Annotated in this window: 115 protein-coding genes, 3 tRNA genes, 1 other RNA gene and 1 pseudogene (1 of these 120 cut by a window edge); 96 read left to right on the top strand and 24 right to left on the bottom strand. The window is 48.4% G+C overall.

Annotated features, from left to right (window positions below):
* Positions 1–178: 178 nt before the first annotated feature.
* The 46 genes from EBS36_01135 to glmS all read left to right on the top strand — a co-directional run bounded on the left by EBS36_01135 (position 179) and on the right by glmS (position 36,840).
* Positions 179–3,406 (top strand): DNA-directed RNA polymerase subunit beta, encoded by a 3,228-nt coding sequence (locus EBS36_01135; protein ID NBU31763.1) that lies wholly within the window; start codon positions 179–181, stop codon positions 3,404–3,406.
* A 53-nt stretch (positions 3,407–3,459) separates the two neighbouring features.
* Positions 3,460–7,338 (top strand): DNA-directed RNA polymerase subunit beta', encoded by a 3,879-nt coding sequence (locus EBS36_01130; protein ID NBU31762.1) that lies wholly within the window; start codon positions 3,460–3,462, stop codon positions 7,336–7,338.
* A gap of 306 nt (positions 7,339–7,644) precedes the next feature.
* Positions 7,645–8,142: a carbonic anhydrase gene (locus EBS36_01125; GenBank protein ID NBU31761.1), complete on the top strand. Its 498-nt coding sequence runs from the start codon at positions 7,645–7,647 to the stop codon at positions 8,140–8,142.
* Between the two features lie 472 nt (positions 8,143–8,614).
* On the top strand, positions 8,615–8,989 hold the full coding sequence (locus EBS36_01120) for a 30S ribosomal protein S12 (protein ID NBU31760.1): 375 nt from the start codon (positions 8,615–8,617) through the stop codon (positions 8,987–8,989).
* Positions 8,989–9,459, top strand: coding sequence for a 30S ribosomal protein S7 (locus EBS36_01115; protein ID NBU31759.1), 471 nt, complete (start codon positions 8,989–8,991; stop codon positions 9,457–9,459). The genes EBS36_01120 and EBS36_01115 overlap by 1 nt, the downstream gene beginning before the upstream one ends.
* Positions 9,460–9,483: 24 nt before the next feature.
* A complete protein-coding gene (fusA, locus tag EBS36_01110; protein NBU31758.1) occupies positions 9,484–11,604 on the top strand; it encodes an elongation factor G in 2,121 nt (706 codons plus the stop codon).
* A 90-nt stretch (positions 11,605–11,694) separates the two neighbouring features.
* A complete protein-coding gene (tuf, locus tag EBS36_01105) occupies positions 11,695–12,888 on the top strand; it encodes an elongation factor Tu (GenBank protein NBU31757.1) in 1,194 nt (397 codons plus the stop codon).
* Positions 12,889–12,995: 107 nt separating this feature from the next.
* Positions 12,996–13,304 carry a 30S ribosomal protein S10 gene (locus EBS36_01100; GenBank protein ID NBU31756.1) on the top strand — a complete coding sequence of 103 codons (309 nt, stop codon included), beginning with the start codon at positions 12,996–12,998 and terminating at the stop codon, positions 13,302–13,304.
* 15 nt (positions 13,305–13,319) lie between these two features.
* Positions 13,320–13,964: a 50S ribosomal protein L3 gene (locus EBS36_01095; GenBank protein NBU31755.1), complete on the top strand. Its 645-nt coding sequence runs from the start codon at positions 13,320–13,322 to the stop codon at positions 13,962–13,964.
* A gap of 2 nt (positions 13,965–13,966) precedes the next feature.
* Positions 13,967–14,641: a 50S ribosomal protein L4 gene (locus tag EBS36_01090; protein NBU31754.1), complete on the top strand. Its 675-nt coding sequence runs from the start codon at positions 13,967–13,969 to the stop codon at positions 14,639–14,641.
* Positions 14,642–14,644: 3 nt separating this feature from the next.
* Positions 14,645–14,944, top strand: a complete 300-nt coding sequence (locus EBS36_01085; GenBank protein ID NBU31753.1) for a 50S ribosomal protein L23 — start codon at positions 14,645–14,647, stop codon at positions 14,942–14,944.
* A 29-nt stretch (positions 14,945–14,973) separates the two neighbouring features.
* Positions 14,974–15,810, top strand: a complete 837-nt coding sequence (locus tag EBS36_01080; GenBank protein ID NBU31752.1) for a 50S ribosomal protein L2 — start codon at positions 14,974–14,976, stop codon at positions 15,808–15,810.
* 11 nt (positions 15,811–15,821) lie between these two features.
* Positions 15,822–16,103 (top strand): 30S ribosomal protein S19, encoded by a 282-nt coding sequence (locus tag EBS36_01075; protein NBU31751.1) that lies wholly within the window; start codon positions 15,822–15,824, stop codon positions 16,101–16,103.
* Positions 16,104–16,161: 58 nt separating this feature from the next.
* On the top strand, positions 16,162–16,536 hold the full coding sequence (locus tag EBS36_01070) for a 50S ribosomal protein L22 (GenBank protein NBU31750.1): 375 nt from the start codon (positions 16,162–16,164) through the stop codon (positions 16,534–16,536).
* A 2-nt stretch (positions 16,537–16,538) separates the two neighbouring features.
* A complete protein-coding gene (locus EBS36_01065) occupies positions 16,539–17,312 on the top strand; it encodes a 30S ribosomal protein S3 (GenBank protein NBU31749.1) in 774 nt (257 codons plus the stop codon).
* Positions 17,313–17,314: 2 nt separating this feature from the next.
* Positions 17,315–17,728 carry a 50S ribosomal protein L16 gene (locus EBS36_01060; protein NBU31748.1) on the top strand — a complete coding sequence of 138 codons (414 nt, stop codon included), beginning with the start codon at positions 17,315–17,317 and terminating at the stop codon, positions 17,726–17,728.
* Positions 17,728–17,961: a 50S ribosomal protein L29 gene (locus EBS36_01055; GenBank protein ID NBU31747.1), complete on the top strand. Its 234-nt coding sequence runs from the start codon at positions 17,728–17,730 to the stop codon at positions 17,959–17,961. The genes EBS36_01060 and EBS36_01055 overlap by 1 nt, the downstream gene beginning before the upstream one ends.
* Entirely contained in the window at positions 17,958–18,224 is a 267-nt protein-coding gene (locus tag EBS36_01050; protein NBU31746.1) for a 30S ribosomal protein S17, read from the top strand. The genes EBS36_01055 and EBS36_01050 overlap by 4 nt, the downstream gene beginning before the upstream one ends.
* 15 nt (positions 18,225–18,239) lie before the next feature.
* Positions 18,240–18,608 carry a 50S ribosomal protein L14 gene (locus EBS36_01045; GenBank protein ID NBU31745.1) on the top strand — a complete coding sequence of 123 codons (369 nt, stop codon included), beginning with the start codon at positions 18,240–18,242 and terminating at the stop codon, positions 18,606–18,608.
* Positions 18,608–18,955, top strand: coding sequence for a 50S ribosomal protein L24 (locus EBS36_01040; GenBank protein NBU31744.1), 348 nt, complete (start codon positions 18,608–18,610; stop codon positions 18,953–18,955). Before EBS36_01045 ends, EBS36_01040 begins: the two co-directional genes overlap by 1 nt.
* Positions 18,955–19,518, top strand: a complete 564-nt coding sequence (locus EBS36_01035; GenBank protein ID NBU31743.1) for a 50S ribosomal protein L5 — start codon at positions 18,955–18,957, stop codon at positions 19,516–19,518. The genes EBS36_01040 and EBS36_01035 overlap by 1 nt, the downstream gene beginning before the upstream one ends.
* A gap of 3 nt (positions 19,519–19,521) precedes the next feature.
* Positions 19,522–19,707 carry a type Z 30S ribosomal protein S14 gene (locus EBS36_01030; GenBank protein ID NBU31742.1) on the top strand — a complete coding sequence of 62 codons (186 nt, stop codon included), beginning with the start codon at positions 19,522–19,524 and terminating at the stop codon, positions 19,705–19,707.
* 56 nt (positions 19,708–19,763) lie between these two features.
* Complete coding sequence (locus EBS36_01025; protein ID NBU31741.1) at positions 19,764–20,162, top strand: 30S ribosomal protein S8; 399 nt, start codon at positions 19,764–19,766, stop codon at positions 20,160–20,162.
* Between the two features lie 12 nt (positions 20,163–20,174).
* Positions 20,175–20,717 carry a 50S ribosomal protein L6 gene (locus EBS36_01020; protein ID NBU31740.1) on the top strand — a complete coding sequence of 181 codons (543 nt, stop codon included), beginning with the start codon at positions 20,175–20,177 and terminating at the stop codon, positions 20,715–20,717.
* Positions 20,717–21,097, top strand: coding sequence for a 50S ribosomal protein L18 (locus tag EBS36_01015; GenBank protein ID NBU31739.1), 381 nt, complete (start codon positions 20,717–20,719; stop codon positions 21,095–21,097). Before EBS36_01020 ends, EBS36_01015 begins: the two co-directional genes overlap by 1 nt.
* A 17-nt stretch (positions 21,098–21,114) precedes the next feature.
* Complete coding sequence (locus EBS36_01010) at positions 21,115–21,720, top strand: 30S ribosomal protein S5 (protein ID NBU31738.1); 606 nt, start codon at positions 21,115–21,117, stop codon at positions 21,718–21,720.
* On the top strand, positions 21,720–21,905 hold the full coding sequence (locus EBS36_01005; GenBank protein ID NBU31737.1) for a 50S ribosomal protein L30: 186 nt from the start codon (positions 21,720–21,722) through the stop codon (positions 21,903–21,905). Before EBS36_01010 ends, EBS36_01005 begins: the two co-directional genes overlap by 1 nt.
* Positions 21,905–22,345 carry a 50S ribosomal protein L15 gene (locus EBS36_01000; GenBank protein NBU31736.1) on the top strand — a complete coding sequence of 147 codons (441 nt, stop codon included), beginning with the start codon at positions 21,905–21,907 and terminating at the stop codon, positions 22,343–22,345. The genes EBS36_01005 and EBS36_01000 overlap by 1 nt, the downstream gene beginning before the upstream one ends.
* A 30-nt stretch (positions 22,346–22,375) precedes the next feature.
* Positions 22,376–23,668, top strand: coding sequence for a preprotein translocase subunit SecY (gene secY, locus EBS36_00995; GenBank protein NBU31735.1), 1,293 nt, complete (start codon positions 22,376–22,378; stop codon positions 23,666–23,668).
* Complete coding sequence (locus EBS36_00990) at positions 23,668–24,225, top strand: adenylate kinase (GenBank protein NBU31734.1); 558 nt, start codon at positions 23,668–23,670, stop codon at positions 24,223–24,225. Before secY ends, EBS36_00990 begins: the two co-directional genes overlap by 1 nt.
* Positions 24,226–24,230: 5 nt before the next feature.
* Positions 24,231–25,058, top strand: coding sequence for a type I methionyl aminopeptidase (map, locus tag EBS36_00985; GenBank protein ID NBU31733.1), 828 nt, complete (start codon positions 24,231–24,233; stop codon positions 25,056–25,058).
* 108 nt (positions 25,059–25,166) lie between these two features.
* The gene (locus EBS36_00980) at positions 25,167–25,706 is read left to right on the top strand and encodes a two pore domain potassium channel family protein (protein ID NBU31732.1); all 540 of its coding nucleotides are present in this window, start codon (positions 25,167–25,169) and stop codon (positions 25,704–25,706) included.
* 130 nt (positions 25,707–25,836) lie between these two features.
* The gene (locus EBS36_00975) at positions 25,837–26,058 is read left to right on the top strand and encodes a translation initiation factor IF-1 (protein NBU31731.1); all 222 of its coding nucleotides are present in this window, start codon (positions 25,837–25,839) and stop codon (positions 26,056–26,058) included.
* Between the two features lie 14 nt (positions 26,059–26,072).
* Complete coding sequence (locus EBS36_00970; protein NBU31730.1) at positions 26,073–26,186, top strand: 50S ribosomal protein L36; 114 nt, start codon at positions 26,073–26,075, stop codon at positions 26,184–26,186.
* A 156-nt stretch (positions 26,187–26,342) separates the two neighbouring features.
* Positions 26,343–26,720, top strand: a complete 378-nt coding sequence (locus tag EBS36_00965) for a 30S ribosomal protein S13 (GenBank protein NBU31729.1) — start codon at positions 26,343–26,345, stop codon at positions 26,718–26,720.
* 36 nt (positions 26,721–26,756) lie between these two features.
* On the top strand, positions 26,757–27,164 hold the full coding sequence (locus tag EBS36_00960; GenBank protein ID NBU31728.1) for a 30S ribosomal protein S11: 408 nt from the start codon (positions 26,757–26,759) through the stop codon (positions 27,162–27,164).
* Between the two features lie 28 nt (positions 27,165–27,192).
* A complete protein-coding gene (locus tag EBS36_00955; protein NBU31727.1) occupies positions 27,193–27,819 on the top strand; it encodes a 30S ribosomal protein S4 in 627 nt (208 codons plus the stop codon).
* A 50-nt stretch (positions 27,820–27,869) separates the two neighbouring features.
* Positions 27,870–28,958 (top strand): DNA-directed RNA polymerase subunit alpha, encoded by a 1,089-nt coding sequence (locus tag EBS36_00950; GenBank protein NBU31726.1) that lies wholly within the window; start codon positions 27,870–27,872, stop codon positions 28,956–28,958.
* A 36-nt stretch (positions 28,959–28,994) separates the two neighbouring features.
* Positions 28,995–29,666: a 50S ribosomal protein L17 gene (locus EBS36_00945; protein NBU31725.1), complete on the top strand. Its 672-nt coding sequence runs from the start codon at positions 28,995–28,997 to the stop codon at positions 29,664–29,666.
* Between the two features lie 18 nt (positions 29,667–29,684).
* On the top strand, positions 29,685–30,530 hold the full coding sequence (gene truA / locus EBS36_00940) for a tRNA pseudouridine(38-40) synthase TruA (protein ID NBU31724.1): 846 nt from the start codon (positions 29,685–29,687) through the stop codon (positions 30,528–30,530).
* Positions 30,517–32,178, top strand: a complete 1,662-nt coding sequence (locus EBS36_00935; GenBank protein ID NBU31723.1) for an ABC transporter ATP-binding protein — start codon at positions 30,517–30,519, stop codon at positions 32,176–32,178. The genes truA and EBS36_00935 overlap by 14 nt, the downstream gene beginning before the upstream one ends.
* A 21-nt stretch (positions 32,179–32,199) precedes the next feature.
* On the top strand, positions 32,200–32,493 hold the full coding sequence (locus EBS36_00930) for an antibiotic biosynthesis monooxygenase (GenBank protein NBU31722.1): 294 nt from the start codon (positions 32,200–32,202) through the stop codon (positions 32,491–32,493).
* A 144-nt stretch (positions 32,494–32,637) separates the two neighbouring features.
* The gene (locus EBS36_00925) at positions 32,638–33,081 is read left to right on the top strand and encodes a 50S ribosomal protein L13 (protein NBU31721.1); all 444 of its coding nucleotides are present in this window, start codon (positions 32,638–32,640) and stop codon (positions 33,079–33,081) included.
* Positions 33,082–33,112: 31 nt separating this feature from the next.
* Entirely contained in the window at positions 33,113–33,619 is a 507-nt protein-coding gene (locus EBS36_00920) for a 30S ribosomal protein S9 (GenBank protein NBU31720.1), read from the top strand.
* 3 nt (positions 33,620–33,622) lie between these two features.
* Positions 33,623–34,981 carry a phosphoglucosamine mutase gene (locus EBS36_00915; protein NBU31719.1) on the top strand — a complete coding sequence of 453 codons (1,359 nt, stop codon included), beginning with the start codon at positions 33,623–33,625 and terminating at the stop codon, positions 34,979–34,981.
* Positions 34,982–34,998: 17 nt separating this feature from the next.
* A complete protein-coding gene (gene glmS, locus EBS36_00910; GenBank protein ID NBU31718.1) occupies positions 34,999–36,840 on the top strand; it encodes a glutamine--fructose-6-phosphate transaminase (isomerizing) in 1,842 nt (613 codons plus the stop codon).
* On the opposite strand, the gene EBS36_00905 is transcribed toward glmS, so the two are convergent.
* On the bottom strand, positions 36,827–37,621 hold the full coding sequence (locus tag EBS36_00905) for a hypothetical protein (protein NBU31717.1): 795 nt from the start codon (positions 37,619–37,621) through the stop codon (positions 36,827–36,829). The two genes, glmS and EBS36_00905, sit on opposite strands and share 14 nt — an antisense overlap.
* A 107-nt stretch (positions 37,622–37,728) precedes the next feature.
* Here EBS36_00905 and EBS36_00900 point away from each other — a divergent pair, with 107 nt between their 5' ends.
* Genes EBS36_00900 through tsaD form a run of 6 tightly spaced genes read left to right on the top strand, consistent with a single transcriptional unit; the run spans position 37,729 to position 41,860 of the window.
* A complete protein-coding gene (locus EBS36_00900; GenBank protein NBU31716.1) occupies positions 37,729–38,100 on the top strand; it encodes a holo-ACP synthase in 372 nt (123 codons plus the stop codon).
* Between the two features lie 36 nt (positions 38,101–38,136).
* A complete protein-coding gene (alr, locus tag EBS36_00895) occupies positions 38,137–39,267 on the top strand; it encodes an alanine racemase (protein NBU31715.1) in 1,131 nt (376 codons plus the stop codon).
* On the top strand, positions 39,267–39,752 hold the full coding sequence (tsaE, locus tag EBS36_00890) for a tRNA (adenosine(37)-N6)-threonylcarbamoyltransferase complex ATPase subunit type 1 TsaE (GenBank protein NBU31714.1): 486 nt from the start codon (positions 39,267–39,269) through the stop codon (positions 39,750–39,752). The genes alr and tsaE overlap by 1 nt, the downstream gene beginning before the upstream one ends.
* A complete protein-coding gene (gene tsaB, locus EBS36_00885; GenBank protein ID NBU31713.1) occupies positions 39,749–40,369 on the top strand; it encodes a tRNA (adenosine(37)-N6)-threonylcarbamoyltransferase complex dimerization subunit type 1 TsaB in 621 nt (206 codons plus the stop codon). Before tsaE ends, tsaB begins: the two co-directional genes overlap by 4 nt.
* Positions 40,366–40,821: a ribosomal-protein-alanine N-acetyltransferase gene (gene rimI / locus EBS36_00880; protein NBU31712.1), complete on the top strand. Its 456-nt coding sequence runs from the start codon at positions 40,366–40,368 to the stop codon at positions 40,819–40,821. The genes tsaB and rimI overlap by 4 nt, the downstream gene beginning before the upstream one ends.
* Positions 40,814–41,860: a tRNA (adenosine(37)-N6)-threonylcarbamoyltransferase complex transferase subunit TsaD gene (gene tsaD, locus EBS36_00875; protein ID NBU31711.1), complete on the top strand. Its 1,047-nt coding sequence runs from the start codon at positions 40,814–40,816 to the stop codon at positions 41,858–41,860. Before rimI ends, tsaD begins: the two co-directional genes overlap by 8 nt.
* Here tsaD and EBS36_00870 read toward each other — a convergent pair.
* Positions 41,857–43,074, bottom strand: a complete 1,218-nt coding sequence (locus tag EBS36_00870) for a methyltransferase domain-containing protein (GenBank protein ID NBU31710.1) — start codon at positions 43,072–43,074, stop codon at positions 41,857–41,859. The genes tsaD and EBS36_00870 overlap by 4 nt on opposite strands.
* Before the next feature lie 191 nt (positions 43,075–43,265).
* Here EBS36_00870 and EBS36_00865 point away from each other — a divergent pair, with 191 nt between their 5' ends.
* The 16 genes and pseudogenes from EBS36_00865 (at position 43,266) to EBS36_00790 (ending at position 56,666) form a co-directional block, all read left to right on the top strand.
* Positions 43,266–43,865, top strand: a complete 600-nt coding sequence (locus EBS36_00865) for a DedA family protein (GenBank protein ID NBU31709.1) — start codon at positions 43,266–43,268, stop codon at positions 43,863–43,865.
* A 112-nt stretch (positions 43,866–43,977) separates the two neighbouring features.
* Positions 43,978–45,174, top strand: a complete 1,197-nt coding sequence (locus tag EBS36_00860; GenBank protein NBU31708.1) for a CpaF family protein — start codon at positions 43,978–43,980, stop codon at positions 45,172–45,174.
* Complete coding sequence (locus tag EBS36_00855; protein NBU31707.1) at positions 45,171–45,830, top strand: secretion system protein; 660 nt, start codon at positions 45,171–45,173, stop codon at positions 45,828–45,830. Before EBS36_00860 ends, EBS36_00855 begins: the two co-directional genes overlap by 4 nt.
* 281 nt (positions 45,831–46,111) lie before the next feature.
* Positions 46,112–46,597, top strand: a pseudogene (locus EBS36_00850) (hypothetical protein).
* Between the two features lie 184 nt (positions 46,598–46,781).
* Positions 46,782–47,132: a hypothetical protein gene (locus tag EBS36_00845; protein ID NBU31706.1), complete on the top strand. Its 351-nt coding sequence runs from the start codon at positions 46,782–46,784 to the stop codon at positions 47,130–47,132.
* Positions 47,129–47,539, top strand: coding sequence for a pilus assembly protein (locus EBS36_00840; protein ID NBU31705.1), 411 nt, complete (start codon positions 47,129–47,131; stop codon positions 47,537–47,539). The genes EBS36_00845 and EBS36_00840 overlap by 4 nt, the downstream gene beginning before the upstream one ends.
* Positions 47,536–47,979, top strand: a complete 444-nt coding sequence (locus EBS36_00835; protein NBU31704.1) for a hypothetical protein — start codon at positions 47,536–47,538, stop codon at positions 47,977–47,979. Before EBS36_00840 ends, EBS36_00835 begins: the two co-directional genes overlap by 4 nt.
* Positions 47,980–48,033: 54 nt before the next feature.
* On the top strand, positions 48,034–50,094 hold the full coding sequence (locus EBS36_00830) for an acyltransferase (protein NBU31703.1): 2,061 nt from the start codon (positions 48,034–48,036) through the stop codon (positions 50,092–50,094).
* Between the two features lie 43 nt (positions 50,095–50,137).
* On the top strand, positions 50,138–51,247 hold the full coding sequence (gene prfB, locus EBS36_00825; protein NBU31702.1) for a peptide chain release factor 2: 1,110 nt from the start codon (positions 50,138–50,140) through the stop codon (positions 51,245–51,247).
* 183 nt (positions 51,248–51,430) lie between these two features.
* Positions 51,431–52,123, top strand: a complete 693-nt coding sequence (gene ftsE, locus EBS36_00820; protein NBU31701.1) for a cell division ATP-binding protein FtsE — start codon at positions 51,431–51,433, stop codon at positions 52,121–52,123.
* Positions 52,123–53,028, top strand: a complete 906-nt coding sequence (locus EBS36_00815; GenBank protein ID NBU31700.1) for an ABC transporter permease — start codon at positions 52,123–52,125, stop codon at positions 53,026–53,028. The genes ftsE and EBS36_00815 overlap by 1 nt, the downstream gene beginning before the upstream one ends.
* A 135-nt stretch (positions 53,029–53,163) precedes the next feature.
* Complete coding sequence (locus EBS36_00810) at positions 53,164–54,399, top strand: hypothetical protein (GenBank protein ID NBU31699.1); 1,236 nt, start codon at positions 53,164–53,166, stop codon at positions 54,397–54,399.
* Position 54,400: 1 nt separating this feature from the next.
* On the top strand, positions 54,401–54,880 hold the full coding sequence (gene smpB / locus EBS36_00805) for an SsrA-binding protein SmpB (protein NBU31698.1): 480 nt from the start codon (positions 54,401–54,403) through the stop codon (positions 54,878–54,880).
* A gap of 110 nt (positions 54,881–54,990) precedes the next feature.
* Positions 54,991–55,407: an ATP-binding protein gene (locus EBS36_00800; protein ID NBU31697.1), complete on the top strand. Its 417-nt coding sequence runs from the start codon at positions 54,991–54,993 to the stop codon at positions 55,405–55,407.
* Between the two features lie 173 nt (positions 55,408–55,580).
* Positions 55,581–55,948: a transfer-messenger RNA gene (gene ssrA, locus EBS36_00795) on the top strand.
* A 115-nt stretch (positions 55,949–56,063) separates the two neighbouring features.
* Positions 56,064–56,666 carry a DUF805 domain-containing protein gene (locus EBS36_00790; GenBank protein NBU31696.1) on the top strand — a complete coding sequence of 201 codons (603 nt, stop codon included), beginning with the start codon at positions 56,064–56,066 and terminating at the stop codon, positions 56,664–56,666.
* A gap of 30 nt (positions 56,667–56,696) precedes the next feature.
* On the opposite strand, the gene EBS36_00785 is transcribed toward EBS36_00790, so the two are convergent.
* Positions 56,697–57,068, bottom strand: coding sequence for a hypothetical protein (locus EBS36_00785; GenBank protein ID NBU31695.1), 372 nt, complete (start codon positions 57,066–57,068; stop codon positions 56,697–56,699).
* A gap of 31 nt (positions 57,069–57,099) precedes the next feature.
* Positions 57,100–57,495 carry a VOC family protein gene (locus tag EBS36_00780; protein ID NBU31694.1) on the bottom strand — a complete coding sequence of 132 codons (396 nt, stop codon included), beginning with the start codon at positions 57,493–57,495 and terminating at the stop codon, positions 57,100–57,102.
* Positions 57,496–57,673: 178 nt separating this feature from the next.
* On the opposite strand from EBS36_00780, the gene EBS36_00775 reads away from it, so the two are divergent.
* The 3 genes from EBS36_00775 to EBS36_00765 are packed head-to-tail and all read left to right on the top strand — an operon-like array spanning position 57,674 to position 58,806.
* Positions 57,674–57,964 carry a DUF3039 domain-containing protein gene (locus EBS36_00775; protein NBU31693.1) on the top strand — a complete coding sequence of 97 codons (291 nt, stop codon included), beginning with the start codon at positions 57,674–57,676 and terminating at the stop codon, positions 57,962–57,964.
* A 43-nt stretch (positions 57,965–58,007) separates the two neighbouring features.
* On the top strand, positions 58,008–58,292 hold the full coding sequence (clpS, locus tag EBS36_00770; GenBank protein ID NBU31692.1) for an ATP-dependent Clp protease adapter ClpS: 285 nt from the start codon (positions 58,008–58,010) through the stop codon (positions 58,290–58,292).
* Positions 58,252–58,806: a DUF2017 domain-containing protein gene (locus EBS36_00765; protein NBU31691.1), complete on the top strand. Its 555-nt coding sequence runs from the start codon at positions 58,252–58,254 to the stop codon at positions 58,804–58,806. The genes clpS and EBS36_00765 overlap by 41 nt, the downstream gene beginning before the upstream one ends.
* 45 nt (positions 58,807–58,851) lie before the next feature.
* On the opposite strand, the gene EBS36_00760 is transcribed toward EBS36_00765, so the two are convergent.
* Positions 58,852–59,631, bottom strand: a complete 780-nt coding sequence (locus EBS36_00760) for a xanthorhodopsin (GenBank protein ID NBU31690.1) — start codon at positions 59,629–59,631, stop codon at positions 58,852–58,854.
* 142 nt (positions 59,632–59,773) lie between these two features.
* Between EBS36_00760 and EBS36_00755 the strand changes: the two genes are divergently transcribed.
* Entirely contained in the window at positions 59,774–60,193 is a 420-nt protein-coding gene (locus tag EBS36_00755; GenBank protein ID NBU31689.1) for a M67 family peptidase, read from the top strand.
* On the opposite strand, the gene EBS36_00750 is transcribed toward EBS36_00755, so the two are convergent.
* A complete protein-coding gene (locus tag EBS36_00750) occupies positions 60,190–61,137 on the bottom strand; it encodes a cysteine synthase (GenBank protein NBU31688.1) in 948 nt (315 codons plus the stop codon). The genes EBS36_00755 and EBS36_00750 overlap by 4 nt on opposite strands.
* 2 nt (positions 61,138–61,139) lie before the next feature.
* Positions 61,140–61,412, bottom strand: coding sequence for a MoaD/ThiS family protein (locus tag EBS36_00745; GenBank protein ID NBU31687.1), 273 nt, complete (start codon positions 61,410–61,412; stop codon positions 61,140–61,142).
* 153 nt (positions 61,413–61,565) lie between these two features.
* Here EBS36_00745 and EBS36_00740 point away from each other — a divergent pair, with 153 nt between their 5' ends.
* The 4 genes from EBS36_00740 to EBS36_00725 all read left to right on the top strand — a co-directional run bounded on the left by EBS36_00740 (position 61,566) and on the right by EBS36_00725 (position 65,344).
* Positions 61,566–62,351, top strand: coding sequence for a glutamate racemase (locus EBS36_00740; protein ID NBU31686.1), 786 nt, complete (start codon positions 61,566–61,568; stop codon positions 62,349–62,351).
* A 26-nt stretch (positions 62,352–62,377) separates the two neighbouring features.
* Positions 62,378–63,112 carry a ribonuclease PH gene (locus EBS36_00735; GenBank protein NBU31685.1) on the top strand — a complete coding sequence of 245 codons (735 nt, stop codon included), beginning with the start codon at positions 62,378–62,380 and terminating at the stop codon, positions 63,110–63,112.
* Position 63,113: 1 nt separating this feature from the next.
* On the top strand, positions 63,114–63,719 hold the full coding sequence (gene rdgB / locus EBS36_00730; protein NBU31684.1) for an RdgB/HAM1 family non-canonical purine NTP pyrophosphatase: 606 nt from the start codon (positions 63,114–63,116) through the stop codon (positions 63,717–63,719).
* Positions 63,720–63,817: 98 nt separating this feature from the next.
* A complete protein-coding gene (locus EBS36_00725; GenBank protein ID NBU31683.1) occupies positions 63,818–65,344 on the top strand; it encodes a calcium-binding protein in 1,527 nt (508 codons plus the stop codon).
* A gap of 15 nt (positions 65,345–65,359) precedes the next feature.
* Here EBS36_00725 and EBS36_00720 read toward each other — a convergent pair.
* The 3 genes from EBS36_00720 to EBS36_00710 form a co-directional block, all read right to left on the bottom strand.
* A tRNA-Leu gene (locus tag EBS36_00720) sits at positions 65,360–65,444 on the bottom strand.
* A gap of 26 nt (positions 65,445–65,470) precedes the next feature.
* Positions 65,471–66,574, bottom strand: a complete 1,104-nt coding sequence (locus EBS36_00715; GenBank protein NBU31682.1) for an MFS transporter — start codon at positions 66,572–66,574, stop codon at positions 65,471–65,473.
* Positions 66,575–66,747: 173 nt separating this feature from the next.
* Positions 66,748–67,944 carry a HoxN/HupN/NixA family nickel/cobalt transporter gene (locus EBS36_00710; protein ID NBU31681.1) on the bottom strand — a complete coding sequence of 399 codons (1,197 nt, stop codon included), beginning with the start codon at positions 67,942–67,944 and terminating at the stop codon, positions 66,748–66,750.
* 20 nt (positions 67,945–67,964) lie between these two features.
* Here EBS36_00710 and EBS36_00705 point away from each other — a divergent pair, with 20 nt between their 5' ends.
* Positions 67,965–68,303, top strand: coding sequence for a DUF3618 domain-containing protein (locus EBS36_00705; protein ID NBU31680.1), 339 nt, complete (start codon positions 67,965–67,967; stop codon positions 68,301–68,303).
* Here EBS36_00705 and EBS36_00700 read toward each other — a convergent pair.
* Positions 68,300–68,914: a thymidine kinase gene (locus tag EBS36_00700; protein ID NBU31679.1), complete on the bottom strand. Its 615-nt coding sequence runs from the start codon at positions 68,912–68,914 to the stop codon at positions 68,300–68,302. The two genes, EBS36_00705 and EBS36_00700, sit on opposite strands and share 4 nt — an antisense overlap.
* Positions 68,915–68,978: 64 nt before the next feature.
* Between EBS36_00700 and EBS36_00695 the strand changes: the two genes are divergently transcribed.
* Positions 68,979–69,908 carry a hypothetical protein gene (locus EBS36_00695; GenBank protein ID NBU31678.1) on the top strand — a complete coding sequence of 310 codons (930 nt, stop codon included), beginning with the start codon at positions 68,979–68,981 and terminating at the stop codon, positions 69,906–69,908.
* Here the strand turns inward: EBS36_00695 and EBS36_00690 are convergent, their stop codons facing one another.
* Positions 69,909–70,760: a DUF1524 domain-containing protein gene (locus tag EBS36_00690; protein ID NBU31677.1), complete on the bottom strand. Its 852-nt coding sequence runs from the start codon at positions 70,758–70,760 to the stop codon at positions 69,909–69,911. It abuts the gene before it with no gap.
* Positions 70,761–70,874: 114 nt separating this feature from the next.
* Here EBS36_00690 and EBS36_00685 point away from each other — a divergent pair, with 114 nt between their 5' ends.
* On the top strand, positions 70,875–72,047 hold the full coding sequence (locus EBS36_00685; protein ID NBU31676.1) for a DNA recombination protein RmuC: 1,173 nt from the start codon (positions 70,875–70,877) through the stop codon (positions 72,045–72,047).
* A gap of 28 nt (positions 72,048–72,075) precedes the next feature.
* Here EBS36_00685 and EBS36_00680 read toward each other — a convergent pair.
* A tRNA-Lys gene (locus EBS36_00680) sits at positions 72,076–72,148 on the bottom strand.
* An 84-nt stretch (positions 72,149–72,232) separates the two neighbouring features.
* On the opposite strand from EBS36_00680, the gene EBS36_00675 reads away from it, so the two are divergent.
* Complete coding sequence (locus tag EBS36_00675; protein ID NBU31675.1) at positions 72,233–74,944, top strand: phosphoenolpyruvate carboxylase; 2,712 nt, start codon at positions 72,233–72,235, stop codon at positions 74,942–74,944.
* On the opposite strand, the gene EBS36_00670 is transcribed toward EBS36_00675, so the two are convergent.
* Positions 74,945–75,496 carry a flavodoxin family protein gene (locus EBS36_00670; GenBank protein NBU31674.1) on the bottom strand — a complete coding sequence of 184 codons (552 nt, stop codon included), beginning with the start codon at positions 75,494–75,496 and terminating at the stop codon, positions 74,945–74,947. It lies immediately after the preceding gene.
* Positions 75,497–75,537: 41 nt separating this feature from the next.
* Positions 75,538–76,392: a bifunctional methylenetetrahydrofolate dehydrogenase/methenyltetrahydrofolate cyclohydrolase gene (locus EBS36_00665; GenBank protein NBU31673.1), complete on the bottom strand. Its 855-nt coding sequence runs from the start codon at positions 76,390–76,392 to the stop codon at positions 75,538–75,540.
* A gap of 222 nt (positions 76,393–76,614) precedes the next feature.
* On the opposite strand from EBS36_00665, the gene EBS36_00660 reads away from it, so the two are divergent.
* Genes EBS36_00660 through EBS36_00650 form a run of 3 tightly spaced genes read left to right on the top strand, consistent with a single transcriptional unit; the run spans position 76,615 to position 80,021 of the window.
* Positions 76,615–77,241 (top strand): cobalamin-binding protein, encoded by a 627-nt coding sequence (locus tag EBS36_00660; GenBank protein ID NBU31672.1) that lies wholly within the window; start codon positions 76,615–76,617, stop codon positions 77,239–77,241.
* Positions 77,242–77,262: 21 nt separating this feature from the next.
* Entirely contained in the window at positions 77,263–78,114 is an 852-nt protein-coding gene (locus EBS36_00655; GenBank protein NBU31671.1) for a methyltetrahydrofolate cobalamin methyltransferase, read from the top strand.
* A complete protein-coding gene (locus tag EBS36_00650) occupies positions 78,066–80,021 on the top strand; it encodes a DUF4445 domain-containing protein (protein ID NBU31670.1) in 1,956 nt (651 codons plus the stop codon). The genes EBS36_00655 and EBS36_00650 overlap by 49 nt, the downstream gene beginning before the upstream one ends.
* A gap of 169 nt (positions 80,022–80,190) precedes the next feature.
* Here EBS36_00650 and EBS36_00645 read toward each other — a convergent pair.
* From EBS36_00645 to EBS36_00635, 3 genes are all read right to left on the bottom strand, one after another.
* Positions 80,191–80,266: transfer RNA gene (locus tag EBS36_00645), tRNA-His, on the bottom strand.
* A 75-nt stretch (positions 80,267–80,341) separates the two neighbouring features.
* Entirely contained in the window at positions 80,342–80,923 is a 582-nt protein-coding gene (locus tag EBS36_00640; protein NBU31669.1) for an oligoribonuclease, read from the bottom strand.
* A gap of 98 nt (positions 80,924–81,021) precedes the next feature.
* Complete coding sequence (locus EBS36_00635; protein NBU31668.1) at positions 81,022–81,372, bottom strand: hypothetical protein; 351 nt, start codon at positions 81,370–81,372, stop codon at positions 81,022–81,024.
* A 78-nt stretch (positions 81,373–81,450) separates the two neighbouring features.
* Between EBS36_00635 and EBS36_00630 the strand changes: the two genes are divergently transcribed.
* The 3 genes from EBS36_00630 to EBS36_00620 all read left to right on the top strand — a co-directional run bounded on the left by EBS36_00630 (position 81,451) and on the right by EBS36_00620 (position 84,575).
* On the top strand, positions 81,451–82,776 hold the full coding sequence (locus EBS36_00630; GenBank protein ID NBU31667.1) for an AarF/ABC1/UbiB kinase family protein: 1,326 nt from the start codon (positions 81,451–81,453) through the stop codon (positions 82,774–82,776).
* 71 nt (positions 82,777–82,847) lie between these two features.
* Positions 82,848–83,309: an FMN-binding protein gene (locus EBS36_00625; protein ID NBU31666.1), complete on the top strand. Its 462-nt coding sequence runs from the start codon at positions 82,848–82,850 to the stop codon at positions 83,307–83,309.
* 51 nt (positions 83,310–83,360) lie between these two features.
* A complete protein-coding gene (locus EBS36_00620; GenBank protein ID NBU31665.1) occupies positions 83,361–84,575 on the top strand; it encodes a glycosyltransferase WbuB in 1,215 nt (404 codons plus the stop codon).
* Here EBS36_00620 and EBS36_00615 read toward each other — a convergent pair.
* Positions 84,565–85,671, bottom strand: a complete 1,107-nt coding sequence (locus EBS36_00615; GenBank protein ID NBU31664.1) for a glycosyltransferase — start codon at positions 85,669–85,671, stop codon at positions 84,565–84,567. The genes EBS36_00620 and EBS36_00615 overlap by 11 nt on opposite strands.
* Entirely contained in the window at positions 85,668–86,204 is a 537-nt protein-coding gene (locus EBS36_00610) for a putative colanic acid biosynthesis acetyltransferase (GenBank protein ID NBU31663.1), read from the bottom strand. Before EBS36_00610 ends, EBS36_00615 begins: the two co-directional genes overlap by 4 nt.
* A gap of 134 nt (positions 86,205–86,338) precedes the next feature.
* On the opposite strand from EBS36_00610, the gene EBS36_00605 reads away from it, so the two are divergent.
* From EBS36_00605 to EBS36_00585, 5 genes are all read left to right on the top strand, one after another.
* Positions 86,339–87,193, top strand: coding sequence for a glycosyltransferase (locus EBS36_00605; protein ID NBU31662.1), 855 nt, complete (start codon positions 86,339–86,341; stop codon positions 87,191–87,193).
* Entirely contained in the window at positions 87,186–88,286 is a 1,101-nt protein-coding gene (locus tag EBS36_00600) for a glycosyltransferase (protein ID NBU31661.1), read from the top strand. The genes EBS36_00605 and EBS36_00600 overlap by 8 nt, the downstream gene beginning before the upstream one ends.
* Before the next feature lie 49 nt (positions 88,287–88,335).
* Complete coding sequence (locus EBS36_00595; GenBank protein NBU31660.1) at positions 88,336–89,067, top strand: hypothetical protein; 732 nt, start codon at positions 88,336–88,338, stop codon at positions 89,065–89,067.
* Positions 89,068–89,079: 12 nt separating this feature from the next.
* Positions 89,080–90,519, top strand: coding sequence for an oligosaccharide repeat unit polymerase (locus EBS36_00590; protein NBU31659.1), 1,440 nt, complete (start codon positions 89,080–89,082; stop codon positions 90,517–90,519).
* Between the two features lie 65 nt (positions 90,520–90,584).
* On the top strand, positions 90,585–91,520 hold the full coding sequence (locus EBS36_00585; GenBank protein ID NBU31658.1) for a GDP-L-fucose synthase: 936 nt from the start codon (positions 90,585–90,587) through the stop codon (positions 91,518–91,520).
* A gap of 37 nt (positions 91,521–91,557) precedes the next feature.
* Here EBS36_00585 and EBS36_00580 read toward each other — a convergent pair whose 3' ends face one another.
* Entirely contained in the window at positions 91,558–92,931 is a 1,374-nt protein-coding gene (locus EBS36_00580; protein NBU31657.1) for a sugar transferase, read from the bottom strand.
* A gap of 249 nt (positions 92,932–93,180) precedes the next feature.
* On the opposite strand from EBS36_00580, the gene EBS36_00575 reads away from it, so the two are divergent.
* The 4 genes from EBS36_00575 (at position 93,181) to EBS36_00560 (ending at position 98,704) form a co-directional block, all read left to right on the top strand.
* Complete coding sequence (locus tag EBS36_00575) at positions 93,181–94,659, top strand: polysaccharide biosynthesis tyrosine autokinase (GenBank protein ID NBU31656.1); 1,479 nt, start codon at positions 93,181–93,183, stop codon at positions 94,657–94,659.
* Positions 94,650–96,887, top strand: coding sequence for an acyltransferase (locus tag EBS36_00570; GenBank protein NBU31655.1), 2,238 nt, complete (start codon positions 94,650–94,652; stop codon positions 96,885–96,887). The genes EBS36_00575 and EBS36_00570 overlap by 10 nt, the downstream gene beginning before the upstream one ends.
* 192 nt (positions 96,888–97,079) lie before the next feature.
* Positions 97,080–97,220: a DUF2256 domain-containing protein gene (locus tag EBS36_00565; protein NBU31654.1), complete on the top strand. Its 141-nt coding sequence runs from the start codon at positions 97,080–97,082 to the stop codon at positions 97,218–97,220.
* Positions 97,217–98,704, top strand: a complete 1,488-nt coding sequence (locus tag EBS36_00560; protein ID NBU31653.1) for a deoxyribodipyrimidine photolyase — start codon at positions 97,217–97,219, stop codon at positions 98,702–98,704. The genes EBS36_00565 and EBS36_00560 overlap by 4 nt, the downstream gene beginning before the upstream one ends.
* Here EBS36_00560 and purU read toward each other — a convergent pair.
* Entirely contained in the window at positions 98,701–99,546 is an 846-nt protein-coding gene (purU, locus tag EBS36_00555) for a formyltetrahydrofolate deformylase (GenBank protein ID NBU31652.1), read from the bottom strand. The genes EBS36_00560 and purU overlap by 4 nt on opposite strands.
* A gap of 100 nt (positions 99,547–99,646) precedes the next feature.
* Here purU and EBS36_00550 point away from each other — a divergent pair, with 100 nt between their 5' ends.
* Positions 99,647–100,570: a DMT family transporter gene (locus EBS36_00550; protein NBU31651.1), complete on the top strand. Its 924-nt coding sequence runs from the start codon at positions 99,647–99,649 to the stop codon at positions 100,568–100,570.
* Between the two features lie 51 nt (positions 100,571–100,621).
* Here the strand turns inward: EBS36_00550 and EBS36_00545 are convergent, their stop codons facing one another.
* On the bottom strand, positions 100,622–101,029 hold the full coding sequence (locus EBS36_00545) for a hypothetical protein (protein ID NBU31650.1): 408 nt from the start codon (positions 101,027–101,029) through the stop codon (positions 100,622–100,624).
* Positions 101,030–101,062: 33 nt separating this feature from the next.
* Positions 101,063–101,400 carry the final stretch of a hypothetical protein gene (locus EBS36_00540; protein NBU31649.1) on the bottom strand. 583 nt of this gene lie beyond the right edge of the window, so only the last 338 of its 921 coding nucleotides appear in the window; its start codon lies beyond the right edge, outside the window; the stop codon is at positions 101,063–101,065.

Raw genomic sequence — 101,400 nt, 5'->3', positions numbered from 1 at the left:
TCGTGTGGATTAGCTGTCCGGCACCGACAAAAAGCCTGAAATACGAGGGTTTTTGCTAGAAAAATTCCTGCATTGGACAGCGGCAACCGCCTCTAGGTATGCTGTAAGTTCGCCATACCCAAAAACAGACCATTCATCTGCCCTGTGCATTTGACGGGGTCTATTTTGTTGTGGCTTCATGCTCGTACGTTCGGAAGGAACACCCTTGGCATCCTCGCGCTCAACTTCCCGCAGTTCCACTGGCCCAAAGCGGGTCTCTTTCGCCAAAATTCGTGAGCCACTAGAAGCTCCGAATTTGTTGGCGCTGCAGATGGAATCATTTGACTGGCTTCTTGGCAACGATGCGTGGAAAGCTCGCGTCGCTGCAGCCCTTGAATCCGGCAACACTGAAATCCCGCAGACCGCAGGTCTAGTCGATGTGTTTGCTGAAATCAGCCCGATCGAAGATTACAACGGCCAGATGTCGCTAACTTTCTCTGAACCAGGTTTCGATGATCCGAAGTACACCGAAGATGAATGTCGCGATAAAGACCTAACTTACTCACAGCCACTTTATGTGAACGCTGAATTCATGAACAACGAAACTGGCGAAATCAAGAGCCAGACCGTGTTCATGGGTGATTTCCCACTTATGACCAAGATGGGCACTTTCATTATCAACGGAACCGAGCGGGTAGTTGTTTCACAGTTGGTTCGCTCACCTGGTGTTTACTTTGAAAGCTCGATTGACAAGTCATCTGACAAAGATGTCTTCACCACCAAAATCATTCCAAGCCGCGGTGCTTGGCTTGAGTTTGAAATTGACAAAAAGGATATCGTTTCTGTTCGCATTGATCGTAAGCGCAAGCAGCACGTAACCACATTTCTCAAGGCTCTTGGTCTTACCAATGATGACATCCGGACTCAGTTCGGTGCTTATGAATCAATGATGAGCACCTTGGATAAAGACACCACTACGACACAGGATGAAGCCCTACTCGATATCTATCGCAAACTTCGTCCAGGTGAACCACCAACTGTTGAAGCCTCGCGCAGTCTGCTGAATAATTTCTACTTCAATCCCAAGCGCTATGACCTTGCAAAAGTTGGTCGTTACAAAGTCAACAAGAAGCTTGGTCTAACCACCGATCCAACCAAGACCGTCCTTGAAGTTAGCGACATCCTTGCAACTATCGAATATTTGGTTCGTCTGCATGCGACAGAAACTGAGTTCCAGTCGACCCGTGGCACAACTCGGGTAGAAGTCGATGACATCGATCACTTTGGTAATCGTCGTCTTCGCACCGTTGGCGAATTAATCCAGAATCAGATTCGCACCGGCCTATCGCGCATGGAGCGCGTAGTTCGCGAGCGTATGACCACGCAGGATCCAGAAGCGATTACTCCGCTTACTTTGATCAACACCCGTCCAGTTATTGCAGCAATCAAAGAGTTCTTCGGAACTTCACAGTTGTCACAGTTCATGGATCAGACCAACCCACTTTCAGGTCTAACCCACAAGCGTCGCTTGTCAGCGCTTGGTCCGGGTGGACTTTCTCGTGAGCGCGCCGGCTTCGAAGTTCGCGACGTGCACCCTTCTCACTACGGCCGTATGTGCCCGATTGAAACCCCTGAAGGTCCAAACATCGGTCTGATTGGTGCGCTCTCAACCTTTGCGCGCATTAATGCATTCGGCTTTGTCGAGACTCCATACCGCAAGGTGTCCAAAGGTAAAGTAACTGACAAGATTGAGTACTTAACTGCAGATGAAGAAGACTTGCACGTTATTGCGCAGGCTAATTCACTTCTGAATGACGACAACACTTTTAAAGACCAGCGCGTTCTGGTTCGCAAAAAAGGTGGAGAAGTTGACTATGTGACTGGCGACGAAGTTGACTTCATGGATGTTTCACCTCGTCAGATGGTCTCTGTTGCCACTGCAATGATTCCGTTCCTTGAGCATGACGATGCAAACCGCGCGCTCATGGGCGCAAATATGCAACGTCAGGCGGTGCCATTGCTCCGTGCTGAAGCTCCCTATGTTGGAACCGGTATGGAGTACCGCGCAGCTAAAGATGCTGGTGATGTAATCGTTGCTACTGGTAGTGGCATTAATCAGCGACTCGTACAGGATGACGTACTTTCTTCGATCCACATTGAAGAACATGAAATTGATGCTCGCGACACCAAACTTGGTCCAGAGGAAATCACTCGCGACCTACCAAATCTTTCCGACGAAGTTCTAGCCGACCTCGACGAACGCGGAATCATTCGCGTTGGCGCCGATGTTGTGCCAGGCGACTTGTTGGTTGGCAAGGTAACACCTAAGGGTGAGACAGAGCTAACTCCCGAAGAGCGTTTGCTTCGCGCAATCTTTGGTGAGAAGGCGCGTGAAGTTCGCGACACCTCACTTAAGGTTCCGCATGGTGAATCCGGCAAGGTCATTGGAGTTCGGGTGTTCTCTGCCGAAGACGGCGATGAACTAGCCCCTGGCGTAAATCAAATGGTTCGCGTTTACATCGCCCAGAAGCGCAAAATCACCGAAGGTGACAAGTTAGCCGGTAGACACGGCAACAAGGGTGTAATCGCCAAGATTCTTCCACCCGAAGATATGCCATTTTTGGAAGACGGAACTCCAGTTGATGTAATTCTGAATCCACTTGGTGTTCCAGGCCGTATGAACATTGGCCAGATTCTTGAGTTACATCTCGGTTGGATTGCATCACAAGGCTGGGAAATCGAAGGCGAACCGGATTGGGCTGAAAACTTGATTAAGTCAGGAAACAAGTCAATCGAGCCACGCACTCGTTTGGCCACCCCAGTCTTTGATGGCGCGCGTGAAGAAGAAATCACCGGCCTGCTCTCATCAACTTTAAAGACTCAAGAGGGGCTAACTTTGGTTGGCGAAAATGGAAAGGCCAAATTGTTTGATGGTCGTTCCGGAGAGCCATTCCCTGGTGAAATTTCAGTTGGCTACGCCTACATCTTGAAGCTACTGCACTTGGTAGATGACAAGATTCACGCTCGCTCAACCGGTCCTTACTCAATGATTACCCAGCAGCCACTTGGTGGTAAGGCACAGTTCGGTGGACAGCGTTTTGGTGAGATGGAAGTTTGGGCACTCGAAGCATACGGTGCTTCATACGCACTCCAGGAACTGCTCACCATCAAGTCTGACGATGTGCTTGGTCGCGTTCGCGTTTATGAGGCCATCGTTAAGGGCGAGAACATCCCTGAACCAGGTATCCCTGAGTCGTTCAAGGTTCTGATCAAAGAAATGCAGTCCTTGTGTCTCAACGTCGAAGTACTTTCAAGCGATGGTCAAGCAATCGAATTGCGCGACACTGCTGAAGAAGTCTTCCGCACCGCTGAAGAACTAGGTATCGACCTGTCACGCCGCGAGGCGCTCAGTGTCGAAGAAATCTAATCTTCGCGTAAGTATCCGTCCCCAAGAGTTTTAATAGAAATAGAGGAAACAAAGTGCTAGACGTAAATGTCTTCGACGAATTGCGAATCGGTCTTGCTGGTGCTGAGCACATTCGCGCCTGGTCGCATGGTGAAGTAAAGAAGCCAGAGACCATCAACTACCGAACCTTAAAGCCTGAGCGTGATGGACTCTTCTGCGAAAAGATTTTCGGTCCAACTCGTGACTGGGAATGTTACTGCGGTAAGTACAAGCGCGTACGCTTCAAGGGCATCGTTTGTGAACGATGTGGCGTTGAAGTAACCCGCTCAAAAGTTCGCCGCGAGCGCATGGGTCACATCGAACTTGCTGCTCCAGTAACTCACATTTGGTACTTCAAGGGTGTGCCAAGCCGTCTGGGTTACCTGCTAGACCTCGCACCAAAAGACTTGGAAAAGGTTATCTACTTCGCTGCCTACATGATTACCGAAGTTGATGAAGCAGGTCGTCGTGAAGACTTGCCAACTTTGGAAGCTCGCTTAGGCGAAAAGAAGAAGAACCTCACCAACAAGCGCGATGCCATCATTAACGAGCGCCTACAAAAGATGGAAGAGGACCTAGCCGAACTTGAAGCCGAAGGTGCCAAGGCTGACACCAAGCGTAAAGTTCGTGAATCTGGTGAACGCGAGATTGCTAGTGTGCGCAAAAAAGCGGACGCTGAAATTGATCGTCTCGACAAAGTGTTTGATCGCTTCCGCACACTTAAGGTGCAAGATCTTGAAGGTGACGAGATTCTTTACCGTGAAATGCGTGAAGGCTACGGTCGGTACTTCAAAGGTGGCATGGGTGCTGCCGCTATCCAGCATCGTTTAGAAACTTTTGACCTACTTGGCGAAGCGGAAAAGCTAAAGGAAATCATCGAACACGGAAAGGGCCAGAAGAAGACCCGTGCGCTAAAGCGTCTCAAAGTGGTTAACGCATTCCTAGCCACTGGTGGTTCACCAGCAGCTATGGTGCTTGACGCTGTTCCAGTTATTCCACCAGATCTACGTCCGATGGTTCAGCTTGATGGTGGCCGTTTCGCTACCTCAGACTTGAACGATTTGTACCGTCGCGTTATCAATCGCAACAACCGTTTGAAGCGTCTTCTTGATCTTGGCGCACCTGAAATCATCGTCAACAACGAGAAGCGCATGCTTCAGGAATCTGTTGATGCATTGTTCGACAACGGTCGCCGTGGTCGTCCAGTAACTGGTCCGGGTAACCGTCCGCTTAAGTCACTTTCAGACATGCTTAAGGGTAAGCAGGGTCGTTTCCGTCAGAACTTGCTCGGCAAGCGCGTTGACTACTCAGGCCGTTCGGTAATCGTTGTTGGTCCACAGCTCAAACTGCATCAGTGTGGTTTGCCAAAGCAAATGGCACTTGAACTTTTCAAGCCGTTCGTCATGAAGCGCTTGGTTGATTTAAATCACGCACAGAACATCAAGAGTGCAAAGCGCATGGTTGAGCGTCAGCGATCAGTTGTCTGGGATGTCTTGGAAGAAGTTATTACTGAACATCCTGTGCTACTTAACCGCGCACCTACCCTGCACCGCTTGGGTATTCAGGCTTTCGAACCACAGTTGATTGAAGGCAAGGCAATCCAGATTCACCCACTCGTATGTACCGCGTTCAACGCTGACTTCGACGGTGACCAGATGGCTGTGCACGTTCCATTGTCTGCAGAAGCTCAGGCTGAAGCGCGCGTCTTGATGCTTTCGACGAATAACATTTTGTCGCCAGCGAATGGCCGCCCAATTACCTCGCCGACTCAGGACATGGTTCTAGGTTTGTACTCGCTTACTCGTCATCAAGCTGGTGGCCTAGGTGAAGGTCAAATTTACAGTTCGGTAGCAGAGGCAGTAATGGCCTACGACATTCACAATCTTGGCCTGCAGAGTAAGGTAAAGATCCTCTTTGCCGATGTTGTGCCACCGGCCGATGAAACTCCAGAGGGCTGGAATCCTGGCGACAGTGTTGTCCTAGAAACGACCCTTGGCCGAGCGCTATTCAACGAAGCCTTGCCTGACAACTACCCATTTGTTAACACTGAAGTTAAGAAGTCAAAGCTTGGTGAAATTATTAATGACTTGGCTGAGCGTTATCCTAAAGTCCAGGTTGCTACCACTTTGGATGCGCTGAAGGAAGCCGGATTCCACTGGGCAACTCGCTCTGGCGTAACCATCTCCTTTGCTGATGTCGTGGCTCCTGATTCAAAGGGTGCCTTGCTTGCTGAAGCAGAAGAAAAAGCTGAGAAGATTCAGAAGCAATACGACCGCGGTTTGATTGCTGACTCTGAGCGTCGTCAGGAACTGATTGAAGTTTGGACAGATGCAACAAGTCGAGTTGCTGAAGCCATGACCGCAAACTTCCCAGTAACCAACCCTGTCTGGATGATGGTGGATTCGGGTGCTCGTGGAAACATGCTTCAGATTCGACAGATTGCAGGTATGCGTGGTCTGGTGGCTAACCCGAAGGGTGAGATCATTCCGCGACCAATCAAGAGCAACTTCCGTGAAGGCTTGTCAGTACTTGAGTACTTCATCTCGACTCACGGCGCTCGTAAAGGTTTGGCCGATACTGCGCTTCGTACCGCTGACTCGGGTTACCTAACTCGACGACTAGTTGACGTTTCACAGGATGTCATCATCCGTGAAATTGACTGCGGAACTGATCGTGGTTTGGCAAAGAGCCTGACCGATAGTCACCTTGATACCTCAATCGCATCTCGCTGTTTAGCGCAAGATGTTGTTGCTGGCGGTAAGACACTTTATGCCGCGGGAACTGACATCGGCATCCTTGATGTTGACGCGATTATTGCAGCTGGAATTGAAGAAGTTAAAGTTCGCTCAGTTCTTACCTGCGATAGCCGCTACGGTACTTGTGCGAAGTGCTACGGCCGTTCACTTGCAACTGGAAAACTTGTTGATATCGGTGAAGCTGTAGGTATCATTGCTGCTCAGTCGATTGGTGAACCTGGAACCCAGCTAACTATGCGTACCTTCCACACCGGTGGTGCGGCAGATGGTGGCGACATTACCCACGGTCTACCTCGCGTTGTCGAATTGTTTGAGGCACGTACTCCGAAGGGCGTTGCGCCGATCAGCGCAGCTACCGGACGTATCCGTATTGATGAAACCGATAAGGCTCGTAAGATCGTGGTCATTCCAGATAATGGTGACGAAGAATTGTCATATGCAATTCCACGCCGGGCAAAGCTGGCCACAATTGATGGAACACGGGATGGTCGAACGCTTGCTGATGGTGACACTGTGCAAGCCGGTCAGCCGCTATTGCTTGGAAAGCCCGATCCAAAGGAAGTTTTGCGTATTCGCGGTCCACGCCAGGTGCAGATTCACCTTACTGATGAAGTTCAGGAAGTTTATCGCTCACAGGGTGTATCTATTCACGATAAGCACATCGAAGTAATCGTGCGGCAGATGCTCAAGCGCGTAGTTATCGTCGAGCAGGGTGACTCACAGTTCCTAACCGGTGAACTTGTTGAGCGCACCGCTTACGAAAGTGCGAACCGCCAATTGGTTACCGAGAATAAGGGCAAGTCCGCATCAGCTCGTCCAGAGTTGATGGGTATTACCAAGGCTTCTCTTGCAACCGAATCATGGTTGTCGGCTGCATCGTTCCAGGAGACCACTCGTGTGCTTACTGACGCTGCAATCAATGGCAAGAAAGATCCATTGCTTGGCCTAAAGGAAAATGTCATCATCGGTAAGTTGATCCCTGCTGGTACTGGACTTCCGCGCTATCGCAATGTCAAAGTTGAACCAACCGAAGAAGCCAAGGCTGCAGTTTATGCAACCATGAGTTCTTTTGACGCTTATGAGATTGCTGATTTCGGCACCGGCACCGGCGAAGCTGTCCGCTTGGATGATTTTGAATTAGGTCGCTCCAACGCCTAAGTAAAAATTTAAATGGGGTCGAGTGCAAACTCGGCCCCATTTTTATGAAAATTTGTTTTTGCAAAATCTGTGCAGTTGAAAAATCTATTCAGGCAATGCAAAAGATTATCGGCAATAATTTTCACATGCGTCAGATACAACTCTTAGTTCGTCGACTGCACGTTGACAATATGACGCTTACTACTACTCGCTGTAGTTAAGACCACTAGTTCACGAAGCAGTTGTCAGTTTTTCTGGGCAACTAACTAGTGGTCTTTTTGCATACTAATTCAATCGCAAACTAACTAATTCAGTAAAGGGAAAACTATGTCAGTAACTGACGAATATTTGGAAAACAATCGCAAGTACGCCGAAACATTCACTGGTCCGCTACCACTACCGCCAGCGCGCAACATTGCTGTTGTGGCCTGCATGGACGCTCGACTAGATGTCTACGGCATCCTAGGTCTCGGGCAGGGAGAATCACATGTCATTCGTAATGCCGGTGGCGTAGTAACTGATGACGAGATTCGATCATTAGCTATCAGTCAGCGGTTACTTGGAACCAAGGAAATCATCCTGATTCATCACACTGATTGCGGAATGCTTACTTTCACCGACGATGGATTCAAGAAATCAATCCAGGATGAAACTGGCATCAAGCCAGAATGGGCTGCTGAAGCCTTTGAAGATCTGGATACAGATGTGCGACAGTCAATAGCTCGCATTAAGAACAGTCCATTCATTCCACATACTGACCAAGTGCGCGGCTTTGTGTTTGATGTGGCAACCGGACTCTTAAACGAAGTCGAATACGCGCAGTAGCAAAACGAAAATCAGCCGCAAGCTAGCGCCTGATCATCGTAACCGAGCAAAATATGGGGTTAGAACGTGGTTCTGGCCCCATATTTCGGTTTTGCCACCAAAATCCCTGCAAACATTGAATTTTATGGCGGTTTTTGCTCACCCTGGTAATGTTTATTCAGCCAGTTGCCGGCGCGACACGCCGCAGCTCATTTTGGCCCGATATCTCGTTTTGACCTGCTCGGACTTAGTAGGTAGTGTTTTCCCTTGTGCCCAACGAAAGTTGGGTCTCGCACCTATGCCTAGGGCTTCCCCAATGGGGCAGAACTTGCCGACATGTGCTCAATTGATTGAGAATGCGGTAAAGATTTCTGCGAATTGGGCGACACACCCGACCGCGTGGGTCGCAGAAGCGGGAAGCAATTCCAACTCACAAAAACAAAACAGTTGTTCCAACGCAACCGCGTTGGACTTCGAAAGCTAAGGAGTAAGTGTGCCAACAATCCAACAGTTGGTCCGTAAAGGTCGACAGGATAAGGTCACCAAGAACACCACCCCTGCCTTGCAGGGTAGCCCTCAGCGCCGTGGTGTTTGCACGCGTGTCTATACAACAACGCCTAAAAAGCCAAACTCGGCTTTGCGCAAAGTTGCTCGCGTGCGTTTGACCAGCAAAATCGAAGTCACCGCTTACATTCCAGGCGAAGGCCACAACTTGCAGGAGCACTCAATCGTGCTTGTCCGCGGTGGTCGTGTGAAGGATCTTCCTGGTGTTCGTTACAAGATTATTCGTGGCGCACTAGACACCCAAGGTGTTAAGAACCGCAAGCAAGCACGTAGCCGCTACGGCGCGAAGAAGGAGAAGAGCTAATGCCACGCAAAGGTCCTGCTCCTAAGCGACCCGTCGTTATTGATCCGGTTTACGCCTCACCAGTTGTAACCCAACTTGTTAACAAGATTCTTCTTGATGGCAAGAAGTCAACTGCCGAATCAATCGTCTACGGCGCACTAGAAGGTTGTCGCGAGAAAACTGGTACCGATCCAGTGCAGACGCTTCGCCGCGCATTAGAAAATGTTCGCCCAACTCTTGAGGTCCGTAGTCGTCGAGTCGGTGGCGCTACCTATCAGGTTCCAGTCGAGGTAAAGCCTGGCCGAGCTAACACCCTTGCTCTTCGTTGGTTAGTTGGTTACTCACGTGCACGTCGCGAGAAGACCATGACCGAACGCTTAATGAATGAAATTTTGGATGCTTCTAACGGCCTAGGTGCTGCTGTAAAGAAGCGAGAAGACACCCACAAAATGGCAGAGTCCAACAAGGCCTTTGCTCACTACCGCTGGTAATCACGAGAAAAAGAGACAGACAAAGTGGCAACTGAGACCTCACTCGACCTCGTCAAGACCCGAAACATCGGGATCATGGCGCACATTGACGCGGGCAAAACTACCACCACCGAGCGCATCCTGTTCTACACCGGTATCAATTACAAGATTGGTGAAGTTCACGAAGGTGCAGCAACCATGGACTGGATGGAACAGGAGCAAGAGCGCGGCATCACTATTACCTCTGCTGCAACCACTTGCACTTGGAAAGACCACACCATCAACATCATCGATACACCCGGTCACGTTGACTTCACTGTTGAAGTTGAGCGATCACTTCGAGTACTTGATGGCGCGGTAGCCGTATTCGATGGCGTTGCCGGTGTTGAGCCACAGTCCGAGACTGTATGGCGTCAGGCGAATAAATACAACGTTCCTCGTATTTGCTTCGTAAACAAACTTGATCGCACAGGCGCAAGCTTCTTTATGTGTGTTGACATGATTAAAGAGCGTCTTGGCGCAAACCCACTCGTCCTTCAGCTGCCAATTGGTGCGGAGGGCGATTTCATTGGTCTAGTTGATTTGATTCGCATGCGGGCAATGGTTTGGCGTGGCGAAACTGCAATCGGTGAAGATTATGTTCTTGAAGACATTCCGGCAGATTTGCAGGATCAAGCAGACGAGTACCGTCACGCAATGCTTGAGACCATCGCGGAAAACGATGAAACATTCATGGAGAAGTTCTTCGAAGACGAAACTTCAATTACCGAAGACGAGATTCATGGCGCAATCCGTCGAGTATGTATCGCAGGTACTGCCGTGCCAATCGTTACTGGAACAGCTTTCAAGAACAAGGGCGTACAGCCAATGCTTGACGCTGTTGTTCGTTACCTACCTTCACCACTTGATGTGCCAGTAACTCTAGGCCACAAGCCAGGACATGAAGATGTTGAGATCGAGCGCACACCTAGCGATAAAGAACCATTGGCAGCGCTTGCATTCAAGATTGCGACCGACCCACACTTAGGTAAATTGACTTACGTCCGCGTTTACTCAGGTCGCCTAGAGGCTGGCTCACAGGTTCTTAACTCAGTTAAGGATCGCAAGGAGCGAATTGGCAAGATTTATCGAATGCATGCCAACAAACGCGAAGAAATTTCTTCAGTAGGCGCTGGCGACATCATCGCAGTTATGGGCTTAAAGGACACCACAACCGGTGAAACTTTATGTGACCCAAGCAATCCAATCGTTCTAGAGTCAATGACGTTCCCAGCACCGGTTATCTCTGTTGCTATCGAACCAAAGACCAAGGGTGACCAAGACAAGTTGGGTACCGCTATCCAGCGTCTTTCCGAAGAAGATCCAACTTTCCGCGTTCACACTGACGAAGAGACTGGCCAGACCATCATCGCGGGCATGGGCGAATTACATCTTGAAATCCTCGTAGATCGTATGAAGCGCGAATTCAAGGTTGAAGCAAATGTTGGCAAGCCACAGGTTGCCTACCGTGAAACCATCACCAAGTCAGTTGACCGAATTGACTACACCCACAAGAAGCAGACCGGTGGTTCAGGTCAGTTCGCGAAGATCCAAATCGGTATCGCGCCATTTAAGGCCGAAGCTGACGCCGAAGGCTCACAGACTGGGTATGAATTTGTCAACAAGATTACTGGTGGACGTATCCCACGCGAATACATTCCATCGGTTGACGCTGGCTGCCAAGAGGCTATGGAGAATGGCGTTCTTGCTGGCTACCCAATGGTTGATGTTCAGGTAACCCTGATTGACGGTGCTTACCACGATGTTGACTCTTCAGAACTTGCATTCAAACTCGCCGGTTCAATGGCATTCAAAGAAGGTGCGCGTCAAGCGGGCCCAGTAATTCTTGAACCGATGATGTCAGTCGAAGTAACTACCCCAGAAGATTTCATGGGAGATGTTATTGGCGACCTCAATTCTCGACGCGGCCAGATTCAGGCCATGGACGAGCGCCACGGCGCTCGCGTGGTCCGAGCTCTAGTGCCGTTGTCTGAAATGTTCGGCTATGTGGGAGACCTTCGTAGTCGTACTCAAGGGCGTGCGAGTTACTCCATGGAGTTCAACTCATACGCTCAAGTTCCTGCGAATGTACAGACGGAAATCGTCTCGAAAGCGCGGGGCGAGTAACGGCCCCACAGGCCAAAAAACCAAAATGATGGTCGAAGTGAAGGTCACATCGGCAAAAACCATCGGCACAAGGATCCAGGAGGACCCACAGTGGCAAAGGCGAAGTTCGAGCGGACAAAGCCGCACGTAAACATCGGCACAATCGGTCACATTGACCACGGCAAGACCACGCTGACTGCTGCCATCACCAAGGTGCTGCACGACGCATACCCAGACGTAAACCCATTCACGCCTTTCGATCAGATCGACAAGGCACCTGAAGAGCGTCAACGCGGTATTACGATCTCGATCGCTCACGTTGAGTATCAGACCGAGGTTCGTCACTACGCGCACGTTGACTGCCCGGGTCACGCTGACTACATCAAGAACATGATCACCGGCGCGGCTCAGATGGACGGTGCAATCCTCGTGGTTGCAGCGACTGACGGCCCAATGCCTCAGACCAAAGAGCACGTACTACTTGCTCGCCAGGTTGGTGTTCCTGCAATCGTTGTTGCACTAAATAAGTGCGACATGGTTGATGATGAAGAACTCATCGAATTGGTGGAAATGGAAGTTCGTGAACTTCTTTCTTCATACGAATTCCCAGGCGATGACATTCCAGTTGTTCGCGTAGCTGCTTTCCCTGCACTTCAGGGCGATGCAAAGTGGGCAGAGTCAATCCTTGAATTGATGAAGGCTGTAGATGACTACATCCCAACACCAGCTCGTGAAACTGACAAGCCATTCTTGATGCCAGTTGAAGACGTATTCACGATCACTGGTCGTGGCACCGTTGTTACGGGTCGTATCGAGCAGGGCATCATCAAGGTCAACGAAGAAATCGAAATCGTTGGTATCCGCCCAGACGTACAGAAGACCACCGTTACCGGTGTTGAAATGTTCCGCAAGCTTCTTGACGAAGGTCAGGCTGGCGAGAACGTTGGTCTTTTGCTTCGTGGAACCAAGCGTGAAGATGTTGAGCGCGGCCAGGTTCTTTGCAAGCCAGGTTCAGTGACCCCACACACCGAATTCGAAGCACAGGTTTACATCCTGAGCAAGGATGAAGGTGGCCGTCACACTCCATTCTTCGACAACTACCGCCCACAGTTCTACTTCCGTACCACGGACGTAACTGGCGTAGTTAAGTTGCCATCAGGAACCGAAATGGTTATGCCTGGCGACAACACCGAAATGTCAGTAACTCTGATTCAGCCAATCGCTATGGATGAAGGTCTGCGTTTCGCTATTCGCGAAGGTGGCCGCACCGTTGGCGCAGGCCGAGTTGTAAAGGTTATCAAGTAACAAATTTGGTGAGCTGCGGTGGCTCGCAAGAGTCACCGCAGCATCCAATCAGTAAGACAAGTTAAGACAAACAGGCAGTATCTACAGAAAAGGACGGTCAAGCCAAGATGGCTGGACAGAAAATTCGTATCAGGCTAAAGGCCTACGATCACGAAGTTATTGATTCATCGGCACGAAAGATTGTCGAGACGGTAACCCCTACTGGCGCGAAGGTTGCTGGGCCGGTTCCACTGCCAACTGAGAAGAACGTGTACTGCGTGATTCGCTCACCGCACAAGTACAAGGATTCTCGCGAACACTTTGAGATGCGTACCCACAAGCGCCTCATTGACATCATTGACCCAACACCAAAGACGGTTGATTCGCTGATGCGTCTTGACCTGCCTGCTGGTGTTGATATCGAGATTAAGCTCTGACGGGATTAGAGAAACATGGCTACCGATAAGAAGGGTCTACTCGGCGAAAAGCTGGGCATGACTCAGGTATGGGATGAGAACAATCGCATTGTTCCAGTTACCGTAATTAAGGCAGGACCTTGCGTCGTGACTCAGGTGCGTACACCTGAAGTCGATGGCTACAGCGCTGTGCAGATTGCATTTGGCCAAGTAGATCCACGCAAAGTAACTCAGCCACAATTAGGGCATTTTGCAAAGGCTGGCGTCACGCCTCGCCGTCACTTAATCGAACTTCGTTTTGATAACGCTTCCGAGTACACCCTCGGACAAGAACTTGGTGCAGATACTTTCGAAGCCGGAACCACCATTGACGTAACTGGTGTTACCAAAGGTAAAGGTTTTGCTGGAACTATGAAGCGCCACGGATTTGCTGGCGTAAGTGCTTCACACGGTGCGCACAAGAATCACCGCAAACCCGGTTCAATTGGCGCTTGCGCAACTCCTGGCCGAGTATTCAAAGGTGTGCGCATGTCTGGCCGCATGGGTGGTATCAAGCAGACAACTCAGAACTTGCAGGTCCAGGCAGTTGACGCCGAAAAAGGCATCATCTTGATCAAAGGTGCAATTCCAGGTCCTACCGGCAGCGTAGTTCTACTTCGCACTGCAGCGAAGGGAGCATAACCATGACTTCAGTAGACGTTAAGACACCAGAAGGCACAAAAGCTGGCAAGGTTGAATTACCTGCAGAACTTTTTGATGTGCAGGCAAATGTTGCACTTATTCATCAGGTAGTAGTTGCCCAGCTTGCTGCTGCTCGCAGTGGTAACCACGACACCAAAGACCGTGGTGAAGTAAGCGGATCAGGTAAGAAGCCTTTCAAGCAGAAGGGAACCGGTCGCGCTCGTCAGGGCTCGATTCGTGCTCCGCAGTACCGCGGCGGTGGCGTGGTCCATGGACCAACACCTCGTGATTACTCACAGCGCACCCCGAAGAAAATGAAAGTAGCTGCTCTTCGTGGGGCACTTTCAGACCGCGCTCGTAATGGTCAAGTTCACGTTGTTTCAGCAATTGTTGAAGGCGAAAACCCATCCACCAAGAGTGCACTAGCTGCATTAGCAAACATTTCAACTGCTAAGAACATCTTGGTCGTCCTAGACCGCACCGAAGTCGTTTCAGCGGTTAGCTTGCGCAACGCACAGAATGTACACGTATTAGTTGTCGACCAATTGAACACCTACGACGTACTTATCAGCGATGATGTTGTATTCACCAAGGCTGCGCTTGAAACCTTTATCGCAGGTCCAGCTCGCGGCAAGTCCGTTACCGCAGTTGCAACTTCTGCAGAAGTGGAGGCGTAAGTCATGAAAATCGCAGACCCACGCGACATTCTTTTAGCACCAGTCATTTCAGAAAAGAGCTATGCGCTTCTTGATGAAAACAAGTACACATTCGTTGTTCGCCCAGATGCCAACAAGACTCAAATCAAGTTGGCCGTAGCCGAAGTTTTCGGGGTAAAAGTCACCGGCGTGAACATCATCAACCGCCAGGGCAAGCGCTTGCGCACTCGTACTGGCTTTGGCAAGCGCCCAGACACCAAGCGAGCAATCGTAACCGTGGCAGCTGGCGACCGTATCGACATCTTTGGTGGACCAGTTAGCTAACTGGACCAAGACAGAATAGGGACAAATTCATGGGAATCCGTAAGTACAAGCCGACTACACCGGGCCGTCGTGGCTCAAGTGTTGCCGACTTCGTCGAGATCACCCGGTCAACACCGGAGAAGTCACTCGTACGCCCGTTGCACAGCAAAGGTGGTCGTAACAGTTCAGGTCGCGTAACTGCTCGCCATCAAGGTGGCGGCCACAAGCGTGCCTACCGCGTTATCGACTTCCGTCGTGCCGACAAAGATGGTGTACCGGCAAAAGTTGCACACATTGAGTACGACCCAAACCGCACGGCTCGCATTGCCTTGTTGCATTACGCAGACGGGGAAAAGCGTTACATCATTGCCCCAAATAAGTTAAAGCAAGGCGATCGCGTTGAAACCGGTCCAGCTGCTGATATCAAGCCAGGTAACAACTTGCCTCTTCGCAACATTCCAGTAGGTACCGTTGTGCACGCAATTGAACTTCGCCCAGGTGGTGGAGCAAAGATTGCTCGAAGCGCAGGCACCAGCGTCCAGTTGGTAGCAAAAGATGGACCTTACGCACAGTTACGAATGCCATCAGGTGAAATCCGTAACGTTGACGCTCGTTGCCGAGCAACCGTTGGTGAAGTTGGCAACGCCGAGCAGAGCAACATCAACTGGGGTAAGGCTGGCCGTATGCGTTGGAAGGGCAAGCGCCCAACCGTTCGTGGTGTCGCCATGAACCCAGTAGATCACCCACATGGTGGTGGTGAAGGCAAGACTTCTGGTGGACGTCACCCAGTTAACCCAGCTGGTAAGCCAGAAGGTCGCACCCGCGCGGCCAACAAGGCCAGTGACAAGATGATCGTTCGTCGTCGCAAGACCGGCAAGAAGCGCTAGGAGTTGTTGCAGTGCCACGTAGTTTGAAAAAAGGTCCGTTCATTGATGGTCACCTACAAAAGAAGGTTGATGATCAGAACGCTAAGGGAACCAAGAATGTAATCAAGACTTGGTCACGTCGCTCGGTTATCTCGCCTGCAATGCTCGGTCATACCTTGGCTGTGCATGATGGTCGCAAGCACGTTCCAGTTTTTGTTACCGAAGACATGGTCGGTCACAAACTTGGTGAATTCGCACCAACTCGTACCTTTAAAGGTCACGTGAAGGACGATCGTAAGGCAAAGCGCAAGTAGTGCATTCGCACTGGTTGCCTAGAGAAGTTTTTGAAGTAGAGAGAGCAAGGGGACACTGATGGAAGCCGCCGCAATTAACTCGGCGCGTGCATCGGCACGGTTCGTACGCGTTACGCCGCAAAAGGCGCGACGTGTCATTAACCTGATTCGCGGCATGTCGGCCACTGAGGCACAGACATTGTTACGTTTCGCGCCGCAAACTGCAAGCGAGCCGATTGGCAAAGTACTAGATAGTGCTGTTGCCAACGCCACAAACAACTTCAACTTAGATCCCCGCACCTTGGTGATCGCTGAAGCATATGTCGATGAAGGCCCAACCATGAAGCGTTTCCGTCCTCGCGCTCAGGGTCGTGCTGGAGCAATTATGAAGCGCACAAGTCACATCACTGTCGTTGTCGAATCAGTTGAAACTAACTCCGGAAAGAAGGGTTAATCGTGGGTCAAAAAATTAACCCCTATGGTTTCCGCCTAGGCATCACAACCGATTACCGCTCAAAGTGGTTTGCAGATTCACAAAAGAAGGGCGAGCGCTACCGCGATTATGTCGCAGAGGATGTAAAGATTCGCGAACTTATGTCACAGGGTATGGAGCGTGCAGGTATTGCCCGAGTCGAAATCGAGCGCACCCGTGATCGTGTTCGCGTTGACATTCACACTGCTCGTCCAGGAATTGTTATCGGTCGCCGTGGTGAAGCAGCCGATGTACTTCGTGGCCGTTTGGAAAAACTAACTGGCAAACAGGTTCAGCTAAACGTTCTAGAAGTCAAGAATCCTGAGGTAGATGCTCAACTTGTTGCTCAGGGAGTGGCCGAACAGCTCTCAAGTCGTGTTTCATTCCGCCGTGCCATGAAAAAGGGTATGCAAAGTGCTCTCAAGTCCGGCGCTAAAGGCATTCGTATTCAAGTTTCCGGTCGTCTTGGCGGCGCTGAAATGAGTCGTCGCGAGTTCTACCGTGAAGGTCGTGTTCCATTGCACACACTTCGCGCTGATATTGATTACGGATTCTACGAAGCACGTACCACATTCGGTCGAATTGGCGTCAAGGTTTGGATTTACAAGGGCGATGCCCTTGGCTCGCGTGCCGAACGCGAGCAAGCTGCGGCTGCTGCTCGAGCTGGCAAGACTCCTCGCACTGCGCGCGCACCACGCACAGAGACCTCCGCACCTGCTGCAGAACCAGTAGCAGCTGCTGTAACGGAAGGGGCATAATCGTGTTAATTCCACGTCGCGTTAAGCACCGTAAGCAGCATCACCCTGATCGCTCAGGCGCATCCAAGGGCGGCAATGCTGTCACTTTCGGTCAATGGGGTTTGCAAGCACTAGAGCCTGCATACGTAACCAACCGTCAAATTGAGTCTGCTCGTATTGCCATGACCCGTCACATTCGCCGTGGTGGAAAAGTTTGGATCAACATTTATCCAGATCGCCCACTAACCAAAAAGCCAGCTGAAACTCGAATGGGTTCTGGTAAGGGTTCACCTGAATGGTGGGTCGCCAACGTTAAGCCAGGTCGCGTGATGTTCGAAATCGCGTTCCCTAACGAAAAAGTCGCTCGCGAAGCGCTGACTCGTGCAATGCACAAATTGCCGATGAAGTGCCGCATTGTGGCCCGAGAGGAAATCTAATGGCTACCACATCAACAAATGACTTGCGTGGACTTGCCAACGACGAATTGATTTCGAAGTTGCGCGAAGCCAAAGAAGAGTTATTCAATCTTCGATTCCAGGCTGCTACTGGTCAGCTTGAGAGTCATGGTCGGTTGCGAGTTGTTCGCAAGGACATCGCTCGCGTGTACACCGTTATGCGTGAACGCGAACTCGGCATCACTCCAGTTGAAAGCAGTGAGGTAAGCGCATGAGCGAATCAGTAGAGCGTGGCGACCGCAAGGTCCGCGAAGGTCTAGTTATCAGCGACAAGATGGACAAAACCATCGTGGTAGCTGTTGAAGACCGGTTCAAGCATCCGCTGTACGGCAAAGTTGTTCGTCGCACTAGCAAGTTGAAGGCGCACGACGAAACCAACAGTGCTGGAATCGGCGATCGCGTTTTGTTAATGGAAACTCGTCCACTAAGTGCAACTAAGCGTTGGCGCATGGTCGAGATTCTCGAGAAGGCCAAGTAAGGGTAGGGGAGAAAAGTGATTCAGCAAGAGTCGCGACTTCGCGTTGCCGACAACACGGGAGCCAAGGAAATCTTGGTTATCCGCGTGTTAGGTGGTTCAGCGCGTCGCTACGCCGGAATTGGTGACATTGTTGTTGCCACCGTTAAGGATGCAATTCCTGGCGGCAACGTAAAGAAAGGTGACGTCGTTAAGGCAGTTGTCGTTCGCACAACCAAAGAACGTCGTCGTCCAGATGGTTCTTACATCAAGTTTGACGAAAACGCAGCCGTGATTTTGAAGGCCGACGGTGAACCACGCGGCACCCGTATCTTCGGCCCAGTTGGTCGTGAGCTTCGCGATAAGAAATTCATGAAGATTATTTCTCTAGCACCGGAGGTTTTGTAATGAAAATCAAATCTGGTGATGAAGTTCTAGTAATTGCAGGCAAGGACAAAGGCGTTCGCGGCACTGTTCTTTCAGTAGATGCAGAAGCTAACAAGGTAATTGTTGAGGGCGTAAACCGCATTAAGCGTCACGTCCGTCAAACAACCACTGCTCGTGGCGCGGTTGTTGGTGGCATCGAAACTGTTGAAGCTCCAATTCATGTTTCAAATGTGCAGCTAATCGTTGATGGCAAACCCACTCGTGTCGGTGCGCGCCGCGACGAGGTAACCAAGACTCGCGCTGATGGAACAACTTACGAAGGTTCTCGTGGCGTTCGCGTTGCTCGTCGCACTGGAAAGGACATCTAATGTCGACATCAACAACTGAGATTCCACGTCTTAAGGCGCGTTATCGTTCCGAGATTGTTCCTGCGCTTCAAGCAGAGTTCAACTTCTCAAACCCTATGCAGGTTCCTGGTCTTACAAAGATCGTTGTCAACATGGGAGTTGGCGAAGCTGCTCGTGACTCAAAATTAATCGAAGGTGCAATTCGCGACTTAACTGCAATCACTGGCCAGAAGCCACAGGTAACTAAGGCTCGCCTCTCGATTGCCCAGTTCAAACTTCGTGAAGGTATGCCAATCGGCGCCCATGTAACGCTTCGCGGCGATCGTATGTGGGAGTTCCTAGATCGTTTGTTAACTCTTGCATTGCCTCGAATCAGGGACTTCCGTGGTCTGTCAGCAAAGCAGTTTGATGGCCGTGGAAACTACACTTTCGGTTTGACTGAGCAAGTTATGTTTCACGAAATCAATCAGGATTCAGTTGATCGTCAGCGCGGTATGGATATCACGCTAGTTACTTCAGCTGCTAACGATGACGAAGGCCGGGCGTTGCTAAAGCAACTGGGCTTCCCATTTAAGGAGGCATAAGCCATGGCAAAAACTGGTCTACGCAATCAAGCAGAACGCACTCCGAAATTCAAAGTGCGTGGTTACACCCGATGCCAGCGTTGTGGACGTCCACATGCTGTATATCGCAAATTCGGCCTTTGCCGCGTGTGCTTCCGTGAAATGGCACATCGTGGTGAACTTCCCGGCATTACAAAGAGTTCCTGGTAAACAACAACACACCGTAGGTCCCGAGCGGATACCGCGGTGAGAAGGGCGAAAAGCCAATGACAATGACCGATCCGATTGCGGACATGCTAACGCGTGTGCGCAATGCTAACTCGGCTCACAAAGAGTCGGTATCTATGCCGCACTCCAAGATTAAAGAGCATATTGCTGAGATCTTGAAGCGTGAAGGTTACATTGCTGATTTCAGTGTTGCTGATGAATTAGTCGGCAAGAGTCTGAACATTGCACTCAAGTATGGACCAAACCGCGAAAAATCAATCGCTGGTGTTCGTCGTGTGTCAAAACCTGGTCTGCGGGTTTATGCAAAGAGCACTGCATTACCTCGCGTACTTGGCGGACTTGGTGTGGCAATCATCTCTACTTCAAGTGGCCTATTAACTGATCGTCAGTGCGAATCGAAAGGTGTAGGTGGGGAAGTCCTCGCCTACGTCTGGTAAGGCGGATCTGAGATGTCACGTATCGGCCGTTTACCAATTACCGTGCCAAATGGTGTTGAAATCACCATTGACGGTTCGCAGGTTTCAGTTAAGGGTCCAAAAGGTGCCCTATCACACATCGTTGCTGAGCCCATTGAAGTTAAGCGCACTGAAGAAGGACAAATTGTTGTCGAGCGTCCTAATGACGAGCGCGATAGTCGTGCTCTCCATGGCCTCACACGCACCCTGATTTCAAACATGATTGTTGGTGTCACCGATGGTTACACCAAGACATTGGAAATCTCAGGCACTGGTTACCGTGTTGCACTAGCCGGCAGTTCGCTTGAATTCGCCCTTGGTTTCAGCCATCCAGTGAAAGTAGATGCGCCAAATGGCATCAGCTTTAGCGTTGAGACTCCAACACGTTTTCATGTATCCGGCATCGATAAGCAGCTAGTTGGCGAAGTTTCAGCAAACATTCGCAAACTTCGCAAGCCCGATCCATACAAAGCAAAAGGTATTCGTTATCAAGGCGAAGTTATTCGCCGCAAGGCTGGAAAGGCAGGTAAGAAGTAATGTCTGTCGTCGCCAAATTAGGTTCAGGCAATAAGAAAGCTGTTGCCCGCAAACGTCGTCATTCTCGTGTTCGCAAGAAAGTGAATGGCACTGCAGCGAGGCCACGCTTGGTCATCACCCGCTCTGCTCGCCACGTTTTCGTGCAGGTCGTTGATGATTCAATTGGTCAAACTTTAGCTTGCGCTTCCACCATGGAAAAGGATTTGCGAGTAGCTTCTGCCGCAAAAGCTGACAAGGCTCGCGAGGTGGGCAAACTAGTTGCCACCCGCGCGAAAGCTGCCGGCATCGATACCGTGGTTTTTGACCGCGGTGGACACAAGTATCACGGTCGCGTTGCGGCCCTAGCAGATGGCGCCCGCGAGGGCGGCCTAGAGTTCTAGGAAGAGGGAAACGAGTTATGGCCGGAAATCAGCGTGGCGAAGGTCGGGAAAACGACCGTCGTGACCGTCGTGATGGCGATCGCCGTGGGGCAGCCCCTGCGGAAAAGAGTCCATTTATTGAGCGTGTTGTAACCATCAACCGTGTGTCCAAAGTAGTCAAGGGCGGTCGTCGCTTTAGCTTTACTGCCCTAGTCATCGTTGGTGATGGCAATGGAAAAGTTGGTGTTGGGTACGGTAAGGCAAAAGAGGTACCTGCTGCCATTGCTAAAGGTGTAGAAGAAGCAAAGAAGAACTTCTTTGATGTTCCGCGTATCCAAAGCACAATTCCACATCCAGTACAGGGCGAAGCTGCAGCAGGTGTTGTCATGCTGCGACCAGCTGCTCCTGGTACGGGTGTGATTGCTGGTGGACCAGTGCGTGCGGTACTTGAATGCGCCGGCATCCATGATGTTTTGAGTAAGTCACTTGGCTCAGACAATGCAATCAACATTGTGCACGCAACTGTCGCGGCGCTTCAGTTACTTGAACGCCCAGAGCAGGTTGCTGCCCGACGTGGATTGCCAGTTGAAGATGTTGCTCCAGCAGCACTACTTCGAGCAAATGCTGAAAAGGTTGGTGCGTAATGGCTGCACAGATCAAAGTAACTCAGATTAAGTCTGAAATTGGTGGTAAGCAGAATCAGCGCGATTCCCTTCGCTCACTAGGTCTAAAGCGTATTGGTGATTCAGTTGTCAAGGATGCTCGTCCAGAAATCCTTGGCATGGTCAATGCGGTCCGTCATCTGGTCACTGTCGAGGAGGTCAAATAATGACTCTCAAGGTTCATCATCTACGTCCGGCTCCAGGTAGCAAGACTGCTAAGACTCGTGTTGGTCGTGGTGAAGGTAGCAAAGGTAAAACAGCAGGTCGCGGTACCAAAGGTACAAAGGCTCGCTATCAAGTGCCAGAGCGTTTTGAAGGTGGCCAGATGCCACTTCACATGCGCACCCCGAAGTTAAAGGGTTTCAAGAATCCATTTCGGGTTGAATTCCAGGTAGTTAATGTTGCTCAGCTCAATGCCCTGTTCCCTCAGGGTGGAGATGTGACAATCCTTGACTTGGTCAAGGCAGGCGCAGTTCGCAAGGGTGAGTTGGTCAAGGTGCTTGGCCAAGGAGACATCACTGTCGCGGTTAACGTAACTGCTAATGCATTTTCAGAGTCAGCAAAGAACAAGATCGTTGCTGCTGGCGGCTCTGCTACTACGATTTAATTGTCATAACTCAAACACTGGGAGGCACCAATGCTCAGCGCATTCGCTGCGGCGTTTAGAACACCGGACCTACGTAAGAAGTTGCTCTTTACCCTAGGCATCATTGCGTTATTCCGCACTGGTTCCGTGGTCCCAACTCCTGGTGTTAGTTACACTGCAATTCAAACCTGTTTGGCGAAGGTACAGGACAACACGATTTACGGATTAATCAATCTGTTCAGCGGTGGCGCACTTTTGCAGTTGTCTGTTTTTGCTCTGGGCATCATGCCTTACATCACCTCAAGTATCATCATTCAGCTACTTACTGTGGTCATTCCCCGATTGGAAACTCTGAAAAAAGAAGGACAGTCAGGACAGGCAAAAATTACGCAGTACACACGCTACCTAACGATCGGTTTGGCAATTCTGCAGTCAACAACAATAATCACCTTGGCGCGAACGAAAGGTCGATTGTTCTCGGGCTGTGATGAACAGTTAGTCCCAAATCAGACGATCCAGATTTTGCTAACCATGGTTGTGGTCATGACGGCCGGTACCGCATTAATTATGTGGCTTGGTGAATTGATTACTGACCGTGGCGTCGGTAACGGTATGTCAATCTTGATTTTTACATCGATCATTGCTACTTTCCCCGGTCAGCTAATGAACATCTTCAAGATCGATGGCGCCTTTAAGTTTGTTGTGACTTTACTTATTGGATTTGCGACCATAGCTGCTGTGGTTTTCGTTGAACAAGCCCAACGACGGATACCAGTTCAGTATGCAAAGCGTCAGATTGGTCGTCGCTCGTACGGCGGCACAGCAACCTATTTGCCAATTAAGGTAAATATGGCTGGGGTAATTCCAGTGATTTTCTCCTCGTCACTGCTTTACCTGCCTGATTTAGTTGTTCAACTCTCTGGCTCGCAAGCAGGTTGGGCACAGTGGATTCTCACATACTTTGCACCAGGACGTCAGGCTTACTTAGTTGCTAACTTCCTATTGATTGTTTTCTTTGCCTACTTCTATGTCTCGATTACATTTAACCCAGACGATGTTTCAGATGACATGAAAAAGTACGGGGGATTCATTCCAGGAATTCGTGCCGGCAAGCCAACTTCGGATTACCTTGCCTATGTCCTGAATCGAATTACCCTGCCAGGCGCGCTTTACCTTGCTTTGATTGCAACGATTCCATACATCGCCTTTGACTTACTTGGCGTTGGCCAGAGGTTCATCTTTGGTGGCACCAGCTTGCTAATTATGGTCGGTGTCGGCCTTGATACCGTCAAGCAAATTGAGAGCCAGTTGCAGCAACGCAATTATGAAGGTTTCTTGAAGTAATGCGTTTGCTCATTATGGGCCCGCCCGGAGCAGGAAAAGGTACGCAAGCGGCCGTTATCGCTAAAGAATTTAATATTGCCCACATCTCAACAGGCGATTTATTCCGGGCGAACTTGTCACAAGGAACTCCACTGGGACTTGAGGCAAAGAAGTATATGGATGCTGGCGAATATGTTCCAGATTCAGTAACAAATGACATGGTGCGCGATCGACTTTCAGGCGATGACATCGCAAATGGATTTTTACTTGATGGGTACCCACGAACTGTGGCCCAAGTTGCTGAACTAGACCAGATGCTCGGTGACTCAGGTTTGAATAAGGTCCTAGTGCTAACCGCGGACACCGAAGAAGTTGTTGGCCGACTCCTAAATCGCTCATTACAACAAGGTCGTACTGATGACACCGAAGAGGTAATTCGACGACGACTTGAAGTTTATGAGGAGCAAACCGCACCACTAATTGATCTCTACTCAAAGCGGGGGATTTTAGTCTCGGTAAATGGACTGGGTTCAGTTTCTGAGGTTTCCGGCCGAATCCGTTCAGTACTAAGCGCGTAACGACCATGCTCGGTCGAAAAAACAAAATTGAAATCAAGTCGCCTGCGCAAATAGACCTAATGCGCAAAGCAGGTTTGGTTGTGGCGGAAACCTTGAGCCGGTTGAAAGTAGAAGCTCAGCCAGGTGTGACGACAAATGACTTAGATCGAATTGCCCGAGAAGAGCTCAAGCGCACCGGAGCAGACTCATCATTTCTTGGCTATTACGGCTACCCAGCAGTGATTTGTGCATCAGTGAACGATGAAGTAGTCCATGGTATTCCCAACGACCGCGCACTCCAAGAGGGTGACATTCTTTCGATTGACTTCGGAGCAATTGTGCAGGGCTGGCATGGTGATGCTGCTATCTCCATTGAAATCGGAACGTGTGCCGACAATGTAGTTCGGTTGAGTGCAGTAACCAAGGCGGCGCTTTGGTCAGGACTAGCCAAAGCAATAGTCGGTAATCGACTCAGTGACATCAGTAACGCCATCGAAAATACGATTCGAAGTGCGGGCGACTACGGAATTTTAGAAGAATTTGTCGGCCACGGAATTGGTAGCAAAATGCATATGGAGCCGTCCGTACCAAACTTTGGTCCGCCTGGAAAGGGCCCCGAGTTAATTTCGGGGATGGCGATTGCAATTGAGCCAATGGTTACCCTTGGCGAACGACATGTACACACACTTGATGACGATTGGACTGTTGTAACTGACGATCATTCTTGGGCTAGTCACTGGGAACATACTGTTGCGATAACCGAAGATGGACCGTGGGTGCTTACCGCTCTAGATGGTGGCGGTCAGTTTTTCGCCGCAAACTCAATTCCTAGTCCGGCAATGTCACGCGCCTAATTGTTCGAGATTTTTGCAGCTAATTAAGAAATAGAATTGCTGTAATTGGTGACTGCTTTTAGATTGCGACTTTGGTAATCTAGGCTCGAACTAACCAAGGAGACACTGGTGGCTAAAAAACTTGCAGATCTGTCTAAACCAGAACTGCGTAGTGAAATTACTAAATCAGTGTTTGTTGTCTTTGCATTCAGTGCAGTTTCGATTGCGATTTTTTTTACTATTCCGTATGACGGCATGGTTAGAAGTAATCAAGCCGTGCTTCGTCTAATTGTCGGACTTGGATTACTTGCACTAGTTGTTGTGCTTTTAGTTCGAAGAATCAGAAGTGCGCCACTTCCGCAGCTAAAGGCACTAGAAGCCCTTGTCGTTGTGCTGATGAAATTTATCTGTTTATTTGCTGGCACCTATCTAATGGTTTCGCATTTTGATTCGTCTGCATTTGATGAGCCGCTCACACATGTCTCTGCTCTTTACTTCACCGTAGTAACTTTTGGCACAGTTGGATTTGGCGACATAGTTGCGCAGTCTGATTTTGCCAGACTGCTAGTGAGTGTCCAGATCATCCTTGACTTCGTGTTCATTGCCGCGATTTTGCGTGCACTCATTGCGGTTGCCCAGCAGAGTTTACAATTAGCTCAAGACGGGTAAAACTGCCAATTTTCGGCATTTTTCCTTGATTTTTATTGCCCGATTTCCCAATTTGCAGGGTTTTACCGTAAAGTCTTGCTTTGGCTCTCAGTAAATTCTGAAGCCAAGTCCAAGGAGTGCAAAAACCTTTATGGCCAAAAAAGACGGCGCCATCGAACTCGAAGGCACCATCATTGAGTCACTTCCGAACGCTATGTTTCGGGTAGAACTTGAAAATGGTCACAAAGTTCTTGCACACATTTCAGGCAAGATGCGGATGCACTACATCCGGATTTTGCCAGACGACAAAGTGATTGTGGAACTGTCTCCATACGATCTGACTCGTGGACGAATTGTGTATCGGTACAAGTAAGCAGGACGGAAATAGTGAAGGTTAATCCCTCAGTAAAGCCAATGTGCGATAAGTGTAAAGTCATTCGTCGTCATGGTGTCGTCATGGTTATTTGTGAGAACCCACGCCACAAGCAGCGTCAGGGTTAATAGATACATCAGACGATTCACCCGATCCCATCGAGTACGCGTGCGTGCTGTGGTGGACGGCACCTCTAGGTGATCAAAGGCTGGAGATCTTGTCAGGCGGCAAGAACCGGTGAATCGTGCCAAACCTTTGACATGAAAAGAAATGAGTAACGCCTGATGGCACGCCTTGTTGGTGTTGATTTACCACGCGAAAAGCGTCTAGAGATCGCACTTACTTACATTTATGGCATTGGCCCTACTCGCGCGGATGAAATCCTCGCGGCTACCGGCATCAGCCCAGATTTGCGCGTCAAGGATTTAACTGACGAGCAGCTAGTCCCACTTCGTGAATACATCGAAGCAAACTTCAAAATCGAAGGTGACCTTCGCCGTGAAGTTCAAGCTGACATCCGTCGCAAAGTTGAGATTGGTTCTTATCAAGGAATCCGTCATCGTCGTGGCATGCCTGTCCGTGGACAGCGCACCCACACAAATGCCCGTACCCGTAAAGGTCCAAAGAAGACCGTGGCTGGAAAGAAGAAGGCGACTAAGTAGTCGACCTGCTTCCCCGAGAACTAGGAAAAGGAACCAATGCCTCCAAAGAAAGCTGCTGCAGCGGGCGCTAAGAAGATCCGCCGCAAAGAGAAAAAGAATGTTGCCGTGGGCCAGGCCTACATTAAGAGCACATTCAACAACACAATCGTTTCAATCACCGATCCAACTGGAGCGGTTATCGCTTGGTCATCTGCAGGTCAGGTTGGCTTCAAAGGTAGCCGTAAGAGCACTCCATTCGCCGCTCAGATGGCAGCGGAAGCTGCTGCCAAGCGTGCAATGGAACATGGCATGCGCAAAGTAGATGTATTTGTCAAAGGTCCAGGCTCAGGCCGCGAGACCGCCATTCGTTCACTTCAGGCAACTGGCCTTGAAGTTGGCACTATCCAAGACACCACCCCAGTCCCGCACAACGGTTGCCGCCCACCAAAGCGCCGCCGCGTCTGACGATTCGATAGTAGGAGAGTAAAAACTAATGGCTCGTTATACCGGAGCAGACTGCAAGCGTTGCCGTCGCGAAAAGACCAAATTATTCCTCAAGGGTTCAAAGTGTGAATCACCAAAGTGCCCAATTGAGTCACGTCCTTACCCACCGGGCCAGCACGGCCGCAACCGGGCAAAGGAATCAGAGTACTTATTACAGATGCGTGAGAAGCAGAAAGCTGCACGTATTTACGGCGTGCTGGAAAAGCAGTTCCGTAACTACTATGAAGAAGCTAGCCGCAAGCACGGCAAGACTGGTGAAAACCTGCTTCGCATCCTTGAATCGCGTCTGGACAATGTCGTTTACCGCGCAGGCTTCGCAAAGAGCCGCGATATGGCTCGTCAGGTTGTCCGCCACGGCCACTTCTTGGTAAATGGCAAGAAGGTTGACATTCCGTCTTATCGAGTAAGCCCGAATGATGTCATTCAGCTTCGTCCAGCTTCCGTCGAGCTAACCCCATTCCAGGTTGCTTATGCGGAAATTGGCGACCGTACCGTACCTGCTTGGTTGGAAGTTATTCCAGCTGGCATGCGCATCTTGGTTCACTCATTGCCTGCTCGTGAAGTAATTGACACGCAGGTACAAGAACAGCTAATCGTCGAACTTTACTCCAAGTAAAAACACAAACTGCGACTTCAAATAGTGGTTGTCGCTGGAAGGAAGAAACTGTGCTGATCTCAGTCCGCCCAGAACTAACTGAAGAAAAAATAAGTGAAACCCGTTCACGCTTCACCCTTGCTCCGCTAGAGCCAGGGTTTGGCTACACCTTGGGTAACTCGCTTCGCCGTACCCTGCTTTCGTCTATCCCGGGCGCAGCAATCACCAGCATCAAGGTCGAAGGCGTATTACACGAATTCACAACTGTTGAAGGTGTCAAAGAAGATATCACCGAACTTATTTTGAACCTCAAGAATCTTGTAGTTTCATCACAGTTCGATGAGCCGGTTGAATTGTACTTGCGCAAGCAGGGACCAGGTGCGGTAACTGCAGCTGATATTCAGCCGCCAGCAGGCGTAGAAATTTTCAACCCAGACTTATACATTGCAACCCTCAATGGCAAGGGCAAGCTTGACATCCAGATCATTGTTGAGCAAGGTCGTGGCTACGTGTCAGCGGCCAACAACAAGGCAAGCGGTGGAGAAATCGGCCGAATCCCGGTTGATTCAATCTACTCACCAGTACTTAAGGTGATGTACAAAGTTGAGGCTACTCGTGTTGAGCAGCGAACCGACTTTGATTCACTAGTTCTTGATGTCGAGACTAAAGGTTCAATAAGCCCGCGCGACGCTGTTGCTTCAGCTGGGGCAACGTTGGTTGAGTTGTTTGGCTTAGCCCGTGAACTAAATGTTGATGCCGAAGGAATCGAAATCGGCCCATCGGTTGTTGAGCAGTTTGATGCCGGCCAGCTGAGTATGCCTGTTGAAGCATTGGACCTGACCGTTCGCTCATACAACTGCTTAAAGCGTGAGGGCATCCACACTGTTGGTGAATTGATCACCCGCAGCGAAGCTGACTTAATGGACATTCGTAATTTTGGCGCAAAGTCAATTGACGAAGTTAAAGACAAGTTGGCGTCGATGGGAATTGCACTCAAAGATAGCCCTCCCGGATTTGACCCAAGTCAGTATGCAAGCGCTTATGACGAGGACGAATACGAAGACGAAGTTGTTTTCTCTGATGCGCCTGCTGCACCAGCAGTTGCCAGCGAAGACATCGCCGATGACGATCAGAGATTTGCTGAGGACGAGCAGCTCTAAGAGCACTCGTACTCGGTTAAGTGACAGGAGAAAAAAATGCCAAGGCCAGCTAAAGGCGCGAGAATGGGCGGAAGCGCTTCACATGAGCGTCTGATCCTTGCAAATCTTGCAACTGCATTATTTGAGCATGGTCGCATCACTACAACTGAGGCAAGGGCTCGCCGCCTACGCCCAGTTGCTGAGCGTCTAGTAACTTTCGCAAAAAAAGGTGACCTGCACGCTCGTCGTCGGGTATTGACAGTTATTCGTAATAAGGATGTTGTCCATACCTTGTTTAGCGAAATTGGTCCACGTTTCGAAAACCGTCAAGGTGGCTACACTCGCATCGTAAAGATTGGACCACGTAAAGGCGATAACGCACCTATGGCTGTTATTGAACTTTGTGAGCCACTGGCCGAAGCAGTAGTTCGTGAAGCAACTGCAGCAACTAAAGTTGCTGCCAAGGCACCGGCTGTAACTGAAGCTGTTGAATCAGAAGTAGTTGAGACCGAAGCTACTGATGCAGTGGAAACTGAAGTCGCTGATGTTGTGGATACTCCAGAAGCGGAAGCAGCCATTGAAGAAGTTGAAGCAATCGAAGCTGAGACCGCCGAGGAAGTAACCGAGGAAGCTGCAGAAGAAGCAGCGGCTGAAGTTGCAACTGAGGAAGTCGTCCCAAGCACCGACTCAACCGGCACTGAAACAGAATCTAAAGACAGCGAAAGCTAAATAATTTAAGTAATTTTCATGAATGAGTCCCTCGTCGCATCTGCCGATGAGGGACTCATTCGGTTACGAGCCACTTTGGCTTACGACGGCAAAGATTTCCGCGGCTGGGGTAGCCAACCCGATCAGCGCACAGTTCAAGATACGGTTGAGCAGGCAATAGCTCAGGTACTTCGGCTGCCGAAAGTGACCGTGCAATGTGCAGGTCGCACCGATGCTGGGGTGCATGCTCGCGGACAAGTTATCCATTTCGACATTCCAGCTCCAATGCCACACGAACCAGCTGATCTTGCCTACAAATTCAACTCAATCTTGCCCGAGGATGTGGCCTTCCAAGAGATTCAAGAAACTACATCAGATTTTGATGCTCGTTTCGCTGCCACTTCTCGGTCTTATATTTATCTGATTTACCAAGGAGCGCCTAATCCACTCTTGCGATTCCATGCCCATCGCTGCTGGCAACCTTTGGATATTGACTTGATGCATGAAGCAAGTCAACTGCTGTTGGGTCTACACGATTTTGCAAGCTTCTGTCGAAAGCGCGACGGTAGCACCACGATTCGCACGTTGCACCAATTTGACTGGTCGCGGACAAAGGATGGCTTGATTCGGGCAGATGTTACCGCTGATGCTTTTTGCCACTCTATGGTGCGCGGTCTTGTCGGCGCGGTTCTGGCTGTAGGCGAAGGTAAGCGAACCAAGGATTGGTTAGTCGACTATTTAGAAGGCAGAGAAAGGTCAACGGGTCTGTTTATTGCTCCTGCACTTGGACTGACCCTAGACAAAGTTGACTATCCAGAGCCGGCCAAGTACGCGCACCGCATCACTCAAACTTTAAGAATGCGAGATTTAGATGGGCCATATTGAGGTGGCACATCTAACCCATACCCTGCCAAACGGTCGCATTCTGCTTCTTGATGTCTCGTTCCGAGTGGGAGAAGGTTCAGTTACCGCGCTTATCGGTGCAAACGGCTCTGGGAAAACTACATTGATGCGAATGATTGCGGGAGATACTCCCGTGCAAGAAGGTTCAATCACGCACACCGGATCACTAGGTGTAATGCGTCAATTCGTTGGTCACATGACTGACGGAACGGTTAAAGATTTATTGCTGACTGTTGCCCCTAAAGCAGTGCGTGAAGTGGCCAAACGCATCGAAAAGTCGCTTCAAGAGATGACTGCTGACAGTACTGAGAAAAATCAAATGGCTTACGCACAAGCAATTTCAGATTGGACAGATGTTGGCGGCTACGATCTTGAAGTGCTTTGGGACGTTTGCACCATGAATTCCTTGCATCTACCATTTGAAATTGCGCAACATCGGGATGCCAGTACGCTCTCTGGCGGCGAACAGAAGCGGTTAGTTCTTGAAGCACTTTTGCGCGGTAACGATGAAGTTCTACTTCTCGATGAACCAGATAACTATCTCGATGTGCCCGGCAAGCAGTGGCTAGAGCAAGAGCTAAAAGCAACTAAGAAAACGGTTCTATTAATTAGCCATGATCGGGAGTTGTTGACGCAAGCGCCAACACAGATTGTGACCGTTGAATTAGGTAATGCCGGAAATTCGATTTGGACACATGGAGCTGGATTTGCCACATATGAGGAAATAAGGCGCGAGCGCTTTTCTCGGCTTGAGGAAATGCGTAGGCGTTGGGATGAAGAGCATCAGAAAATAAAGGATTTGGTTCAGATGTATGCCATCAAGGCCAAATACAATGATGGACTGGCATCTCGCCTACAGGCAGCTCGGACGCGACTACGTATGTTTGAAGAAATAGGTCCGCCACAAGCAATCCCGATAGAGCAGAAATTAAAGATGCGGATTAAAGGCGGACGCACCGGTAAACGAGCTGTTGTATGTACCGGGCTAGAACTTGTCGGCTTAGTTCAACCATTTGATGCTGATATTTGGTTCGGTGAACGCATTGGCGTACTAGGGGCTAATGGCTCGGGTAAGAGTCACTTCTTACGCCTGTTAGCTGCCGGCGGCACTTCGCCAGAGCTAGAGCATTTACCAGTGAGTGATCTCGATATCAGTCCGGTAAATCACAATGGCGTAGCGAAACTTGGAGCACGAGTGCGGCCAGGGTGGTTTGCCCAAACTCACCATCATCCCGAACTTGTCGGTCGGCACCTTCTCGAAATTCTGCATCGAGGCGACGAACATCGTGCTGGGATGCAACAGGAGGCCGCGGCTCGTTCTCTAGATCGTTATGGATTGGCGCAAGCATCTGAGCAGCTCTTCGATCAACTTTCGGGCGGCCAGCAAGCTCGTTTTCAAATCCTGCTCTTAGAGCTCTCGGGTGCAACACTCTTGTTGCTCGATGAACCAACCGATAACTTGGATTTGGAATCGGCACAAGCGCTGGAGTCGGCTCTGGATGCTTTCGAGGGAACGGTGCTTGCGGTAACTCATGATCGTTGGTTTGCAAAATCTTTTGATCGATTTTTGATTTTTGGCTCGGATAATTCAGTGCGCAGTTCTGATGACCCAGTTTGGGACGGATCATGATTAGCGGGGTAGCATCAAACAATGATTATTGAAACAGCGCAGATTGACATTGCCTCAGGCCAGGAATCTGACTTTGAAATGGCACTTGACGAGGCTAAGAATGTCCTGGCCAAGGCAAAAGGGTTTAAAGGTATTTCCGTGCACCGTGGTGTCGAACGTCCCAACGTCTATCTACTCACTCTCAAGTGGGACACGGTCGAGGATCACACCGTAGGTTTTCGCGAGTCAGATCTTTTTGTGCAGTGGCGCACCCTAATCGGCCCTTTTTTCGCCAATGCGCCCATTGTGGAGCACTGGGAACTGCTAAACCAATAGAAAAGTCTAAAAATCCTTGATTTTACGGGCTCATTTTGACCAAAGCCCATAACTACAGGTAATCTTTGAAGTCGCGCCCGTTTACCAAAGCGGGTTCGAAAGCTCAGTTGAGCACAACAAGTACAACAAAAGTAAGGCTAACAAGTGCGTACGTACACCCCAAAGCCAGGCGACATTACTCGCGACTGGTATGTCATTGATGCAACAGACATCGTGCTCGGTCGATTGGCATCTCAGGTTGCCAACTTGCTACGTGGAAAGCACAAGACCATCTTTTCATCACATATTGACACCGGTGACTTCGTAGTAGTTATCAATGCCGAAAAAGTCTCACTTTCAGGTTCAAAACTTTCCCAGAAGATGGATTACCGTCACTCTGGTTTCCCAGGTGGCTTGCGCGCAACTAACTATGCTGATTTGCTTGCTACCGACCCACGCCGGGCAATTGAAAAAGCAGTGAAGGGAATGTTGCCACATAACAAACTTGGCAATGCACAAATCTCAAAGCTAAAGGTTTACGCGGGTCCAACGCACCCACATGCCGCCCAAAATCCAAAGCCCTTCGAAATTACACAGGTCGCGCAGTAAGCGCTGAGTGAATTAGGTAGAAAGAGAAATCATGACGCAAAGCGATCTGGACACAGTTGAAGTGCTAGACACCGAAGAAGCATTAGAAGCGATTTCGGAGTACACAACCGAATCAGCACCAGCTCCGAAAGAAGCTCGCAAAGCTCCGGATAAGAATGGTCTTGCAACGGGTCGTCGCAAAGAAGCAATTGCTCGCGTTCGCTTGGTGCCTGGCACTGGACGCTGGACTATTAATGGTCGCACTCTAGAAGATTATTTCCCGAACAAGGTTCATCAGCAGTTAGTAAACGAGCCATTTAAGACTTTGAACTTCGATGGTGCCTACGATGTCATCGCGCGCATACATGGTGGCGGTAGTTCGGGTCAGGCTGGCGCTCTACGGCTCGGCGTTGCACGGTGCTTGAACGAGATTGATGTTGAAGGAAACCGTGGCGACCTGAAGAAGGCTGGCTTCTTGACACGCGATGCTCGCGTCAAAGAGCGCAAGAAGTACGGCCTTAAGAAAGCTCGCAAGGCGCCTCAGTACTCAAAGCGTTAATCAATGTCGTCACGCCTTTTCGGCACCGATGGCGTTCGTGGTCTTGCGAACGGCGAATTAACTGCATCTCTGGCTACCTCACTTGGCATAAGTGCTGCTCAAGTGTTGGGCGAACAAGCAAAGCTTTCAGCAACTACAAATGAACGGTTATTTGCCATCGTTGGGCGTGACCCTCGAGTTAGCGGTGAATTTCTCCAAGCAGCGGTATCCGCAGGCCTAGCTAGTGCTGGAGTTGATGTAGTAGATGTTGGGGTAGTGCCGACTCCAGCTGTGGCTTACTTAACCGATGTCACCGGAGCCGATTTAGGCGTGATGATATCAGCCAGCCACAATGCTATGCCAGATAACGGAATCAAGTTTTTCGCCCGCGGTGGCCACAAACTTGCAGACAGCATCGAAGATGACATTGCTTCGCACCTAGATAATCCGGGCGAACTACCAACTGGTGCTGCTGTTGGTCGCATAAGAGCGAACCATGACTTAGTTGAAAAATATCTTGACCATGTGCTGAGCAGTATCACGGCAGATCTTTCCGGACTTACCATTGTGGTTGACTGCGCGAATGGTGCAGCTTCGGTTATTGCTCCTGAAATTTATCGCCGGGCTGGTGCTCGGGTAGTTGCAATTCATAGTGAGCCGACTGGCTACAACATCAATGAAAACTGTGGCTCAACCCACATGGATGATCTGAAAAAAGCGGTGCTTGCACATAATGCCGATTTGGGAATAGCACACGATGGCGATGCCGACCGATGCTTAGCCGTTGATGCTGCCGGCGAACTTGTCGATGGCGATCAGATTCTTGCAATACTTGCAAATGGTCGTAAGCAGCGTGATGAGTTAGTTGGTGACACAGTCGTTGTCACTGTTATGTCTAATCTTGGTTTTACCCTGGCAATGCGTGAGCGAGAAATCGACATTATTGCCTCTGCCGTCGGCGATCGCTATGTCCTAGATGCCATGCGTGAAAGAGGTCTGACGCTTGGTGGTGAACAAAGTGGACACGTTATTCTGGCCGACTTCGCAACCACTGGTGACGGTCTCCTTACTGCATTACACATCATGGCTGAAATGAAGCACTCAGGTAAGTCGCTTGCTGAATTGGCTGGAATTGTCACCCGATTACCACAAGTTTTGATCAATGTGAAGAATGTGGATCGTACTGCAACAAACGCTCCAGCATTACAAGAGGCAATCGCCGAAATTGAAAATCAACTGGGTGATACGGGGAGAGTTTTACTTCGCCCGAGCGGTACCGAGCCGTTAATCCGAGTTATGGTCGAAGCTGCTACACACGAGCAAGCTGAACAGACCGCACAATTTTTAGCCACAGTCGTGCAAGAGCACTGCGCAATAAGCTAGTCGCTAGACTTGACATTATGTGTGGAATCGTAGGGTATGTAGGTAAGCAGCAAGCCAGCACAGTTGTAATTGACGGCCTTCGGCGCCTGGAGTACCGAGGCTATGACTCAGCAGGTGTCGCTATTGTGTCGGGCGGTGCCATCGAATCTCGCAAGAAAGCGGGCAAGCTCACCAACCTAGAGGCCGAGATTGAGCAGTTTCCGGTACCCCAGTCGCACACCGCAATCGGCCATACTCGTTGGGCTACCCATGGAGCGCCGAATGATGTTAATGCTCACCCGCACATCAGTGAAGATGGCAAAATCGCTGTAATTCACAATGGCATTATTGAGAACTTTGCAATCTTGCGTGATGAGTTACTTGCCAGTGGAACCAAATTGCGTAGCGAAACAGATACTGAAATCGTGGCACATCTGCTAGCCGATCAAATGCAAACTTCACAAAATCTGCCAAATGCAATGCGAGCAGTATGCCAGCGACTTACAGGTGCATTTACCTTGGTCGCAGTTGAGGCCAACACTCCTGATTTAGTTGTGGCAGCGCGGCGAAATTCGCCACTAGTTGTGGGGCGCGGCGTTGACGAAAATTTCTTGGCTTCCGATGTGGCCGCTTTTATTGCTCACACGCGCAATGCAATTGAACTTGGCCAAGATCAGATTGTTGAACTTTCAGCCACAGACGTGGTTATTACTGATTTTGCTGGCAACCCAGTGGCAGTGAATGAATACGAAGTCACCTGGGATGCTTCGGCAGCCGAAAAGAACGGCTACGACTTATTCATGCTCAAGGAAATAGCCGAACAGCCAAAAGCGGTGGATGACACTCTGATTGGGCGAATTGATTCTGAGGGCATCGTGAAGCTTGATGGATTAAATCTTTCGGATGAATACTTGCGTGACATCGACAAAATTATCATCTCGGCCTGCGGTACTGCCTACCATTCCGGCTTGATTGCCAAATATGCCATTGAGCACTGGACCCGAGTTCCTTGTGAGGTAGAGCTAGCAAGCGAGTTTAGATATCGTGATCCAATTCTTAACGCAAAGACATTGGTTATCGCAATCTCGCAATCTGGTGAGACCATGGATACCCTGATGGCAATGCGCTATGCTCGGGAACAAGGAGCAAAAGTATTAGCAATCTGCAATAGCAATGGCTCAACTATTCCACGTGAAAGCGATGCAGTCATCTACACGATTGCTGGTCCAGAGGTCGCTGTTGCTTCTACCAAAGCATTCCTAACCCAAATCGTTGCCTGCTATCTATTTGCCATGTATCTAGCGCAAGTGCGTGATACCCACTACGGCCCATCAAACGCTCAGTTGGCCCTGGAGTTGGGCCGAATGTCAGCCAAAGTTGATTTGGTGCTTGACACTACTGAAGGTGTTCGGGCGCTTGCCAGAGAATTTGTTGAAGCCCAGAGCGTCTTGTTTATTGGGCGAAGCGTCGGGTTCCCTGTCGCCCTTGAAGGTGCACTGAAACTCAAGGAACTTGCCTACATGCATGCCGAAGGATTTGCTGCCGGCGAATTAAAACATGGTCCGATTGCCCTACTTGAAGATGGACTACCCGTCTTCGTTGTTGTGCCCCCGAAAGAGGATGAGCTACACGACAAGATTGTTTCGAATATTCAGGAGGTGCGGGCGCGTGGCGCACGAACCATTGTGCTTGCTGAAGAAGATGATGAATCCATTAACGAGTTTGCCAATCACATCATTCGTTTACCTAAGTGCCCAGCCCTGCTTCAACCGCTAGTTGCGACTGTTCCACTTCAAATCTTTGCCTGTGAGATGGCAACTGTTAAAGGTTTTGATGTTGATCAACCCCGAAATCTAGCGAAGAGTGTCACGGTTGAGTAATAGGTGATTGTGGCGCGCTCACGCGACCGATTCCCCCGAAATTGTTGTTGTGCCATGGCGTGCTGATAGGACTAATCACAACTCCACGCTCTGGATTGGCTGCTTCAACGATTAAGCCAAATCCAATGTACATAGCCACATGCTGTACTCCATTTTGTCCATAGAAAACTAGATCACCAGGCAGTGCATCTGATATGTCGATGTGAATTGTGGAATTGAATTGTTGCCCGCTTGTTCTTGGCAACGAAATACCTGCTGCTTGCCAAGCTCGCTGCACTAATCCTGAGCAGTCAAAACTTTTTGGTCCGGTTGCCCCACGAACGTATGGTTTGCCAACCTGTAGTAGCGCATAAGCAATTGCTTTGTCCACTTGCAAACTTCTTGGCGGCGGGTCCAGTACCGGTTTTGGCAGAATTATTCGTTTTGGTGTCGGTTTCGCTGTTGCTACTGGAGATTTGCTGGAAGTTGGAGAGGCACTTGGCGAACCCGAAAATTTGGGACTCGGTGAGGTGGAAGGCTTCGCACTTTGACTCGGGTTCGCTTTAGGGCTTTTGCTCGGAGTAACCGAAGCCTTGGGAGTAGCTGAAACCTTCGGTTTTGTGGAGGCAGACGGCTTGGCGCTAGCCGAAGGAGAAGTTGTTGGTTTGGCTGAGATTAACCCAGAAGCTGTAGCCGGGCCAATTTGCATGAACGCAAGAATTGCAATTCCGATTGCGGAATTCACCAATGTGCGCTTCATGTGACTACTTTCAGTTGGGGGAAGGCAAGTGCCAGTAGACATCTCCACTTTATCGGGCAAAAACCGTTATTTTGTGAGCATTTTGCTGGAGTCGACTCATGTTTTGCGGACAAATTGGAAAAACCTAGCAAACAGGGCAAAGTTAACTTATGGCAATTGTGGGCATCGGTGTTGATGTGGTCGATTTGGACCGTTTTGAGCAGGTCTTGGAGCGCACCCCAAATATTATTGATCGATTGTTCACAAAGGTCGAACAAACTAGTGCGCAAGGTCATCAGTTGCCAGTGATGTCACTAGCTGGCCGATTTGCCGTAAAAGAGGCAGTAGCCAAAGCAATTGGTGCCCCGGCTGGTATGGAATTTCATGATTGCGAAGTCAGTAACGGTGGAGCGCCAACTGTGCGCATCACTGGAACAGTTAAAGCTGTGGCTGACGGTCTCGGAGTTACCCACTGGCATGTTTCACTGAGCCACGATGGTCCGGTTGCCGTAGCCTATGTGATTGCAGAAAGTCGCCCATAACCAGCACGGGCTAGTTGAGTAGGCGAGAATAGATTTATGACTACACCACATGCTCGGGCTGTGATTGATTTAGGTGCCTTGGCGGGCAATGTTGATTTTTTAACCAAGAAGTCTGGTGATGCAGCCGTAATGGCTGTAGTGAAAGCTGATGCATACGGTCATGGGCTAATCCCTAGTGCGCGAGCCGCGCTAGCAGGCGGCGCTACTTGGCTCGGCACAGCTCTCTATCAGGAGGCGCTCACTCTGCGAGCAGCTGGTATTTCAGCGCGTGTCCTTACTTGGCTTGGCACGGTAGATGATCAGTTCGCTGAATGCATTGCTGCTGATATTGATTTGGGTGTTAGCAGTAAACACACCTTGTTAGCCGTCGTTCAAGAAGCTCGCAAGCAAGGCAAAAGAGCACGGATACATTTCAAAATTGACACAGGACTAGGACGTAATGGTGCAACTGCCTCAGAATTAGAGCAGTTGATTGCGATAGCTGGCAGTGAGGCAGACGCAGTAAATTTGGTTGGCGCGATGTCGCATTTTGCCTATGCCGATGAACCAAATCACCCAACAATTGCTTCTCAGATTGCAAATTTTGAGCAGGCAGTCTCTTGGATATCAGCAGCTGGATTTGATCTTGAAGTAAAGCATTTGGCAAATTCAGCTGCAACGCTAACTCTGCCTGAAGCACATTTCAATTTAGTGCGACCTGGTATTGCAATCTATGGAATCACACCGGGTCTATCACTTGGCACGGCCAGTGAACTGGGGTTAAAGCCTGTGCTGTCATTACATGCATCAGTTGCCCTAGTTAAAAATGTTCCAGCGGGTAGTGGCGTCTCTTATGGACATACCTATCACACAAAGGCCCAGACTAATCTGGCCCTAATTTCTGCTGGTTATTCAGATGGCGTTCCTCGCGCGGCAAGCAACAAAGCCCCAGTTTTATTGCGCGGCGAGACTTTTAAGGTCGCAGGGCGGGTATGTATGGATCAGTTCGTCCTTGATGTTGGCGACTTACAAGTAAGTATCGGAGATGAAGCCCTGCTTTTTGGCGATCCACGGCGCGGTGAGCCGAGTGTAGAAGATTGGGCGATGGCGACTGACACTATTGGCTATGAAATCGTTACTCGACTCGGACCACGTGTTGAACGTCAGTACATCAACGTTCCGGATTGATGATGCTAGAAGTTTCCATAAATACTGCTGACGAAATGCGAGAACTAGGCAAGCAACTCGCCTCACAATTGAAAGACGGAGATGTCGTTGTGTTATCGGGATCACTCGGTGCTGGAAAAACCACATTCTCGCAAGGCGTTGGCGCAGGGTTGGGAATTTCGGATGCCATCACAAGTCCCACATACGTCGTTTGTCGCACTCATCGCCCTGGAAGTAAAAACCTTGCATTAGTGCATGTTGATGCCTATCGACTAAGCGTTACCGACGATTTATTGGACTTAGACATAGATTCAATTAATCCGCATGTGACTTTAATTGAGTGGGGCTTGGACTTCGTTCAAAAAGTCTCGCAAAGCTGGCTCTTGGTGGATATTCAACGTGACAACGAGAGTCCCGATGACCTCCCAGAATCTGGCCCCAGGACGGTCAAAGTTACCGCACACGGCCTCGAATGGCTTAATCGCAAGCTCGAGGTAAGGTTATGATCCTAGCAATTGATACCTCCGTAGGAATTTCGGTAGCAATCCATGACGGCACCGAGACAGTCAGTGAATTTTCAACAGGCCAACATGGCTCACAAGGAGAGCTGACTGCCAAGTACATCCAGTCGCTACTAGATGATGCAGACTGTTTTGCCAAAGATATTCGCACAGTGCTGGTGGGAGTTGGCCCTGGTCCTTTCACGGGGCTCAGAGTTGGCATTACAACAGCTCTGACATTTGCTCATGCCTTGCAAATTCCGGTACATGGTATCTGTTCTCTCGATGCAGTTGGATTTACCCAAAGTAAAGAATGCATTGTAGTTTCCGATGCAAGGCGCAAAGAGTTGTATTGGGCTCGTTATCAGGATCGAATTCGGGTGAGCGAACCGGCTGTCGATAAGCCGAATCAAATCTCGAATCTGTTGAATAACTTATCGGTCATTGGTCCTGCAGCTCAGATGTATCCTGAATTTTTTACTGGAGAACTTGTGGAATTGCGGGCAGGATTTCTTGCAGATCTATATGTGAGCGAACTTGCTGAGATTAAGCCAGTCCTACCCTTGTATTTGCGCAAACCAGACGCTGTTGAGCCAGTTGGAGTTAAGCAGGTTCTGCGATGAGCCTGGAACTTATGCCCATGAAGAGTTCAGATGTAAAAGAAGTCAAGGAACTCGAGGATGCACTCTTTCCAGTTGATGCTTGGACCGAGGAACTGTTCCACAATGAGTTAGCAGAAGTTGGCGTTTCCCGAGAGGTAATGGTTGCGCGTCTCAATGGCAAGATTGTTGGCTATGTTTCCCTTCGTTTCGTAGGAACTGATGGCGATGTAGTCACTATTGCCGTTGACACATCAGTACAACATCAGGGCGTGGGAACTGCCATGATGAATTGGCTTGAGTCAACTGCGTTTCAAAAAGGTGTTCGAGAACTTTTTCTTGAAGTGCGAAGTGACAACATTCCTGCCATTGCCATGTATCTAGCTCGGGATTTTGAGCGCATTGATCTGCGCCGGAATTACTACGCCACCGGTGTAGATGCTTATGTAATGCGCAAGAGGTTGCGACATGGCTGAACCATTAGTGCTCGGCATAGAAACTTCATGCGACGAAACTGGAATTGGAATTGTGCGTGGCACAAAGTTATTGGCCGATGAGATTGCCTCTAGTGTTAATGAGCATGCCAGATTTGGCGGTGTAGTCCCTGAGGTAGCAAGTCGCGCGCATCTTGAGGCAATGGTTCCAGCTCTAGAGCGAGCATGTGCCACTGCTGAGGTCAAGCTTGACGAAATTGATGCAATTGCCGTTACTGCAGGACCGGGTTTGGCTGGCGCACTCCTAGTTGGAGTAGCCGCTGCAAAATCTCTAGCAGTAGCACTGGGTAAACCCATCTATGGCGTTAACCATTTAGCAGCTCATGTATGTGTAGACCAACTAGAACATGGTCCATTGGTAAAGCCCAGCATCGCACTGCTGGTCTCTGGTGGTCATTCATCGTTACTCTTGGTTCCAGATATAACAGCGGAAATTGTTCCACTAGGGCAAACAATCGATGATGCCGCTGGTGAAGCATTTGACAAGGTGGCCAGAGTGCTCGGCCTGCCCTTCCCTGGCGGTCCTTACATTGACCAAGCAGCGCTAACTGGAAATCCAGAGGCGATTGATTTTCCCCGTGGCTTAACTAGCCCTAAAGATCTAGCCAAACACCGTTTTGATGTTTCATTTTCTGGCCTAAAGACCGCCGTGGCGCGCTGGGTTGAGCGCGAGAAATCAGCAGGAAATGCCGTATTGGTGAACGATGTTGCTGCTTCATTTCAAGAAGCAGTTGTTGATGTGCTACTGCGCAAAGCAATAGATGCCTGTCTAACCAATGAAGTTGATACTCTCATTATTGGTGGCGGAGTCGCAGCGAATAGTCGATTGCGTAAAGTTGCGGAACAAAGATGCGCTGAAAATAAAATATCTTTGCGCATTCCAAGCGCAAAATTATGCACAGACAATGGAGCTATGGTGGCTGCTCTCGGTAGCGAGTTAGTGGCTCGTGGCCGTCGGCCGTCAAATTTGATTTTCCCAGCGGATTCGGCGATGCCAGTTGCCTCTCCTGTGGCCCTTTAAGCCAGCAACTCATTAATTCGGCGACAGATTAGCGCCTGGTTTCCCGAGTCCTCGCGAAAAAGTGCAATCACTAGCTCAGGCGCTTTCGCATTCAACTTCGGTGCAATTTGTTTTCGCAGTTTTGGCACTTCAACCTGAACCCCGCGCGTCATGATTGTTATCGCACTTGCATCCATGCCTGAAATCGCTCGTGCGATAACTTTTGTATCTGCTTTCACTCGATCAATTACATGGAATGTCTCGGCCAACTTTATGGTCGCTAGTCGCAGATGATTAATTGCATTTCTGTCGTTTGTCAAGATCCAGCCGATGTGTTCATTTATCAGTCCGCCATTTACTTTTGTGCAAAGAGCTGAAAGTTCCCCAGCTCGAGTAAGTGCTCCATTTGGTACAACTAGAAATTGGCCACTACCAGCCACTGGGGGAATGCCGCCTTCGCTGAAAATTTCAAAATGCGAGCCAGAAATCAGAACAGCAGATCGTTTCCCAGTCCCAGCACTAAGTGCCATTGCCTCAACTACATCGCCAGCATCGCTGATCCAGAAAGTATCCCAATCCACAATGTACTGATCCGCGATTCCAGGTGCTATTTTGCAAAGTACTTTTCCTTGCTTTGCGAACTGGTTAATTTCTGACCATGATGGCGACCAATCATCGGGTTTGAGGATGCGCTTAGTATTTCCATTAAGTTCGCGCGCTGAATTTGGATCTCTACGCATCGGATCTATGAAGAATAAGTCAAATTCCTCTAGATCCACATCGTTTGCATCAGCTACTAAAACATCAACCTCAACATTTTCTAGGTTATGCCGTGCGCAAGCAGCCGTAAACTGATCGCGCTCGATAGCGCACACCTTTAGTCCCGCTTGTGCCATGGCGAGAGAATCAAACCCGAGTCCGCAGGTTAAGTCAATGACTTTCACAGCGGGACCGAATTTCTGCACGATCCAATTGGCTCGCCAAGTTGCAACTGTTGGCCGAGTTGCTTGCTCAATACCATCGGCTGTCAGCAGCCAACCGTCGGTTTCCATACTCCATCTGGAGCGCAGACTCTTCTGTAATGAAGCTTGGTTAATCGCCTGAGAAACCAAATCTGCAGGCACTTCGGCAAACAGCTTTCTTAACTTAGTTGCTGCTTCAAGTGGATCATCAATTTGTCGCGCCCGGGCAGTTATATCTCGCCCAGTTTCGCCAAGTAACCAGTCAATGTTCATATTCACCGCTTTGGATTGGGTCGTGTGCGATAGGTGAAGCGAAGTCCAATTTCGCCAGTAACCCCAGAGGGATAATCCCACTGCCTGACCAAGGCTGTTCAAGCGCAATTCTCACATAACCATCATGCCCGACTGATGGGTAGGCTTAAGGGGTGCCATCACTAGTCCTTGCTGCCTCATTAAGTCCACAAGTGACACACTGGCTAAGCAAGTATGGTGCTATCGGTTTTTATGTGTTGGTTTTCTTCCTAGTTTTTGCCGGCACCGGGCTCTTTATTGGAGCTTTCATTCCGTTTATAACTGGTGATTCTCTGTTATTCGCAGTGGGCCTACTCGCGCAGTCCACTGGCAAAGTCAACATCTGGGCATTGGTGATTGGGATAGGACTAGCTGCATTTGTCGGAGATCAGCTTGGCTTTGTCTTAGGACGACACTACGGCCGACCTTATTTAGATAAGCGCAGAGGTAATTGGATCCACAACGCGATAGCAAAAAGTGAGAAGTTTTATCAAAATCTCGGCTGGTGGGCCGTTGTAGTTGCTCGGTTTATTCCATGGGCGCGGGTATTTGTACCAGCAATTGCTGGAATCTCGCGGATGAATTACTACAAATTCTTAAGCGGCAACTTAGTTGGCGCACTGGCTTGGGGCGTTGGCCTGACATTGACTGGGTATTACTCAGCGACGATTCCTGCAGTAAATAAGGCCGCTTATGCGATAGCTACCTTCTTTATCGCCGGGTCAATTCTTGCTGGTTTGCGTAGTTGGTGGCGCAATCGAAGCGCCCACTAAGAAATTTCGGTACTTATCCACAACACCTGTAAATCTAATGCAGTATCGGACTAGTTCTGCCTAATTTAGGTAAGCCGTTGTCCCATCCTTGGGCCGTGGCGCTGGGGGAACTATGTCAGGTGTTGTCACATCAATTGACCAAGCCGAGCCTGAGAAAAGCGGCGATGGGGGAGTCGTTCATTTGCCGGCCGGTCAATCAGATGTATCACCCGTTATCGCACACACTAAATTGCCTGCAGATCAGACAACACCTGATGTAGTTGATCCGTTGTCGAACCAGGGTGATTATGGAGCGCTCACGCAATTTCTGTCAGATCCAGAGATAGAAGAGATCTGGATCAATAGTCCAAGCAGGATTTTTGTAGCAAGACTTGGCGTGCCAGAACTAACTAATCTCTTTCTTACACATGATGCTGTCAAGACTCTGGTCGAAAGAATGCTCGCTACCACTGGACGTAGAGTTGATCTTTCGCAACCATTCGTTGATGCCATGTTGCCTGATGGATCGCGGCTCCATGTTGTAATTCCGGATATCACTCGCGAGTTTTGGACAGTGAACATTCGTAAATTCGTTACCAGGTCACATTCCTTACTTGACCTGATCCGTACCGGGAGTTTGTCGCAAGAGTCAGCAAACTTTCTACAGCTTTGTCTGGATTTAGGACTAAACATTATCGTCAGTGGCACAACAGGCGCGGGCAAAACCACGATGATTAATGCACTGTTGAATAGCAGTTGCGCAACAGATCGCATCATCACCTGCGAAGAAGTTTTTGAATTGCAGCTAATAAGTCCTGATTGGGTTGCTCTGCAAACTCGCCAATCGAGTCTTGAAGGTACTGGTGAAATTACCTTGCGCCGAATCATCAAGGAAGCCCTAAGAATGCGCCCAAGTCGCCTGGTCATCGGTGAGGTGAGACAGGCTGAATGCCTCGATTTGTTGGTGGCTATGAACTCAGGAATGCCGAGTATGTGTTCGATCCATGCAAACAGCGCCCGAGCAGCAATCAGCAAACTTTGTCTGCTTCCGATGTTGGCCGGAAGTAATGTGTCAGCCGAATTTGTCACCCCCGCAGTTGCCGCATCGGTTGATGTAGTCGTGCATCTGGGATTACTCGACGATGGCAGACGAGTGGTCCATGAAATTGCTACCTTAAGCGGTCGAATGGAATCTGGCTCGATCGAAATTTCAACTGTATTTAGTCGGCAAGCAGGAAAATTGATTACAACGGAGTTGAAGCAGCTAAATGAAAATCTGCTACGACTACACGGCAATTTAAAGAGTCAGCAAGTGGGTAAAGCTTCATGAACCTCATTCTTACCCTGCTTGGCATCCTGGGAATCTTTCTGATTTGGCAGGCAGTTACCGCTAAGGCGGTGCCACAATTGCCGAAAATTCAGCGACAGCGTGAACTCCAGATTGACTGGCCGGAGTTAGTGGATGATATTCATTCGGCCATCCGGGCCGGACTCTCACTGCCACAAGCATTTGTCCAATTACAGACAGTGGCACCAAAGGTGTTAGATCCAGCGTTCACCAAGGCGTTTGCCCGTTATCGGACTACCGGGGATTTTAGAGAAGCCCTGCAAGTTTTTGCTGACGAATTAGCAAATCCAATTTCTGATAATTTTGCCGCAGCTTTAATCCTCGCTAGTGATTTAGGCGGCTCTGACTTAGGGCTCGTACTTCGGGCCCTTTCCGGAACTTTGCGTGCACAACTAGCTCTAACTGATGAAATCAAAGCAAGGCAGAGTTGGACGGTAAACGGGGCAAAACTTGCCGTTGCAGCGCCTTGGATTACCGTTGCCCTGCTTAGCACCAGGGCGGAAGCCAGAGCGATCTATTTTTCCAGCGATGGAATTCGACTGTTAGAAATCTGTCTCATTACTTCAGCACTCGCTTACTTTCTAATGATCAAGATCGGTAAATTGCCCAAGCAAGAGAGATTGTTGGTGAGCAGGTGATTGCAGTATTTCTCAGTTGTTGCCTGGTCGGTAGTTTCCACCTGATTTGGCTAGGTAATCGACAGCGCAGATATTCAAGAATCCAATTATTAGAGCGCCAACTTGGATTAACTACCAGTTCCACCGAAGGTGGCTTCCTCAAAATCTTCAACAAACTGCGTTTCCTGCTATCTGGAGATTTTTTAAATCCCTGGGGGACCGATGAATTGGTAACTGAGAGTCTGGTTTACGCCCGCGACTGTCGAAATCTGGCGCAGTTTCGGCGAACCCAAGTGCTATCAATGCTTTTTACTCTAATTGGACTGCTTCTTTGGCTGCTGTCGTATCGCTCGGTAAATGGAAATTGGAATTCATTGTTGGCTGTTGGCCTGTTGCTGCTGGCCATTCCACTTAGTGGCTGGTCTGTATATCGCTTATTAAAGGACAGGGTCGCTAAGAGAAACAAAGTTATTGATAGTCAGCTGGCAAGCATTCTCGATTTACTCGCATTTTCTGTCTCAGCAGGTGAACCAATTGTTTTAGCCATAAGTCGCGTAGGCAAATTGTGCAGTGGACCCGTTGCTGAGATGTTAAAGGAGATTTCTATAGAACTCGAAGCTGGGTTGAGCGTTAAGCAATGTTTGCAGAAATTGCAGCAGCAGTCCTCTAGTCCTGCTTTCACTCGGACTATTCGAGCGATTAACACCTCAATGGAACGCGGAACCCCTATCGCTCAAGTACTAAGGGCGCAAGCCAATGATGCCCGCAGCAATTCTGCACAGCACCTGCGCTCGGTTCTTAATGATGAGCGCGGTGATGTTCCTGGCTGGGTGCTAATAACAGTTATGACTGCTGGGCTAGTTGTAGGCATCTGGGCAATCGCTGGGCCACAACTCAAGACGGTGTTGAACAATGCTTTGCATTCGGTTACCGCACCTTAAAGCCAGACTTAAGTGCGAGCAAGGTTCTCAGGTGGTTGGGTTTGCACTTGTCGTCCCAGTGCTTGTTTCAGTTGCTCTTTTATTGGTAGAGATAATCAGTGTGGTAATTTGCCAAGTCTCATTATCAACAGCAACGAAAGCGGCAGCGCATTTAGCTGCTCTAAAGGGAAGTACTGGTTCGCAGGTAAGCAGCGCAGCGACAAGTTATTGGACACCAATCGGTTTTACGTCTTGCGGGAACAGCGCAGTTACAAAGCACACTCGATTTTCAGGCACATCATTTGTAGAAGTTCGGGTGCAGCAGTGCTTTGAAATTCCGCTATTAGGAAAGCGAGTTCAATTTGATTCTGCGGCCAGGGAAGTTGATGAAGGCGAACTATGATGCGAAGAGATGCACGGGGCAATGTGAGCATTGAGTTCATTGCGATAACCATGTTCCTATTGGTTCCTATTTGTTACATTGCAATCTCAACTTTGACCGTAACCCAGGCTTATTTAACCGTTACATCAGCAGTAAGGACAGGGGCTAGAACATTTTCAATACAAGAAAATGATGCCGTAGCCAGGCAACGTGCTACAAATGTCATAAATTCCCAATTGAGACTCGGTAATCTCCAGCCAAAAAATTTTTCCACGCACTTTTTGTGTACCGAAAATCCTTGCCTTAAACCTAATGGATTTGTAACAGCAACTATTCGAGGCAGCCAAATAGTGCATTTCCCTCTGCTAAAGCCTGTACGAATTTCAATCAATAGCAGTCAAACTATTGAAGTGGATGCGATTAGATGAAAACACTTTCCGCGCTCAAAAGTGATCGCGGTTCCGTACTGACTTTTGGAATTGGGTTGGCTGTTTTGCTGCTAATGCTCGTTACCGTTTCTGTTAATCTTGCATCGCTGTGGAGCACTAAAGTTACTTTGCGGACAATTGCAGATGGCGCGGCCTTGTCTGGTGCTCAGGGGATTGATGTAACTGCTATCTATAAGGGTGGAGTGCAAAATTCTGTTCGGCTTAGTCCAAAAAACGCTCGTACCCGAATAGATAGGTATCTTGATCAACCTTTGGTGCGCAGACGAGTGCACGGACTTCAGGTTGTATCTGTCATTGTTGTAGGCAATCGTGTACGACTAGTTTTATCTTGCGAGCCACATTTGCCCTTCGGCTATCTGCTACCTGCTCGTGTCTCTAAAATCCAGGCTGTAGCCACTGCACAACAACTTACCTACTAGCTGTATTTTGGTTATACGTTCGCCGTCTCTTGGTATTGTTGGCTCGTGCGTGATATGAGCGAAGCATTAACCCAAAAATCCTCAAGCAATGTCAGAGAAGATATTCAAGGGTTGCGCGCCTTGGCTGTATTACTTGTTATCTTTTTCCATCTCGGCATTCCGGTTCCTGGCGGATTCATAGGGGTCGATGTCTTTTTTGTGATTTCTGGTTTCGTTATTACGGCGATGCTGGAACGCGAATGGCTCAAACATAATCGCATCAGCATTAGGAGGTTTTTCGTTCGCCGTTTTTGGCGACTGACACCATCGTTAGCGACAGTCGTTGCAGTCACGACGGTTGTAGGTGCATCAATTTTGAGCGCGTATGGGCCACAGAGATTGATGGTCCTCACTGGCATTGGTGCAATGTTTTTATCCGCAAACGCTGTCATTGCAAAATTCACTGGCGGATATTTTGATCTTGCAGCGGACTCTAACCCGCTCCTGAATACCTGGTCCCTATCCGTTGAGGAACAGTTCTACATCGGATTTCTGATTGTCCTAGTATTTGGCTGGTCACTGGGAAAAATAGTAAAGCGGCCCTATGTCCCAGTGCGAGTTGTTGTAGCGAGTATTTTTATCGTTTCGTTTGCATTAGCCATGCTGGCTCAACCCGGAAACTCTTTAGAAAAATCAAATTGGTTTTTCCATTTTTATAGTCCGCTAAATCGCGCATGGGAGTTTGCGGCTGGCTCACTTCTTGCGCTGTTCAGTAATCAAATAGAGCGTGTTCCAAATGTACTTAAGAAGTTAAGTGGAATATTTGGCTTACTAGTCGTGCTATTTTCTGCATTCTATATTTCGCAGGCGCAAGCTTGGCCCAGTACTTTTACTGTTTTGCCTGTGTTTGGCTCAGTTCTGCTTATAGCTAGTTCGCCAGCTCCTGGATCTACGATCTATAAGATACTTGCTAATAAATGGGCCATCTACATCGGAGATAGGTCCTACTCTCTGTACCTTTGGCATTGGCCAGTAATAGTTATTCTTGGCTACTTTGCACTTAATGACTATTTGAGCACTGCCCTTGCACTCGTAATTTCTGCTGTATTAACAGTTGTCACATATCGTTGGATTGAAACTCCGCTTCGCCATCGCCGCCCAAACAAAAAAGTGGTCGCTAGCATTTTGGCTCTTGGGATATTTGCTACACCTGTAGTCCTTTCCTTAACGGTTCATGTTGCTAACAAAAAATATTTTTGGAACGATTCATTGAAGCGCCAAAAAATTGCTGTTGGTGCAAAGCACATCGCTGATCAAGATGGATGTAATAAGCTCATCTCTTTTTTGCACCGCTCCTTTGAAAATTGCTCTTGGAATACGAATTTGGATGGACAGCCCATTTACCTAGTGGGAGATTCCAATGCGTCTCAATACAGCGACGGATTTATCGCCGCGGCTAAGATAACTGGTCACCCACTGATAGCAGTTATTGGCCCAGGTTGTCCTTTCCTACTAGAGCCATTCAAACAACCTGATAGAAATGTTTTTCACGATGGCAATTACAGTGAGTGTTCAAAATTTGCTCAAGAGAATTACTCTTGGTTAAAGTCGCAGCCTCGCGGGCTAGTCGTGATCTCAAATACAGATTTGTATGCAAAAGTTTCAGGGCTGCGAGTTGCTGGAGTCGATGATAGTAACACGAATTCCGTCAATAAATATTTCGAGTTTTTGGAGACATCCGCTACCAAGCTAATAGGCGATGGGTTCAAAGTTGCCATTATTTCCGGACCGATTCATTTCGATCCGCGCATGGAAAATTTCCCGACCCAGTATGCTTGGGAGCCTTCCCTATGCACACTCCATTCTGAGCTGACAAGTAGATGCAGCGTTTCCATGCCAATTGATGAGGTAAAGGCATTTCAAGGGACCTACTGGCGTTCGCTAAAGGAAGTTGCAGTGTCATCCGGCGCTTCACTAGTAGATCTGGGGCTAGTATTTTGTGATTCTACAAGCTGTCCGACCCAAGCCAATGGTTTACAGATTTATCAGGATGGGCGACACACAACAGTAGATGCTGGTCTGACTCTTGTGCCTCGTTTCGTAACCGAGATAAACAAAATTTTTAAAGAAAATTAGCCCTGGTGTCCGAAAAGTCATTACCTCTGTAGCCTTGAACATTATGACTACTAGTGATTTTGCTGCTGACTTATCTGCCCTTAACTCCACGCTAAGCAGTATTGAGAAAGTACTGGATTTGCCCGGCCTACAAGAATTGGTTGTGGAACTTGAAGCGCAGGCATCTGTGCCAAATCTTTGGGATGACCAGGCAAAAGCTCAGCAAATAACGAGTAAGCTTTCGCAAACTCAGGCCGAAGTCTCAAGACTAAAGAATCTTCGTAGTCGTCTTGATGATCTGGATGTATTGCATCAGCTCGCAGTAGCCGAAAATGACGCACAAATTATTTCCGAGGCAAATACCGAGTTAGCAAATCTAGAGAAATCTATCAGCGAACTAGAAGTTCGCACTTTGCTTTCTGGGGAATATGACCATCGCGAAGCATTGATGTCGATTCGCTCGGCAGCAGGTGGCGATGAGGCCGCTGACTGGGCCGAGATGTTGTTGCGAATGTATTTGCGATATTGCGAGCGTCATAACTGGCCAACGGAAATTTATGAAACATCTTACGGTGAATTGGCTGGGATTAAATCTGTAACTTTTGCAATCAAAGCACCGTATGCCTACGGCACGTTAGCAGTAGAGCAGGGGACACACAGACTCGTTCGAATCTCGCCTTTTGATAGCCAGAGTAGACGACACACTTCCTTTGCCGAAGTCGAAGTAATTCCAGTGGTTGAACAAACTGACTCAATTGAAATGCCCGAAGACGAACTTCGTATTGATGTGTATCGGTCTTCTGGCCCTGGCGGCCAGGGGGTTAACACCACTGACTCAGCTGTGCGGATTACGCACCTTCCAACTGGAATTGTTGTTTCTTGTCAGAACGAACGTTCGCAGTTACAAAATCGAGCGACAGCCATGGCAGTTTTGCAGGCGAAGTTATTAGAGCGCCAGCGACAGGCAGAACAGGCAAAAATTAACGCGCTAAAAGGCGATTCAGCTGGCTCATGGGGAAATCAAATGCGCAGCTATGTCTTGCACCCCTATCAGATGGTAAAGGATCTGCGTACTGACGTAGAAACTGGAAATACTTCTGCAGTCCTGGATGGCGAAATCGATGATTTTATTGCGGCGGGAATTCGTTGGCGGCGTGAACAGGGATCTCTCTAGAGAATGAGAGAACTGAACGCGAGGCTGCCAACGGGAGGCCAGCGGGTCTTTGGGAACCTAAATCTTTGTGACTTTTGTAAATTCGGCGAGCCACTTGCGCAAATTCATGCTGATTTCAATAGGGTTGAAGAACAAATCTTCTTTCTCTAAAGCTGGAGTGCGCTTGTGGATTCCCCTATGCCGATGATTAGTTTTGACCACGTGTCGAAACAGTACAAGCATGGAAATCGACCTGCATTAGAGGAAGTAAGTTTTGAAATTGCCCCAGGGGAATTTGTGTTTTTGGTTGGATCTTCCGGTTCGGGAAAATCCACGCTACTTCGCCTTTTACTTCATGAGGAAGTTGCGAGTGCTGGCGTAGTTCAACTAGATGGAATTAATGTCGGCAAGTTACGCAATCGCAAACTCCCAGCATTTCGTCGCAAACTAGGAATCGTATTTCAAGATTTTCGCCTACTTCCAACCAAAACCGTCTTTGACAACATCGCATTTGGTATGCAAGTCGTTGGCAAATCTCGCAAAGAGATTCGCGCCCGGGTACCTGAAGTAATTGAATTGGTGGGTCTTGAGGGGAAAGAATCTCGGCTGCCTACCCAGTTGTCCGGCGGTGAGCAACAGCGCGTGGCAATCGCCAGAGCAATCGTGAATGGCCCGAAGTTGCTCCTAGCAGACGAGCCGACTGGAAATCTTGATCCTTCTACCAGTGTTGGCATCATGAAGATTCTCGATCGGATTAATCGAACTGGAACCACTATTTTGATGGCCACGCACGATGTGGCGATAGTTGATCAAATGCGCAAGCGCATCATCCAAGTTGATTCTGGTCGAATTGTTCGTGATCAGGAACGTGGAATTTACGGACATACGGGGCACTGATGCGGGTTTCATTTATTGCACGCGAGCTACGTACTGGATTGCGCCGAAACTTCACGATGACGTTGGCACTTGTGATTTCAGTAGCTGTTTCGTTGGCACTGTTTGGTTCGGCGCTACTGATGAAGTCACAAGTTGAACGCATGAAAGGGTACTGGTACGACAAAGTGCAAGTATCAATTTATCTCTGTGGTGAAAATTCCACTGCCGTAACTTGCCAGGGCCCGGTCACTGAGGAACAACGCACTGAAGTTCAAGCAACACTAGAGTCTCTTCAGCCAATAGTTCAGTCCTTGTATTACGAATCTTCAGCAGAAGCCTTTGCCAGATTCAAAATTCAATTTAAGGGTTCACCTATTGTCTCGAGTGTGAGTGAAGATGCGCTGCCCGAGTCATTTAGAGTGAAATTGGATGATCCGGCTAACTTCGACACAGTATCAATAGCACTTGCCGGAAAGCTTGGCGTTGAATCAATAGTTGATCAGCGAAAGCTACTTCAAAAGTTTTTCCAGATACTTCGTGGCCTACAAAGTTTCGCGCTAATAGTGGCAATCGCGATGCTCTTAGTCACTGTGCTCTTGGTGATGAATACGGTACGAATTGCTGCTTTTGCTAGACGCCGAGAAACAACAATTATGCGATCAGTAGGCGCTAGCAATATGTCCATTAGATTGCCATTCATTGCTGAGGCAATATTCGCAGCAATTGTGGGCGCAACTTTGGCTGCCGGACTACTCATGGCGGTTAAAAAATATGTTATTGACGACCGGTTAGCTCCAAATATTTCCTACGTCCCCTTTGTAACTTGGCAAGAAGTGTTAGGAATCCTCCCTTGGCTTTTCGGAGCTGGAATAGGGATAACCGTGCTCGCTTCCACGGTTACGCTGCGACGCTACCTGCGTGGTTAGTTCGGACGTCGTACTTGTGCGACAAAACTGAACAAAATAAGGCTTTTTTGCACCGACACGAACCGAATCACACAGGTAACTCCAGCAACTTCCATTACGCTTAAAGGATTACTTCCCCAGTGATTGGAGTTCGTCATGCGCGCATTTTTGCAGCGTAGCGGTCGAGGCTTGCTCCTAATCTCCTTACTTTTTTCTTCCGTTGCCATCCCATCAATAGCTGACAATCTCAATCAGCAAGTGGCTGCCGCAGAAGATGATTTAACAGAAGCAACACAAGAAGTAATTGACGCACAAAAATCATTGGCGCAAGCCCAACAAAAACTACCTGCTGCGCGCTCCGCGCTGGAAGCGGCTAATGCGGTCGAATCTGCTGCGCGAGCAAAATATGACGCCGCAGCTGCCAGGCTCGCTGATGCCCAGGCACAGTTAAAACAAGCGAACGAGGCAGTGGCCGCGATACAAACGAAGATTAATGAACTGCAGGATAAAGTCGATCAGTTTGCTCGCTCCGTGTACCAGCAAGGCCAAGCGTCGCAATGGGAAATCGTGTTGCAGGCTGAATCTCCCTCAGATTTATCCTCTCGACTAGAGGCAATCAAGTCTGTCTCACAAGCAACTTCAAAGAGTCTGCGAGAGCTCAATGATGCCAAGGATGAATTGAAAGTCCAAGTGGACCGAGCAAAAGCTTTAACCGAAAAGATGTCAGGACTGGCTCAAGATGCCGCTGACACCTTGAACACGGCACAGGATGCAGCAGATAAAGCTGCTGCAGCGAAGTCACAGGTTGATGCACTGATTGCTCAAGAAGCGCAGGCATTAGCAGTAGCCAAGGCATTCAAGGCTAAGACCAAGCGCAGATACGAAGTCCTTCGTGCTGAACAAATCCGTATTCAGAATCTGGCTAACGGTGGCTCACAAGGTAACGGCGATCCACAAGCAACTGGCCCACTGATCTGGCCACTGCCGGGTTACGATCCTGGCGGTGGAGTAGGTCCGCGCACAAACCCATACACCGGCCAAAAGGGCTGTCACACAGGACAAGACATAGGTGCGCCAGCAGGCACACCTATTCGGGCCGCCGCATCAGGGGTGGTGTTCTTTGCTGGCTGGAGCACCGCCTATGGCAATGTGACACTAATCGACCATGGTGACGGCCTTATGACGATGTATGCCCATCAGTCTCGCTTTGCACTGCGAAAGGGACAGGGCGTAGTTGTGGGCGACACAATTGGCTACGTCGGCTCAACAGGATTTTCCACCGGACCACACCTACATTTTGAGGTTCACGTGAATGGCAAAAATTACAACCCAATGGGCTGGTTCGGCGGGAGCCGCACTGTAGTTTCCTGCGCTCCAACCCGAGGAATTTAAAGTGCCGAAGGAGCAAGGCAAAAAACTCATCGCACAAAATCGTAAAGCAAGGCACGATTTTACAATCGAAGACACATTTGAAGCGGGCCTAGTTTTGACTGGGACTGAAGTAAAGTCACTTCGTGCTGGCCGAGCAAGTTTGGTTGATGGATTCGGCTACATTGAAGAAGGCGAGGCCTGGTTGCGTAATGTCCACATTCCTGAATACAACGAAGGCTCTTGGACGAATCATGAACCAAAGCGAGTCCGAAAGATGCTCCTAAATCGAGCGGAAATTAATAAGATTTCTGGAAAATTGAAGGAAAGCGGTTTAACTCTGATCCCGCTCAGCCTGTATTTTCTCGATGGAAAAGCCAAAGTTGAGTTGGGCTTAGCCAGAGGCCGGAAGAATTACGATAAGCGCCAGGCAATTGCCCAGAAAGACGCCAAACGCGAAGCAGCCCGAGCCACAGGTCGGCTGAGTAAGGGAATGGCTGACTAAACCGTCCATTTCGTAAGCGATTTCAGGAATATTTCAGGAAGCCCTTTCAGCCTTGCAAATAATCAGGAAATTCTGGTTTGAGGTCAAAGTACTTGGGGATAATAAGCCTCGTGACTTTTCATGCCTGCCAAACTGCCAAGGCAAATGGCTTTATCAAAAAGCTTGAGGACTGGACGTTTTCACCAGAGCCTGCTGCTGTACATGAGGCATGGAATATGGTGTCTGCGCTACTTGTAGAATCCGGTATCCCTGCTACTCATGAGACTCGAGTGGTCGTAGATGAATTGGCAGCGAATGCTATCGTGCACGCCAAGACGGAGTTCAAGTTAGTGCTTGAAATTTGGCAGGATGGCTTGCGAGTGATTGTTCAGGACCGCTCAAAATTGAAGCCAAGGCTTAGTTACCCCGATCCGCTTGCCGAAAGTGGTCGGGGCTTATTTTTGCTTAATGACGTTGCCCAAGATTGGGGATATCACCTCACCGAGGATGGAAAGTGCATCTGGGCGAATGTAGCCCTCGCTAGTTAATTTTTGTTAGCAACTAGGCAAATGTGGTGGAATCCTCCTGCGCCAAGGGAATGCAAACCCCAAGACTTAGGTTGGAAGTGTCACAGTTGTGCTTTACACTAAAACCATCTAGCTGGAAATTTGCCCAGGCGAAATACCTAAAACTGAATAGGGGAGTAATCCCTCCAAAATCTGGGGGTGAACGGTTTCGACTTTGGTAGTTGAAACGGGAGAAGCGAGCCGAGAATGTTGGTCATCTCGTAAACGATCCAGCAAAAACTATAAGTGCCAAATCTAACAGCACTGACTTCGCCCTCGCTGCCTAAGTAGCGAGCCCGAGTCCGTCAGCCTAGGGGCGTCTCCGCCCTAGTCACTGGCGTAATTTAGGGGACTTACCAAGAGGTTGGGTTACGCGACCTTGAGGAAAATCAAACAGTAACTGTGCTTGTCGACATCTTGTTTGCGTGAGTGTCGGAGCAGAGAAAAGCGACAGCAAACTGCGCTCGGAGAAGTACCAGATCTTCACCTAAGGACCCGGGTTCGATTCCCGGCACCTCCACTGAAAAACGCTATGCCCTTGTTCGGGCATAGCGTTTTGCAATTTTGGAGGTAGCACGGGAATCGGGAGGAAAGTTGTGATCACATGACCAGAACGGACTGTTAAGTGAAGTACCATTATGAGACCCACATTTAAAGGCAGAATTGCTATGAGCGAAGAAATCCCGCCTCCACATCCTGACGGTTCCGCTTTAAACTTCTACAACCCGAGCCTTGATCCAGGCAAGGCACCAAAAAGTGTGGGCTTCAGGGAGTCGGTTGCCAGAGCGTTTACCCAATTCCTAAAGTTTTCCGGCCGAGCTAGTCGTAGTGAGTACTGGTGGTATTTCTTTTTTCTCTTGCTTAGCCAAACACTGTATGCATGTTTGTTAGGACTCCTACAGCGCAATTACAGTTCATTGGCTCATATCGGAGCAGGGTTAACTGGCGTAATCCCGGTTCTGCTGGTTATCCCGTTAATTGCTCTGGCTACCCGTCGAATCCAAGACACTGGACGTTCACCTAAGTTTGTTTTTGGCTTCGTAGCCGGAATTTTCTTACTCGCACCGATTGTTGCATCAATCTTTTTTGTGGTGGTTGTATCCACCGAGAACGCTTTTGCCTCCCAAGTAATTCTTACGCTCGTCTCAGCAGCGATGGCTGTTCCAGCAATTTATTTATTGGTGACAACCTTGCGCCCGGGTACGGCTGGAGCTAACGCATATGGCCCTGGTAAGCAGTAAAACAATAAAAGTGGCTTGCCAGATTTGAGACTAATCCAAAGGTTGGCGAATCTGGATGATATTTCCTTCGGGATCATTGCCGTTGGAGTAAAGGAATCCGCCTAGCTCCCATTGCCTCGATTCATCAGTGATTGAGCCACCTAATGCTGGTGCAATGTCGCGACTTTCCGAAATAGCACGAACGTCAAATGTTGGTTTCCAGACACAATCTTCACGCAAAGTAGGCGGCACATTAACTGGCTCTAAATATTCGTTAGGAATTTGGTGCAGTACCAATTCGTTCTGGTCAGAAGACAACCTGGTAAAGATTTCGTCACCATCAGAGATCTGAAGATTAAGCAGTCCAGAATAGAACTTTGTCATTGTTATCAAGTCATTCACATAGAGAACGAGGCTACCCATACTACACTCCTAATTGTTCGAGAAAATTACCCTAATTCGCGCCATCATCTACATAAAAGCAGAAATGATGTCCCTCTGGGTCCACCATCACGCGCACATCTGTTTGAGGCTGGTGCTGGGCTAAAGTTGCACCTAATTCAATGGCAGATGCAACAGCATATTCCAAGTCTGTTACTTCAAGATCTAGATGATTCAGCATCTGTTGTGCGCCTGGTTGCGCCGGCCACACAGGCCTGGCAATCGGTTGTTCTTCTTGCCGCTGAAAGCCTAGGTAGATATTTTTGGCTGACGTTACCACGGTCACCCAATTTGGAGTATCTGTGTGAATGTCCCAGCCAAGTAACTGAGAATAGAACTGAGCATGCGCTTGCGGATCGCTGGAATTGAAAACAGTTCCCCAGAACGCGTCTGTTTTGCGCCAGTTCATGCGTGACCTTTCGCTGCCAATTGCATTGACTCTGAATTGCACCTAGCCATACCTAAGTTCAATTGAAAGCTCCTTAAAAACTTGTTTTGTGGAACTTAGAATGTTCCGCAAAACAAAATCTACTCTTAGATTCACCTAAATTTGCGTTTCTATGATCTTGTACCAATCAAGATTTCACATGTGGAATCTGATAGTGGTCTTTACATGGTTTAATAAATATGTGACCGAATACATTGGCGATACCAATACTCTGACCGAAGAGCGTACTGACCTTCGTACGGATAGTGGCGATCACGAACGGTTTGCCCACTATGTTCGCAAGGAGAAGATTGTCGAGAGCGCAGTAACCGGAGCACCTGTTGTGGCACTGTGTGGCAAAGTCTGGACGCCGACCCGAGACCCTAAGAAGTTCCCAGTCTGCCCAGATTGCAAAGAAATTTACGAGACACTTCCTTCCAACAGTCTGTGAGATTGTAGGGCCGAAGTGTCAAGGTAAGTGCCACAATAGACCTGTGAGCGTAGCCCCCGTTGAAGTCACTGATTCGCAAACCAAAATAGCTAATCCCTGGATCACTGTGGTTTGGAATGACCCAATCAATTTGATGAGTTATGTTACCTATGTTTTTCAAACCTACTTTGGTTATTCGAAAGCCAGAGCCGAACAACTCATGCTGCAAGTACACAATGCCGGCCGGGCGGTAGTCAGCGCTGGTAGCCGAGAGGAAATGGAACGCGACGTGACTGCCATGCACTCGTATGGACTATGGGCAACGATGGCAAAGGATGGCGATGTTTAGTCGCTCAGGCAACCAGGTCTTGCTGGAACTAGAAGAAATTGAAGTTGAGTTACTCAATAGCCTCATTGGTCAATTATTGGAGCTTCTCCACGACCCAGAGGAGAGCGAACACATTGATCCACTGGCCCAACTAGTCGGACTAAATGGGCCCACGGTGATTTCTGAAGATCCGGTGCTGGCCAGACTTTTTCCAGATGCCTATCCAGACGATGAGAATAATTCGGCAGACTTTAGACGGTTCACTCAGCCGGACCTGCAACGTCAGAAACAACAAAATGCTCACCTGGTGCGCGATAGTCTCAAGGGCTTCCCCGGCGAGCACCAGGTAACAGATGAACTATTATCGCCATGGCTGTTAACAATCAATGATTTACGGCTTGCGCTAGGCACCAGAATTGGGTTGCAGAATGAAACCGAAGTGCAACTCAATGACGATACGCTAACCCCTATTTTCGGTATCTACGACTGGCTTAGCGGTTTACAAAGTTCGTTAGTTGAAGTTTTAGTCGAATAAAAAAATAGCCCTCGAGTTTCCTCGAGGGCTATTTTTGTTAAGGGTTTAGTGCATGCCTTCTGCTGAAGCGTATGCAGCATCATCTGCAGCGCTCTTCAGGCGAGCAATCTTGTAAATGGTTAGACCAAACAGACACTTAGCCAACACGTCAGCTACGGTGTAGCCAACCTGACGACCTACGAATGCGCTAGCGCCACCTGCTGAGTCTCCCATGATCACTGGAAGCAAGAAAGAAATTGGGTAAACGCCCCAAGTTGCGATCAAAAGAAGGCGTAGACGCTTTACAGTGTCGGCGACCTCTGATGGCTGTGATTCTAGTGACTTGGTTAGTTCTACGAACAAGATGTAGAGAATGTAGAGGAATGGGAGTGTTGAAAGTGCACCCCACATCATCTTTGGACCGTTATCCGTAGCGATTTCACCTGGGTAACCCAAGATAATCATGAATGCTGATGCTGGAACCAAGCGGCTAATCAACGACTTGCGCTCGCCCTTTGGCAAGTTAAGTACTGCAATGGTTTCCATCAATAGCAGTGGAACAGTTAGCAACCAGTCAACGTAGCGGTATGCCTCGTTGAATTCGATTGTCTTATCAGCGTGCGCAGCTACGAATGAATCAAAGATTCGCCAGTAGTGATATAGCGCAATCAAAGTTACGGTTCCCGAGATTACGATTGCCTGACGGTACTTAGGAAGTACCCGAGCCTGGCTGATGTATAAGTAGATTGTCGTGGCTAGCATGCTTGCAAAGCCGAATGACAATACGTTGTAGACAGCGTTGAAATGGCCAGCGTCTAGCGTGCTGACATCAAACAGTCCGTTCATATGTCGCTACTCCTTTGTAGTGGTTGTGTGGGGGTTGAACCACACATGACCAACAATTGTCCAACTTGGTACGACGCGCAACACGACACACAGTAAAATCAATAAAAGAAATTTGAAAATGCTTAAAAATAAGGACTTTTTAATGTTGCAGATTAGTCAAAACTTGGTTGATTTAATCGTGTCGCATGCCCGAAAAGACCACCCAGATGAAGCGTGTGGGGTAATTGCTGGCCCAGCAGGCAGCGATTATCCGCAGCGATTCATCCCGATGATAAATGCAGCAAGGTCGCCAACTTTCTATGAATTCGATTCAGCAGACCTGCTGCGCCTGTACCGAGAACTTGATGCCAACAATGAAGATCCTGTTGTCATTTACCATTCCCATACGGCTACTGAGGCTTACCCATCTCGGACCGACATCAGCTATGCCTCGGAGCCATTTGCACATTATGTTTTGGTCTCAACCAGAGAAACTGGCCCTGAAGCCGGACCTTATGAATTTCGGTCGTTCCGGATAGTCGATGGCGAAGTCGTGGAAGAGGAAGTCGTTATTTCTGACTAAGCCCAGAGCTGGCCTTCGAGCGCATCCTCGGCTTCCTCTAGGGTGCCCTCGTAGGCTCCAGTTGATAGATATTTCCAGCCACCATCGCAGACGATGAACGCAATGTCTGCCCTAACTCCTGCTTTTACCGCTTTGTCCGCCATACCCATAGCCGCATGCAAAATTGCTCCCGTAGAAATGCCAGCAAAGATTCCTTCCTTTTCTAAAAGCAATCGAGTGCGGGCAACCGCTTCGCGAGGGCCAACCGAATACCTCGTAGTCAGAACTGATTCGTCATAAAGTTCGGGAACAAAGCCTTCGTCTAGGTTGCGCAGTCCATAAACCAATTCGCCGTATCGAGGTTCAGCAGCGACAATCTGCACATCAGGAATCTTTTCTCGCAAGTAGCGCCCAGTTCCCATTAGCGTTCCCGTTGTTCCAAGGCCAGCAACAAAATGCGTGATGCTGGGCAAGTCAGCGTAGATCTCTGGACCAGTTCCTCGGTAATGTGCATCCGCATTCGCTTCATTGCCATATTGATAAAGCATGATCCAAGTTGGATTTTCTTGCGCCAACTTTTTCGCAACGCGTACCGCTTCATTTGAGCCACCTGCAGCCGGGGAGTAGGTGACTTTTGCGCCCCACATATGTAGAAGTTGGGTTCGCTCAGGTGAGGTGTTCTCAGGCATTACGCAGATTAGGTTGTAGCCCTTTAGCTTGGCTGCCATCGCAAGTGAGATTCCGGTATTACCACTAGTGGGCTCGAGAATCGTGCAACCTGGCGTTAGAAGTCCATCGCGCTCTGCAGCTTCGATCATGGCTAACGCAGCTCGATCTTTAATAGACCCAGTGGGATTGCGATCTTCAAGTTTTGCCCAAAGTCGCACATCGGCCGATGGCGATAAATTTGGCAGTCCTACGAGTGGCGTATTACCTACCGACTCAAGTAATGAGTTGAAGCGCATGGTTAACCACCTGCAACAGCAGGCAGAATTGTAATGATGTCACCAGCAGCAACTGGCGCAGTCAGACTTCCAAGAAAGCGCACATCTTCATCGTTTACGTAAATGTTGATAAAACGGCGCAGTTGACCGTTCTCAATCAGTCGGCCACTAATCCCTGCGAACTGACTTTCTAGATCGGCAATAACTGCTTCTAGGTTTTCGCCACTTGCCTGAACGAGTCGGGCATTGTTGGTGTAGGTGCGCAGAATGGTTGGAATGCTGACATCTACAGACATATTTTCTCGCTTTAATTGCTCGGGGACATCTCTAGCCTAAACGAATTAGTCCCGCTTCTCATAACCGAGATTGAGTCAGAAACATTTCAATTCGAACTATTGCAAAGGGTTTGCAGTTCTGCTCAGTTACTTGATGAATTAGGCTTATGGATTATGGATAACAGACCGATTGGAGTTATGGACTCTGGAGTTGGTGGGTTAACCGTGGTGCGCGCAATTCTTGATCAGTTGCCAAACGAGCCAGTTTTGTACATCGGAGACACAGCGCATAGCCCATACGGTCCACGCTCAATCGCTGAAGTCCGCGAGCTAGCACTCGATGTGCTCGACACCCTGGTTGAGCGCGATGTGAAAGCCTTAGTGATTGCTTGCAACTCAGCAAGCGCAGCCATGCTTCGCGATGCCCGAGAGCGATACTCAATTCCCGTGATTGAAGTAATCCAACCAGCAGCGCGCCGAGCAGTCGGGTCAACCCGCAATGGAAAGATAGGCGTAATTGCCACGGCCTCGACTGTGGCTAGTGGGGCTTACCGTGATGCCTTTGCTGCCGCTCCGCAAATTGAATTAACCCAGCAAGCATGTCCTCGATTTGTCGAGTTTGTTGAAGCTGGAGTTACCAGTGGCGCGGAACTGATAGCTGTTGCGCACGAATACCTTGACCCAGTCTTGGCTCAGGGCGTCGACACAGTGGTGCTCGGCTGCACCCACTATCCACTGTTAACTGGAGTCATCTCCATGACGGTTGGCGACACAGTGACTTTGGTATCTAGTGCCGAGGAGACGGCGAAAGATGTTTACCGTACTTTGGTTGAAGGCGACTTAATGCGAGATCCTTCCCTTCCAGCACCACAGCACGAATTCCTGGCAACAGGAGATGCGTTCACCAGTCTTGCTCGACGCTTTCTTGGACCAGAAGTTTCCGAGGTCATCCCGCTCTAGTACCCCAGTGCAATAGAGTCGGGGTTATGACTAGTCGTTCCGATGGCCGCTCACTTAATCAACTACGCGAAGTTAAGTTCACGCGCAATTGGCTTGATCACGCCGAAGGCAGCGTATTAGTTGAATTTGGTGCAACGCGAGTTCTTTGTGCTGTTTCCTTCACTGCCGGAGTTCCGCGGTGGAAAGTTGGTAGTAACGAGGGTTGGCTAACTGCTGAATATTCGATGTTGCCCCGTGCTACTCATACCCGAAACGATCGCGAGAGCGTCAAAGGCAAGCTAGGTGGGCGCACACATGAAATTTCTAGATTGATTGGCCGAAGCCTGCGTTCAGTTTTGGACATGACTTCACTTGGCGAAAACACCATCATGATCGACTGCGATGTCCTGCAAGCCGATGGCGGAACTCGCACGGCTGCAATCACAGGTGCGTACGTTGCGGTTGCAGATGCTATCGAGTGGGCCCGTATCTCTGGGCTAGTTGCGCCATCTGCGGTTGTTTTGCGCGACTCGGTTGCGGCTGTCTCGGTCGGCATAGTTGATGGCAAGCCGTGTCTAGATTTACATTACGACGATGATGTTCGTGCTGAAACAGACATGAATGTCGTGATGACGGGATCAGGTAAATTTGTCGAAGTTCAGGGCACTGCAGAACGCGATCCATTTGACCGGGACCTGCTTAATCAACTTTTGGATTTGGCAACAAGCGGCTGTGCAGAATTGACTGACTTGCAACGCGTAGCACTTGCCTCTGGGCGGTGAAGTGACAACACAGATAGTTTTAGCAACTCGTAATCTTCACAAAGCCGATGAACTTGGCCGAATATTGGCAACATTAAATCTAGACATAGAAGTTCTAACGGTTGCGAATTTCCCAGCCGCCCCTGAGGTAGAAGAAACCGAAGTTACTTTTGTGGGCAATGCCTTGCTAAAGGCTAGAGCATTAGTAGCGCATACCGGTCTGCCTGCCATCGCAGACGATTCAGGGCTTTGTGTAGACGCGCTTGCCGGAGCACCTGGGGTACTGTCCGCTCGCTGGTCTGGAGCAAGTGAAAACATTGATCAGGCAAATATGGATTTAGTGCTCAAACAACTGGTTCACACCCCAGACGAGCAGCGTGGCGCGCAGTTTGTTTGTGCCGCAGTCCTAGTCCTTCCAGATGGAACGGAAGTTGTGCGAAGTGGGTTAGTAAATGGCGACATTTTGCGCACACCTCGTGGCACTCAGGGCTTCGGCTATGACCCGATTTTTCAGCCCACAGGATTTACCCAGACAACTGCTGAACTCTCGCCAGAGGAAAAGGATGCAATAAGTCACCGTGGCCAAGCTCTGAGGCAGCTTGCCCAAGCAATAAAAGAGTTGATTTAACTCTATTTCTGAGTATTTTCTGACTTAACCGAATCTTTACGCTGTAGCGTTTGCGTGCCAGTGTTCGGTGGGGAACACTGAAGTAACGACCTTTGAAGATGTGCGAAAAAGGAATATCCATGTTGGCCTTCAATAACCAGATTAAATCAGTGAGTTTGATTGCAATTCTCAGTTTCAGTTTCACTGTGCTGCCAACCGGCGCGCGTGCTGCATCGACGACCTGCAACGGCCAAACAGCTACTATCACTTCTTCGGCACGAGTGATTACTGGCACATCCGGCCCAGATGTAATTGTTGTGCAAGGCTCTGGAGCACACACCGTAAGTGCTGGATCGGGTAACGATGTGATTTGTGGGGCTGTGGGAGACGACACAATCAACAGTGGCTCGGGCAACGATACAGTTCTGGCCGGGGATGGAAATGATGTAATCTCCACCCTTGATGGCAACGACACCGTCAATAGTGGTCCGGGTAACGACACCGTCAATACCGGGATAGGTAACGACACGGTTAATGCTGGAGATGGCAATGACGCCGTCGCAACTTCGGATGGAGAAGATTCAGTCACAGCTGGTTCGGGCAACGACACCGTTAATACCGGAACCGGCGATGACTCAATTGCTGCGGGACTTGGCAATGATTCAATCTCTTCTGGAAAAGGCAATGACACTGTCAACGGAGATGCCGGATTAGACATCATCTTCGGTGAAAGTGGCTCGGACACACTCGCGGGTGGCGCGGGTAACGATAGTTTGACGGGTGGCGACGACGGTGACCGAATAACTGGCGATACTGGAACAGATTCACTTTCAGGTGGAGCAGGTAACGACATGCTGCAAGGTGGAGCAGATCGAGATCAAATAAATCCAGGACCTGGAACGAACTACTGCGCTTCTGACAACTCCGACTCGATAGTCGGTGCCTGCACAATCGATACCGCTAGTCCGGGCATCTCCAACGCCAGCGTTACTCCGAGCGTGACCGCAGGATCTGCGCTGACTTTCATTTGGACGGTCAATGATAATTCAGCTGTTGAAAGTAGTTGGGTTACAATCGGCGGACCAAGCGGATGGGTTACGACTTGGTGCGGTTTTGGCCTAAAAGGAACTCGTATTTCGGGAAACATGCAAGGCTCAGTATTTTCGGCAACCTGCCAAGTCCCAGCCGATGCGGTCAATACCGAATACACGGCCTTCTTTGATGCAACTGATGTCTTTGGGCAAATGGCTCAGTCGTCAACAGCGAATTTTAGAATCATCGGCGGTGCTACAGATTCGAGTGCCCCCGTTGTCACAAATATCGCGTTATCTGCGCCAACAATTACCTATGGTCAAACATTGGACATCACCTATGATGTCCAGGATGAGACAGGCATGCAAGGAGTAATCGCTTGGGTTGCATTTAACGGATATAGCTTTGCCAACAATCAAGGGCGTGCTTACATTGATTATGGAACTTATGCATTCTCCCGAACTAGCGGTGATGAAAAGCAGGGAAGCTACAGTCAGACCATCTCGCTGAACAGTTTTGCTCCAGCAGGCGAATACACAATTTGGATTTCAGCAATTGACAAACTTGGCAACAAAGTTTTCTATCAAACCACCACGAAATTTAATGTGAGTTAGAAATTTAATAAGTAATGGTGCGGGAGAGGGGAGTCGAACCCCTACACCCGAAGGCGCTAGATCCTAAGTCTAGTGCGTCTGCCAATTCCGCCACTCCCGCACGTGACTCCTATTCTGTCAGACTTCTCAGTGTTCTTCTAACGGGCGGGTGCTATGAAGGAGTAGAAGCACAATTGCGCTTACTCCAGCAAGAACTCCAGCTATGGTCATAGGTAAGGATCCATTTCCTGAGCCTTTAGTCCACAACAATCCAGACCAGATGCCAGCAAGCAGTATCGCCCCGCCAGATAGCGACTGAAAAACTCCTTGGGCACGGCCGTGCATATTTTTTGGCACAGTATGCGAAACAATTGCCTTTCCAATACCGTCAGTCAATGCTGGGAAAAAACCATACAGCGCCACCGCTACGTACATAAGAACCGAAGGTTCAGTTAGCCGGCCCAGCGTTATGTAGGTTGTGGCGAAAGCAATCAGGCCGATTGCATACACGGTGTATGCGGATAATTTGTCTGCGATTATTCCTGCTGGATAGGCAGCCAGGGTGTAAACCAAGTTAAAGCCAATGTAAGCCAAAACGACATTAGTCATTGAGGTACCTAGTTGCGATAACCGAAGCAGCAACATAGTGTCTGGCAAATTCGTCAGCGCAAAAATCACAAATGGCAGTGCTGCATTCCAAAAACCACTTGGTAACCTCTCTAATACTTCAGAAGTATTTCCCTGAGGCTTGCTGACTTTAACCCTTACATCCTGAATAAATAACGAGATAACAACCGAGAGCACAGCCGGAATGACCGCCCACCACATCACTGCCCGCACATCGTTATTGAGAGCTGATAGACCGATTAAGGCCAAGACAGGACCGAGCACCGCACCAAAGGTATCGGCGCTTCGATGAAAGCCAAAAGCTCGAGCATAGTGGCTTGGCTCAACCGATTTAGTGATTAAAGCATCTCTAGGTGCTGACCTAATACCTTTTCCAATTCGGTCGACAACGCGCCCGAATAAGACCATTGGCCAAAATATCGCGCCAGCAACAAAAAGTTTTCCCAGCCCAGCGAATGCGTAGCCAGTGGTAATCAAGGTCTTACTGCCGATTCGATCCGAGGCCTTGCCAGCAAAGTATTTTGAAACGCCTGCCGTTACCTCGGCCGCTCCTTCGACAATCCCAAGCACTATCGCCGGCGCTGCCAAAACTCCGGTCAGAAAAAGTGGCATGAGCGGGTACATTAACTCGCTAGCTGCATCTTGGGTAAATGAAACCAGACTCAAAACTATTAAGTTTCGAGTAATCCACTTAGGTTTACTGGCTGCGGCCTCCACATCGTAAAGCCTACGCAAGCTTGTGAACGACTTCTGTTAATAAATGAACTAAGGAAGGGCAAACACTGCTTAGTTGAGTTTCAGTCAATCTTGAATGGGTCTTTAATTGGCCCAAGTTCAATACCTGCAGCTACGTGATCTGACTGCTCGCCACGAGTTAACTGTGCTAGGTGCGCCTTTTTATGCCAGCGCTCTTCAATCTTGCCAAAGCGCCAAATGGCAATCGCAAACAGCCAAACAATGGCAAAGGCTGCAACTATGAAATACCCGGCCTGGTTCAAATTGAACTGGTTGGCATAGTCCCAAAAACCGCCCGAAAGATTCAATTGACCGGAAATAACTTGCGCCACTTCCATGCCTCCAATGAATACTGCAACACCAACGGAAAGTCCGGTAATGATGATGTTGTAGTAAACCTTGCGAACTGGCTTTGAAAACGCCCAGCCATAGGCGAAGTTCATGAATGAACCATCAATTGTGTCGAGCAGGCTCATTCCGCCGGCAAACAAGAGTGGCAGACTCAGGATTGCCCACCAAGGTAATCCTGCAACGACCGAAGAGCCAGCCAACACAAGTAAGCCAATCTCTGTGGCAGTATCAAAGCCTAAGCCGAACAAAATTCCCAGTGGATACATCTTCCAGCTCTTATCGATTCGACGAGCAATCGGTCCAAAGAAACGCATCAAGAATCCACGAGAATCCAAGTGCTTTTCTAATTCTTCTTCGCTGTATTCTCCACGGCGCATTGCAACAAACACTTTGATGATTGAAACCATAACAACTAGGTTCAGGCCAGCAATAATCATCAAAAAGATTCCACTAACCGTGGTGCCAACCAAGCCCGTGTAGTGATGCAAACTTGAATTGTCATCCTTGAGCTGAGAACCAAGAGACTTGAGGCCAAAGTTGAGCAAAATTGCTAGCGCAGCTACTACTGAAGAGTGACCAAGGGAGAAGAAGAAGCCAACAGCTAACGGACGCTGACCTTCACTCATGAGTTTGCGCGTGGTGTTATCAATGGCTGAAATGTGATCAGCATCAAATGCATGTCGCATTCCCAAGGTGTAGGCCAAAACTGCCGTACCCCAGCCAAACATAGTTCCGTCACTCAAAATGTAATGACCGCGAGTCGCCGCAAACATTAAAGCAATTCCTGACACATGTAAGAAAGTTATGAACCCAAACATCAAGGCCATTCGTCGCCACTCATCACGAGTAAGTCGATCGCGCAGTTTCGCGTTGACTAGTTCGCCAGTCGACGGTGCTGTAATAGCCATAATTTAGTCCTTATTGCGAATTGTTTGCAATTACAAGTTTACGGCGAAAAGATTGGCCCCGCACAATTTTGGCCTTAATTGGCAGTTTCGGTGGGTATTGTGTTGATATGGCCGAAAACCCGTCAGACGAATTAGCTCGCGAATTACAACAAACTCGTGAACGCCTCTCGAAATCTGTTGATGATTTGCAGGAATACGTGCGACCAAGCAATGTGGCCAACCGGGGCCTAGAAAAAGTCTCAAGCTTTTTCGTAACCGAAGATGGTCAGCCAAGAACCGAGCGAATCGCAGCGGTCAGTGCCAGTGTTCTCGCGTTCTTTGGCTTGGCGCTAAAAAGTCGCGGCAAAAAAGACAACTAATTCTCAGGATGATTTATCGTCATACCCGCCATGTGATGGCGGCGACACAAAACTTCATAGCCGATTTCATCAACGGCACTTTCTGAAGTGTCACCAGGAAGAACTTGATCTCCTTCGGTAATCATCCTTCCATTTACGGTTCGCGCATTGTGAGTAGCTTTGCGACCGCACCAACAGAGCGCTTCTACTTGTAGAACTTGAATGCGATCTGCCAATTCAAAAAGTCTGGCCGAGCCAGGGAACAAGTCGGTACGAAAATCACTTGCGATTCCGAAGGCAAAAACATCAATATCTAGGTCATCAACGACATGGGCAAGTTGATTGATGTGTTCCCGAGTGTAGAACTGGGTTTCATCACACACAAGGTAATCCAAGCCGAGCTCACTCTTAAGTTGCTCTAGCGATAAATCAAAAAAGTTTGTCTCGTCGGTGACTTCAATTGCCTGAACCGCAAGGCCAAGTCGGCTTGAGAGAATGCCACTACCAGCTCGATCATTTCGGGTGAATACTAAACCGCTACGACCAGCTGATTTGTGAGTGTGATTTACCTGCGCGGCAAGGGTAGATTTACCACAATCCATCGTGCCGGTAAAGAAAACTAATTCAGCCATGTGCCACCCCTCATAACTTGATGAATTTAGTGTAGAACTTTGTTTCGCTCGTTACCGTCAAAGCATGAATCGTTTTGGCCGCTTTGCCAGGCTGTTTCTGGTCTTGGCGTTTCCAGTGAGTCTGGTGAGTTGTCATGTTGCCATTGACCCGGGACCGAATTCCACTGAATCACCGTCACTATCACCTGCACCAAGTCCAAGTAACTGGCCAAGCAGTACCGCCAGTCCATCAATAAGTCCGACCGCTTCCGGCTCTGAAACTACTTCACCAAGCTCAACGCCTTCAGCATTGCAAAAGGCGGTTGCCCTTTATTACGTGGGTAAAACTGAATTGGGATTTCGCCTTTATCGAGAATTTAGAAACATGCCTGTTGGTCATGATGCTGGTCTTGCTAGCTTGAGATTTTTGGTCAAGAACAAACAACGACCACTCGATGGTGACTATTTTAATCTCTGGGGCAATGGATCCACAATTAATTACATTAACTACACGGGCGAAAAGGCGACTGTAGACATATCTGTCGTTCCACTCAACGCAGGATCTGAAACTGAACTTCGAGCAATCGATCAGCTGGTTTGGACGCTCACGGCAAACCATCCGGCAACCAAATTCGTTAATTTCACTTCAGGTGGAAAAAAGTTTGAGAGTTTTGCTGGTCATGTTGATGCTCGTAAAGCATTTTCTAGGGAACTGCATTACGAAGTGCTAGCTCCTGTATGGGTCGATCAAGTAGCAAAAATTATGAGTAACCCAGTTGTGATGCGTGGAACAGCCTGCACCTTTGAGGCCGGCGTGCACTGGCAGCTATTCCGCGATGGCGAGATGATTCGCGAAGGAAGCACGCTTGCATCCGGTGGCTGTCCGATTCGGGGAGCGTGGACTGTTTCTTTAGGCATACTTCGAAGTGGAGATTACCTTTTTTCAGCTCAAGATATTTCGGCAAAGGATGGCTCAATAACTCAGGAAGATAGTAAGGATTTCTCTATTCGCTAGCTATTCGCAAGCAATGCCATCGCCATCACCATCTCGATACCAGGCATACTCGACATCTTTGCCTCGGTGATACGGTCCGTAGCCGGCAGCTTTGGCCAACTTGCATGAACTGAAGCGCGGATCAGTGTGCGAGCTTGCGCCCGTTGAGCCGCCGCCAGTCGATGATCCGCCAGATTTTGGTATCGATCCAAAGTGTCTAACCGCTAGTGCTGGTTTGACTACTTGATTTCGCACGCCACAAGCTCGCACCTTATTTTGTAGATCTCGCTTCTCAGTGGAATCAATAGTTAGGCCCCATCTATATTTGATTGCAATCCAATCCCCAACGTACTGGCACCAATAAGCGTGATTAGGTGGCATCCAAAGATATGGATCCTGATCACTTTTAGATCTATTTGAGGCTGCTGATACTGCAATCAACGATCGAGAATATCCGAGGTCGTTAGCGTACCGCTCTCTAGTGTCTGCATCCCATCGGTAGGCTCCTGATTGCCAGGCTTCAGACAAAGGAACCATGTGATCTATGTCCAAACTTCTGGCATTAGTAAATGTTTGATTGTCATACGGCGACTTCCAGCGCCCCCCAAATAGTGTGCAACTTGAATTTTCACTAGGTCGCACTTTTGCCTCTGACAGGAGAACTTCTTTTCGAGTGTTACAGCCATCCCGGTCCGCATCAACCCAAAGTTTGAAATATTCTCGCTGGTAGCCAGATTGATATTCTCTGGTTACCTTCAATTTGCTTAATAAGACTGATGCAGATGTTGTGGTGGTGGCCTGAACTGGTTGGCTGAGCAAAAAACTGGTCAGAGCAGCTGCTAGCGACAAACTGACTACGGACTTTGCAGGCATCGGACATCGATCACTTTCACAGATTCGTTTCTAAGTTAAGGGTATCTATCTGCTCAGACTAAAACTGAGCAAATTAGTCTGAGTTTTGTCACTTCTGTCTGCCAACATAGGGACATGACAAATTCATCTGCCTTTATCTATGTATTTATTGCCCTCTTTGTCGGCGTGGGTCTCGGGTTCATTATTGGTCGTGGCCGAAAGGTAACCGAAGGTACGGTCTCTGGGGACGTCACACTCCTGCAAGCACAACTTATTTCGACACAGGCTCAAGTAGAGCAGTTGAATTCTCAACTCAGCGCTGAGCGTAGCAATGCTAATGAAACCATTAAGTTACAGACGGAACTAGCAGCTCTTAAGGATGGAATTGCCGCCATTACCAGATCTGCAGCAGATGCAGATCGGCGCCGGGCTGCGGCTGAAGAAGGATTGCGAACTCAGATCCGTGCCATGAATGAAAGTAGTACCGAACTAGTTGCCCAAACGACAAGCATCGCTCGAGTACTAAATAGTTCTCAAGCTCGCGGAAAGTTTGGCGAAGCCCAGTTAGAAAAATTGCTGGAAAGTGCGGGTTTAATTGAAGGCGAACATTATCAAGTGCAGAGGGCAACTACAGGCGAAGGCAATGGACGCCCCGATGTAACCATCGAGATGCCTGGCGCGAGCGTTCTCTACATTGACTCAAAGTTTCCCTTTGAAAGTTTTTATCAAGCGTACGCTGTTGAAGATGAGACACAGCGAGAAGCATTGCTCAAGGATCATGCCAAAAAACTAAAAGACCACATCAAGACGCTGTCTGATCGTGAATATCAGCAACAAGGAACATCGCCAGACTTTGTAATCTTGTTTGCGCCCATCGAATCTATCCTTGCCGATGCACTTCGAATCGATAGCACTTTGCTTGACTACGCCTTCAAAATGAAAGTAACTATAGCGACACCAACCAACATGATGGCATTGCTTCGCACAGTTGGATATCTTTTCGGTCGCGAAAAAGTTGCGAAAAACGCTACAGAAATTCACGACTTGGCCGAGAAGTTCTTGCAGGACATTACGAAGCTGTACGTGAAAATTAATGAGGTTGGCAAGAACATCGAACGGATAAACAAGTCCTATGAAGATTTGACCAAAGTTGCACAACACACAGCACTGCGCAGTGCCAAGAAGATTCGAGCTTTGGATGTGCAAGGTCCAACTCCGGAGAACCCCATAGAAATAACGCAAGTTGTGCGGGAAATCACAATCACTGAAGCTGAAATTGAAGAATTCGAAATCGTTGACGAAGAATAAAATTCGAAACTTGGCCTGATCCCAAAAGTACACCGCATAGGACTTGAACCTATAACCCGCTGATTAAGAGTCAGCTGCTCTGCCAATTGAGCTAGCGGTGCTCGGTTGCCAGATTATCAGCAAATGTGCTCCGAGTGAAATGCGGGCTTAGCCAGCGGTTACTTTCGTTCGGTAGGCTAAGGACCATGCCTATCAACGCCGCCGGGACGGTAGTTGACGATGCCGCCCTCCGTTCCGACATCCGCCTACTTGGCGAATTGCTCGGCGAGACTATTACTAGACACAAGGGTCAGGAACTGCTTGATTTAGTTGAGCGAGTTCGTAAAGCTTCTCGGGTTGATGCCCACCAAGTCGCTGACCAGCTCTCGGATATTGACTTAGCCACGGCAATTGACCTGGCCCGGGCATTTTCCACCTACTTCAACTTGGCAAATATTGCTGAGCAAGTTCACCGCGGTCGCGCGTTGGCCCAGGATCGTAAGTTAAGTGGCGGAGTACTGGCGCGAACTGCGTCGAACATCTCCTCAGCTGGAATCCCAACGGATGAAGTTGCCGAAATAGTTAGCCGCCTAAATGTTCGTCCGGTTTTCACCGCCCATCCAACAGAAGCGGCCCGTCGTAGTGTCCTAACAAAGTTACGTCGAATTGCTGACTTTTTATATTCGCCCGGACACCCACGTTTGCGTGATCGGTTAGGTGAATTGGTAGACCTGCTTTACCAAACTGACGAACTGCGGTTGCAGCGTCCAGAAGTTTTGGATGAGGCGCGAAATGCACTTTATTATCTAGACGAGATTGCACGTGGTCCACTTGGCCACGTACTTGAGGACTTGGAAGGCGCCTTAGAACAACTTGGCGTAAGTATGCCCGTGACATCAACTCCACTAACTATGGGCTCCTGGATCGGTGGTGACCGTGATGGCAATCCATTCGTTACCGCGCAGGTGACTAGGAGTGTTTTTGAAATGCATCGTTCGCATGCCGTCAGCAACTTAATTCCAGTGCTGGATCGTGTGATTGAAGACTTGTCAATTAGTCGCACAGTGGCAGGTGATGAAGCTCATGTTGAAGAATTTTTGACGCAAATCGTTCCGGATCTGGCTGGCCTAGATTCCCGCTATGTTCGAATGAACGCCGAAGAGCCTTGGCGCCTGTCGCTAATTGCCATTCGACAGAAATTGATGAACACCCAAGCCGCTTTGTCAGATGATGAGGTGCCTGATGAAAGCGTTTATGGCGAGACGGTTGAGTTCATTGCTGATTTATCAGCCGTGCGCCAATCCTTACTTTCGCTTGGCACTGAGGAAGTTGCGCTTCGCGTTCTAGACCGTGCAATCTCAACCGCTAGTGCGATTGGTTTACATTTGGCCGGACTAGATGTTCGAGAGCATTCTGAAAAGTACCAGGAAGCAGTCGCTCAGTTGGTAGAGCCAGATGCGAATTATCGTGAGCTAACTCCGGACCAACAATTAGAATTTCTGCGCAATGAGCTAGCGCAATATCGAGTACTTTCGAATGGCGCTGTGGTTTTGGTTGATGAGGCTAAGACTGCGTTATCTGCATACCGGGAAATTTTTGAAGGCCAGAACCGTTTTGGCCATGAAGTCTGCCAAACCGCAATTGTTTCCATGACACGAGGAGCACACGATTTGTTGGCCGCAGTAATTGTTGGTCGTGAAGCGGGACTTGTTGATCTGGCAAATGAAGTTGTTCGTGTCGATTTTGTTCCACTTCTGGAAACGGTTGCCGAATTAACAGCTGCTGATCAAATCTTAGAAGATCTGCTGAGTACTCCTGCTTACCGCGAATTGGTCCGACTTCGTGGCGATGTGCAAGAAGTTATGCTCGGTTACTCGGATTCGAACAAAGATGCTGGAATCCTGACTTCGCAGTGGCAGATTCATTTGGCCCAGCGAAGACTGCGCGATGTAGCGAACAAGTATGGCGTACGACTTAGACTCTTCCATGGCCGTGGCGGGACAGTTGGCCGTGGCGGTGGTCCAACCTTTGAAGCGATCATGGCCCAGCCTTGGGGTGTACTTGATGGTGAAATCAAACTTACGGAGCAAGGGGAAGTAATTTCCGATAAGTACTTGCTGCCGCCGCTTGCCCGCGAAAACCTAGCCTTGACCTTGGCGGCAGCCCTAGAAGCATCTGTCCTGCATAAATCTTCAAAAGTTCCAGCTGAAAAGTTGGTTAAGTGGGATGAAGTCATGGACCTTGCGTCAGGAACCGCATTGGAAAAATATCGTGCCTTAGTTCAGCATGCTGATCTACCGGCATATTTCGCATCATCTACACCAGTTGGCGAGTTGGCTGATGTGCACATGGGCTCTCGGCCTGCTCGACGCCCAGACACTTCATCTGGAATTTCTGGACTAAGGGCAATTCCTTGGGTATTTGGCTGGACACAGTCTCGACAAATCGTCCCCGGTTGGTTTGGGGTGGGTAGTGGTCTGGCGGCTGCTCGAGAAGCTGGATTTGGCGATGAGTTAAACCAGATGTTAAAGGACTGGAACTTCTTCTCTAACTTCATCTCTAATGTCGAGATGACACTTGCTAAGACAGACATGGAAGTTGCAGCCAGTTACGTCAGGGAATTAGTACCTGCAGATTTGCAGCACCTGTTTGAGGTAATCAAAGCAGAATTTGAGTTAACGAAGCGAGAAGTACTTAAATTGACGGGTGAGAGCACAGCCTTAGAAAACAATGTTTCACTTGCCCGAACACTAGAGATTCGCGATAAGTACCTACTGCCACTGCATTACTTACAGGTAAGTTTCTTGCAGCGGGTCCGCGAAGTGAGGGCTTCAGGTCAAGAGCCTGATGCAGCACTTAGACGTGCATTGAGTGTGACAGTAAATGGCATAGCCACCGGCCTTAGAAACACTGGCTGATTAAGCCGAAATTGCCTCAGGCGTTAATTCCACAATCCGACCCAAGTAATCCTGAGTGGCTTGAGTAAGTTCATCATCCGACAAGGTGCGCGAGCTATGAATAACAAAAGGTTTTTGCCATTTCATTTTTGTCATATTTGCTGTAGCGATAAGCGGAGCTAGGAAGTCTTCCATCGTGAATTTGTTACTTCCCTCAGGTCGATAAGCATCTGCAGGTCCACCTGTACTGATTGCCACCATAACTGGCTTGTCGGCTAGTGCATTACCACCTCTATAGGCCCAACCTGGAGTCAGAATTTCATCCAAATACTTCTTTAGACTTGCCGGCGGTGAGTACCAAAACCAAGGAAACTGGAACACGACTGCATCATGAGCATCAATAATTTCCTGTTCCATCGTTACATCAAAACTACTTAGCCCAGCTGGAATGAGTTGATCAATGTGACGAACAGTTACTAATGGGTTTTCTTCTAGTGATCTGACGAATGCGTCGTTGATTCGAGATTCTTCAAGGCTGGGGTGACTGACAAGGACTAGTACTTTTGAACTCATAACAGTTACAAGTCTGGTACAGAACTATTTATTCCGCAGTATCAGATGTTTGCCTGCTTTTCGGCAGCATCTACTACATTTGCAAGTAGCATCGCCCGAGTCATTGGACCTGTTCCACCAGGCATCGGTGCAAAGTAGCCAGCAACTTGAGCAGCGCTTGGATGTATGTCGCCAAGTAGTCCCGCTTCGGTGCGAGTAATTCCGACATCTAAAAGAGCAGCGCCAGGTTTAACCATTTCGGCAGTAATGAAATGCGGTACACCAGCCGCTGCCACTACGATGTCGGCCTGCCGTAGGTGGTAAGTCAGATCTTTAGTCCCCGTGTGACACAAAGTTACCGTCGCATTTTCCGTTCTGCGAGTCAACAGTAAGCCAAGTGGGCGTCCAACAGTTACACCTCGACCAACAATTACGACTTCAGCTCCATCAAGTGGCACGTTGTAAGCGCGAAGCAGTTCAACAATTCCTCGCGGTGTGCAAGGAAGTGGCGCTGGCTCCCCAAGCACGAGTCGACCAAGATTCGTTGGATGGAGCCCATCTGCATCCTTCTCAGGCGACATTGAAGTCAATGCACCATTTGCATCAAGCCCTTTTGGCAGCGGAAGTTGCACGATGTAGCCAGTACAGCTCGGGTCTGTGTTCAACTGCGAGATTGCATCTAGGACGTCTGTTTGAGTTGCAGATGCTGGTAAATCTATTCGGATTGATTTAATCCCTACTTCTGCACAGTCTTTATGTTTGCCACCAACGTATGCATGAGAGCCTGGATCGTCACCAACCAAAATGGTGCCAAGTCCGGGCTGCACTCCAAGTGAATTCAGGCGTGCGACTCGCTGCTGCAACTGACTTCTGACTACTGCTGCGGTAGCCTTGCCATCGAGAATTACAGCGCTCATTTGGAACCTTTCAGGTAACGCACCTAACTAACAATGCCACATGTCACCTAGCCCAGTCACACTTAGTCGCCTTTGGCCAAAACCTGTTCATCAGCTGGCGGGCACATTGGCTCTTTAATTCGGTTGTTACTAAACTGAACTCTGAAACCAGTGTTTCAAGGCAATTCACCTTTTGCATCAATTGACTTTTCGGAGTGTGTAGTGACCGACATTTTGAAAGAAATGTACGAAGAGACGATGGCCGGCAATGCCCCAAGAGTTCTTGAATTGACCAATCAGGGCTTAGCAGAGGGTATGACCCCAGAAACCTTACTCTTTGAAGCCCTAATTCCTGCACTTGAAGAAGTTGGTGCGCGATTTGAGCGCGGAGATTACTTTGTGCCTGAGATGCTTATTGCCGGTCGGGCAATGAATGGCGCACTGGAGGTACTTCGACCACTGCTTGCTGACACCGGTGCAGAGACAATTGGCACTTTTGTGATGGGAACTGTCAAAGGCGATGTTCACGACATCGGAAAAAACTTAGTCAACATCATGCTCGAAGGCGCTGGATTTAATGTAATTGACTTAGGGGTCCAAGTATCTCCGGAGAAATTTGTTGCGGCTGTCCAAGAACATAAGCCTGACATTGTTGGCATGTCAGCATTCTTAACCACAACCATGCCGATGTTCAAAGTAAATATCGAAGAACTGACCAAGGCTGGATTACGTGATGACCTAATCGTGCTTGTTGGCGGAGCTCCAGTTACGCAGGAGTACGCTGATGTGGTGGGCGCTGACGGATATGCGGCAGATGCGTCAACTGCGGTTCGAGTTGCAAAATCGCTAATCGCGGCAAAACGTGCCTAACTGCAACATAAGGGGTATTGAATGCATACATTATTGAGTTCTGCAACCAAAGAAATCACGATGGGTGGCGACTTGCCATTTGTCATCATCGGTGAGCGCATCAATCCCACGGGCCGAAAAATATTTCAGGAAAAACTTCGCGCTGGCGATTTTTCAACTATAGAAATTGATGTTGCTGACCAGGTTGCCGGCGGTGCAGACATGCTTGATGTCAACATGGGAGTTCCACTTACCGATGAACCCGAGCTTCTGGCTAAGGCAATAAAACTAGTTCAAACTCTTACTGATTTACCGGTCTGCATTGATTCATCTGTTGTTGAAGCCCTTGAGGCTGGCCTGGCAGTTTATGAAGGTAAGGCACTTATCAATTCGATGACCGGTGAGGATGACCGGATGGAAGCGATTTTGCCATTAGTTAAAAAATATGATGCGGCGATAATTGCGCTACCAAATGATGAGACCGGTATCCCAATGACTGCGCCTGAACGCATGCTGATTGTTGACAAGATTGTTGTCGCAGTAGAGAAAGCTGGAATCTCACTGGAAAACTTAGTAATCGACCCTTTGGCAATGACCGTAGGTGCAGATCCAGAGGCGGTTAAAAACACACTTGAAACAATTCACCAGATAAAAGAGAAGTACGACTTAAATATGTCAATCGGTGGCTCCAATGTCTCGTTTGGCTTGCCAAATCGCCACGCACTCAATGCAGCCTTCTTGCCGATGGCGATTGCCGCCGGCTTGACTTCGGCAATTATGGACGCGCGTACTCCCGCCGTGGTTGAATCGGTCCGTGCCAGTGACCTCTTGATTGGCAATGATGCTTGGGGCGGAAACTGGATAACCCGATTCCGCGCGGCACAGAATGTCTAATCACTTCTAGTAGTCTTGGGTTACTTCGACCGAAAGATACTTACGTGAGCGATAACACGCCTTCTGCAACTGATGCAGCTGCACTTGGTCGTGTGCAACTCAAATTTGAGCCAAGTGGGCAGGAGGTTCGAGTGCCGCCTGGGGTCTCAGTTTTTGATGCGGCTTCCTGGAATGGCTTGGCAATTGACTCCACCTGTGGTGGACACGGAACTTGTAAGAAATGCAAGATTCAAATCCTGGAAGGCGAAGTTCCAGTCTCGAACCTTGATGTCCGAGCTTTCTCTTCCGAACAACTCGCACAAGGCTGGCGATTGGCTTGTGCCGCTAAAGCCAACGGCAATCTAAAAGTTGATGTCCCACCGCTTTCTACCCGACCTAAGGCAGCAACTGTAGGGGTTGGTCGGCAGGTAATTCTGCGCCCCACTGTGCAAAAGCGGTATGTCGAACTCGCTGAACCAAGTTTGCATGATCAGGCGATGGACTTAGAGCGACTACAAAAGTCTATTAGTGACATCGAGTTTTCTGCTGATTTATCGGTGCTACAAGCCTTGCCAACAATCCTTCGTTCGGCCAATTGGAAAGTGACTGCTGTAATTAACGACGATGTCTTAATTGCTGTTGAGTCAGGGGATACGTCGACTAAAAGTTATGCTGTAGCTTTTGACTTGGGCACTACTACAGTTGTGGCAACCTTACTCGATTTAAATACGGGCACCCCAGTTTGCGTAAAGTCCATGTTGAATAAGCAACAACCTTTTGGTGCTGACGTGATCTCGCGAATTTCTGCGACCATGCTTGACAGTAATGCGCTCGCGACGATGCAATTAGCAGCGGTAGAGACTTTGAATGAATTGTTAGCCGAAGTTTGCCAAGATTCTGGGGTCTCTTCCTCAAATATCTATGACATTGCGATTGCTGGCAATGCCACAATGATGGAATTGCTCTTAGGTATTAATCCAGAACCAGTTGGAGTCGCGCCATTTATCACGGCAACCCGCAGTTGGCCGATACTTAAAGCCAGTGAGATTGGCTTGGGTAGCCTGCCGAGTGCTAGATGCTACATTTTTCCACTGTTTGGCGCTTATGTTGGGGGAGACATTGTCGCTGGCGCACTTGCTACCGGGATGGACCGAGATAAGCGAGTCCGATTATTAATTGATGTTGGAACTAACTGTGAAATCGTACTGTCAGATGGTGACAAAATTCTTACTACCGCAGCTCCGGCCGGACCAGCTTTTGAAGCCGCCTCCATTTCGTGTGGAATGCGGGCCGCGGATGGCGCTATTGAAGTAGTGCAAATAATCGACGGCGACTTAATACTAGGGGTAATCGGAAATGTCGAGCCGGTCGGACTTTGCGGATCCGGACTAGTTGATGCAGTTTATGCACTGCATCAACAAGGAATAATCGATGATTCTGGTCGCTACATAACTAACGAAGGTGCCGAGCAACTAGTTCCAGGACTGGCAACAAGATTAATTACTTTAGAAAATCAGGAGCGGGCATTCGTGCTTGCCTGGGAAAACAATCGGCCATCAGTTTATCTGTCTCAGCGCGATGTTCGAGAGTTACAATTTGCCAAGGCATCAATCGCGACAGGCTGGCGTTTGCTTCTTGATGAGCTCAACCTTTCCTCAGAGGATGTACAGCAAGTTCTGCTCGCCGGCTCCTTTGGTTCATATTTGTCACCAGCTTCAGCGATTGGGATTGGTTTAGTGCCCAAACTTCCAGTTGCGAGAATTGTCAGCGCTGGAAATGTGGCAGGCGAAGGGGCGAAAATGGTTTTGTTATCTCAGGCCGAGCGACATGGTGCAACAACGTTACTTGAAGAAGTCGCCTATGTTGAACTCTCGGATCGCCCTGATTTTAATGATAAATTTATGGCTGAGCTCGCTTTGCCATCATAATCTTAAGTGCGGTAGCCGCCTGCTACGTACTGGTAGCAAAGCCTACTGAAATGACCCTTACCTATATGTGGAAGTGACAGAACCATTGAGGAAAATGTAATTCAAACAATGCCCTCAGTTTGCGAAACTTCTAAGGGAAATAAAAAGTGCCCACTAAGTAGCGGGCACTTGGGGTGAGTGACGGGACTCGAACCCGCGACGTCCTGGACCACAACCAGGTGCTCTACCAGCTGAGCTACACCCACCATGACTGCAAAAGAAACTTTGGCAGAGCTCTTAGTCTATGCCAGCGGAGAGCCAGGCGTTAAATTGCCGGCTTACTAAACATCAGTAGCGAACGGACGACCCATAATGTGCTCTGAAATTGCCCGAGCAGTTAGTGTGTCTGGTCCAGGTTCAGGCACCATAATTGCAGCGCGGTAGTAACGGAGTTCATTGATTGAATCTCTGGTATCGCCCAGTGCTCGGTGATTTCCGGTCTTCAATGGATTGGCAAAGTAAGTGCGCGAGTACCAGCGCCTGGCCAATTCTTTGAGGCTGGAAACATCAATAATCCGATAATGCAAGTATGAATCGACACGAGGCATATCTCTGCGCAAGAAAATCCGATCGACATAGACACTTGAGCCAGCAAGTGGAGCCTTGAATGATTCTGGAACGTGTGAAGTCACGTAATCAAAGAGTTGCTGCTCTGCTTCTTCAAGAGTCAACCCGCTTGGAATGTCATGGAGCAATCCTGAGGCAGTGTGCATTTGAGTGACTACTGGGTCCATCGTGTCTAGTTTTTCTTGCGGAACTTTGATGACAACTTCGAAGCCATCATCCAATTCATTGAGTTCGCTGTCAGTGACGATGCAGGCAATTTCCACAAGCGAGTCATTAACAAAATCAAGACCCGTCATTTCGCAGTCTATCCAGACAATTCGGTCAGTTTTTGATTCGCTCACGCAATAAGCCTAACCAGTTAGGAAAAAGATTAATGAGAGGGTTAAAGCCAAGGCTATTTTGCTAGCTTTTCTTCAAGCTCTACAACTCGCTTTCGAAGTGCGGCAAGCTCCGCTTCCTGCACCAAACCAAGGCGACCAACGACTTTGTCCACTTCGTCAGCAACGGACTCAGATACGTCTGCTGAACCTTCATGGTCCCGATTACACATGTTTGGTCGAGGCAACGTGTCTGCTAAGTCGAGAAGTGCAGAAATCGCAGATGCACTAAGAGTGACTACGGCAGCATTGACCGCATCTACATCAACCATCGGAGCACTTTCGTCTGCACGTTGTTCACGAACTCGATTGCCTATTGAATCTAACGTGTCTGCGGCTTGACGAAGGATTGAAGAGAGATCAAACATAAGAACAGCGTAATCTGATGTGACATATCACGCACTTGCTGGAGATGCGCTGTGTTGAGTATCACGCGACAATGAAATGTGCCAGAAATGCCAACCTATGCCTTGAGCCGAACCGCAAAATTGGCTTCGGTGCCAGTAAGTCATGCTGGTAGGCGGGCGGTGGTTGCTGGCACCCGGATAGGTGGTGGGGACTCGCAGGCGGCATTAATCCGTGCTCAACGTCGCACGGCCGAACAACTTTTTAGCGTTCTTGGCACGCTAAAGGGCGGCGCTATGAAATTTGGTCAAGTACTGAGCGTCCTTGAGGCGGCCTTGCCCGAAGAGATGATTGCTCCTTACCGAGAATCTCTAACAAAGTTGCAAGACAGCGCCCCTCCTATGTCGGCCAAGAATGTGGAACTGCAGTTAACTAAGAGCCTCGGGAAAGATTGGCGTGGTCGATTTCAAAAGTTTTCAGACCTACCTTCAGCTGCTGCGTCCATCGGACAAGTGCACAAGGCGATTTGGCACGATGGGCGCGAAGTCGCAGTAAAAATCCAGTATCCCGGAGCTGCAAAAGCGGTCATGTCAGACCTCAATCAAGTGTCCCGCATGGGCAACATTTTTGCCTTTGCCTTTCCAGGTATTGACCTAAAAGCACTCTTAGCAGAATTAAAGCTCCGCGTTGGCGAAGAGCTTGATTATTTGCACGAGTCAAAAGTTCAACGTAAGTTTGCAGTCGCCTTTGACGGACACAAAGATTTTTTCATTCCACACGTTCTTTCTGCGGCGAGTGAAGTCGTTGTTACCGAATGGGTAGAAGGAAAATCTCTTGCACGCATAATTGAATCAGGGACTCAAGATGAGCGCGATAAATATGGAAAAATGTACCTTCGTTTCCTGCTGTCAGGACCAAAAATTGCTGGCCTGATGCATGCAGATCCCCATCCAGGAAATTTTCGCGTTATGCCAGATGGCCGACTAGCAGTTCTAGATTTCGGCGCCACCGCAGACTTACCTGATGGCCTGCCGAAGGCAATGGGAAAGTTACTGTTGGTAGCCATGGCCAATGATGGCTCCGGAATTGAATCTGGTTTGCGCGCTGAAGGATTTATCCGACCAGGCATCCAAATTGATCCGGAGTCATTACGTGATTATTTGGCTCCATTTACTGAGCCAGCAAAAACCCAGGTTTTCAAGCACAGTAGGGAGTGGTTACGGGAGCAATTCTCGCGAACTAGTGACCCACGCAATCCAGACTGGGCAATAGGACTGAAAATAAATTTGCCACCGAATTATTTGCTAATTCATCGGGTTTGGCTGGGAAGTATTGGTGTGCTCTGTCAACTGGAGTCCGAATTTTCGGTAATAGACGAATTTATTGACTGGGTTCCTGGCTTTCAGCAAGACTTAGTCACTTCTTGACCAATTCTTAACACTTCTCGGTATCTCCCTTTTACTTCAGTTTGCAATGCTGGAAAAGTAAAAGGAGAGTTATGAGAAAGAATCAGCTGTTTGCACTTAGTACATTTGCCGGAATTGCTGGAACTACATTCTTATCAGCCGGAGCGACCTCAGTTGGAAGTACTGGATCTCTTAGTGCAAGCGGGCTACGACCAAGTCAACCGGTTACGCAGAGTCACTTCGCTAACACATCGAGTTCCGCAATTAGCCTCAAGACTCGTTCGATTACTGGCGATTCTGTTTGGGTAAATTTTGGCTACGTGCAGGTTAAAGCAATAGTCAAAGGCAAAAAATTGCTTAACGTCAAAGTAGAAAAATCTCCAAATCAAGATGGAAACTCGATGATGATAGCTAGATACTCCTTGCCCATTTTGCGCAAGGAAGCACTGGCAGCCCAATCCGCAAGAATCAAATCGGTAAGCGGTGCTTCCTACACTTCTTATGGCTACAAGCAATCATTGCAGTCGGCTCTAGTAAAGGCAGGCATCAGTTAGGCAAGCCCTAGGACTTTATCAACTGGCTGTGGTGACCCAATACAATGAACTGTGACTTCAGATTCCAAGAAAATCTGCCTTATTGCCGTTAATTACTTCCCCGAAGTAACGGGATGTGCGCCGTACACCACAGACTTGGCTGAAAATTTAGTAAAACTTGGGCATGATGTGACTGTAATTACTGCGCTACCGCATTACCCACAGTGGTCAATTCCACCAGAATACAAAACTAAAGAACGTCGGAATGAAGTCCTAAATGATGTTCAAGTTCTGCGCTGCAAGATATTCGTGCCGGCAAAGATGTCCGCATTAGCGCGAGTTGCTTTTGAGGCATCATTTCTGTTTTCAGCATGGTGGCGAAGTCGATCTCAAAGACCGGATATTGTCATCGCCGTAAGTCCAGCACTAGCCGACGTAGTCGTTGGAGCAGCTTTAGCGAAGCGGCGGAAAGTACCATTTGGAGTTCTGGTTCAGGATTTGATGACTGCTGCTACCACTCAGTCGAATATTTCTGGTGGTGACAAGGTTGCAGGTCTTGCCTCGGCAATTGAAAGTAAGTATCTACAGCGCGCTGATTCGGTGGCGGCCATAACTGAATCCTTTTCGGATTCCATTATTGGGTTAGGGGTAAATTCAGACGACGTTGTAGTTTCACCAAACTACTCCGTGAAAAACATTGTCAAGATTCCACGTGAGCAAGCGCGAGCACAACTAGGCTGGCCAACTGACACTTTCGTGCTTACCCACACAGGAAATATGGGATTGAAACAAGATTTAGGCAACCTTATTGAGGCAATCCGACTTGTTGACTCAGACCAGGTAAGGCTCCTGCTGGTTGGCGACGGCAGTCAACGCGCGGAATTGGAACAAATGGCTGGTGCTGATCCAAAAATCGAATTCATGGGACTTGTCGATGAAAGTGATTATTCAGCACTGCTTTCAGCTAGTGATGTTTTGCTGCTAAATGAAGCGCCAACAATTTTCGACATGTCGCTACCATCCAAGCTCACAGCTTATGAAGCTTCTGGTCAACCAATTTTGGGTGCAGTCGTCCCTGGCGGAAATACCTCAAAAGTCCTTGCAAAGTTAGCTCAGGCGAAGCAAGTTCCAGCTGGTGAACCAAGAGCGCTTGCCGAGGAAATTACTGCTCTTCTTGGTCAGGGTACCCAATTAAAGTCCGAAAAATCGGAGCAAACAACGTTGTCAGATGCAGGTGAGTTACGAGCTCAGCGAATCAATTGGGTACTGAACTTTTTTAAGAAGTAGCGGCCCGATAGATAGCCAAGAGTTCGTCACCAATGTGCTTCATTGAGAATTCCTTTTGCGCTAGTTCCAATGCGCTAGCTGAGTAAGTTAGCAAATCTTGAGTAATCACTTTTACCGCATTAACCAGGCCGTCAACAGATCCGTCAGTCACAATGCCAGCGTTTCCTCGTTGAATGTATGGAGCAAGTCCGCAGCTGTCGGTAAGCACTACTGGAATGCCACACGATAAGGCTTCAAGGATGATCATTGGAAATGGTTCGTTTACCGACGGCAGCACCAGGATTAGTGTTCGTGAAAGTAAATCAAGTACGCCATCGTGATCTTTGGGTCCAACATAAGTTACTCGTTGGGCTAAAGCATGCTTCTCGATCAGAGAAAGGACTGCGTTGAGTTCACCTTCATCCGCACCAGCAATCTTGAAATCAGAAAAATTTTCGTCGCCAGACAATTTTGCTGCCATCTCGACAAACCGGGTTGGTCTCTTTCGCTCTTGCAATCTTGAAATGAATGAGATGCTAGTTCTCTCAACAGCAGAAGACTTGGACTGAGCGGGAACCCCATTTGGTAAAAAAGCTAAATTGCTTAAAGCGGACTTAGCCACCGCGGGATAATCCTGCTGCTCTTGCTCGGTTAAATAAAGCAACTTGCTGGCCTGTATTAGGGATTTTCTAACCAGCAGGAAGTCAAGAATTCTTCCGGTGGCTCTCTGTGTCGGGTCTATCATGCCGTGGCCCTGAATCACGTAAGGAACATTTCGCAACCGACAAATGAAGGTGATTGGCAAGGTGATTAGATCGCGGGCAAGGTGAATGTGAACAACATCAAAATTCCTTACATTACGCCAAGCCCAAGCTAGTAGTTTCAGCGAAATCAGACCGCTAAAGCCAAGTTTTGCGTGGATTTGCCTGACTGCAAATAGATTTGCGTTGATCCCTTCAATTTCTTGCGGAATCGTTGGGTAATCGCGGCACCCACCAACTAACTCAACCTTTATATCTCGACTCTTAAGTTCATGGGCCAGATTTAGGGCGACCCGAATCGGACCCCCAAAGGCATTGTCGGGCGATTGAAGAGTAAATGCGTGCAGTATTTTCAAGATGGCTCAGCTATCTCTCGCAGTTGACCATTGATAAGCAGGCTGTTATTCGGAATTTCTCCGCGTGCAATCTCTCGCGCTGAAATCACGCAGTTTTCGCCAATTTCAGCGCCGGGCAAAACGGTTGCCCGAGCTGCAATCCAAGAACCATTTCCGATCGTTATTGGTCGATTGCGATAGGGGAAATCAATTTTTGCATGGTCGTGAGAGCCACTACAAAGCATGGCTTCTTGGGAGATGCATACGTCATCACCAATTGTGACTTCTACGATGTTTATGATTCGAGCGCCTTCTCCAAGCCAGCAGTTGTCACCAATGTGTATCTTCCACGGCCACATGATGCGAACATCATGGCGAATAAAGACATTTTCGCCAACCCTCGCTCCGAACAGTCGCAGTGCTGATGCCCTGAATCTGTTTGGGAACCAAAATTTCTGGAAAATCAAAAATGAGAAGCCAAACCAGAGCGCCTGCCAGACTTTGTTGCGACCACGGTCATAGCCAGCGGCATCGAATTTACTTAGATCTCGCATAGCGGCCTTTGTGCTGATTTAGTAGGAACAGGGCAATTCTACTATCAGCGGTTGAGAAAACTTGCGACTAATTCGGAGCAGGAAATGTTGGTATTCTTGGCAAAGGACATAAGACACAAAGCATGGGGTACTAAGTGCTAGACGAGAAGTATGTAATCGGTATATGCACGACTGGAACTCGGGCAACTTTAGACCTTTTTCTGGACAAATTTATTCCCACGCTCAACGAGCATTCTGAAAACTTGCGCATCGTAATCGCGATTAATGGTGTTGGAGATATTGAGGTCGCCCAACTTCCTAATCTCACAGTTGTTCGCGAACTAAGACCAGGAATTGCATACGCACGCAACCGAGTCCTTCAAGAAGTCAATCCTGACGAGAACTTGATATTTATCGATGATGACGAGTACCCCGACGAGAAATGGTTCACCAATCTGACTCGAGCGCATAAGCAGTTTCCCACGGACATCATCTTCGGTCCAGTTTATGAAGTTGATGATGGCGGCGAAGTGGTCAAGGACTCTAAAATACGACCAATGCGAAATCTTGCTACTGGTACTTTATTGAAGTCGGCAGCAACTAATAACCTGCTGATTCCAAGTAATATCATTGGCTCGCGTCATTTGTATTTTGATATTTACTTCAATAGAGGTGGATCAGACTCCGATTTAACAATCAGACTCGGCAATGCCGGCTACCTGATTCGCTGGGTTTCCGATGCCATCCTGTATGAAGTGCAAGATAGCGAAAGATCGAATTCAGACTGGGCTTACAATCGCAACTGTCGCAACTCTGCTTTGTATCCTTTGGTTATTCTGAGGAATAGTTCCGTGCCTTATATATTTGCCTACTTCTTGAAAAAACTATTTCAGGTGTGTATTTATTTCTTCCTTCAGTTTTTCGGCATTAAATTCAAAAAGAAGTACCACTTGTTCAAATTGAGCATTAAGTCCTTGCTCACAGGTGATTCGGGACTTTACAGTGACTAGTTACCAGGGTGCAAAAAAGCCAAAAGTGCTGTGGCTAACAAATCTAGCTACTCCCTATCGAATCCCACTATGGAAATGGCTAAACCAGGAAGTCGACCTCACTCTAGGAATGCTCCGAGATCCAGCTAGAAATAGATTTGGCGATTGGGATCAAGACTCACTTGGCGTGAAAACCCAGTTCTATATGTCTCCCACACTTTCAATCGGCAGGCGAGCTATTTATTTCCCGAACGGTCGCCTTAAAAAGGCACTCAAAGGTGATTTTGATGTATTTGTCCTGGGCGGATGGGAATCTCCTGCCTATTTTTATGCGCTCTGGATTGCTAAGCGCAAAGGAATTCGCGTTATTGGGCATGCTGGTTCAACCTCATTTTCTAGTGAGTTCTCGGGAAGCGCAGTTGCCAAGTTAAGAAGCTGGTTTCATCGGCAACTTGATTTTGTTGTTAGCTATGGCACAGAGGCCACTAAATTCCTAGTTGGAATGGGAGTAGCTGAGAGTAAGATTTCAACCGCATTCAATAGCGTGGATAACACCTATTTTTATCAGGAGATCTCAAAGTTAAATCGCCAGCCGGTTAACAAAATTGGGCATAACTTTATTTTTGTTGGACGACTGATGCCACTGAAGAATATCGCCAACATAATTTTGGCGTTTAACCAGATTAAGCAGCAAGGCGATACTCTGCGAATCATCGGGCGCGGCAAGCTGCGCGACGAGTTGGTTGAATTTAACAAGAGCCTAGACCTAGAGTCAGAAGTTCAATTTGTTGACCACAAAGAGCCGCATGAACTGATTCAAGAATATGCAGTGGCGAATACCTTAATCTTGGCATCGACCACTGAAGTCTGGGGCTTAGTAGTTAACGAAGCGTTAGTTTGCGGATTAAATGTTGTAGTCAGTTATAGATGTGGCGTCTCAGCTGACATTGCACACATGGACGGCGTCTACATTTCTGGCAGCGATTCTGAGTCCATAGCAAGCAAGATGAATGAGAGTCGCGAACATTGGAGTGGCCCTAGGGAAAATCCAGCGATCATTGAATACACAATCGAACGATACGGTAAACACTTTCTGGAAGCGATTAATCGATAAATCGATTAAGTGAATTTAGAATGTTAAAAGTGAGAGCAGGAATTTAGGAATGAAACAGTTGCAGAGAGTTGTTGTCGTTGGTGGCTCCACAGCCTCGGGACATTCGATAGATGAAGACAAGAATTTCGGCTACCTAACTTCAACCCGACTAGATTTACCTCTGCATTTCTATACTTCTGACTTAGCGAAGATGGAACAACTGAACGAAATTATCGAGTCCAGTGACATCTCCAAGAATGATCTTGTCTTAATCCTTGCTGGAATTGGCGACTCATGGCCTCAACCACAAGGTATTTTTCAAAGAATCCTCCCTCCATCTTGGCGCGGAGCAGGAAAAATGAATCCTGCCTCCAGAATGAGCCGAAGCTTTAGTCGAAGAATAAGACAGCGCGTTCGACATTTCTTGAAATTTTCCGTCAAGTTATTCTTCTGGATACTGGGTTATTACCGACCAGACACGAATAAAGCGAAATTCTCAACGGATGTATCAAATATCATTCAGACTATTCAGAAAATTGGCTGTCCTACCATCTGGCTATTCCCACAAAAGCCTCGGATTTTTTCGACTTTTATCGAATTATCTACAGTACGTAAATATATTTCGATAATTACAAATCAACTGGAAGAGTCTGGTGCTGAGAACATTCTGGCAATCGACATTAATTCGGTGATCGACGATCAAGCTGACATTCTCGGTGACGGTCTTCATCTGGCCGAATCTGGACACGAAAAAGTAGCACAGAAGATAGTTTCATCAACGACTGAAATTTTCAAAGGTTAGAATCGCACTACTATGAGCACTCTAGCTTCAACAACGAACGGTGTGACCTCTGCAAGTGGCGAAGTCTCCAAACTTGCATTTGGCAAAGCATTTTTCGCATTTATTGCAGTTGGGCCACTTTGGCTGGGGTTGCTTCAAGTTCCATTTGATGAATTTGCAGGCAGATACATAGTCCTAACACAGGTAATCCTGATACTTATATCTGCAGTGATGTTCACGATCGAATTTCGTAAAGCTAATCCCCGGCCGCTACTGTTGATGATTTGGCTATTTAATGCAGCAGCATTCGGGATTCCTGGATTAAGTCAAATTCTTTCTAGTACGTATCCTTGGCCGCTTTTAGTTTCTGATGAGGAAATTTTTGCAGCCCAACTAGCGACAATATTTTCCTCATTATTACTTGTCTTCTTAATTGAAATGTCATCTGCCGAGAAAGCTCGAGAAGTCGCAGTTAGAAGAGTGGATACCTTTAGGTTGCGTAACCTAACCCTTTTCCTAGTTCCAGCCCTGTTGTATACCTTTCAATTGGGTGGCGGCTTGCAGGCGTTCTTTAGTTCTCGAGGAGCGTTATCAGCTGCCAAATCTGCCGCCGGCTTGTCAAAAGCGCAGAGTGGCTTGTTCTTCACTGGCACTCAGTCACTAACTCTTTTAGTTTGCGTGTGTGCGCTTATTCTGCGTAAGCGCGAAAAGAATAATGCCGTTGCCAACATCGCGCTATTTGTGTCCGTTTCTGGCCTGTTGATTATTGCAAACCCACTTTCTGCCAGTCGATTTTGGTTCTTTACCGTTGTTACGACTTTGGCTCTGGCAACAATAACATTGACGCCTGGACGAATTAGATTTGGCGCGATGTCTGTGTTTATTGGCATCCTGTTCATTTTTCCCTTGGCTGATTACTTTCGGCGCGAAAACCGCACAGTAGGTTCGGTTGGATCATCCGCATGGCAGACCGGGGACTTCGATACCTTGCAAATTACTTCATCCGCGATTAATTGGTTTTATCAGAATGGCTCCGTTTGGGGTCATCAGTTAATGGGGGCTATCTTTCCGATGGTCCCTAGAAGTATTTGGCCGAGTAAACCGTACGACACCGGAATCTTGATAGCCCGAGCAAACGGCATGAAATTTGAGAACATCTCTGGACCATGGGTGGGTGAAGCGGTAATTAATTTTGGCTTTTTTGGTGTAGTTCTTTTCCCGATTGCAATGGCCTATGGCGCAAGAATAATTCGCCGCAGAACAGAATTTTTCCCAGATGACTTTGGCGTTATTCTCGGTGCATTCTCGGTCGGGTATCTTCCCATTGTGCTGAGAGGCTCCTTAATTCAGGCATCTGGAGCCGCAGGTATTTTCACACTTTTAGCGCTGTATTTGATGCCAAAAGTTAGTAGCTCAAAGAGATTGAAATCCCGCTTAGATGTGGTGCCGAGGCAATCAGCTCCAACCAATTAATTGAGTTTCCGAATTTTTCCAGGGACTATGCTTTATTTATCATCGCTATCGCATGGAGTTGACTTGTGACTGAAATTAAGAAAAGCGCGAAAATTTACATTGCTGGACATAGAGGTTTAGTTGGGTCAGCACTTTGGGCGCATTACACGAATCTAGGCTTTGAAAATTTGATTGGCTGGCGTTCGACTGAATTAGATCTGCGGGATCGTGACCAAACAATTTCAGCACTAGCCGATGCTAAGCCGGATGTAGTAATAATGGCCGCGGCCAAGGTAGGCGGAATTGTTGCCAACAACACCTACCCCGTTGAGTTTCTTCAAGACAATATCCGGATTCAGGCTAATGTCTTTGAGGCTGCACACTTAGCGGACGTTGGTCAGCTGCTATTCCTGGGATCTTCGTGCATCTATCCAAAGTTTGCGCAGCAACCAATCTCAGAAGACTCGCTACTTACCGGCCCGTTGGAACCAACAAACGATGCTTATGCAATTGCCAAGATTGCTGGAGTGTTGAACATCCAGGCTTACCGCCGTGAATATGGGCGCAAGTGGATTTCCGGGATGCCAACTAATCTCTATGGCGAAAGAGATAATTTTGATTTACAGAGTAGCCATGTGTTGCCAGCAATGATTCGTAAGTTCCACGATGCCAAAGTGGGGAACGCGCCAGATGTCACTCTTTGGGGGACTGGAAGTCCACTGAGGGAATTCCTACATGTTGCTGACTTGGCTCGTGCGTGCCATTTCCTGCTAGAAAACTACGACGATGGAGCTCCAATCAACATTGGCTGGGGCCAAGATGTTCCAATTAAAGAACTTGCTCAAATAGTAAAAGAAACGGTTGGCTTCTCAGGAAATATTGTTTGGGACACCACTAAGCCAGATGGCACACCTCGCAAATTACTCGACACTTCCAAAATTAATAATCTTGGGTGGGAGCCCAATATTGAGCTTCGCGACGGCATTGCGAGCACTTACCAGTGGTATTTGCAAAACCTGTAAGAATGCATTTTCGAGATTCAGTTATTTACATTCAAATTTAGTAAGAGCCATGCCCGGTCAGGACAACTTTTACCGTGCGCAGCAAGATACCCAAATCAAGTCCGATAGACCAGTTGTGGACATACTGCAGGTCCATCTGCATTCGTTCTTCCCAAGATGTCTCTTTGCGCCCACTAACTTGCCATAATCCAGTAAGTCCAGGCTTAGTTAGGTGCCTGCGATGATCTTCGTCGCCCAAAAGATCAAGTTCTTCTTTTAACAAAGGTCGCGGACCAATCAATGACATGTCACCCTTAATGACACTAAACAACTGCGGCAACTCATCTAAGGAGAATCTGCGCAAAATTCGCCCAAATGGATAGATGCGTGGGTCAGTCTTGTAGCGCTGTGCCATGTCTTCATCTGGTAAACCAAGCACATCTTCACGCATTTGTTCGGCGCCGACTATCATCGTTCGAAATTTAATAAATTTGAACTCATTGCCAGCAAGCCCGATTCTTGGCTGAGTAAAAATAATTGGGCGACCGTTAGACAGTAATACTCCAATTGCAATGAAAAGCAATATCGGCGAAAACAGAATTGTGGCTAAGCCGGCTACCACAATATCGAACGTCCGCTTTACCAGTTGATTTATGGGCGAAAGCTTTGGCTCGTCAATATACATCAGGGGCAGCTCATGGTGGATGTCCAATCCAAGCCTGGGGCCAAGGGCACTAATGAAAGAGATGCCGATCAAGACATCAACATCGCGCTGATTTACATGCCAGGAGAGTAAATTGACCAATTTTTGGTTTGTCTCTTCACTGTCCTCAATTATCAGTACTTTAACGCCACCTTCTTCTATCGCTTGGTCAATTGTCTGGAGCCAAGCACGTTGGTTGGCATAGGACATCTCGCTATGAATCTCAAGTCGACCGATCGCATCAAAGCCGAATCTAGGATTTCGCTTTAGGATTGCAGTGGTTTGGTTGGCATAACTTGGGCTACCCAAAATAAGAGTTTTTCTTAACATTTGTCCGTTATCACGGGCCATCAGCATTCTTCCGTTGAGGAATTTTCGCCCAGACAAAATTAGTACGGTACTTACTGCATAACCGATTAATAGAACGAAGCGGTTGGGGTCATGCTTGAACAAATAGCTGAGCGTTCCAATGACAAGTAGCGCATTGGTTGCACCCGAAATAATCCTTCTGGTCTCTTCAGCACCCGCGCCGATATGTCTAGTTTTGTAACATCCTGCGATGTAAAGACTTACAGAAAAAATCACGGCAGTGAGAATCGCATCGAGCGTGTGGGTTACATCTAATGCGTAGTTGTATTCCAGATTTATTCGGGCAATGGCAGAGAATGTCATGCCGAAAAAGATGATCAAGTTGTCAAGAATTAGGGCATTGCGCTGGCCAACGTTCATATCCCCTCAATCCTAGAGGCAATTCCCCATGCGCTAACTCCGGGGGATTGTGCCCTCGAAAGTACATTCTAGTTCTCAAATTCCTTAAAAATGTAGGCAATTTTTGACTGTGAGTTAGGCGTAGTGTCGCAGGTGCTGGCGTTGCTAACTTTTAGGATTATTACGGGCAAATTCAAGCTGTAATCATTTTGTTAAGGGCTACCGAGACTGCTAGTCTGATTTGGGCGGTCAAGTAATTGAGGTTGGCAAGTGGGTTTAGAGCAAACTATCGGAATCCTGCGCAAGCGTTGGCGGATAGTAATTTCCGCCGTCCTCATATCAACCATTTTTGCAGTAATTTTTAGCGTAACGGCAGTCAAGGTTTACAAATCCCAAGCCAAGCTTTTTGTCTCGACGACAAGTCAAGGGGCAACTGGAAGCCTTTTTTCCGATGCACAATTTTCAAGTCAACGGATGGCTACCTATGTCCAGTTGGTCCAAACTAGACCACTTTTAGAAGCGGCTTCCAAAAAAATCGATTTTCGGATCAAGAAAAATGCGATTAGTGCTAGCAGTCCGCAAAATTCGGTCATCATAAATGTTTCCGCTTCTGACACAGATCCGACCCGCGCCGCCTATGTAGCCAACGCAGTTTCGTTTGAACTAGCTCAGACCATTCAAACTTTAGAAACTCCAGAAGGGGCGTTCTCGGTAGCTCCGATTAAAGCGACAGTGGTCGAGCGAGCCATTCCGCCTACTGCTCCAACTTCACCAAAGCCGAAAGTGAACATCGTGCTTGGCCTACTTTTGGGTCTTGGGGTCGGCGTAGCTCTGGCGCTTACTCTGGACACACTCGATAACACGATTAAGTCGTTCAAAGAAGTTAATGAACTAACCGGAATGAACCCGATTGGCGTAATTGGCTACGATTCTGAGACGGCTACCAGTCCACTTTCGGTACTGAATACTAGGAGTGTGCGCTCGGAAGCATACCGAGCCATTAGAACAAACCTTCAGTTCGTGGATGTAGACAACACTCCACGTGTAATTGTTGTTGTCAGCGCACTTCCTGGTGAAGGCAAGACAACCACCACACTGAATGTCGCTATCGCCTTTGCCCAAGCTGGAAACAGGGTTGCCTTGGTCGAGGGTGACTTGCGTAAACCTCGTGTTGCCGACTATCTCGGTATTGAGGGTGGCGTCGGCCTCACGAACGTTCTGGCGAATCAAATTAGCCTTCACGATGCGTTGATCTCTTGGAATCGTGGCATGCTAGACGTGCTCCCGTCGGGTCCAATTCCACCTAACCCAAGTGAGTTACTCGGTAGCACGCAAATGGAGTCTTTAATTTCCCAGCTCCGAGAAGAATACGACTATGTATTTATTGACGGAACCCCACTATTACTTGTGGCCGACGGCGCGGTCGTGGCTCGTGTGACCGACGGTGCCTTGCTCATGGCAAGGTTTGGCCAGACAACCTACGGACAATTAAGCCTGGCCGTAGAGATGATGAGAAATGTCGGCGCTAGATTGTTGGGCCCAATCTTGAACTTCGTACCTTTCGATGGTGGCGGCTACGGCTACGGCTACGGCTATGGCTATGGCTACGGCTACGGCTACGGCTACGGCTACGGCTACGGCTACGGCTACGGCTATGGCTACGGCTATGGAGACAAAGATGTCGTCCCTGTAGATCTGACGGCACAAGCAATTGATTCAGAGTCCGATGCAAGCGAAGAATTAAGCTAGTGACCGAAGTAGATCAATCAGAAACCGGCATAGCTCCTGCCTCAGAGACGAGTCCTGAGAAGAAATCTGACTTCAGATCTGACATTGCTGGCTTACGTGGCGTGGCTGTCCTGCTGGTTTTGCTGTGTCATTTTCAAATTCCAGGCTTTAGCGGCGGATTCATTGGACCGGACATATTTTTTGTAATCTCCGGGTACCTAATCACTGGATTATTAGTAAAAGAATATGCGTTAAGCATCGCTGCGCGTAGCCGGGGCAGAACAGATTCAACATCGGCGACCGCAAAGTCGAGGAAGTCCCGGCGCGGCAAAATATCGCTGGTAAATTTCTACCTTAGACGTGCCCGTCGCATCCTGCCTGCTGCGCTTTTAGTGATCGTAGCAATAAACGCCTATGCGATTGTTTTTTTAAATGTGCTTCAGGCTGAGAAAATAAAGAGCGATTCCTTCTGGACACTTTTGTTTCTGGCTAATATAAATTTCTTACGGCAGGCTACCGACTACTTCGCCCAAGGAAATTCAGTTTCACCCTTACAGCACTTCTGGACGTTGGCAGTTGAGGAGCAGTTTTATCTAGTTTGGCCCGTTTTATTCATTGCAGCGACAAGACTAAATGGACTGCAGGTGTTCGGCAGGAAGATAAAGTGGCGAACAAGAACGCTAATTGTTATTAGTCTGTTTGGAATTCTTTCTGCCGGCTGGATGCTTATAGAATTCACCACCAACCCCAATTCAGCCTATTTTTCAACTTTTAGCCGAGCCTGGGAACTTGCGCTTGGTGGCGCGCTGGGGATTTTATCGGCTGAAGTTTCTGGAAAAACCCGACTACTGTCCTCTCCAGCTACTAGATTGCTGGCGCTTGGCACAATTTTAGGCTCGATATTCCTAGTTACACCCGACAATTTCGGCTACACCTTGTTTGTTCCGGTCCTGGCTACTGGAATTTTATTGATTGGTGGCGCAGAATCAACAACAGATATTGCATCAAGAATTCTTTCCAATCGGGCACTTTTGGGTGTGGGTGCAATTTCTTATTCTCTCTATTTATGGCACTGGCCAGTTTATATTTTTGGGCTAAATCGTGGCATCATGGATTCGCTCCAAGAGAGAATCCTCGGAATCGTAATCTGTTTCGTCCTTTCCCTATTTAGTTACCGGTTCGTTGAACAAGTATTTATGCGGGTGCCGCTTCCCAAGGGAAACAAGAAGTCAATTCAGCGAAAATCTGGAAAAACTTTTTATATTCCAGCAACGGTAGCAGGACTTCTGCTTGGATTTATTTGGGTTCTGACTTACTCGGGAATCAATTTCGGTTCAGGCGGTGTTCAAGCGCCTACCTGGACTCCGCCGATAAGTCAGAGTTCACCAGATCCCAATTCGTCTGAGTCTGGAACTTCTGCTTCAGGGCAGTGGAAATACTTGGAGCAATCTGCAACAAAAATCAGTTCGGGGCAACAGCTTGCTTCACCGGAGCAAATGCCAAAGCTACTCGCCAACATGACTGATATTCATGATATGGAGGGAGGCTGGAAATGTTCCCAGCCGCAGAATCGACTTTTTAATTGCACGTTAGGTTCACCAGATGCAAAAAATGTGTGGATAGGTGCGGGCGACAGTCATCTGGAGATGTGGAAAGCAGGCCTGCGCAATTTGCTTAAATCCAGATCTGACTTACGAATTGAACTTTTCATAGTTGTTCATTGTGCAAATTCTTTGGATAAGGCTGGAATTGCATTTGGTGGCTCAAAGGATGATCAAGCAGCCTGCATGCCCATGCATGAGTTATTTGTTAAGCGGGTAGCTGAGGTTAAGCCACAACTAGTGATACTTTCGGACAACTCTGTGCCCGATAACTTGGTTCCTGCGTATTCCATAGGCCTGAAAAATATGATTAGTGCCGTGAAGAAGCCGGCGGAGAATGTACTGATAATCTCACAGACGCCAAAGTACCCAATGTTGGATCGATGCTTAAACAAGAATCTGTCGAACATTAATTCCTGTTCTGGAGAACCTGGTTCAATTAGCGCTAGAAGGCAAGCGCAACATTCTGCTGCGACTCAGGCAAACATAAAAATTTGGGATCCGATACCGTTTCTTTGCCTAGATAATGTTTGCCCGGCATTACTGAATGAAAAGTTAGTAAGTAAAGATGGAACTCATATCGACCCTAGTTTAGGCATCGACCTACTCCAAGAATTGAATGGTTACATAACTGAATTACTTGGGTAAAGCTCGAGTACTTTTCAGATTTACAAAACTCACTATTAAACCTAATCAGATGCAATTATTCGCTGTTGGACCGATTAGGTAAAAGCCTCTCCGCAATGCTGCACACCCGCAGAATCTCCTAGCCGACCCTTGGAATTAGAACTTTATTTTCTGGAAAAAGCGGGATAGACCTAACTCAGTTAATGTTGCAACATGCGAACTGTAAGGGTTAAAAACAACATTCCGCCTAAGGTCTGTCTTAACTGTGGCCGACTATTTGAGTGGCGAAAAAAATGGGCAAAAGATTGGGACTCAGTCAAATATTGCTCCCAGCGATGCAAGAGGTCTTCATGAGTCGCATTATTTATGTTGGATTTGATCAACTCAATGTTTCATTCGGCGCTCTAAAAACGGCCGATAAATCTAGGGATCATGTGGTATTTGTCCAAAGTGAGCGCATGCTGAAAAACCGAAAGTGGCACAAGCAACGTTTGCAGTTTTTGATCTCGAGTGCCAAGCACTTCGCCAATGAGTTGTCTGCGGCTGGATTTCAAGTCACATACCTTTGTAGCCCGACAACTGTCGCTGGACTTAGGAAGGTGCAGAGTGAATTAGGTGGCCTAGAAATAGTTTGTGCAAAGCCAAATTCTTATAGTCTGACGCATGAATTAACTCAAATTGGAGTAACTTTTATCGAAAATGATTTCTTTCTAACTCCCCAGTCGGTGTTTCAAAGCTGGGCAGAAGCTCAAAAGAGTTTCACAATGGAAAACTTCTATCGAATGCAACGAAAGCGCCTCAACGTCATGATGGATGGGGATCAGCCCGAGGGTGGTCAGTGGAATTTTGATGCTGAAAATCGGCAGCCCCCACCTAAACAGCATGATTGGGGCACTGCGCTTGAGTTTGGGTTCGATGAAATTGACTTAGAAGTGTTGAAAGAAATTCCCAGTACCGCCTGGGGAAACATCTCCAACAAGTATTGGGGGACCACTCGAGCTGAAGCACTGGCACAACTAGATCATTTCCTAGAGAACCACTTCCGCGATTTTGGTCCTTTCGAAGATGCAATGCCGAATGGTAGTTGGGCGGGCCATCATTCGCTTCTAAGTCCGTATTTGAACAATGGTTTATTACATGCCAGCGAAGTAGTTGAGGCTGCCCTAGAAAGATTTTCCCGAGGCGACATACCAATTGCTTCTTGCGAAGGATTCATTCGCCAGATAGTGGGTTGGCGCGAGTACATAAATGGAATGTATTGGTTTTTAGGTGCAGATTACCGAGAGCACAACTCGCTCAATGCCAAGAAGGATTTACTGCCACTTTTTCATGAGCCAGAGAAGACTCTAATGAATTGTGTCAAAACTGTGGTTACAGACATCAGGGAGCGGGGCTGGACTCACCACATCCCAAGACTCATGGTTCTGAGTAATTTGGCTCTGGTAACCGGAGTTTCGCCACAAGCATTTTTAGATTGGATGCGCGAAGTATTCATTGATGCAGCTGATTGGGTGATGGTGCCAAATGTAATCGGAATGGCCACTTATGCAGACGGTGGGTTGCTAATGACTAAACCTTATGCCGCAGGCGGTTCATACATTTCCCGGATGGGACAGTATTGTGGGAACTGCAAATTCGATCCCAAGAAGCGAGTAGGCGAAGATGCCTGCCCATTCACAACACTTTATTGGGACTTTCTCGCTCGTCATGCTGAGACCTTTAAAAAGAACCATCGAATGTTTCAGCAGATGAGTGGACTTAATCGGTTAAGTGATTTGGCCGAGGTTAGGTCCAGGGCGGACCATATTCTCTTGAGCCTTGAGGCGGGTAATTGTTAATTAAAGATGACCGTGCGATGGCCGACTAAGAAAATTCGATCCTCTGCTAGCAGCCCAACCGTTCTCGTAAGGACCCGGCGCTCTACATCTCGACCTATACTCACAAGTCGTTCAGGCGCTTGGGCGTGACCCACTCGCTGAATGTCCTGATCGATTATTGGACCTTCATCTAAATCCGCTGTGACAAAGTGGGAGGTAGCGCCGATCATTTTCACGCCTCGGTCATAGGCCTGATGGTATGGCTTGGCTCCAATAAATCCAGGCAAGAACGAGTGATGAATGTTCACTATCCGACCCGGGAGCTCGGCACAAAAAGCCGCCGAAAGAATTTGCATGTATCGAGCAAGGATGACGAAATCAACCTGGTGCTGCCGCACCAAGTCAAGTATCTTTTGTTCTTGCTCTTGTTTTGTTTCGGGTGTGACCGGAAGGTAAATAAATGGAATGCCATGCGCTTCGGCAGATGCCCGGCAGTCTTCGTGGTTTGAGACAATTGCGGGAATCTCGATGTCCAAATCGCCTATCGAATAGTGATAAAGCAAATCTTCTAAACAATGATCAAACTTCGAAACTAAAATCAGCATACGGCGCTTATCTTCAAGGTGCCTAATCTCGAGCCGCGGATTAAACCTTGAAACATGGGTCAGTAGTCCAGACTTCACAACTTCAAGTTGTTGCTCGGTTGTTTCGAAGCGGGTCCGAAGACAAAACTCATTCCGATCAGGATCACTATATTGAGCCTGCTCGACGATGTTTGATTGGCACTCGAGCAACCCGCTAGCCACAGCATGGATAATTCCGGACTGATCCGCACATTGGAGTTGCAAGATGTATTGCGGCATCTGAACTCCAATCGATTTTTGGTTGAATCTATATCGTAGTTAATCAAGCAAAGAAATAGAAACTAGAGCAACCACTAAAGTTGGATTGGTACGAAATGAGATGACAACTGTGGAAATAGCCAGTCAAAAGACCGTCAGACCTTGGCGACTATCTAATTTTGATGCCTTCTTAATGTCAATAGTTGTTGTCGCCATCTCCAGTTCTGGACCGATTATCGCATTAAGCACGGCTCCCGTGTTAGCGATGGCGGTATGGCGATGTGTGTTTGCTTCAGTACTAACTTTCCCGTTTGCTTGGGTTAAGCATGGTTTTGCCAACTTAACTAAGTCCCAACTGCGTGGCTGCTTACTCGCTGGACTTGCGCTGGCTATCCATTTCTGCCTGTGGATTCCCAGTGTTCGCCTTACTTCGGTTGCAAACTCGGTGGCGTTGGTTGCGACACAACCAATCTGGATGTTGTTAATGACGAAGCGACTGGGAAATCACGTGCCGCGTCGAGTTTGGTGGGGTATCTGCGTAGCTATATCAGGTGTCCTAATAGTTGTTGGCGTCGATTTTGGAATTTCGGGGCAAGCATTACTCGGCGATGCAATGTCCCTGCTGAGCGCTGCAGCTGCTGGAGCATACCTAATGATTGGTGGAAAGGTTCGCGAAGCAGTCAGTAATTCTGTTTATACAGTTATCGTTTATGCAGTGTCAGCGGTTGTAATTGGGATGGTCGCAGTGTCCCTCAACACCCCTCTCTGGGGATTTAGCCAACGCGACTGGCTATTGATTTTCACTTTAACCATTGGTGCTCAACTGCTAGGTCATTCATTGATGAGTAGGTTAATGCAGAACACAACTCCAGCGGTTGTCGGAATTGCTGTACTGTTTGAACCGCCCGGCGCGGCCATATTTGCCGCTTTATTACTTCATCAGCACTTGGATTTTGCGGCAATATTTGGGATGGCTGTGATTTTGGTTGGCTTGGTGATTGTTGTTTGGCAATCCAATGATGAACAGACTGGTGATCTTCTTTAAACCAAATTTACTTTAGCTTCGCTTGGGCTTACAGTGCTTAAAGCAATCTGACTAGAGTCCTGCTTTTATCTTGCGCAGAAAGGCAGACTTCCTTGCTGAAGCTACCCACATCATGATTGCTCCGATAATCGCAGCAAAAATGCCTGCTGGAATGGAGAAGAATAAAAACCAGGGAAGTGCCGCTGCGCCACAGTTAGACTCATTGGCCGAACTGTAGCCACCGCAGGTTAGTGGAATCATGATTAGGGCTAGAAGCACCGGCGACAGAACAATGAAGGGACTAGAAATTAAGGTGGTTAGCCCGAAGATTCCTAAACTGCGCAATTTTCGGTACTCGGGATACTGCTTTAAGTACTCGGGATATTTTTTTGCAAGTTCGCGCACTGAACTTTCAGACTGCCAAGATGTGGGTTCAGCTGGCATTGGCTGAATCTGCGAATCGTCTGAAGTGCTATCCATTTAATCTCCCGGTCTTGTATAGGTTGTAGAGCGCTACCACTTTGGACAGGTCCCTGTTGCTATCTCGCCAAAATGAGATTCCCTAGAAAGTGCCCAGACATATCCGACTGCGACATATTTTCCCGGATCAGGTGTACCGAAATGCTTAGGGTCAAATTTGCGAATACTCATACAGTATGGGAATGACTGTTCTCCCTTGGGCGAGTCGGTGGCTACCAATTCCAGATGCGTGATTTGACCACCTGAATCTGGAATTTGCTTAATCGAAATTTCCTTGTTGCTCTTACTAAAGTCGCGTAAGGCACTGCCTACATTGGCCGAACTGTACGGATCTGAGTTTGGATGGGTGAAGCGGTACTGGCCAATCGCAT

It is taken from the genome of Actinomycetota bacterium (assembly GCA_009923495.1).
GTDB lineage: Bacteria > Actinomycetota > Actinomycetes > S36-B12 > UBA5976 > UBA5976.
This window is presented reverse-complemented; position numbering and strand designations above follow the sequence as displayed.

What these genes read in the sequence shown, in the direction of transcription:
- EBS36_00830 (NBU31703.1), top strand. Translation starts at nt 48,034, where the DNA reads ATGAGCGAAGCATTAACCCAAAAATCCTCAAGCAATGTCAGAGAAGAT.
- EBS36_01135 (NBU31763.1), top strand. Translation starts at nt 179, where the DNA reads ATGCTCGTACGTTCGGAAGGAACACCCTTGGCATCCTCGCGCTCAACT.
- EBS36_00745 (NBU31687.1), bottom strand. Translation starts at nt 61,412, where the DNA reads ATGTCTGTAGATGTCAGCATTCCAACCATTCTGCGCACCTACACCAAC.
- EBS36_00975 (NBU31731.1), top strand. Translation starts at nt 25,837, where the DNA reads ATGGCCAAAAAAGACGGCGCCATCGAACTCGAAGGCACCATCATTGAG.
- EBS36_01020 (NBU31740.1), top strand. Translation starts at nt 20,175, where the DNA reads ATGTCACGTATCGGCCGTTTACCAATTACCGTGCCAAATGGTGTTGAA.
- EBS36_00965 (NBU31729.1), top strand. Translation starts at nt 26,343, where the DNA reads ATGGCACGCCTTGTTGGTGTTGATTTACCACGCGAAAAGCGTCTAGAG.
- EBS36_00960 (NBU31728.1), top strand. Translation starts at nt 26,757, where the DNA reads ATGCCTCCAAAGAAAGCTGCTGCAGCGGGCGCTAAGAAGATCCGCCGC.
- EBS36_00725 (NBU31683.1), top strand. Translation starts at nt 63,818, where the DNA reads ATGTGCGAAAAAGGAATATCCATGTTGGCCTTCAATAACCAGATTAAA.
- EBS36_00660 (NBU31672.1), top strand. Translation starts at nt 76,615, where the DNA reads ATGTACGAAGAGACGATGGCCGGCAATGCCCCAAGAGTTCTTGAATTG.
- EBS36_00700 (NBU31679.1), bottom strand. Translation starts at nt 68,914, where the DNA reads ATGGCTGAATTAGTTTTCTTTACCGGCACGATGGATTGTGGTAAATCT.
- truA (NBU31724.1), top strand. Translation starts at nt 29,685, where the DNA reads ATGAATGAGTCCCTCGTCGCATCTGCCGATGAGGGACTCATTCGGTTA.
- tsaB (NBU31713.1), top strand. Translation starts at nt 39,749, where the DNA reads ATGATCCTAGCAATTGATACCTCCGTAGGAATTTCGGTAGCAATCCAT.
- EBS36_00905 (NBU31717.1), bottom strand. Translation starts at nt 37,621, where the DNA reads ATGTCTACTGGCACTTGCCTTCCCCCAACTGAAAGTAGTCACATGAAG.
- purU (NBU31652.1), bottom strand. Translation starts at nt 99,546, where the DNA reads ATGCCGCAATACATCTTGCAACTCCAATGTGCGGATCAGTCCGGAATT.
- EBS36_00685 (NBU31676.1), top strand. Translation starts at nt 70,875, where the DNA reads ATGACAAATTCATCTGCCTTTATCTATGTATTTATTGCCCTCTTTGTC.
- EBS36_00655 (NBU31671.1), top strand. Translation starts at nt 77,263, where the DNA reads ATGCATACATTATTGAGTTCTGCAACCAAAGAAATCACGATGGGTGGC.
- EBS36_00590 (NBU31659.1), top strand. Translation starts at nt 89,080, where the DNA reads ATGAGCACTCTAGCTTCAACAACGAACGGTGTGACCTCTGCAAGTGGC.
- EBS36_01005 (NBU31737.1), top strand. Translation starts at nt 21,720, where the DNA reads ATGGCTGCACAGATCAAAGTAACTCAGATTAAGTCTGAAATTGGTGGT.
- EBS36_00955 (NBU31727.1), top strand. Translation starts at nt 27,193, where the DNA reads ATGGCTCGTTATACCGGAGCAGACTGCAAGCGTTGCCGTCGCGAAAAG.
- EBS36_00990 (NBU31734.1), top strand. Translation starts at nt 23,668, where the DNA reads ATGCGTTTGCTCATTATGGGCCCGCCCGGAGCAGGAAAAGGTACGCAA.
- EBS36_01085 (NBU31753.1), top strand. Translation starts at nt 14,645, where the DNA reads ATGAAAATCGCAGACCCACGCGACATTCTTTTAGCACCAGTCATTTCA.
- EBS36_00675 (NBU31675.1), top strand. Translation starts at nt 72,233, where the DNA reads ATGCCTATCAACGCCGCCGGGACGGTAGTTGACGATGCCGCCCTCCGT.
- EBS36_01000 (NBU31736.1), top strand. Translation starts at nt 21,905, where the DNA reads ATGACTCTCAAGGTTCATCATCTACGTCCGGCTCCAGGTAGCAAGACT.
- EBS36_00545 (NBU31650.1), bottom strand. Translation starts at nt 101,029, where the DNA reads ATGGATAGCACTTCAGACGATTCGCAGATTCAGCCAATGCCAGCTGAA.
- EBS36_00565 (NBU31654.1), top strand. Translation starts at nt 97,080, where the DNA reads ATGCGAACTGTAAGGGTTAAAAACAACATTCCGCCTAAGGTCTGTCTT.
- EBS36_01025 (NBU31741.1), top strand. Translation starts at nt 19,764, where the DNA reads ATGACAATGACCGATCCGATTGCGGACATGCTAACGCGTGTGCGCAAT.
- alr (NBU31715.1), top strand. Translation starts at nt 38,137, where the DNA reads ATGACTACACCACATGCTCGGGCTGTGATTGATTTAGGTGCCTTGGCG.
- rimI (NBU31712.1), top strand. Translation starts at nt 40,366, where the DNA reads ATGAGCCTGGAACTTATGCCCATGAAGAGTTCAGATGTAAAAGAAGTC.
- EBS36_00580 (NBU31657.1), bottom strand. Translation starts at nt 92,931, where the DNA reads ATGAACGTTGGCCAGCGCAATGCCCTAATTCTTGACAACTTGATCATC.
- EBS36_00690 (NBU31677.1), bottom strand. Translation starts at nt 70,760, where the DNA reads ATGCCTGCAAAGTCCGTAGTCAGTTTGTCGCTAGCAGCTGCTCTGACC.
- EBS36_01070 (NBU31750.1), top strand. Translation starts at nt 16,162, where the DNA reads ATGGAAGCCGCCGCAATTAACTCGGCGCGTGCATCGGCACGGTTCGTA.
- EBS36_00695 (NBU31678.1), top strand. Translation starts at nt 68,979, where the DNA reads ATGAATCGTTTTGGCCGCTTTGCCAGGCTGTTTCTGGTCTTGGCGTTT.
- EBS36_00715 (NBU31682.1), bottom strand. Translation starts at nt 66,574, where the DNA reads ATGTACCCGCTCATGCCACTTTTTCTGACCGGAGTTTTGGCAGCGCCG.
- EBS36_00915 (NBU31719.1), top strand. Translation starts at nt 33,623, where the DNA reads ATGTCGTCACGCCTTTTCGGCACCGATGGCGTTCGTGGTCTTGCGAAC.
- EBS36_00810 (NBU31699.1), top strand. Translation starts at nt 53,164, where the DNA reads ATGCGCGCATTTTTGCAGCGTAGCGGTCGAGGCTTGCTCCTAATCTCC.
- glmS (NBU31718.1), top strand. Translation starts at nt 34,999, where the DNA reads ATGTGTGGAATCGTAGGGTATGTAGGTAAGCAGCAAGCCAGCACAGTT.
- EBS36_00935 (NBU31723.1), top strand. Translation starts at nt 30,517, where the DNA reads ATGGGCCATATTGAGGTGGCACATCTAACCCATACCCTGCCAAACGGT.
- EBS36_01015 (NBU31739.1), top strand. Translation starts at nt 20,717, where the DNA reads ATGTCTGTCGTCGCCAAATTAGGTTCAGGCAATAAGAAAGCTGTTGCC.
- EBS36_00635 (NBU31668.1), bottom strand. Translation starts at nt 81,372, where the DNA reads ATGTTTGATCTCTCTTCAATCCTTCGTCAAGCCGCAGACACGTTAGAT.
- EBS36_00930 (NBU31722.1), top strand. Translation starts at nt 32,200, where the DNA reads ATGATTATTGAAACAGCGCAGATTGACATTGCCTCAGGCCAGGAATCT.
- EBS36_01125 (NBU31761.1), top strand. Translation starts at nt 7,645, where the DNA reads ATGTCAGTAACTGACGAATATTTGGAAAACAATCGCAAGTACGCCGAA.
- EBS36_00750 (NBU31688.1), bottom strand. Translation starts at nt 61,137, where the DNA reads ATGCGCTTCAACTCATTACTTGAGTCGGTAGGTAATACGCCACTCGTA.
- EBS36_00665 (NBU31673.1), bottom strand. Translation starts at nt 76,392, where the DNA reads ATGAGCGCTGTAATTCTCGATGGCAAGGCTACCGCAGCAGTAGTCAGA.
- EBS36_00920 (NBU31720.1), top strand. Translation starts at nt 33,113, where the DNA reads ATGACGCAAAGCGATCTGGACACAGTTGAAGTGCTAGACACCGAAGAA.
- EBS36_01080 (NBU31752.1), top strand. Translation starts at nt 14,974, where the DNA reads ATGGGAATCCGTAAGTACAAGCCGACTACACCGGGCCGTCGTGGCTCA.
- EBS36_00815 (NBU31700.1), top strand. Translation starts at nt 52,123, where the DNA reads ATGCGGGTTTCATTTATTGCACGCGAGCTACGTACTGGATTGCGCCGA.
- EBS36_00610 (NBU31663.1), bottom strand. Translation starts at nt 86,204, where the DNA reads ATGCGAGATCTAAGTAAATTCGATGCCGCTGGCTATGACCGTGGTCGC.
- EBS36_00560 (NBU31653.1), top strand. Translation starts at nt 97,217, where the DNA reads ATGAGTCGCATTATTTATGTTGGATTTGATCAACTCAATGTTTCATTC.
- EBS36_00785 (NBU31695.1), bottom strand. Translation starts at nt 57,068, where the DNA reads ATGGGTAGCCTCGTTCTCTATGTGAATGACTTGATAACAATGACAAAG.
- EBS36_00780 (NBU31694.1), bottom strand. Translation starts at nt 57,495, where the DNA reads ATGAACTGGCGCAAAACAGACGCGTTCTGGGGAACTGTTTTCAATTCC.
- EBS36_00835 (NBU31704.1), top strand. Translation starts at nt 47,536, where the DNA reads ATGAAAACACTTTCCGCGCTCAAAAGTGATCGCGGTTCCGTACTGACT.
- map (NBU31733.1), top strand. Translation starts at nt 24,231, where the DNA reads ATGCTCGGTCGAAAAAACAAAATTGAAATCAAGTCGCCTGCGCAAATA.
- EBS36_00860 (NBU31708.1), top strand. Translation starts at nt 43,978, where the DNA reads ATGTCAGGTGTTGTCACATCAATTGACCAAGCCGAGCCTGAGAAAAGC.
- EBS36_00790 (NBU31696.1), top strand. Translation starts at nt 56,064, where the DNA reads ATGAGACCCACATTTAAAGGCAGAATTGCTATGAGCGAAGAAATCCCG.
- secY (NBU31735.1), top strand. Translation starts at nt 22,376, where the DNA reads ATGCTCAGCGCATTCGCTGCGGCGTTTAGAACACCGGACCTACGTAAG.
- EBS36_00855 (NBU31707.1), top strand. Translation starts at nt 45,171, where the DNA reads ATGAACCTCATTCTTACCCTGCTTGGCATCCTGGGAATCTTTCTGATT.
- tsaE (NBU31714.1), top strand. Translation starts at nt 39,267, where the DNA reads ATGATGCTAGAAGTTTCCATAAATACTGCTGACGAAATGCGAGAACTA.
- EBS36_00625 (NBU31666.1), top strand. Translation starts at nt 82,848, where the DNA reads ATGAGAAAGAATCAGCTGTTTGCACTTAGTACATTTGCCGGAATTGCT.
- EBS36_00945 (NBU31725.1), top strand. Translation starts at nt 28,995, where the DNA reads ATGCCAAGGCCAGCTAAAGGCGCGAGAATGGGCGGAAGCGCTTCACAT.
- EBS36_00765 (NBU31691.1), top strand. Translation starts at nt 58,252, where the DNA reads ATGGACTATGGGCAACGATGGCAAAGGATGGCGATGTTTAGTCGCTCA.
- EBS36_01100 (NBU31756.1), top strand. Translation starts at nt 12,996, where the DNA reads ATGGCTGGACAGAAAATTCGTATCAGGCTAAAGGCCTACGATCACGAA.
- EBS36_00640 (NBU31669.1), bottom strand. Translation starts at nt 80,923, where the DNA reads ATGACGGGTCTTGATTTTGTTAATGACTCGCTTGTGGAAATTGCCTGC.
- EBS36_01115 (NBU31759.1), top strand. Translation starts at nt 8,989, where the DNA reads ATGCCACGCAAAGGTCCTGCTCCTAAGCGACCCGTCGTTATTGATCCG.
- EBS36_01040 (NBU31744.1), top strand. Translation starts at nt 18,608, where the DNA reads ATGAAAATCAAATCTGGTGATGAAGTTCTAGTAATTGCAGGCAAGGAC.
- EBS36_00735 (NBU31685.1), top strand. Translation starts at nt 62,378, where the DNA reads ATGACTAGTCGTTCCGATGGCCGCTCACTTAATCAACTACGCGAAGTT.
- EBS36_00840 (NBU31705.1), top strand. Translation starts at nt 47,129, where the DNA reads ATGATGCGAAGAGATGCACGGGGCAATGTGAGCATTGAGTTCATTGCG.
- EBS36_00755 (NBU31689.1), top strand. Translation starts at nt 59,774, where the DNA reads ATGTTGCAGATTAGTCAAAACTTGGTTGATTTAATCGTGTCGCATGCC.
- EBS36_01095 (NBU31755.1), top strand. Translation starts at nt 13,320, where the DNA reads ATGGCTACCGATAAGAAGGGTCTACTCGGCGAAAAGCTGGGCATGACT.
- EBS36_00900 (NBU31716.1), top strand. Translation starts at nt 37,729, where the DNA reads ATGGCAATTGTGGGCATCGGTGTTGATGTGGTCGATTTGGACCGTTTT.
- EBS36_00670 (NBU31674.1), bottom strand. Translation starts at nt 75,496, where the DNA reads ATGAGTTCAAAAGTACTAGTCCTTGTCAGTCACCCCAGCCTTGAAGAA.
- EBS36_00595 (NBU31660.1), top strand. Translation starts at nt 88,336, where the DNA reads ATGAAACAGTTGCAGAGAGTTGTTGTCGTTGGTGGCTCCACAGCCTCG.
- EBS36_01030 (NBU31742.1), top strand. Translation starts at nt 19,522, where the DNA reads ATGGCAAAAACTGGTCTACGCAATCAAGCAGAACGCACTCCGAAATTC.
- EBS36_00550 (NBU31651.1), top strand. Translation starts at nt 99,647, where the DNA reads ATGACAACTGTGGAAATAGCCAGTCAAAAGACCGTCAGACCTTGGCGA.
- EBS36_00775 (NBU31693.1), top strand. Translation starts at nt 57,674, where the DNA reads ATGTGGAATCTGATAGTGGTCTTTACATGGTTTAATAAATATGTGACC.
- EBS36_00760 (NBU31690.1), bottom strand. Translation starts at nt 59,631, where the DNA reads ATGAACGGACTGTTTGATGTCAGCACGCTAGACGCTGGCCATTTCAAC.
- tsaD (NBU31711.1), top strand. Translation starts at nt 40,814, where the DNA reads ATGGCTGAACCATTAGTGCTCGGCATAGAAACTTCATGCGACGAAACT.
- EBS36_00870 (NBU31710.1), bottom strand. Translation starts at nt 43,074, where the DNA reads ATGAACATTGACTGGTTACTTGGCGAAACTGGGCGAGATATAACTGCC.
- EBS36_01090 (NBU31754.1), top strand. Translation starts at nt 13,967, where the DNA reads ATGACTTCAGTAGACGTTAAGACACCAGAAGGCACAAAAGCTGGCAAG.
- prfB (NBU31702.1), top strand. Translation starts at nt 50,138, where the DNA reads ATGACTACTAGTGATTTTGCTGCTGACTTATCTGCCCTTAACTCCACG.
- EBS36_01035 (NBU31743.1), top strand. Translation starts at nt 18,955, where the DNA reads ATGTCGACATCAACAACTGAGATTCCACGTCTTAAGGCGCGTTATCGT.
- EBS36_00710 (NBU31681.1), bottom strand. Translation starts at nt 67,944, where the DNA reads ATGGCTATTACAGCACCGTCGACTGGCGAACTAGTCAACGCGAAACTG.
- ftsE (NBU31701.1), top strand. Translation starts at nt 51,431, where the DNA reads ATGATTAGTTTTGACCACGTGTCGAAACAGTACAAGCATGGAAATCGA.
- EBS36_01050 (NBU31746.1), top strand. Translation starts at nt 17,958, where the DNA reads ATGAGCGAATCAGTAGAGCGTGGCGACCGCAAGGTCCGCGAAGGTCTA.
- EBS36_00740 (NBU31686.1), top strand. Translation starts at nt 61,566, where the DNA reads ATGGATAACAGACCGATTGGAGTTATGGACTCTGGAGTTGGTGGGTTA.
- EBS36_01010 (NBU31738.1), top strand. Translation starts at nt 21,115, where the DNA reads ATGGCCGGAAATCAGCGTGGCGAAGGTCGGGAAAACGACCGTCGTGAC.
- EBS36_01055 (NBU31747.1), top strand. Translation starts at nt 17,728, where the DNA reads ATGGCTACCACATCAACAAATGACTTGCGTGGACTTGCCAACGACGAA.